This window comes from Streptomyces sp. CA-251387 (assembly GCF_050936625.1).
GTDB lineage: Bacteria > Actinomycetota > Actinomycetes > Streptomycetales > Streptomycetaceae > Streptomyces.
In genome coordinates this window covers 7,208,187-7,323,529 of the sequence record NZ_JBNJMJ010000001.1, presented here as the reverse complement: position 1 = coordinate 7,323,529, position 115,343 = coordinate 7,208,187, and the positions used below count along the sequence as shown (strand labels likewise).

Sequence of the window (115,343 nt, the reverse complement as noted above, 5' to 3'; positions counted from 1 at the left end):
CTTCGCCTCGTTCGTCGACGAGCCCTCGTCGGAGCAGCCGGCCAGGAGGGCGCCGGTGAGCAGCGCGGATATCGCGAGCAGGGTGGAAGCGGTTCGCTTGTGAGTAGTGGGCATGGGGCCAAGTTCTACGCGGGCGGCGGTCACAGCGCGGACACAACAAACGTCTCGGATACAGGCTCCTGGCGCAGACGTGCACATCGACAGGGCCGACGCCGGGCGTCATCGCCGTCTGCGGGCGGTCGCGCCGGGGCCGGCGGGCCTGACGGGGCCGGCGCGGGCGTCCGGGGGTGCGGTGGTGCGGTGGTGCGGTGGCAGAACCTCGCCACGGTATGCACCAGGCGAGCAACCTTGCCGGCCAGGACTGCGTTTATTCGCCCCCGCCGCCCCTACCCGTCCCATCCGTGAAGGGGCTCCGCCCCTTCCACCCCGCCAGGGGGCTCCGCCCCCTGGACCACCGTCGGCCCCGAAAGGGCCTCGTCCTCAAACGCCGGACGGGCTGAAATACCCGGACCGGCGTCGACAAGGCTCGGCCTCCCCTGACCCCGGCCGGGTCGACGGCGCCGGACCTTCGACGCCGCTCCCGGTCATGGCCGTCCTCCGCGGTCAGCGGTCCGTGCCGTCGGCCCGTTCGTCGGACAGCTCCCCCACCCCGGCGATGCCCCGCTCCAGCAGGTCCACGAGGGTGTGCCTGCTCTTGCCGCGGGTCTCCGGGCCCGGGCCGCCCGGGCCGCCGCCGTCCGGTTCGGCGAGGTCGTACAGGGCGGCCAGCACCCCGGCGAGCTCTTCCTGGAGCCGGGTGAGGACGTCGGCGACCGCCGCGGCGTTGGACTCCACGATGTCGCCCCACAGCCGCGAGTCGCCGCGGGCGATCCGGGTGACGTCGCGCAGCCCCTGCCCCGCGAGGCGAGCCGCCGGCACCGGACCGTCCCGCAGCCGCGCCGCCATCAGGCTGGCCAGCAGGTGCGGGGCGTGGGAGGTCAGGGCGACGGCGTCGTCGTGCGCGCGGGCCCGCATCACACGGGGTACGCCGCCGCACAGCGCGATCAGCCCCAGGGCCCGGTCGAAGGCGGGTTTGGTGGTGAACCGCGTGGGGGTGAGCACCCAGGGACGGTCCCGGAACAGCTCCGCGCGGGCCGCGAGGGGGCCGGACCGCTCGCGGCCGGCCATGGGGTGGCCGCCGACGTAGGAGGACGGATCGGGGGCGGTGGAGAGGATCTCGCGTTCGGGGCGGGCCTTCACACTCGCCACGTCGGTGTAGCTCCGGGCGAGGCCCTGTGCCTGCACCTGCGCGAGAACCGGCGCGATCTGACTGGGTGGCACCGCGAGGACCGCCAGATCGACGGGGTGGGGAGGGGTTTCGGCCCGACCGGCGCCGCGGGCCGCCGCGGTGTGCAGGGCGGACTCGTCCCGGTCCGCGAGGTAGACGGTCACGCGGTGTCTGCTCGCCGCGAGCGCCACGGAGGTGCCGATGAGGCCGGTGCCGACGACTGCCAGCGTGCGGATGGTCACGGCGCACCACTCGGGAGGGTCTCCCCCGCGCCTTCGTGCTCGGCCGTCCCGGCGCCTTCGCGCTCGGCCGTCCCCACGCCTCCGTGCTCGGCCGTCCTCACACCTTCGCGCTCGGCCGTCCCCACGCCTCCGCGCTCGGCCAGCCCCACACCTTCGCGCTCGGCCAGCCCCACACCTTCGTGCTCAGCCGCCTCCACACCTCCGTGCTCAACCGCCCCCACACCTCCGCACTCGGCAAGCCGCTCCCCGATCAGCGCGGCGAGGCGGTCCAGCCCCTCCTCGATCCGGTCGGGGGTCAACGTGCTGATGGACAGGCGCAGTTGCCGGTGGCCGGCGGTGGAGCCGTAGAAGTGGTGCATGGGTGTGAAGAGAACGCCGTGCCGCCGGGCCGCGTGGGCGAGCAGGTCGTCGTCGACGGTGAACGGGACGGTGAGCACGACGAAGAAGCCGCCCGTCGGCGCGTTCCAGGAGATGTCGGTGTGCCCGCCGAAGCGCCGGTCGAGGCCGTCGAGGACCTGGCGCAGGTTGCGGTGGTAGACCTCCGCCTCCCGGCGGTTGGCCTGGGCCATGCTGCAGCCGTGGGCGAGCAGTTTGCCGCCGACGACCGCCTGGGCGATGGGCGCCGTGTTGACCGTGAGCATGCTCTTGATCTTCGACAGCTCGTCGGCGAGCAGCGAGTCGCCGGACGCTCCGCTCACCCGCTGCCCGGCCACGGCGTAGCCCACGCGGGCGCCCGGCATGCCGGTCTTGGCGAACGACCCCAGGTAGACGACGCGTTCGTGCCGGTCGAGCGCCTTCAGGGTGGGAAGTCGCTCGACGGCGCTGTTCAGCAGTCCGTAGGCGTTGTCCTCCAGGAGCAACAGGTCCTCGGCAGCGGCAAGTTCGAGGAGCCGGTGGCGGTCGGCGAGCGACATGCTCACTCCGACCGGGTTGGCGAAGTCGGGTGTGACATAGCAGGCGCGGACGCGGTGGCCCGCGGCGCGCGCCTCGCGCAGCCGGTCGGCGAGGTCGTCGAGGTCGATGCCGTCCGGGCCGGTCCGCACGGGCAGGACGGGCAGGTCGGCGAGGAGCGCGGCCCCGGTCAGGCCGACGTAGGTCGGGCTCGGCGCGAGCAGCAGGTCCCGGTCGCTCGCCCGCAGCGCGCGCAGGACCAGGAACATCGCCTCCTGGCAGCCGACGGTGACGACCACGGACGCCGGGTCGGCGTCGATGCCCTCGTCCGCGGCGAGGCTGCGCGCCACGAGGTCGGAGATGATCCCTTTGGTGTCGCCGTACTGAAAAAGCGTACGGGCGACCTCCGTTTCGCTCATTCCTCGTTCGGTGCTCAGATACCGGCAGAAGATCCGCAGGTATTCGTGGAGCAGGGACACGTCGTAGAAGCCCTCGTAGGGGCGGCCCGCCGCGAAGGAGATCGCGTTCGGATAGGTGCCCGCGACCTCGTTGAGCAGGGTCATGGACTCCATCGACGCATCGCCGAGCGAGGCGTGCAGGGTGGCCGCGGACAACTCGGCCCGGACGATCTCGGATTTCAGGACTTCCATCACCTGAGTCCTTCGTCGGGAATTTTTGACAGATGCGGTAATCGGCCGACCTCCGTACGATCGGGGCCGCATCAGCAGTATTCGACCTCGCCGTCCGGCGGTAAAGGCGCCCACGGAAATGGAACAGCCAAGTCCGCGTGGCGTATTCGGGCGGCGGTCCGAGGAATTTGAATCCGCACCCTCTCCGCGTACGAGGACTCTCATGACGGATTTACTGACCGATCTCGCCATCGATTACGTCGAGTTGTATGTCGACGACCTCGACCGGGCGGTGTCCGCCTGGGTCGACGGCTATGCCTTCACCGTCGTCGGCACCGGCTCCTTCGCCGGCCACCGCGGTATCGCCCTGCGCCAGGGACGCACGACCCTCGTGCTCACCACGGCGACCTCGGCACAGCACCCCGCGTCCGCGTACGTCGCCACGCACGGCGACGGAGTCGCCGACATCGCCCTGCGCACCGCCGACGTGTCCGCGGCCTTCGCCGCGGCGGTGGCGGGCGGAGCGCAGCCGGTGCGCCGGCCCACCCGGCACAAGGGCGACGGGCCGCGCGTCACGGCCGCCGTCTCGGGGTTCGGCGACGTGGTGCACACGCTCGTGCAACGCGCCCCCGGTGAAGGCCCGGGGCTGCCGGCCGGGTTCGTGCCGGTCCCGGGCGCACCGGACACGTCCGGGGGCGAAGTGGGGCTCCTGGACGTCGACCACCTCGCCGTGTGCCTCGACGCGGGCGACCTCGACACGACGGCCCGGTTCTACCAACGGACCCTCGGCTTCCGCGAGATCTACCAGGAGCGCATCGTCGTCGGCGCCCAGGCGATGGAGTCCAAGGTCGTGCAGAGCGCCGTGTCCGAGGCGGTCACCCTGACGCTCATCGAGCCCGACCCCGAGGCGCAGCCGGGGCAGATCGACGAGTTCCTGAAGAGCCATCACGGGCCAGGCGTCCAGCACCTGGCGTTCTCCAGCGACGATGCCGTCCGCTCGGTGCGGGCGCTCGCGGCGCGCGGCGTCACGTTCCTCAGCACTCCGGGGACGTACTACGACCTGCTGGCCGAGCGGATCGGTCTCAAGGCGCACACGCTCGAGGACCTGCGGACGACGAACCTCCTGGTCGACGAGGACCACGGCGGCCAGCTGTTCCAGGTCTTCACCGCGTCCACGCACCCGCGCCGCACCCTCTTCCACGAGGTCATCGAGCGTCAAGGAGCGCAGACCTTCGGCAGCTCCAACATCAAGGCCCTGTACGAGGCCGTGGAGCTGGAACGGGCGGGACGGCGTGCCGCCCACTGACCGGGGCGGAGCGGGCGAGGCACGGCGGCCGGGGACGTTCCGCGCCCTCGACGCGGCGCCCGGTCCGCGGGAGTGGCACGACCTGGACGACGTCGAGCGGGCCGCGGCGGCCGTACTTCCCCGCGAGGTGTGGGACTTCCTCGCCGGCGGCAGTGGCCGCGAGCTGACCCTCGCGGCCAACCGCGCGGCCTTCGACCGGGTCTTCGTCACGTCACGGGTGCTGCGGGACGTCTCCGGGTGCACGACGGACACGACGCTGCTCGGGCGGCCGGCGCGGATGCCGGTGGTGGTCGCGCCGGTCGCCTACCAGCGCCTGCTGCACCCCGACGGGGAGTCGGCGACCGGCCGGGCCGCCCGGGACGCGGGCGTGCCCTTCACGGTCGCGACGCTGAGCAGCGTGCCCGTGGAGGAGGTGACGGCGGCCGGGGGGCGGGTCTGGTTCCAGCTGTACTGGCTGCGCGAGCACGGCCGCTCCCTGGACCTGGCCCGGCGTGCCGAGGACGCGGGCTGCGAGGCGCTGGTGCTCACCGTGGACGTGCCATGGATGGGGCGCCGCCCGCGCGATGTGCGCAACCGGTTCGCCCTGCCCGGCCATGTGCGCGCCGCGCATCTGGCCTCCGGCGCGCCCTCGACGGCCCACCGGAGCGCCGGGGACGGTTCCGCGGTGGCCGCGCACACGGCGGAGGCGTTCTCCCCCGGGCTGACCTGGCGTTGCGTGGAGGAAGTGCGGTCGGCGACACGGCTTCCGATCATCCTGAAAGGGATCCTCGCGCCGGACGACGCGCTGCGGGCGGCCCGTCTCGGTGTCGACGCCGTGGTGGTGTCCAACCACGGCGGGCGCCAGCTCGACGGCGCGCTGCCCGGTGTCGAGGCGCTGCCCGCGGTGGCCGATGCGGTCGGGGGATCCTGCGAGGTGCTGGTGGACGGCGGGGTCCGCAGCGGCACGGACGTGCTCAAGGCGCTGGCCCTGGGCGCGTCGGGGGTGCTGGTGGGCCGGCCGCCGGTGTGGGGGCTCGCCGTGGACGGTGAGGCCGGGGTGCGGCGGGTGCTCGACCTGCTGGCCGAGGAGCTGCGCGACGCGCTGGGGCTCGCCGGCTGTGCGTCGGCGGCGGGTGCTCGGGAGCTGCGGGCGGTGCGGCTGCCGTGAGTCAGCACGTCATCCGTGGTCAGTGCGTCATCATCGGTGATCAGTACGTCATCATCCGTGGTCAGCACGTCATCCGCGGTCAGTACATCATCCGCGGGTCGGTGTAGTGCTTGAACTCCAGGAGGTTGCCGGTCGGGTCCACCAGGACCAGCGTGCGGTGTTCCTCCACGGTTCCCTGGAACCGGGACCGCACATCCTGGAAGACCGGCACCTTCCGCACCTCGACCAGGCGCAGCACCGCGTCGAAGTCGGCGGATTCCTTGAACGTCACGCCGAAATGCCGTGGATAGAGCTGCGGGCGGGCCGGGACCGGTTCGTCCGGTGAGTAATGGCAGACGAGTTGGTCACCGAAGAAGTCGAATGTCACGCGGTCGGCATAGCGGCGGGCGATCGGACAGCCGAGCAGCTGATTGTAGAACCGCGCGGCGGCGTCCAGATCGTGGGCCGGCACGGCGATGTGAAAGGCGTCTGCGGAATTCCTCACGGGTTCACCCCCAATTCCTCGGTGTCCAGCAGCGTGTCGGCGCGCAGGCCGAGCCGCAGGGTTTCCACGGCGATCACGTCGGACAGGGCGATGTTGCCGAGATTGACGTCGCTGCCGACCCGTTTCACGAAATAGGTCTGCAGCGTCTTCGTCGGCGCCTCGAAGATGAGCAGATCCGTGGGCACACCGGCGTCGAGTACGTCCTCGACGAGTCCGAACCGCAGCTCTCCGTCGGCCCGGCAGATGCCGCTGGTTCCGCTCTCGCGCGCCTCCAGGATCACCGAGCGTGCCCCGGCGTCCAGGTCGCGCCGTATCCCGGCGATCCACTGGCTCGGCGCGAACAACTCGGAGCGGTGCGGGTCCTTGAACCCCACTTCGGAGATCACCTCGAAGTCCGCTGCGAGCCGGGTGATGAACCGGGACTTGTCCTCGGGGGCGAGGTCGATGGTGCCGTCGGACACCTCCACGCGGTCGCAGCCGTGTTCCAGACACAGGCCGCGGTAGTCCTCGAACCGGCCCCGCAGCGCGTACTTCTCGAACAGGGTGCCGCCGAACATGTAGGAGATGCCGTGCTCGCGCAGCACCTCCGTCTTGTGTTTGATGCCCGCGGTGACGAGCGCCGTTCCCCAGCCGAACTTGACCAGGTCGATGAGGTCTCCGGCGCTCTCCACGACGTCCTCGAACCAGCGCAGCGGTGCCCCTGGGTCGATGACCATCGTCCGCCCGCGGGTGCGGGGCTTGGGCTCGCGCACCGGCAGCTCCAGCGGACGGTGGGCGGTCGTCGGGGTGAGGGCCTGCGCGGTGAACGGCTGCGGTGTGAAGGACTGCGGCATGACCTGCCAACTCCCTTGTCTGGTCAGTGACTTATCGGGATCGGAGTTCCGCCGCGAGCCGGCTCTTGTGGACCTTGCCCAGAGCGGTGCGCGGCAGGGCCTCGACCACGTGGATCTCCTGCGGCAGCTTGTACGGGGCGAGTCGGCCGACGAGGAAGGAGACGAGGTCGGCGCGGTCCGGGTCGTCCGCCACGATCCACGCGGCGACGCGCTGCCCGAGCCGGTCGTCGGGCACGCCGACCACCGCCGCCTCCACCACGGCCGGGTGGGCGAGGAGCGCGTCCTCGACCTCGCCCGCGCCGACCCGGTAGCCGCCGCTCTTGATCAGGTCGGTGTCCTTGCGGCCGAGCAGCCGCAGCGATCCGTCCGGCAGCCACTCGCCGAGGTCTCCGGTGCCGAACCAGCCGTCGTCGTCGACCGCGGGGCCGCGCCCCAGATAGCCGGAGAACAGCCCGCTGCCGCGCACCTGGACCTCGCCGCCGGCGCCCGCCCCGCCGACCTGGTCCGCGTCGTCCGCGTCGTCCAGCCGCACCTGCATCCCCGGGACCGGGTGTCCCACCGAGCCCACCGGCAGGTCCGTGCGCAGGTCCGCCGGGCGCGGGGAGGCGATGACGAGGGTCTCCGTCATGGCGTACCGGTTGAGGATCCGGTGCCCGGAGAGCCGCAGGACGCGCTCGGCGACCGCGCGGGGCAGCCGGTCCGCTCCCGACACCAGCAGCCGTGCCGGACGCAGGTCCGTCAGGTCGGCCGCGCCCATGGACCCCCACAGGGCCGGCACGCCGAAGTAGATCGTGGCGTGCGGTACGGGGGTGAGGTAGCGGCCGGTGTGCACGAGCGGGGAGCCGATGCGCAGGGGCCCGAGGCCGCCGAAGACAAGGCCGTGCACGTGGGACAGCGGGAGCGCATGGGCGAGTACGTCGTCCGGGGTCCACTGCCAGAGTGCGGCGAGGGCGTCGAGGCTCGCGGCGATCGCGCGGCGCGATACGACGACGCCCTTGGGCGGTCCGGTGGAACCGGAGGTGTACAGGATGAGCGCGGGTGTCTCGTCGGGGGGCGGTTCGGGTGGCAGCGCCGCGCGGCCGGTGAGGGCGGGCTCGTCCAGGACGAGGTCGACCCGGGCGTCACGCAGGATGTGCGCGCGTTCGTGGGCGCCGGCCGCCGGGTGCAGCGGGACCGCGGTGGCCCCGGCCGTCAGGACGCCGGCGACGGCGACGACGGTCGCGACACTCGGGTGTGCCACGACCGCCACTCTGTCGGCGCCGGCCACGGACCGGGCGAGCGCGCCGACGGCGCCCGTGAGTTCGTCTCCTTCGAGGTGCTGCCCGGCGACGTCGATACGGGCCCGGCCCTCGCGCAGCGCCGGCAGCAGTCCCGGGGTGCCCTCGCCCGCCATGTCTTGCGCCCGCACGGCCGGGGCCTACTCGGTGGGGCCGGTGACGAGCGCCGCGACGGCCGCGACGAACTCACCGAAGGTCGGGTTCTCCCAGATGTCGCGCACGCCGCCCAGTTCCACCTGGTACGTCTGCTCGATCGTGGTCATCACGTGCAGGGCCGCCAGCGAATGGCCGCCGAGGGCGAAGAAGTCGTCCTCGTCGGCCACTTCGGGCACCTGTAAGGCCTCGCACCACAGGGGCGCCACGACGTCCCGTACGGCCGTCAGGGTCGCCGCCTGCGTACCCGCGGCTCCTCGCTCCATCACTCCTCCTCCAGGTCGTGGCCCGGCCGACCGGGCTCGTGCAGGGTGATCGCGCCGGACGGGCAGCGGTCCGCGGCCGCCCGCACCGCCGGCACCAGGCCGGCCCGGGGTGCGGGGTCGACGAGCAGGACCCTGCCGTCCCGGTCCGACTGGTCGAAGACGGCGGGGACATGGGCCAGGCACATGCCGGAGCCGACACACCGGTTGCGGTCGACCTCGACGCGCGGCCCCGCCGTTCGGGTCCCCGTCTCGCTCATGTCCCTCATCTCCTCTCACCAGGTGACCGGCAGGCGGTCCACGCCGTGGGCGAGCGCGTGCACCCGGAACGGGACCGTGGCCGCGGGCTCGGCGAGCCGCAGCCCCGGGAAGCGCCCGAACAGAGCCGGGTAGCCGACGCCGAGCAGCATGCGGGCGAGGGGCGCGCCCAGGCAGTGGTGGATGCCGTGCCCGAAGGTGACGTGGGCGGTGGGCTCCCGGGCGATGTCGAAGCGGTCGGGCTCGGACAGCAGGGCGGGGTCCCGGTTGGCCATCGGCAGGGAGCACAGGACGTACTCGCCTTCCTTGATGAGCTGTCCGCCGACGGTGACGTCCTCGCGGGCGATCCGGGGAGTCGGCGCGTGCGGCACCGTGAGATGGCGGAGCAGTTCGTCGACCGCGCGGTCCACCGCGCCGGGGTCGTCGCGGACGGCCGCCAGCTGGCCGGGGTGTTCGAGCAGCAGCAGCGTCCCGAGGCCCAGCATGCCGGAGAGGTTGTCGAGGCTCGCGAGCACCAGCAGGACGCACACGCCCCGCAGTTCCTTGTCGGTGACGTCGTCGCCGTGCTCGCGCACCAGCATGCCGAGGAAGCCGTCGTCGGGGTCGCGGCGCTGCCGTGCCACCATCGCGGCGACGTACCGGGAGAGGAGTTCGCCCACCGCCGCCCGCCGGCCGCGTCCCTGGCCGGCGGCGAGGAAGCCGTGGGCACGGCGCAGGAACTCGTCGCGGTCGTCGCGCGGCACGCCGATGAGCTCGCACAGCACTGCGCCGGGCACGGGCAGAGCGAACGCCGGCACCAGGTCGGCGGGCGGGCCGGCCGCTGCGATGGCGTCGAGGCGTTCACCGACGATCGTGTCGATGCGGGGCCGGAGCCTGCGGATCCTGCGGAGGGTGAACTCCGGGGTGAGGATCTGCCGCAGCCGGGTGTGCTCGGGCGGGTCGTAGTCCATGAGTTGGCCCACCATCGGGTCGGGCCGGACACCGGCGTCCCGGCCGGAAGCGGTCCTCGACCCGAAGCGGCGGCGCGTGGAGAAGCGCACGTGGTCGCCGAGGACCTGCCGGACCTCGGCGTAGCCGGTGACCAGCCACACGGACTTCCCGTCGGTGCCCGGCCCGACCTCGACCCGTACGACGGGGCCGCGGGCGGCGAGGTCGCGCAGGGCGGCGGCCGGGGCGTACCGGTCCCGGCGCGCGTAGACGAGCTGGGGCTCGGCCGGTGTGTCCGCGCGGGGTGTGGCTGCCTGGGACATGGCTCCTCCTGCCAGGTGACGGGGCTACCAGGTGACGGGCAGTGTTTCCACGCCGTACGGGGCCTGTGGCCGGAACTGGATCTCCTCCGGGGGGACGGCCAGGTGCAGCGCGGGGAAGCGGCGCAGCACCGCCGGATAGGCGCTGCGCAGTTCCATCCGGACGAGGGACGCGCCGATGCAGTAGTGGATGCCGTGGCCCAGCGCCACGTGCGAGGCGGCGTCCCGGGTGATGTCGAGGCCGTCCGCGGTGCCCTCCGGGGTGCCGCGGTTGGCCGCGATCAGGGAACAGGCCACCCGGTCACCGGCCTTGATCACCTGGTCGCCGAGGGTGACGTCCTCGCGGGCGGTGCGGGGCGTGGCGGTCGGGATCACCGAGAGGTAGCGGATGAGCTCCTCCACCGCGCGGTCGGTCAACTCCGGCCGCGTGCGGAGCAGTTCGAGCTGCGCCGGGTGTTCCAGGAGGGCGAGGATGCCGAGTCCCAGCATCGCCGCCACGTTCTCGACCCCCGAGCCCATGACGAACGCGCCGAGCCCGACGAGTTCCTCGTCGCTGACCTCCGCGCCGTGCTCGCGCACCACCCTGCCGAGGAGGTCGTCGCCGGGATCGCGGCGTTTGCGCGCCACGAGCCGGGCCATGTACGCCAGGTAGGCGCCGCCCGCGGTCACCTGGGTGCGCCGGCCCCGGAAGGCGGGGCGGCCCACCTTGAGCAGCCGCGCCAGGTCGGCCCGGTCGTCGCGCGGCACGCCGAACAGCTCGCACATCACCAGGCCGGGCACGGACCAGGCGACGTGGCGCATGAAGTCGGCGGGCCGCCCGGCCTTCTCCAGGGAGTCCAGGCAGTCCTCCACGATCCGGTCCACGGCGGGTTCGAGGCCCCGCATCCGCCGGACGGTGAACTCGGGGGCGAGCAGTTGCCGCAGCCGGGTGTGCTCGGGCGGGTCGTACTGCACGAGGTTGCCCACCTGCGCGGGCCGCGCGCTGTCGCCGGGCAGCTGGGTGCTGAACCGTTCCGTGTCGCCCAGGACCGCGCGCACCTCGTCGTGCCCGGTGACGAGCCAGCCGGTGCCGGCCGACGGGTCGTCGGTGAGGCCGGTCCGGGTCAGCGGCGCCCGCGCGCTCAGCCGGGTGAGCTCGGGCAGGGGGTCGAGACGGTCGCGCCGGTTGTGCATCGAGAGGTCGGTCGGCCGCGCCATGCCCGCACCCCCTCACTCGCCCGCGCCGTCGGCGGTGCGCGCCGCCCGGCCCGTCTCCCGCCAGAACATGCCGTCCGCGGACGGCACCAGGCCCCCGCTGAACAGGGGCGCCTCCGGTTCGGCGTCGGCGCCGAGCAGGGCGCGCATCTGGACCTGGCCGCTCTCCTGCATCACCTCGCGCACGACCGACGACTTCATCAGCGGCACCATGCTGTCGTCGGCGTCGCCGGCGAGCGTGCCGACCGCGTCGGCGAACTCCGCGGAGCCCGCCGCAAGGCGCTTGGCGACGACGTCGGCGTCGGTGAGGACCTGGTCGCCCGAGGAGACCCCGCCGATGAGTTCGACGAAGGACTGCAGCTCGGGCCGGTTGGTCCGGGTGACCTTCTTGGCCTGCCAGAAGTAGGAGCTCTCGTCGTGGTGCATCTCGTAGAAGGACAGCAGGAACTCGTAGAAGACGCCGTACTCACGCCGGTAGCGGGCCTCGAACTCCCGCATGGCGCGGGGTTCGTCGACCAGTCCGGCGAGCACGCTGTTGATGGAGCGGGCCGCGAGCAGCGCGCTGTACGTCGCGAGGTGGACGCCGGAGGAGAACACCGGGTCGACGAAGCAGGCGGCGTCGCCGACCAGCACCATGCCGGGGCGGGAGAACGTCGTGTGGTGGTACGAGTAGTCCTTGCGGACCCGCAGTTCGCCGTACGGTCCGGTCGTCACCCGCCGGGCGTCCGAGAGGTACTCCGCGATGAGCGGGCACTCGTCGACCAGTGCCAGGAGCGCCTTGTGCCGGTCGCCCTGGATCTTCTCCGCCATCTCGCGGCGTACGACCGCGCCGACACTGGTCAGGGTGTCGCTGAGCGGGATGTACCAGAACCAGCCGCTCGGGAACGCGACGGAGAGGATGTTGCCGGAGTTGGGTTCGGGCAGCCGCTTGCCGCCCTCGAAGTAGCCGTACAGGGCGAGGCTGCGGAAGAACTCCGAGTACTCGCGCGTGCCGCCCACCCGCTGGTACACGCGGCTCTTGTTGCCCGAGGCGTCCACGACGAACGCGGCGAGTGCCCGGCGTTCGGCTCCGTCGGCGTCGGTGTAGCGCACGCCGCGCACCCGCTCGTCGTCGGCGACGACGTCGACGACGGCGCAGCCCTCGCGGACGTCGGCGCCCACGCGGCGGGCGTTGTTCAGCAGGATCTCGTCGAAGCGGGATCGCTCCACCTGGTACGCGTAGGACGTCGGCCCCGACATGCGCGGGGAGACGGAGAAGGAGAAGGTCCACGGCTCCGGGTTGGAGCCCCAGCGGAAGGTGCCGCCGCGCTTGCGCGGGAAGCCCGCCTTGGCCAGCTCTTCCGCGACCCCGGTCATCCGGCACACGCCGTGCACGGTGGACGGCAGCAGCGACTCGCCGATCTGGTGGCGGGGGAAGGACTCCTTCTCCAGGACCAGCACCCGGTGTCCCTGCATGGCCACCAGCGCGGCCAGGGTCGATCCGGCGGGCCCTCCGCCGACGACCACGACGTCGAATTCCTCGGATTCCGGCAAGGTCATCCCCCTTCAGGTTTGTTGGCGTTTTCCCGCACCGGGGATTGCCCCGTCCCGGCCGTGGAATTCCGACTGCTTGTGCGAGTCTCGTAATGACCGTGCTCGACCGTCAAGCGTGTCCATTTATGGCGAGACCGCTCGACGAGCGAAATCAGCGGCCCGGTGAGGAACGTGGTCACCAATGCCATCAGCACGAGGATGGTGAAGAGTTCCTCGCCGATGATCCCGGCGTTCAACGCGACGTTGAGGACGATCAGTTCCGTCAGGCCGCGGGTGTTCACCAGTGCGGCGACGAGCGCCGACGCGTGCCGGTCCATGCCGCTGACGCGTGCCGCGCCGTAGGCGGGCAGGACTTTGGCCAGGACGGCCACCGCGAGGACCAGGGCCAGCAGGGCGCCGCCGTCGCCGTCGACGGAGCCGATGTTGAAGGACAGGCCCGTCGTCACGAAGAACAGCGGCAGCAGCAGGCCGGCGCTCTCCTCCATGGGCCTGAGCACGTCGGCGTCGGGCACGCCGTCCCTGCGGGGCATCGCGATGCCGGCGAGCAGGCCGCCGAACACGGCGTGCAGGCCGAGTTCCGCGGTGGCCCAGCCACAGCCGAGGGCGAGTGCCAGGGCGAGCGTGCGCTGGTTGGCCTGCAGCGTGCCCGACCGTTCCAGCCACCGCGCCAGCAGCGGCCGTACGACGAGGAAGAGCGCCGCCACGAACACCGCGCTCAGCAGCAGCGTCATCGGCCAGGCGAGCCGGGTCGCGTGCCCGGTGCCGACCAGTGCGACGGCGAGCACCAGCCATGCCACCACGTCCATGAGTCCGGCGGCGGCGGTGGCCACGCTGCCCGCCGGGGTGCCCGCCAGGCCGCGCTCACGGACGATCGCGGCGAGCACGGGCAGCGCGGTGACGGACAGGGCGACCGCCATGAACAGCACGAACGACCGGCCGGCCGCGCCGTCCGGCCGGACCGCGGCGAAGAGCCCCGGGAAGCCTCCCGCCAGCCCGGCCCCGAGGCCCGCCGGGACCAGGAACGCGCACAGCGCCACCGTCGCCGAGGCTCTGCCGCCCCGGCGCAGCTGCCGTGGATCCATCTCGTAGCCCACCACGAACATGAAGAGCACGATGGCAACCTGGGACAGAACGGTGAGGTACGGCAGGACCTCCGGCGGGAAGAGACGGTCGGTCAGGTCGCCGGGCAGCCGCCCGAGGAGGGTGGGCCCGAGGGCGATCCCGGCGACGATCTGCCCGATGACCACGGGCTGCCCCAAACGGCGTGCCAGGCCGCCGAGGAGCCGCGAGGCGACGAGGATGAGAGCGACGTCGCCGATGGCGACGGCCGCTATGGACTCCGTGTCCATCCGCGCTCAGCGCATTTCCTCGACCAGGCTCTTGGGGCGCATGTCCGTCCAGTTCTCCTCGATGAACTCCAGGCATTCCTGGCGGGTGGACTCGCCGTGCGCGACGGTCCAGCCCTCGGGTATTTCCGCGAAATTCGGCCAGAGCGAGTACTGACCCTCGTCGTTCACCAGGACGACGAATGTGCCGTTCTCGTTGTCGAAGGGATTGGTCATTTTCCTCAGTCCTTCCTGAGTTTTTCCGTGACGATGCGCACGATCTGTGCCAAGGGCGTGGGCTGCAGCATGTCGTAGTGGTTGACGGCGATCTCGTGCGACTCGATCCGTCCGCCGACGAAGGGCCGCCAGGCGGCGGCCGCGTCCGTCACCGGCAGGTCCGCGGGCCGGTCCGCGGTGGCGACGAAGAGCAGCAGGTCGCCGCCGAAGGTCCGCGGGGTGTGGTCGGGCGTGAAGCCGGCCATGTTCCGCAGCACCTTCTCCAGGTTGGCGAGGGACTGCTCGCTCAGACCGGTCGAGCGGTAGAGGTCGGCGATGCCGCCCTCGTCCTGCCGCAGCACGGCGTACCCGTCCTCCGGTCCGCCTTCCTCGTCGCGCATCCGGGACCGGGCGGAGCTGCTGGGGTAGGCGTCGAGCAGGGCCAGCAGCGCCACCTCTTCGCCCAGCTCCTCCAGCCGGGCCGCCACGGCCTGGGCGAGGGTGCCGCCGATGGACCAGCCGAGCAACTGGTAGGGGCCGGTGGGCTGTACGGCCCGGATCTCGTCCGCGTAGTCGGCGGCCATCTCCTCGATGCTGCCGGGCAGCGACTCGGGGCGGGCGAGGCCGCGGGCCTGGACGCCGTACACCGGTACGTCGCCGGGGAGGTACGGCAGGAGGGCCGCGTACCCCCAGCTCAGCCCCATGCCGGGGTGAATGCAGAACAGGGGCGGGCGCGTGCCTTCAGGGCGTAGCGGCAGCAGGACGTTCAGGTCGCCGCGTCCCGTCCCGGAACCCCGGCCCGCGCGTCCGCGTCGCGTGGCGGCGTCGGTGCCGGCCCGCAGGGTGAGCCCGCCCGTGGCATCCCGGCGCGCCCGGTGCCCGGTGCGGAACATCCGCTCGCCCGGAGCGCCGAAGGGACTGGCGACGAATCGCTCACCGGTCGCGCCCGTGCGGCCGAGGTAACCGCGGGCGAGTGAGGCACCCGCCAGGTACAGGTCGCCGAGGGCGCCGGGGGGCACCGGGCGCAGGAAGTCGTCCAGCACGTAGGCACGGGTGTTGGCCACCTGGCGTCCCGTGGGGGTCTGATCGCCGGAATCCTCGCCTGTCGTGGCCGTTCCCGTTCCGCTCTCGTGCTCCAGCCACAGGCCACCCAACTCCGCGGCGGCCTGTCCGGCGCCGAGCGGTGTCGTCTGTGCCGTTCCCAGGGTCACCTGGCCTCCCGAGCACAGCGTCGCGAGCAGCGGTGTCAGGAGGTCGGAGGCCGGGGCGCTGCTGTCCAGCCGCAGCAGGTCCGCCTCCGATGCGGTCCGCGCTCGGTACGCCAGTTGGTTGACGAGGGCGCGATGGGAGACCACCGCTGCGGCACCGGGGTGCGTCGCGCTGTCGAGCACCACGGCGGGGTGGTCCGGGCGCAGGAGCCGTTCGGCGCCGCCGTAACTACCTTGGTGGGAAGGGAAGTCGAGTTCGTCCGAGGGCGGCCGGTCCTCGTCCGTCCCGCCCGTCACCGGGTCGTCCATCAGTACGACGGGGACGCCCGCGTCCTCCGGTACGGGTCCCGCGGCGTCGCACAGCAGGGCGGCGGGCCGGTTGCGGTCGTCGCCGTCCCACGGCCGGGTCGGGTCGGCGAAGCGGCAGGCGGCACCCGACTTCAGGACTCCGAGCAGAGCGATCACCAGCATGAGGGTGGGCGGTATCGCCACGACGACGATGCGCTCGGGTCCCGCGCCGGCCGCCACCAGACGCCGGGCCACCTCGTCGGAGAGGGCGTCCAGCGTCTCGTACGTCATGGACGCCTCGTACATGCCGGGGATCCGCTGGTCGAGGACGGCCACGGCGGCCGGGGTGCGCGCGGCCTGCGCGGCGAACAGCTCCACCGTGGTGGCCTCGGGCAGCGGCGCCGCCGTCGCGTTGCCGAGGTCCACCGCCCGTCGGCGCTCGTCCTCGTCCAGGAAGACGTCCAGCCCGCTCAGCCGCACCTGCGGGTCGGCGGCGGCCTGTGCCAGGACGCGGGTGAGCCGGTGCGCGAGCGCCGTGACGGTGGGTTCGTCGAACAGGTCGGTGGCGTAGCGGACCTGGCCGTCGATGCCGCCGAAGTCGCCGTCGGCGAGATAGCGTTCCGCGAGATCGAGGGAGAGGTCGGTCTCGGTGGGCCGTGGGCCCGTCTCCAGGCGGACGGTGCGCAGACCGGGCAGCTCCCAGGGGTCCCAGGCGTCGGCGATGTCGTCCCGGACGTCGAGCATGACCTGGAAGACCGGGTGGCGGGCCAGCGAGGGCGGCAGGCCGAGCACGTCCACCAGCCGCTCGAACGGCACGTCCCGGTGCGCGGCCGCCTCCTGGTACGTCTCCCGGGCCCGGGCGAGCAGATCCGTGAAGGTGGGGTCGCCCGAGGCGTCGGCGCGCAGGGCGAGGGGGCCGGCGAAGGGGCCGACGACCCCTTCGAGGGCCGGGTCGTCGCGGCGGGGGATCAGCGTGCCGACGGTGATGTCGTCGCCGGCGCCGAGCCGCGCGAGCAGGGCCATGAGCGCGGCGTGCAGCACGGTGAACGGCGTGGCGCCGGCGGATTCGGCCAGGTCGGCGAGGCGGGCGTGCAGGTCGGCGTCGAGGCGCAGCGGGACGGCACCCGTCCGATGGGAGGCGATCTGCGGGCGCGGGCGGTCGGCGGGCAGCGGGAGTTCGGCGTCGATGCCGGCGAGGGTGTTCTTCCAGTAGTCGAGCTGGTCGCCGGCCAGGCTCTCCCTTGCCTGCTCGCCCTGGAGCAGATCCCGCTCCCATCGGGCGTAGTCGGCGAACTGCGCGGGCAGGGGGGCCCGTTCGGGCACGCGGCCCTCACGGCGGGCGGTGTAGGCGGTGGCCAGGTCGCGCAGCAGGACGTCCACGGAGGCCTCGTCGGCCGCGATCCGGTGCACGACGAGGAGCAGCACATGGTCGGTTTCCGACAGGGCGAACAGGTGCCGGGTCCAGGGGAGGTGGCGGGAGAGGTCGAAGGGGCGGCGCGTGCGTTCGGCGAGGACCCCGGTCAACTCCTCCTCGTCGACCGGTTCCTCGGCCAGGTCCGTGGCGAAGCCGGCGCCGCCCGGTGTCAGGGCTTCCTCGACGGTCAGGGTGCGCTGGTGCAGGTCCGCGCTCCGGATGCCCGGGAAGATCGTGCGCAGGACGGCGTGGCGGGCCGCGAGGTCCGTCAGGGCCGAGCGCAGCGCCTGCTTGTCGAGTTCGCCTGTGAGCCGCAGGGCCACCGGGATGCGGTCCACGCCCGCCTCGTCGTCCAGCGCGGACGTCAGCCAGGTCTGCAGCTGGCCTGCGGTGACGGGCACGTCCGCCCCGTCCGCGTCTGGTCCGGCGGCGCCGAGGACGGGGCGGGCCCGGGTGGCGAGGAGGCGGGCGACCCCGGCGGGGGTGGGCGAGCCGAAGAACTGCCGGATGGGCAGTTCGGCGTCGAACTCCTCCCGGATCCGGCCCGCGAGACGCATGGCGAGGCCGGAGTCCCCGCCCAGCTCGAAGAAGTTGTCCTCAGAGCCCACGCGTTCCAGGTCGAGCACCTCGGCGAAGAGACGGCAGAGCCGCTCCTCGGCCGCCGTGCGCGGTCCGCGTCCGGTGGTGCGGGCGGCGAAGTCCGGGGCGGGCAGGGCCTTGCGGTCGACCTTGCCGTTGCGGGTCACCGGAAGGGCGCCCAGGGCGAGGACGGCGGCCGGAACCATGTAGTCGGGCAGGCGCCTGGCGACGTACTCACGTATCGCGTCGGGATCCACGGTCTCCGCGGCGGCCGGGACGACATAGCCGACGAGGCGCCGCCCGCCGGGACCGTCGTCGCGGGCGACGGCCACGGCCTGGGCGACGGCCGGATGTGCGGTCAGGGCGGCCTCGATCTCGCCGAGTTCCACGCGGAAGCCCCGGATCTTCACCTGCGCGTCCGCGCGGCCCCCGAACTCCAGCTCGCCGTCGTCCGTCCAGCGGGCCAAGTCGCCCGTGCGGTACATCCGTTCGCCGGGCCGGAACGGGCACGCCACGAACCGCTCCGCGGTCCGCCCGGGTGCGTCCCAGTAGCCGTGGGCCAGTGCCGCGCCCGCCAGGTACAGCTCGCCGGTCGCCCCGGGCGGCACCGGCTGCAGGAAGGCGTCGAGCACGTAGGCCCGGCGGCCGGGCAGCGGACGGCCCACCGGCAGCACGGCGAGGTCCTCGTCCCCGGGCCGCACAGCGTGCCAGGTGAAGCACAGGGTGGTCTCGGTGGGCCCGTACAGATGCCGTACCGCCACCTCCGGGCATGCGGCACGCACTCGCGCCACCGCGTCGACGGGCACCACGTCGCCGCCGGTCAGGACTTCCCGCAGCCCGGTGAAGCACCCGGGAGTCTCAGCGGCGAGCACCCGGAAGGTGCCGGCGGTGAGGTGCAGCGTCGTGACGCCGCCTGCCACGTACCGGCGCACCTCCTGGGCGTCGACCACACCGGGTCCGGCGACGACCACACGGGCACCCACGGTGAGCGGCACCCACGCCTCGAACAGGAAGGCGTCGAAGGCGTGCGGCGCGTGCAGCAGCACCGCGTCCTCCGGCCCGAGGCGCCAGCCGGGCTCGCCGACCAGCGCGGCCACGCTCCCGTGCGGGACCGCGACACCCTTGGGCTCACCGGTCGAGCCGGAGGTGTACATCACGTACGCCACCTCGTGCGCGGTGACGGGGAGGGCGGCCGGGGCGGCCCCCGGCTCGGGCACGCCGACCCGCACAGCCGGGTCGGCCCGGTGCGCGAGCACGCCATCCGGCACAGCCGGGTCGGCCCCGTCCACGAACACGCCATCCCGCACCACCGGGTCGTCGAGCGCCACGACGCCCGTCGCGCTCTCCGGGACCACGGCGCGTGTCGCGTCCGTGCACAGCACCGCCGTGGCTCCGCAGTCCGCGAGGACCGCTGCCACCCGCTCCGGCGGGTTCCCGGGATCCACCGGCACCTGAACGGCGCCGGCCCGCCACAGGGCCAGCAGCGCCACCACCACGTCCGCGGACCGTTCCAGCACCACCGCGACGCGGTCGCCCCGGGCCACGCCCACGTCCGCCAGATACGCCGCGAGCCGTCCCGCGAATGCCCACAACTCGCCGTAGGTCAGGGTCTGTTCCTCTGCCACGAGCGCCACGGCGTCCGGGGCGGCGGCGACGCGCTCGGCGATCAGCTCGGGCACCGTGCGGAACGGCGTCACGCCGGGCTCGGCACTTTCGCCGGGCGGTGCCGGTGCGGTGACCCGGATGCGGCCCACCGGCACGGCCGGGTCGGCCACCAGCTGCTCCAGGATCCCCACCAGGGAGGTGAGGAGGGACTCGGCGGCGGCCCGGTCGAAGAGGTCGGGCCGGTACTCGAGCCGGAACCGGGTGCGCTCGCCGGGCGCGACGACGAGGGTCAGCGGGTAGTGCGCCGCCTCGCGGGCGAAGCCCTCGGGCCGGATCACCGGGGTGTCGGGCGCGGCGGCGGCCCGGGCGGCGCGTCCGCCGGACTGCCGGGGAAAGTTCTCGTAGATCACGAGCGTGTCGAACGTCGCGCCCGGCCCGGCGAGTTGCTGCACCGCCGGCAGGCCGAGGTGCTGGTGGCTCATCAGCGCGGACTGCCGCTTCTGCAGGTCCCGCAGCAGGTCGGCGGCCGGCCGGTCGCCGTCGAGCTGTACCCGCACCGGCAGGGTGTTGATGAGCAGCCCCACCATCGTCTCCACGCCGGGCAGATCCGCGGGACGCCCGGCCGCCGTGGCGCCGAACACGACGTCCGTGCGCCCGGCCAGCCGGGCGAGGATCAGGGCCCACGCGCCCTGCACCACGGTGTTGACGGTCAGTTCACGGGTGCGGGCCAGCTCGGTCAGCGCGCCGGCGAGCGCGTCCGGCAGGTCGCGGTCGACGTGGTCGGGGAAGACGGGCCGACGGTCGGGGGCGACCGGCGCGACCAGGGTCGGCTCGTCGGCCCCGGCCAGTTCCTCCCGCCATGCGGTCCGGGCCGCTTCCTTGTCCTGCTTGCCCAGCCACAGCAGGTAGTCCCGGTACGACGTCGTACGGGGCAGCAGCGAGGCGTCGCCCCCGTTCGCGTACAGGGCGGCGAGTTCGCCGATGAGCACGGGTGCGGACCAGCCGTCCATGAGGATGTGGTGGCTGGTGATCACCAGGCGGTGGCGGTGCTCGGCGAGCCGGACGAGCAGGACCCGCAGCAGCGGCGCGGTCGCCAGGTCGAAACGCTCGGCGCGCTCGCGCTCGGCGAGGCGCTCCGCGGCGGCGCGGGCCTCCGGCTCGGGCAGGTGGGACACGTCCTCGGTGCGCCACGGCAAGGTCACGGTCCGCGCGATGACCTGCACCATCTGTGCTCCGCTGACCTGCCGGAAGCAGGCGCGCAACGCGGCGTGCCGGTCCAGCAGCGCCGCCCAGGACGCACGAAGGCGTGCTTCGTCCAGGGGCCCGTCGACGGCGAGAGCCGACTGCACGGTGTAGACGTCGGGCCCCTGGTCGTCGAAGGCGGCGTGGAAGAGCAGGCCTTCCTGCAGCGGCGACAGCGGCCACACGTCCTCGACTGCGGATCGGGTCATCGCTTCTCTCCTCGGCAGGGCGTGTCGGCAGGGCGTGGTACTGGTCCAGGGCCTTCGGCCGGCTAGGTCTGGTCGTCGGCGAAACCGGCTTCGAGTTCCTCGATCTGGCTCTGTGCCAGGTCCAGGAGGGGGAAGTCGGACGGGGTGTGCCCACCGGCGACGGGGCCGGCGGTGTGGGCGGCAAGACCGCGGAGCATGTCCAGCCAGGCCTGCCCGAGCCGTCGGGCGGCGGCGTCGTCGAGCACGCCGGAGGGCCAGCCGAGGGACAGGGTGAGCTCGGGTGCGTCAGCAGTGTCCACCACGACGGCACCGGCCTCCAGCGTGTGCGTGGACGGCATGTCCGGATCGGCACCGCCGCCGATCTCACCGGTCAACTGCCAGTCGGCGGGCGCTCCTTGGCGGTTTCCCGCGGTGAAGCGTCCGAGGTAGTTGAAGCCGATCTGGGGCGCCGGCAGGGCGGCCAGGGACGGTCCGGTGTCCGGGTTGAGATGCCGCAGCAGTCCGTGGCCGAGCCCGTCGCCGGGTACCGTCCGCGCCTGTTCCTTCACCGCCTTCAGCAGGGATCCGCTCGACGGGCCTCCGGTGCGGGCGTCGTTCAGGTCGATGCCGCTCAGGTCGAGGCGCACCGGGTGGGTACGGGTGAACCAGCCCACCGTGCGGGACAGGTCCACGCCGTCGACCGGTTCCCGGCCGTGGCCCTCGACATCGACCAGCAGGACACGGTCGCCGTCCGCCCGGCCGGACGCCACGGCCGCCGCGAGGGCGGCGAGCAGCACCTCGTGCACACCGCAGTGGAACAGGACGGGTGTGGTGGCGGTCAGGGTGGCCGCCTGCGGCGCGGGCACCGTCCACGAGGCGTGGTGCACGGTCGCCGCCGTGTCGACCGCCGGGTCCAGGGCGCGCTCCCCGATGAGGGGTTCGGCGACGTCGAGAAGCCGCGTCCACTGCGGCAGCTCCGCGGTCCGTTCGGGTGCGACGGCCTGCTCGGCCAGCAGGTTCGCCCAGCGCCGGAACGAGGTGACCGGCGGGTCGAGCACGGGTTCCCGTCCGGCCGCCGCCGCCCGGCACGCCTGGCCGAGGTCGGGGACGAGCACCCGCCAGGACACCCCGTCGACCGCCAGGTGATGGACGGCGAGCACGACACGTCCGCTCCGCTCGGGCCCGGCGTCCACCCACACCGCCTGGAGCATCACTCCGGCGGCGGGATCGAGCCGCCCCACGGCCTCGCGTGCGGCACGGGCCGCGAGCGCGTCGAGGTCGTCCGCGGCCGGATCGAAGTCGTCCGCGGCCGCGTCGAGGGTGTCCGCGAGCGCGCCCACGGCCAGATCGAGGTCGTCCACGGCCACGTCCCGTGCGTCGACACGGACGACGAGTGCCTCCGCGTCCACGGAACCGGCCTCGCCGACCACGATCCGGCCGCCCTCGACGACCCGGGCCCGCAGCATGGCGTGTGTGGTCAGCAGGGCGCCGGTGCCGGCCACGAGGACCTCGTGGGTGAGGTCCGGCGGGGCCCCGAGGACCACCCACTGCGCGAATCCGGGGCTGACGACGCGCTCGCCGAGCTCCCGCATCACCGGGGTCCACGGCACCTCGCCGACCGCGACGTCCTCGGCGTCGGGTCCGGCCGGGCCGGTCGCGTCGGCGACGACGGCGAGGCGTTCGGGGGTCTTCTCCTCGAAGACCTGCCGTGGCGTCACCACCAGTCCGGCCTGCCGGGCCCGGGACGACAGCTGCATCGACGAGATGGAGTCGCCCCCGAGCTCGAAGAAGCTGTCGTCGGCTCCGACCCGGTCCAGGCCCAGGACATCGGCGAACAGGTCGCACAGGAGGGTCTCGGCGGGCGTACGCGGCTCGCGTCCCCGCGCCCTTCCGGCGAAGTCCGGGGCGGGCAGCGCGGTGCGGTCGAGCTTCCCGTTCGCGGTGCGGGGCAGGTCGCCGAGCGGCACGAAGGCGGTCGGCAGCATGTACTCCGGCAGCCGCGCGGCGGCGAAGTCCCGTACGGCGGCGGCGAGTTCGTCGGACCACGGCACGTTCTGCCCGGAACCGCCCGGCCCGGAACCGAAGGCCCCGCCTTCCGCCCCGGGCGCCCGCGGGACGACGTAGGCGACGAGACGCTGTTCGCCCGGGCGGTCCTCGCGGGCCACCACCACGGCCTGCGCGACCGCGGGGTGCGCGGTCAGGGCGCTCTCCACCTCCGCGGGTTCGATGCGGTGCCCGCGCACCTTCACCTGGCCGTCCGCGCGGCCCACGAAGACCAGTTCACCGGTGTCGTTCCAGCGGACGAGGTCCCCGGTGCGGTACATGCGTGTGCCGGCCGCGAAGGGGCAGGCGACGAAGCGTTCGGCGGTCTGGCCGGGCCGCCCGCCGTAACCGCGGGCCAGCCCCGGGCCCGCGACGTACAGTTCACCGACCGCTCCCGGGGGCAGCGGCTGGAGGAAGGCGTCCAGGACGTAGACGCGTACGTTCGGCGGAGGGGTGCCGATGGGCACGGTGCCGGCGCCGGGGGCGAGCGGTCGGCTCATCGCCGCGCACACGGTCACCTCCGTGGGGCCGTACGCGTTCACCATCCGCCGGTCGGCGGCCCACCGGTCCACGAGCGCCGGCGGACAGGCCTCGCCGGCCACCACCAGCGTCCTGAGGGAGGCGGGCAGGCGCTCCTCGGTCGCGAGCACGCCGGGGGGCACGGTGACATGGGTGGCGCCCCACTCCCGCACGGCCTCGGCGAGCGTCACCCGCGGCGGCAGCCCGTCCTGGTCCGGCACCACGAGCGCGGCGCCGGACAGCAGGGCCATGCACAGTTCGGACACGGCGGCGTCGAAGCTCGGCGAGGCGAACTGCAGGACCCGTGCGTCCGGTCGCACCGCGAACCGCTCGATCTGCGCCCGGGCGAGGTGGGCGAGTCCCGTGTGGGTGACGACCACGCCCTTCGGGGTGCCGGTCGACCCGGAGGTGTAGATCACGTACGCGGCGTGCTCCGGGCGCAGGGCCGCGCGCCGCTCCCTGTCGTCGAGGGGGCCGCCCGCACGGCGGGCCACGCCCGCGGTGACGTCCGGGTCGTCGAGTACGACGATCCGTCCCCGGAACCCGTCGGGCACCGCGCCCCGGGTCCGCCGCGTGCACACCACGGCCGCCGGGTCGGCGTCCCGCAGCAGGAACGCCACCCGGTCCGCCGGGTGCCCGGCGTCCACCGGGACGAAGGCCCCGCCCGCCATGGACACGGCGAGCACGGACACGACCATCGCCGCCGAGCGGGGCACCAGCACGGCGACGCGGGCCTCCGGCCCCACTCCCGCGTCGACGAGGTGGCGGGCCAGGCGGCCGGCGTCCGTCTCCAGCTCCGTGTACGTCAGGGTCCGGTGGCCGGCGTCGAGGTCGCCCGGAGCGCCCGGGTCGGCCGTAGCGGATTCGGCGGCCGTCGCGTTGCCACGCGACACCAAGGCCACCGCGTCCGGCGAGCGCCGTACCTGACGCCGGAGCAGTTCCGGCAGCGGGGCGGCCTCGACCGGCTCATGCGTGCCGCTCCACGTGTCCACCACGAGCTCGCGCCGGGCCGGGCTCAGTACGCCGATGCGCGCGACCGGGGCCTGCGGATCCGCCGTCAGCTGTTCGAGGACGTGCCCGAGCGAGGCCGTCACCTGTTCCGCCCAGTCGTGCCCGAACACCTCGGGCCGGTAGATGAGTTCACCGTGCAGCCGGTCCCCCGGCACCGCGATCAGGGTGAGCGGATAGTGGCCGGTGTCCTCCGGCCTGCCCCCGGGGCGGATGACCAGAGTGTCGGGCGAGGGCTCGGCCAGGCGGGGGCGGGGGTAGTTCTCGTACACGAAGAGCGCGTCGAAGACCGCGCCCGGACCGGCGAGCTGCCTGATCTCGGGCATACCGATGTGCTGGTGCGCCATCAGCGCGACCTGCCGCCGCTGGAGGTCCTCGAGGAGGTCGACGACCGGCCGGTCACCGCCCAGCCGCACCCGCACCGGCAGCGTGTTGATGAAGAGCCCGACCATGGACTCCACGCGTGGCAGCTCGGCCGGCCGCCCCGCGACCGTCGCGCCGAACACCACGTCGGTCCGTCCGGCGAGCCGGGCCAGCAGCAGGGCCCAGGCACCCTGCACCACGGTGTTCACGGTGAGCCCGCGATCGCGCGCCAACTCGGCCACCGCTGCGGTGAGTTCCTCCGGAAACTCGAAGGCCACCCGGGCCGGGACCGTGGGCACCCTGCCCTGTTCCTCCGGTGCGACGAGCGTCGGCCCGTCCGCTCCCGCGAACTCGGTCCGCCAGGCATCCCGCGCCGCTTCCTTGTCCTGCGTGCCGAGCCAGGCCAGGTACTCCCGGTAGGAGGTCGCCGGGGGCAGCGCCCGGGCGTCGCCTCCGGCTGCGTAGATCGCGGACACCTCGCCGATGAGGACGGGCAGGGACCAGCCGTCGGTGACGATGTGGTGGCTGGTGACGATCTGGACGTGCCGGTGCTCGCCGAGCCGGACGAGGGTCAGGCGCAGCAGCGGGGCCTGCGTCACGTCGAGGCGGCGCGACCGCTCGTCCCGCACCAGCCGGTCGAGCCCGGCCTGCGCCTCGGCCTCGGACAGCCCCGTGAAGTCGGCCTCGTGCCAGGGGAGTTCCACATCCCGGGCGACGACCTGGACCGCCCCGCCGGAGTCCAGTTGGTGGAAGCTCGCCCGCAGGATCGGATGCCGGTGCAGCAGGGCCCGCCAGGACGCGCGCAGCCGCTCCACGTCCAGGGGCCCGTCCAGGGCCAGGATGCGCTGCCCTTCGTAGAGGTCGGGGCCCTGGTCGTCGTATGCCGCGTGGAACAGCAGCCCCTGCTGCAGCGGCGACAGCGGCCAGACGTCCACCAGGCCGGGCACCCGGGCTTCCAGTTCCTCCACACTCCGCTGGGTCAGATCGAGGAGGGGGAAGTCGGAGGGGGTGTGCCCGCCGACCGCCGTGTCGCCGAGCGGCGCGGTCGGCGAGACGTGGGTCGCGAGGCCGACGAGGGTCTCCCGCCAGATCCGGCCCAGGCCCTCCGCCGCCGTTTCGTCCAGGAGCGTCGCCGGCCAGCTGAGCGTGACGGTCAGGGCCGGGCCGTCCGGGGTGTCCTGGACGGTCGCGGCCGCTTCCAGGGCGTGCAGGGCGGGCATGTCCGGGCCGGCGGAGCCGCCGATCGCGGTCTGGCCGCTCAGCTGCCAGGGCGTCACCTGCTCGGTGGAGGCTCCCGTGGTGAAACGCCCCAGGTAGTTGAAGCCGATCTGCGGGGCCGGCAGCCGAGACAGGACCTCGCTGCTCTGCGGGTTGAGGTACCGCAGCAGCCCGTATCCCAGGCCGTCATCGCCGGGCACCGACCGCGCCTGCTCCTTGGCCGTCTTCAGCAGGGCACCGGCCGCCGCATCACCGTCCAGGACCTCGTCCAGGTCCACTCCGGTGACGTCCAGGCGCACCGGGTGACTGCTGGTGAACCAGCCGACCGTGCGCGACAGATCCGTACCGGCAAGAGGCTCACGGCCGTGCCCCTCGACGTCGACGAGCACGCCGCCCGCGGTCTCCGGCCGCCAACGGGCCACCGCACCCGCCAGTCCCGCCAGCAGCACCTCGTGCACCCCGCAGTGGAAGAGCGCCGGCGCCGCATTCACGAGCTGGGCGGCTGCCCGTGCCGGAAGGGTCCAGGACCGTTGCGTCATGGTGGCAGCGGTGTCGAGCGCCGGGTCCAACTCCCGCTTCCCGAAAGAAACTTCGGGCACGCGCATCAGCTCGGCCCAGGCGTCCGGTTGACCGGTCAGTGCCGGATCGGCCGCTCGTTCCGCCAGCAGCCCGGCCCAGCCCAGGAACGACGTTGTCACCGGGTCGAGTTCGGGTGTCCGGCCCGCGGCTACGGCCTCGCAGGCGGCCTCCAGGTCCGGCAGCAGGATCCGCCACGAGACGCCGTCCACGACCAGGTGATGTACGACCAGCACCAGGCGTCCCACCCGGTCCGGACCGGCGTCCACCCACACCGCCTGCACCATCACACCGGCCGACGGATCCAACCGCCGCACCGCCTCACGCGCAGCCCGCCCCGCAACCTCGTCCAGGTCATCCACCGCCGTATCCGCAGCGTCGACCCGCACGATTCGCGTCCGCGCATCCACCGAACCGGGGTCATCGACCACCAAGGTGGATTGCTCACCCACCCGCGCTCGCAACACCGCGTGCGTGTCCAATACGGCGCCCAGACCGGCCGCCAGCACCTCCACCCCCAGCCCGGGCGGCGCACCCACCACCGCCCACTGCGCGAACTCCGGGGAAGCCGCATGCTCCCCCAGCGCCCGCATCACCGGCGTCCACGGCACCACACCCACACCCGCGTCGGCCTCGACCGCGCCGGCGTCGTCGTTAGCCGTCGCCGCCAGTGCCGCAAGCCCTGCCGGGGTCGCCTGGGCGAAGACGTCCTGCACCTTCAGCACCAGACCCGCACGCCGGGCGCGTGCCACCAGCTGCATCGACATGATCGAGTCGCCGCCCAGCTCGAAGAAGCTGTCGTCGACCCCGACCCGCTCCAGCCCCAGCAACTCCGCGAACACCCGGCACAGAACCGCCTCCGCCTCCGTCCGCGGTTGGCGTCCGGTGGCCTTCTCAGCGGCTTCGGGGGCGGGCAGGGCCGCGCGGTCGAGCTTCCCGTTCCTTGTCACGGGGAAGGCGTCGAGTGCGAGGACGGCGGTGGGGACCATGTAGTCGGGCAGCCGTGTGGCGGCGTGCGCGCGCACCTGGTCGGGGTCCACGGCGTTCGGGCCGTCGGGGATGACGTATCCGGTCAGGCGGAGCTCTCCCGTGTGATCGGTCCGCGCCGTCACCACCGCCTGGGCCACGGAGGGATGCGCGGCGAGGGCCGCCTCCACCTCGCCCAGCTCCACCCGGAAACCACGGATCTTCACCTGCGCATCCGCACGGCCGACGAACTCCAGCGTGCCGTCCTCCGTCCACCGCACGAGGTCGCCCGTCCGGTACATCCGCTCACCCGGCACGAAGGGACACGCCACGAACCGCTCCGCCGTCAGACCCGGCTGTGCCCAATACCCGAGAGCCAGCCCCTCACCGCCTGCGTAGAGCTCACCGGTCACGCCCGTCGGCACCGGTTGGAGGAAGGGGTCCAGCACATAGGTACGGCGGCCCGGCATCGGCCCGCCGATGGGCAGCACGGAGCCCAGCGGCTCGTCGGGGCGCACCTGGTGCCAGGTCACGCACATGGTCACCTCGGTCGGCCCGTAGCAGTTGCGGACCGCCACGTCCGGGCAGGACTGCCGCACCCGGGCGACCGACGCGGCCGGCACCACGTCGCCGCCGCTCAGCACCTCGCGCAGGCCCGCGAAGCACTCCGGCGCCTCCTCGGCCAGGGCCCGGAACAGGCCCGCCGTGACGAAGGCGGCCGTCACGCCGTCGGCCACGTATGCCTGCATCTGCCGGCCGTCCAGGATGCCGGGCTCGGCGATCACCACCCGGCCGCCCGCGGCCAACGGCACCCACAACTCGTACATGGACGCGTCGAAGGCGTGCGGCGCGTACATGAGCACCGCGTCGTCGGGGCCCACATGCCACTCACGCTCACCGACCAGCGCGGCCGCGCTGCCGTGCGGCACCGCCACGCCTTTCGGGACCCCGGTCGACCCCGACGTGTACATCACGTACGCCACATCGGCCGGACCGACACGCACCGTCGGCGCGTCCCCGCAGGCGGCCAACTCGCCCACGACACCGGGCTCGTCCACGGACACGACCCGTGCCGCGATCCCCTCCGGCACCACCGCACGCGTCGCCTCCGAGCACACCACCACCGCCGGCGCGCAATCCGCCAACACCAGCGAGATCCGCTCCACCGGAGACCCGGCGTCCACGGGCACGTACGCCGCCCCCGCACGCCACACTCCCAGCAGCACGACCGCCACCTCGATGGACCGGTCCATCACCACCGCGACACGGTCACCGCGGCGCACCCCGAAACCCGCCAGATACGACGCCACCCGCCCCGAGGCCGCCCACAACTCCCCGTACGACAGCGCCCGGTTGCCCTCCTTCAGCGCCACCGCACCCGGCGACACCCGCGCCCGCTCGGCGATCATCTCCGGCACGGAAAGCACGGAAAGCACGGCAGACACGGGACCGTTCAAAGCGCCGCTCGCCGCCGCACTCGATCCGCCCAGCACGGCCGCACGCTCCGCCGCGCCCAGCACCCCCACCCGGCCCAGCGGCGCGAGCGGGTTCCGCAGCATCTCCTCCAGAACCCACACCACGCGCCGGGCGATCAGACCGGCCTGCTCCCGGTCGAACAGGTCCGGTCGGTAGGTCACCACCACGCGGAGCCGGTCGGTGGGGACGACGCCCACAGCCAGTGGGTAGTGGGTGCCCGCCACGGTGTGCAGCCGGGTGATCGTCACCTCGTCGGCCGACCGGTCGGAACCGGAGAGGGCGACGGAGCCGCGCGGATAGTTCTCGAACATGAGCATGGTGTCGAACGTCGCGCCGGGCCCGACGAGTTGCTGGATGCCGGGCAGACCGAGGTGCTGATGGGTGATCAGTGCCGCCTGCCGTTCCTGGAGGTCGGTGAGCATCCGCACCACGGGCTGGTCGGCGTCGAGTCGTACGCGCACGGGAAGGGTGTTGATGAACAGGCCGACCATCGACTCCACGCCCGGCAGCTCGGCAGGGCGGCCCGCCACCGTGCCGCCGAAGACGACATCCGTACGGCCGGCCAGCCGGGCCAGCACCAGCGCCCACGCACCCTGCACCACGGTGTTCACGGTCAGGCCCCGCGAGCGCGCCCACTCGGTGAGCTCCGCGGTTCGCTCCCGGGACCACTCCTCCCAGACCACGTCCGACGTCACCGGCGAGCTGCCCGCGGCGGCGGGGGCGACCAGCGTCGGCTCGTCCGCACCGGCCAGTTCCCGCTGCCATGCGGCGCGCGCGGCCTCCTTGTCCTGCCGGCCGAGCCACACCAGGTAGTCCCGGTAGGAAGCCGCCCGCTTCAGGGCCGGGGTGTCACGGCCGTCCGCGTAGACGGCGGACACCTCGTTGAGGACGACCGGCATCGACCAGCCGTCCAGGAGGATGTGGTGGCAGGTGATGGCGAGGCGATGCCGGTTGTCGCCCAGGCGGACCAGCAGCAGACGCAGAAGCGGTGGCTGCGTCAGGTCGAAGCGCCGCGTCAGGTCGCGCCGGGCCAGCCGCTCGGCCTCGGCCAGGGCGTCGGACTCCGGAAGTCCGGAGAGGTCGGCCTCGTGCCACGGGAGTGCCACGTTCCGCGCGACGACCTGGACCGCGCCGCCGGAGGCCGGCTCGTGGAAGCCGGCCCGCAAGGCCGGATGCCGGGCAAGGACCGCCTCCCACGACGCGCGCAGGCGTGCCGCGTCGAGTGGGCCGTCGAGGGCCAGCAGGCGCTGTGTCTGGTAGACGTCCGGTCCCTCGTCGTCGAACGCGGCGTGGAAGAGCATGCCTTCGTGCAGCGGTGACAGCGGCCAGATGTCGGCCAGGTCGGGCACCCGGGCTTCCAGTTCCGCCACGCTGTGCGGGGTGAGGCGGACGAGAGGGAAGTCGGAGGGGGTGTGGCCGCCCGCTGCAGGGCTGCTCGTGTGCGCGGCCAGCGCGCTCAGCACGCGTGTCCAGGCCTCGCCCAGCTCCTGCGCCGCCGCCTCGTCGAGCAGGCCGCCCGGCCAGCTGAGCGTGAGGGTCAACTCCGGTCCGTCGGCGCGGTCCTGAACGGTCGCGGCCGCTTCCAGGGTGTGCAGGGCGGGCGTCTGCGGTGCGACCGAGCCGCCTATCGCGGTCTGCCCGCTCAGCTGCCAGGCCTCCACGCCGGTGGCCGACTGGCGGCCTGCGGTGAAACGGCCCAGGTAGTTGAAGCCGATCTGGGCGGCGGGCAGTTCGGACAGGACCGTGCTCGTCTGCGGGTTGAGGTAGCGCAGCAGACCGTATCCCAGGCCGTCGCCGCCGGGTACTGACCGCACCTGCTCCTTGACCGCCTTCAGCAGCAGTCCGGCCGCCGCACCACCCTCCAGAACCTCGTCCAGTTCTACGCCGGTGACGTCCAGGCGTAATGGGTGGCTGCTGGTGAACCAGCCGACTGTGCGCGACAGATCCGTACCGGCGACAGGCTCACGGCCGTGCCCCTCGACGTCGACGAGCACCCCACCCGCGGTCTCCGGGCGCCGGCACGCCAGTGCTCCGGCCAGTCCCGCCAGCAGCACCTCGTGCACACCGCAGTGGAAGAGCGCCGGCGCCGCATTCACCAACTGGGCCGCGTCCTGCGCGGGGACGGTCCACGACCGGTGCGTCATGGTCCCGGCCGTGTCCAGCGCCGGGTCCAACTCCCGGTTGCCCAGCAGGACATCGGGGACCCGCGACAGTTCTGCCCAGGCGTCCGACTCTGCGACTCGGCTGTCCTGGGTGGCCTGGCCGGTGAGGAGGTTGGCCCACTGCTTGAACGATGTTGAAACGGGGTCGAGTTCGGGTGTCTGGCCCTCGGATACGGCTTCGCAGGCGGCTTGCAGGTCAGGCAGCAGGATCCGCCATGAGACGCCGTCCACGACCAGGTGATGCACGACCAGCACCAGTCGGCCCACCCGTTCCGGCCCGGCGTCCACCCACACCGCCTGCACCATCACACCGGCCGACGGATCCAACCGCCGCACCGCCGCACGCGCGACCCGGCCCGCAACCTCGTTCAGATCACCGGCCGCCGTCGTATCCCCTGCGTCCACCCGCACGATCCGCGTCCGCGCATCCACCGAACCGGGGTCATCGACCACCAAGGTGGATTGCTCACCCACCCGCGCTCGCAACACCGCGTGCGTGTCCAGTACGGCGCCCAGCCCGGCCGCCAGTACCTCCACCCCCAGCCCGGGCGGCGCACCCACCACCGCCCACTGCGCGAACTCCGGGGCAGCCGCATGCTCCCCCAACGCCCGCATCACCGGCGTCCACGGCACCACACCCACACCCGCGTCCACCTCGACACGACCGTCCCGCACCGCACCGACCACCGCCGCAAGACCCGCAGGCGTCTCGTACTCGAAGACGTCCTGCACCTTCAGCACCAGACCCGCACGCTGAGCCCGCGCCACCAACTGCATCGACATGATCGAGTCGCCACCCAGCTCGAAGAAGCTGTCGTCGACCCCGACCCGCTCCAACCCCAGCAACTCCGCGAACACCCGGCACAGGACCGCCTCCGCCTCCGTCTCCGGCTCGCGCCCGGAGACCCGGCCCGCGAAATCCGGCGCCGGCAACGCCGCACGATCCACCTTGCCGTGACGCGTCACCGGCAAGGCATCCAGCGCGAGGACGGCGGCAGGGACCATGTAGTCCGGCAGCCGCAGAGCGGCGTGGGCGCGCACGTCGTCGGTCTCCACGCGGTCCGGGTCCTCGGGCACGACGTAGCCGACGAGACGGCGTTCGCCCGGAGTGTCCTCCCGTACGGTCACCACGGCCTGGGCCACCGAGGGGTGCGCGGCGAGGGCCGCCTCCACCTCGCCCAGTTCCACCCGGAACCCACGGATCTTCACCTGCGCATCCGCACGGCCGACGAACTCCAGCGTGCCCTCATCCGTCCACCGGACCAGATCACCCGTCCGGTACATCCGCCCACCCGGCACGAACGGACACGCCACGAACCGCTCCGCCGACAGACCCGGCTGCGCCCAGTAGCCGAGCGCGAGGCCGGCCCCGGCGATGTACAACTCACCGGTCACCCCGGGCGGCACCGGCTGCAGGAAGGCATCGAGAACATAGGTCCGCCGCATGGGCAGCCGACGCCCGATCGGCAACGGTGAGCCGACGCGGTCCTCGGGCCGCATCAGGTGCCAGGTCGCGCACAGGGTGGTCTCGGTGGGGCCGTACAGGTGCCGTACCGCCACCTCCGGGCACGCCTCCCGCACCCGAGCCACCGACGTGGCGGGCACCACGTCCCCGCCCGTCAACACCTCACGCAACCCCGCGAAACACCCCGGCGCCTCCCCCGCCAGCACCCGGAACGACCCCGCCGTCACATGAACCGAGCTCACACCCTCGGCCACGTATGCCTCGATCTTCCCGGCATCCACCACACCAGGCTCGGCGATCACCACCCGCGCACCAGCGGCCAACGGCACCCACAACTCGAACAACGACACATCAAACGCATGCGGCGCATGCATCAACACCGCGTCATCCGGACCCACATGCCACTCACGCTCACCCACCAGCGCCGCCGCGCTGCCGTGCGGCACCGCCACACCCTTCGGCACCCCCGTCGACCCCGACGTGTACATCACGTACGCCACATCACCCGCAGCCACCGGCACCCGGCAGCCGTCGGGGCGCTCTGCCACCTCGGCCGCCGTCACGGGCTCGTCCACCACCACAACCCGTGCTGCGACACCCTCCGGCACCACCGCCCGCGTCGCCTCCGAGCACACCACCACCGCCGGCGCACAATCCGCCAACACCAGCGACACCCGCTCAGCCGGAGAGCCGGCGTCCACAGGCACGTAGGCCGCCCCCGCACGCCACACCCCCAGCAACGCCACGACCAGATCCGCGGACCGCTCCATCACCACCGCGACCCGATCCCCACGCCCCACCCCGACACCCGCCAGATACGACGCCACACGCCCCGACGCCGCCCACAACTCCCCATACGAAAGCGACCGATCACCCTCCACCAACGCCACCGCACCCGCCGAAACCCGCACCCGCTCGGCGATCATCTCCGGCACGGAACCGTCCCGTACCCCGCTCGCCGCCGCACTCGATCCGCCCAGCACAGCCGCGCGTTCCGCGGGACCCAGCAGACCCACCCGGCCCACCAGCACCGTCGGATCCCCCACCACCTGCTCAAGTACCGCGAAGAACCTGGTGAGCACCGACTCGGCGGTGTCCCTGTCGAACAGGTCCGGTCGGTAGTCGAGCTTGCAGCGCATGGGAGTGCCCGGGGACACGACGAGGGTGTAGGGGTAGTGGGCTGTCTCCTCACCGGCGATGACCCGCAGGCCGAAGCTGTCCTCGTCCGATGCCCGGGCTGGAGTGCGCGGGTAGTTCTCGTAGACGAGGAGCGTGTCGAAGGTGGCTCCGGGCCCGGTGAGTTGCTGGATCTCGGACAGGCCGAGGTGCTGATGGCCGATCAGGTTCTTCTGGTTGTCCTGGAGTTCGGCGAGCATCCGCACCACCGGCTGCGCACCGTCGAGGCGCACCCGCACGGGAACCGTGTTGATGAACAGGCCGACCATCGACTCCACGCCCGGCAGCTCCGCCGGGCGGCCCGCCACGGTCGCACCGAACACCACGTCCGTACGGCCGGCCAGCCGGGCCAGCACCAGCGCCCAGGCGCCCTGCACCACCGTGTTCACCGTCAGGCCGTGCCGACGGGCGTAGGCGGTCACGTCCTCGGCCAGGCGTGCGGATACCTCGCGGATGAGGATCTCCGGCGCCACCGGAGCCCTTCCCGGGGCAGCCGGAGCGACCAGGGTCGGTTCTTCCGCGCCCGCGAGTTCCTGCCGCCATACGTCGCGCGCGGCCTCCTTGTCCTGACGGCCGAGCCACACCAGGTAGTCCCGATACGAGACGGGCGCCGGCAGGACGCCGGAGTCGCCGTCGGCCGCGTACAGCGCCCTCATTTCCCTCAGCAGCACGGGCAGGGACCAGCCGTCCATGAGGACGTGATGGCTGGTGAGCACCAGGCGGTGCCGCCTGTCCCCCAGCTTGATCAGCAGTAGCCGCAGCAGCGGCGGAACCGCGAGCTGGAACCGCTCCGCCCGCTCGGCCTCGGCCAGTTTGTCCAGGGCGGCCGCCCTTTCGGCCTCGGGGAGCCCGGAGAGATCGGCTTCACGCCACGGCAGTACGACGTCCCGGGCGATGACCTGCATCGCCTCTCCCGACTTGCGTCGCCGGAAGCCCGCACGCAGCGCCGGGTGACGGGCCAGGAGCGCCTCCCACGCCGTCCGCAGCCGTCCCGCGTCCAGCGGTCCGGTCAGGTCGAGCAGCCGCTGCCCCTGGTAGACGTCGGGTCCCTCGTCGTCGAAGGAGGCATGGAACAACAGCCCCTCCTGGAGCGGAGACAGGGGCCACACGTCCTCGACTGCGGATCGGGTCATCGCTTCACTCCTCAAGGCGTGGTGTCCGGTCAGGAGAGGCCGCCGGTGAATCCGGCTTCGAGCTCGTCCACTTCGTCCTGCGCCAGGTCGACGAGCGGGAAGTCGGACGACGTGTGGCCGCCCGCCGCGGGGCTGGTCGCGTGCGCGGCGAGTCCGGCGAGCAGGGCCAGCCATGCCCGGGCCAGGTCCTCGACCGTCGGCTCGTCCAGGACGGTCACCGGCCGGCTCAACGTGAGCTTCAGCTCGCACCCGTGAGCCCCGTCGTGTACGACGGCCCCCGCCTCCAGGGTGTGCAGGGCGGGCATACGCGGTGCGGCCGAGCCGCCGATCGCGTTCGCCCCGCTCAGCTGCCAGGGGATCACCGTCTCGGTGGAGGCTCCCGTGGTGAAACGGCCCAGGTAGTTGAAGCCGATCTGGGCGGCGGGCAGTTCGGACAGGACCGTGCTCGTCTGCGGGTTGAGGTAGCGCAGCAGGCCGTATCCCAGGCCGTCGCCGCCGGGTACTGACCGCACCTGCTCCTTGACCGCCTTCAGCAGCAGTCCTGCCGCCGCACCACCCTCCAGAACCTCGTCCAGGTCTACGCCGGTGACGTCCAGGCGCACCGGGTGACTGCTGGTGAACCAGCCGACCGTACGCGACAGATCCGTACCCGCAACGGGTTCACGGCCGTGCCCCTCCACGTCGACGAGCACCCCACCCTCGGTCTTCGGCCGCCAACGCGACACGGCACCCGCCAGCGCGGCGAGCAGCACCTCGTGCACACCGCAGTGGAAGAGCGCCGGCGCCACCCCGACAAGCGTCTGCGCCTGAGCCGAGGGCACGGTCCACGTGCGGTGGACCAGAGTCGCCACTGTGTGGCGCTCCGGGTCGAACTCGCCTGTTCCCAACGGCGGTTCGGGCGCACCGAGCTGGTCGGTCCATTGCTCCAGCTCGGAGACCCGGCTGTCCTGGGTGGCCTGGTCGGTCAGGAGGCTGGCCCACTGCTTGAACGACGTCGAAACCGGGTCGAGTTCGGGTGCCCGGCCCGCGGCGACCGCCTCGCAGGCGGCCTGGAGGTCAGGCAGGAGGATCCGCCACGAGACGCCGTCCACGACCAGGTGATGCACGACCAGCACCAGTCGGCCCACCCGGTCCGGACCGGCATTCACCCACACCGCCTGCACCATCACACCGGCCGACGGATCCAACCGCCGCACCGCCGCACGCGCGACCCGGCCCGCAACCTCGTCCAGATCACCGGCCGCCACATCCCGTGCATCCACCAGGGCCACGAGAGCCCGCGCATCCACTGAGCCGGGCTCGCCGACCACCAGAGTCGATGCCTCGCCCACCCGCGCCCGCAGCACCGCGTGCGTGTCCAGTACGGCGCCCAGCCCGGCCGCCAGTACCTCCACCCCCAGCCCGGGCGGCGCACCCACCACCGCCCACTGCGCGAACTCCGGGGCAGCCGCATGCTCCCCCAACGCCCGCATCACCGGCGTCCACGGCACCACACCCACACCCGCGTCCACCTCGACACGACCGTCCCGCACCGCACCGACCACCGCCGCAAGACCCGCAGGCGTCTCGTACTCGAAGACGTCCTGCACCTTCAGCACCAGACCCGCACGCTGAGCCCGCGCCACCAACTGCATCGACATGATCGAGTCGCCACCCAGCTCGAAGAAGCTGTCGTCGACCCCGACCCGCTCCAACCCCAGCAACTCCGCGTACAGCGCACACAAGGTCTCCTCCACGCTGTTACGCGGCTCGCGCCCGGAGACCCGGCCCGCGAAATCCGGCGCCGGCAACGCCGCACGATCCACCTTGCCGTGACGCGTCACCGGCAAGGCGTCCAGCACCACCACCACGGCCGGCACCAAGTAGTCCGGCAACACCCGTGCCACGTACTCCCGCACCTGCCGGCCGTCCACCGCCGACCCGTCGGTCACCACGTATCCGATCAGCCGCCGTTCACCCGGCCGTTCCTGCGGAGCCGTCACAACGGCCTGGGCCACCGAGGGGTGCGCCGCAAGCGCCGCCTCCACCTCGCCCAGCTCCACCCGGAACCCACGGATCTTCACCTGCGCATCCGCACGGCCGACGAACTCCAGCGTGCCCTCATCCGTCCACCGGACCAGATCACCCGTCCGGTACATCCGCTCACCCGGCACGAACGGACACGCCACGAACCGCTCCGCCGACAGACCCGGCTGCGCCCAGTACCCCAGCGCCAGCCCCTCACCGGCCACATACAGCTTACCGGTCACGCCCGGCGGCACCGGCTGCAGGAAGGCGTCCAGCACGTACACCTGCCGACAGGGCAGCGGACGTCCGATGGGCAGGACCGAGCCCACGGCCTCGCCCGGACGCCAGATCCGCCAGGTCGCGCACAGGGTGGTCTCGGTGGGGCCGTACAGGTGCCGTACCGCCACCTCCGGGCACGCCTCCCGCACCCGAGCCACCGACGTGGCGGGCACCACATCCCCGCCCGTCAACACCTCACGCAACCCCGCGAAACACCCCGGCGCCTCCCCCGCCAGCACCCGGAACGACCCCGCCGTCACATGAACCGAGCTCACACCCTCGGCCACGTATGCCTCGATCTTCCCGGCATCCACCACACCAGGCTCGGCGATCACCACCCGCGCACCAGCGGCCAACGGCACCCACAACTCGAACAACGACACATCAAACGCATGCGGCGCATGCATCAACACCGCGTCATCCGGGCCCACATGCCACTCACGCTCACCGACCAGCGCCGCCGCACTCCCGTGCGGCACCGCCACACCCTTCGGCACCCCCGTCGACCCCGACGTGTACATCACGTACGCCACATCAGCCGGACCGACGCGCACCGCGGGCGCATCCCCACATGCGGCCAACTCGCCCACGACACCGGGCGCGTCCGCGACCACGACCCGCACATCAGCGCCGTCCGGCACCACCGCCCGCGTCGCCTCCGAGCACACCACCACCGCCGGCGCACAATCCGCCAACACCAGCGACACCCGCTCAGCCGGAGAGCCGGCGTCCACAGGCACGTAGGCCGCCCCCGCACGCCACACCCCCAGCAACGCCACGACCAGATCCGCGGACCGCTCCATCACCACCGCGACCCGATCCCCACGCCCCACCCCGACACCCGCCAGATACGACGCCACACGCCCCGACGCCGCCCACAACTCCCCATACGAAAGCGACCGATCACCCTCCACCAACGCCACCGCACCCGCCGACACCCGCACCCGCTCGGCGATCATCTCCGGCACCAATCCAGCCGGAACCCCACCCGCCGTAGCCCCCCAGCCCTCCAGCACCAGACCGCGCTCGGGACCGGTCAGCACACCCATCCGGCCCACCAGCGCCGACGGATCCTCGACCAGTTGCTCCAGAACCCGCGCGAGGACGCCGCCCAGTGCCTCGCCGAGCTGCTCGTCGACGAGGTCGGGGTGGTAGGTCACGTCGATGCGGAGGCGCTCGTCGGGGGCGATGCCGATCGACAGGGGGTAGTGCGTGGCCTGGCGGGCCTCCACGGAGGCGAAGGTGACGGTGTCGGGGGCGGGCGGCTGTTTGGCGGTGCGCGGGTAGTTCTCGTAGACGAGGAGCGTGTCGAAGGTCGCTCCGGGGCCGGCCGCGTTCTGGATGTCCGCGAGGCCGAGGTGCTGATGGGGCATCAGTGCGGTGTGGTGCTCTTGGAGTTCGGTGAGCATCCGCAGCACCGGCTGCGCACCGTCGAGGCGCACCCGCACGGGAACCGTGTTGATGAACAGGCCGATCGCGGACTCGGCCCCCGGGAGTTCCGGTGGGCGGCCGGCCACGGTCGCGCCGAACACGACGTCCGTGCGGCCGGTCAGCCGGGCCAGCACCAGCGCCCAGACGCCCTGGACGACGGTGTTCAGGGTGAGGCCGTGGGTGCGTGCCAGGTCGGTGAGTGCGGCGGTCGCCTCCGTGGAGAGGTGGACGGACCGCCGCGTCGGTGTCGCGGTGCCGGGGGTCGAGGTCGTCGCCGCGGCGACCAGCGTGGGCTCCTCGGTGCCGGCGAGTTCGGTGCACCAGGCGGCTTGGGCGGCGTCCTTGTCCTGGCGGGCCAGCCACGCCAGGTAGTCGCGGTAGGAGGTGACAGGGGCGAGGGACGACGTGTCGCCGTTCGCCTCGTAGATCGTGGCGAGTTCGTCCAGCAGGACGGGCAGGGACCAGCCGTCGAGCAGGATGTGATGGCTCGTCAGGACGAGGCGATGACGGCCCGTTCCGAGGCGTACGAGGAGCAGACGCAGCAGGGGCGCGACCGCCGGGTCGATCCGTCGGGCCCGCTCGCCGCGCACGAGGCGGTCCAGCTCGGCATGCGCGGCGGTCTCCGTGTGGTCCGACAGGTCGGCCTCGGTCCACGGCAGTGTCACCTGCCGCATGACGAGCTGTACGGCTTCGCCGGAGGCGCGCCGGTGGAAGCTCGCCCGGAGGGCGGGGTGGCGGGCGATGAGCGCCTGCCACGATGCCCGCAGCAGGGCCGCGTCCAGCGGGCCGTCGACGGACAGGACGGACTGCACGGTGTAGATGTCGGGGTGGTCCTGCCCGTCGAAGTCGGCGTGGAAGAGCAGGCCCTGCTGCAGCGGCGACAGCGGCCATACCTCCGCGAGGGCGGACCTCTGGGCAGCGGATCCTTGACCGGCCGTGGGAGCCTTCACAGCGACCGTCCTCCTTCGAGTCCTTCGAGTCCTTCGAATCCCTGGATTTCTTCAAGTCCTTCGAGCGGGCCGGGCGGGCCGCCGGGCCCGGCCAGCTGTGCCGCGATCGCCTCGAACTCCTCGACTTCGTCCTGGGCGAGGTCGACGAGGGAGAAGTCGGACGGGGTGTGTCCGCCCGCGGTGGGGTCCGCGGTGTGGCCGGCCAGGGCGGTGAGCAGGTCCAGCCAGGTCCGGCCGAGCCGGTCGGCCGTCGCCTCGTCGAGGACCGCGCCGGGCCAGCTGAGCGTGAGGCCGATCTCGGGTCCGTCGGGGGTGTCGCGGACGGCGGCCGAGGCTTCGACGGTGTGGGCCGCGGGCAGGTCGGGGGCGGCCGAGCCGCCGATGGGTGTCGCTCCGGCCAGCTGCCAGGGGTCCACGGCCCCGCCGCTGGGGGCGGTGGAGAAGCGGCCCAGGTAGTTGAAGCCGACCTGGGGGCTGGGCAGTGCGGCCAGGATGGGGGCGGTCTCGGGGCCGAGGTGGCGCAGCAGGCCGTAGCCGAGGCCGTCGCCGGGTATCGCCCGGGCCTGCTCCTTGACCGTTTTGAGGAGGTCGCCGACGGCCGGTCCGCCGGTCCGTGCCTGGTCGAGGTCGACGTGTGCGAGGTCGAGGCGTACGGGGTGCACGCTGGTGAACCAGCCCACGGTGCGCAGGAGGTCCGCGCCGCCGAGCGAGTGGCGTCCGTGGCCTTCCACGTCGACGAGGACGATGCCGGTCCCGTCGCCGGGGTGCCGTGCCGCGTCCGCGGTCGGGTCGGCGGTGGGGTGGGGGCGGACGAGGCGGACCGCGCCCGCCAGGGTGGACAGGAGTATCTCGTGGACGCCGCAGTGGAACAGGAGCGGGGTCTCGCCGACCAGGGTGCGGGCCTGCCGCGCGGGCACGGTCCACCTCGCGCGGCGCACGGTGGCCGCGGTGTCCCGGAGCGGGTCGAGGTTCCGCCTGCCCAAGGGGGGTTCCGCATGTGCCACCACGGCGCCCCAGCCCTCGAGTTCGGTGGTGCGTGCCGGCTCGCTGGCGTGTCCGGCGAGCAGGCTGGCCCAGCGCCGGAACGACGTCCCCACGGGGTCCAGGGTGGGCTCGCGGCCGGACGCGGCGGCCTCGCAGGCGGCCCGTAGATCGGGCACGAGGATCCGCCAGGAGACGCCGTCCACGGCCAAGTGGTGCACGGCCAGGACCAGTCGGCCGGTGCGTGCGGGCCCGGCGTCCAGCCACACCGCCCGGACCATGACGCCGGACGACGGGTCCAGGCGCCGTACCGCGTCGCGTGCGGCCCGGTCCGCGGCCTCGTCCAAGTCCGGCTCGGCCACCTGGGTCGCGTCGGTCCTGGTGACCAGTTCCGCCGCGGACACCGCGCCCTTCTCGCGGACGACGAGGCGCGTGTGCGGCCCCGTTCCGTCGGTGCGGGCGCGCAGCATGTCGTGGGTGTCGAGCAGGGCGCGCAGGCCTGCCGTCAGTGTCTCGGTGCCCAGTGCCGCCGGTGCGCCGAGGGTCACCCACTGGGCGAAGCCCGCGCCGGTGACGCGTTCGCCGAGGGCCCGCATCACCGGTGTCCACGGCACCTCGCCCACGCCGATGTCCCAGGCGGGCTCGTGGCCGGTGCCGAGCCGGGCGACGGGTGCCAGGTCCGCCGCCGTCGGGCGCTCGAAGACGTCCTGTGCGGTGAAGGACACGCCGGCCCCGCGCGCACGGCTGACCAGTTGCATGGAGGTGATGGAGTCGCCGCCGAGGCGGAAGAAGTTGTCGTCGGCGCCGACCCGTTCCAGGCCGAGCACCTCGGCGAACAGGGCGCACAGGGTCTCCTCCGCCGCGCCCTCGGGAGCACGCCCCACGGCGCGTTCGGCGAAGTCGGGGGCGGGCAGGGCCGTGAGGTCGGTCTTGCCGTTCGGCGTGACCGGCAGGGTGCCCAGCACCACGACCGCCGCGGGCACCATGGCGGCGGGCAGGATGCCGGCGACGGCCTCGCGGACCGACTCGCCGTCCAGGAGCCGTCGTTCGGACGGCGCGGGGGTGGCGGCGTCCGGGGCCGGGGTCACGTACCCGACCAGGCGCCCCTCGCCCCTGCCGTCCCTCCGCAGTGCCACCACGGCGCGGCCGACGCCGGGGTGTGCGGCGAGCACCGCCTCGATCTCGCCGGGCTCCACGCGGAACCCGCGCACCTTCACCTGTGCGTCGGCCCGCCCCTCGTGGACGAGGTCTCCGGCGCGGGTGCGGCGTACGAGGTCGCCGGTGCGGTACATGCGCTCGCCGGGTGCGAACGGGCAGGCCACGAACCGCTGGGCGGTCGGTCCGGGCCGGTTCAGGTAGCCGCGGGCCAGACCGGCCCCGGCGAGATACAGCTCGCCGACCGTGTCGGGGCCCACCGGCTGCAGGAAGCCGTCCAGCACGTACGCGGCGGTGCGGGCGATCGGGCGGCCCGTCGTGGGCGGGTCCTCGGCGTGCAGCGGGCGGCTCACCGTCGAGGTGACCGCCGCCTCGGTGACCCCGTACTCGCTGTGCACGTCACGGCCGGTGACCGTCCAGCGGCGCCGCAGGTCGTCGGGCGCGGCCTCGCCGCCGATGATCAGCACGCGCAGGGCGGGCAGATGCGTGGGCGGGAGCTGCGCGAGCATCGTCGGGGTCATCGCCACGTGGGTCACTCGGGCGGCGCGCATCAGGCGTACGAGCTCTTCCCCGGTCGCGTGCCGCCGTGCGGGCGGGGCGAGCACGAGGCGCCCGCCCGCGCACAGCACCGGCCAGATGTCCGCCATCGACACGTCGAAGCTGGGCGAGACGAGTTGCAGGACCCGGCTGGAGGCGTCCATCGCATAGCGCCGGGCGTGATCGGTGACGAGGTTGCGCAGGGCGCCGTGCGGGACGACCACGCCCTTGGGCGTGCCGGTCGAACCGGACGTGTAGATCGTGTAGGCGGCGTGCGCCGCCCGCAGCGGTGCCCCGCGGTCCCGGTCGGTCACGGGGCCGTCGGCGTGCCCGGCGATCGCCCGGGCCGTGCCGGGGTCGTCGAGGACCACGACGTGGCCCGGGTACTGAGGTGGTACGGCGTCCCGGGTCGCGCGGGTGCACACCACGACCGGCGGAGCGACGTCGTCGAGCATCAGGCGCAGCCGCGCCGGGGGATGGCCGGGGTCGAGCGGTACGTGGACGCCGCCCGCCAGCGACACGGCCAGCAGCGCCACGATCAGCTCGACGGAGCGGTCGGCCAGGACGGCGACCCGGCACTCCGGCCCGACGTCCGCGCCGATGAGATACCGGGCGAGGCGGGCCGATCCGGCGGCCAGCTCGGCATAGGTGAGGGTCCGTCCGTCCGCGTCCAGGGCCACGTCGGTGGCCGCTTCGACGGCCCGGCGCGTGAAGGCGTCGGGCACCAGGGTGTCGTCCTGGGTGCCGGACGGGCCGGTCTCCTCCTCCGCCCGGGCGCGCGCCAGGGCGAGTGCCCGCTCGCCGGTGCCCAGGACGGCGACGCGTCCCAGCGGCTGTGCCGGGTCGGCCGTCATCTGTTCCAGGACCCGCGTGAGTTGCCGGACCAGTTCGGCGACGCGTTCGGGTGCGATCACGTCCGGGCGGCCGACGAGGTGTCCGCGCAGCCGCTCGTCGGGCACCACGATCAGCGCCAGCGGGTAGTGGCCCCGGTCCTGGGGCTCACCGACGGGCCGCATGGTCAGCCCGGTCTCCGGGGCGCCGGACGCGGCCGGTGTCTCGGGCAGGTTCTCGAACACGACGAGGGTGTCGAAGACCGCGCCGTCGCCGGCGGTCCTGCGGATCTCCTGCAGGCCCATGTGCTGGTGCGGCATGAGGGAGACGTGGTGTTCCCGCAGGTCGGTCAGGAGCCCGGCGACCGGCCGGTCCGGCGCCAGGGCGGCGCGGACGGGCACGGTGTTGATGAACGGTCCGACGATCGACTCGATGCCCGGCAGGTCGGCGTGGCGGCCGGCCACCGTCGTGCCGAAGACGACGTCCGTGCGTCCCACGAGCCGGGCGAGGACCAGCGCCCACGCGGCCTGGAGCACGGTGTTGACCGTCACGCCCCGGTCGCGCGCCAACGTGCCGACGGCGTCCGTGAGTTCGGCGCTGAACTCGAACGACACGGGGCGGGGCACGACCGGTGCCCGGACGGCCTCCTCGGGCACCACCAGCGTGGGCTCCCCGGCTCCCGCGAGCGCCGACCGCCAGGCGCGGCGTGCCGACTCCCGGTCCTGCCGGGCCAGCCAGGCCAGGTAGGCGCGGTACGAGGTCGCGGCGGGCAGCGTTCGCCCGTCGCCGCCGGCGGCGTACACCTCGGCCAGCTCGTCGAAGACGACCGACATGGACCAGCCGTCGAGGAGGGTGTGATGGCTGGTGATGACCTGGTGGTGCCGGTGGTCGTCGAGCCGGATCAGGAGCAGCCGCAGCAGCGGGGCCGCGGCGAGGTCGAACCGTTCGGCCTTCTCCGCCTCGGCGAGCCGTGCGGCCTCGGCCTCCGCCGCGGGTCCGGGCAGCGCCGACACGTCGGCCGCACGCCAGGGCAGTGGCACGTCCCGTGCGATGGCCAGCACCTGTTCGCCGGAGGCGCGCTGGGCGAAGGAGGCGCGCAGCACAGGGTGGCGGTCGAGGAGGACCTGCCAGGATGCGCGCAGCCGCGCCACGTCCAGGGGCCCGTCGAGGGCGAGGACGCGCTGGCTCGCGTACACGTCGGGGCCGGCGTGGTCGAACGTCGCGTGGAAGAGCATGCCTTCCTGGAGCGGTGAGAGCGGCCAGACGTCCACGAGGCCGGGCCGCTCGGCACGCAGCCGGGCGAGTTCGTCGGGTGCCAGGTCCGTCAGGAGCAGTGCGGTGTCCGGGTCGCCGGTCTCCTCGTGGCCTGTTGGCGGCGCCGCTTCGGTGAACGTGGCCACAGTCGCCAGGGCCGCCGGTGTCTCGTTCTCGAACACCTCCTGCGCGGTGCAGAGTACGCCCGCGCGGCGTGCCTGCGCGGCCAGTTGCATCGCCATGATCGAGTCGCCGCCCAGGGCGAAGAAGCTGTCGTCGGCGCCGACCTCGTCAAGTTTCAGTACGGCGGCGAAGAGCTCGCACAGCGCGGCCTCGGCGGGTGTCCGGGGGGCGCGCCCTGTGACCTTGCCCGCGAAGTCCGGCGCGGGCAGGGCCGCGCGGTCGATCTTGCCGTTGCGGGTGACGGGCAGGGCGTCCAGGGCGCACACCGCGGCCGGCACCATCGGTTCGGGCAGCAGTCCGGCGACGTGGGCGCGTACGGCGTCGGCGTCCACGCCGTCCGGGCGCTCGGGCACGACGTAGCCGACGAGACGGCGTTCGCCCGGGGTGTCCTCGCGTACGGCGGCCACGGCCTGGGCCACCGACGGATGCGCGGCGAGAGCCGCCTCCACCTCGCCCAGCTCCACCCGGAACCCACGGATCTTCACCTGCGCGTCCGCACGCCCCACGAACACCAGCGCACCGTCGTCCGTCCACCGCACGAGGTCGCCCGTCCGGTACATCCGCCCACCCGGCACGAACGGACAGGCCACGAACCGCTCCGCCGACAGGCCGGGTTGTCCCCAGTAGCCGCGCGCAAGCCCTGCTCCTGCGACGTACAACTCCCCGACGAGGCCCGGCTCCACAGGTCGCAGGAAGGCGTCGAGCACGAAGGTGTGCCGCCCCGGAAGGGCGCGTCCTATGGGCAGCACCGGGCCTGTCGCCTCACCCGGCGGGACCAGGTGCCAGGTCGCGCACAGGGTGGTCTCGGTGGGCCCGTACAGATGGCGCATCGTCACGTCCGGGCAGGCCTCCCGCACCCGGGCGACCGAGGCGGCGGGCACGACGTCGCCGCCCGTCAGCACCTCGCGCAGCCCGGTAAGGCTCTCCGGATCCTGGTCGGCGACGACCCGGAACGTGCCCGCCGTCAGATGCAGCCGCGTGACGCCCGCGGACACGTACGCGCGCACACGGTGCGCATCGACGGGTCCCGGCTCGGCGACGACCACTCGGGCGCCCGCGGCCAGCGGAACCCACACCTCGTACAGGGAGGCGTCGAAGGCGTGCGGCGCGTGCATCAGCACCGCGTCGCCGGGGGCCATGCGCCAGCCGCGCTCGCCGACCAGCGCGGCCACGCCGGCATGCGGTACGGCCACGCCCTTCGGCGCGCCCGTCGACCCCGAGGTGTACATCACGTAGGCCATGTCGTGCGGGCCGGCCGGGGTGAGGGGAGCGCCGTCGTCGGCGGCCGGCTCCCCGGTGGTGGCAGGGCCGTCGAGCATCACCACCCGGGCGCCGCTCTCCGGCACCGTCGCCCGCGTCGTACGGGCGCACACCACCACGGATGCGGCGCAGTCGCTGAGGACCCTCGCCACGCGTTCGGCCGGGTGGCCGGCGTCCACGGGAACGTAGGCGGCCCCGGCCCGCCACACGCCGAGCAGCGCCACCACCAGGTCCGCGGACCGCTCCATCACCACGGCGACCCGATCACCACGCGCCACGCCCGCGCCCACCAGATGCCGGGCAACCTGCCCCGACCTGCGCCACATCTCGCCGTACGTCAGGGAGCCCACGCCGTCGGTGAGGGCCACAGCGTCGGAGCGGCGCAGCGCCTGACCGGCGATCAGCTCCGGTACCAGTGGCGCCCGCAGCGGCTGGGGCGCCGGGGAGGCGACGGGCTCTGCAGCCCTGGACGCGGCAGGGTCGGGCGCCGGAGACACGGCAGGCTCGGGCGTCCGGGACACTGCACGGTCGGACGGCCGGGACACGGCAGGTTCGGGCGCCGGTGAGACGATGGGCTCGGCACTGGCCGCGGCGACGAACCGTGGGCCGGCCGCGACGGCGGGGCGGGAGCCGGCCGCCGCGTCGATGCGGCCGATCGGCGTGGCCGGGTCCGCCACGAGGCGTTCCAGGAAGCCCACCAGGGATCGGTGGCTCCCCTGCACCCAGTCCTGGTCGTACTGCGCGGGGTTGGCCTCCAGGGAGACGGCCATGCCCTGGTCGTCGGACCAGCCGCCCACCACCACGCTCAGCTCCTCGACGCGGCGGTTCGACAGGTCCCGGACGATGCCCCGGCAGTCGCCGAAGCGTAGGTTCTCCCCGAGGGGCAGGATGTTGACGAAGGGGCCGAAGTGCCAGCGGCCGCCGTCCGGCCAGGCCAGTTCGCGGCGCAGTCGCTCGCCGCGGAACTGCTGGTGCTTGAGCAGGCCGGCGGTCTCGGGTCCGGCCGCGCGGGCCAGGTCGTCGAGGCTCATGGCCGGGGTGGCGGGCAGCCGGAAGGGCAGGACGTTCGCCATCGTGCAGGGGGTGCGCCGGCCCGTGGCCGTCAGGCGTGCGGCGACCGGCAGGCTCAGTACGGCCTCGTCGGCGCCCGTCATCCGGCAGGTGAACGCGCCCACCGCCGCGACGACCAGCCGGGGCCAGCTCACCTTGGCGCGGGCCGCGGCCTGGTGCAGGGCGCGCACGGCGGGCGGCGGCAGGTGACCGGAGGCAAGCACGGGACCGTCGGGGGCGGCGGGGCGGTGGCCCGGGATGGCCGCCAGTTCCGGCCGGTCGGCGAAGTGGTCGTGCCAGTAGCGGCGGTCCTGCGTGTACTCCTCGGACGCGCGGTACGCCGACTCCTGCGCCAGCAACTCCCGCAGCGGTGCGTGGGCCGCGGGCCGGGCCTGCTCTCCGCGCAGCTCCGCCGTGTACAGCTCGGCGACGCGGCGTGCCATGAGCGAGCAGCCGAAACCGTCCATCAGGAGGTGGTTGTAACGCTGGTACCAGACGTGCCGGCCGGGTGCGAGGGCGAGCAGCGCGTACGCGAACAGCCCGCTGTCGGCGGAGTGTGCCGTCCGGCGCAGCTCCGCGCGTATCCATGCCTCGGCGGCGGACCACGGGTCCTCGTGCGCGGTGAGGTCGACCGTCGTCAGGGTCCACTCCGGTACCGGGCCGACGAGCTGGGACACACCGCCGCCGGGTTCCTCCACGAACCGCACGCGCAGGATCTCGGTCTCCTCGACGGCCCTGCGCAGCGCGTCCTCGAAGGCTCCGGTGTGCAGCGGCCCGAGGATCTCGACGTGCTGGCCGATGGTGTAGAAGCCGCGCGAGCTCTCGATGCGCTGGGCCAGCCAGATCCCCTCCTGGCTCTCGGACAAGGACAGGGTGGAATCCGCTTCGTTGCTCATCGCTCTCCCTTCAGCGGCGCGGCGGTGCGTGTCTCGTGGGTGTGGGTCGGGGGGACGGTCTTCGGGCCCGGACGGAACGGTGTGCGGTTCGGCAACGCCCCCAAGGGGCGCGGGGAACTGCGCGACCAGCCACGACGGAGCCGCAGCCGCAAGACGGGCACATCGCGGCACTTCCAACGCCGCCTCGCGGCCCACGCAGCGGAGCGCTAGGTCTCGTCCGGCTCACCCCGGCGGCGCACCTTGTACTCGCCGCCTCCCGGTGGCATGCCGCCACCGAGCACGAGTCCGTCGGCCCCGGGCATCGGCCCCGTGCCGAGCATCGGACCGCCGCCCAGCACGGGCCCGTCCCCCAGGGTCATGACCTGCGGCCGCCCGCGAACCCCGTGGCGCCCTTCCGAGCCCTCGTTCGCCGCCACCGGCCCCGCCCCGTTGGCACCGGCACCCGGCCGGTCGAACTGGGTGCGGTAGAGGTCCGCGTACAGTTCCCCGGCCGCCAGGAGCTCGTCGTGCGTGCCGCGTTCGCGCACCCGGCCCCCGTCGATGACGAGGATCTGGTCGGCCTCACGGATGGTGGACAGGCGGTGCGCGATGACCAGGGAGGTTCGGTCGCGCAGCGCGGTGGTCAGCGCCCGCTGGACGGCCGCCTCCGACTCGGAGTCCAGATGGGCGGTGGCCTCGTCCAGGATGACGACGGAGGGTGCCTTGAGCATGAGCCTGGCCAGGGCGAGCCGTTGTTTCTCACCGCCCGAGAGACGGTAGCCGCGGTCGCCGACGACGGTGTCGAGGCCGCTGGGCAGCGAGCGGATCAACTCCCCTATCTGCGCCGCGTCACAGGCCTGCATGAGGTCCCGTTCGGTGGCGTCGGGCCGGGCGTACGACAGGTTCGCGCGGATGGTGTCGTGGTAGAAGTGCGCGTCCTGGGTGACCACTCCGACGGTGTCGCGCAGCGAGTCGAGGGTGACGTCCCGCAGGTCGTGGCCGTCCATGCGGACGGTGCCCGAAGTGGGGTCGTAGAGGCGGGACACCAGATGCGTGATCGTCGTCTTGCCGCCGCCCGACGGGCCGACGAGAGCGGTGAGCCGGCCGGACGGCAGCTCGAAGGACAGCTCGTGCAGCACCTGCGGACCCGCCTTCGAACGCTCCCCCGGGGACTGCGCGCCGGCCTCCAGCGACGCCAGGGACACCTCGCTCGCGGGCGGGTAGCGGAAGGACACCCGGTCGAACTCGATACGCGGGGCGGGGCCGGTCCCCGGCGGCGGCAGGGCGGTCGCGCCGGGCTTCTCCTCGATGAGCGGCTTGAGGTCGAGCAGTTCGAAGAGGCGGTCGAAGCTGACCAGCGCGGTCAGGGCGTTCGCCTGCATGCCCGACAGCTGGGTGATGGGGCCGTACAGCCGGCCGAGGAGTACGGCGAGGGCGACGAGGGTGCCGATCTGGAACACGTCGTCCAGGACGAGGGCGCCGCCGGCCCCGTACACCAGCGCCGTCGCGAGCGCGGCGAGCAGGCCCATGGAGATGAAGGACAGCCTGCTGAACACGGTCCACTTCACGCCGACGTCGCGCACCTTGCCGGCCCGTGCCGAGAAGGCGGCGGCCTCCGCCCGCGGGCGGCCGTACAGCTTGGCGAGCATCGCGCCGCTGACGTTGAACCGCTCCTGGACGACGCCGGCCAACTCGGCGTTGGACTGCATCTGTTCCCTGGAGTAGCGCTGCAGGCGCCGGCCGACGTAGATGCCCGGCACGGCGAACAGCGGCAGGAGTGCCACGGCGATCAGGGTGATGAGCCAGGACAGGTAGAACATCTCGGCGAGGACCAGGAGCACGGTCAGCACACCGGTCGCCGAGGTCAGCAGCAGGCCGAGGGCCTGCTGGGCCAGCATGACGTCCGCGTTGAGCCTGCTGGTGAGCAGGCCCGTCTGGGTGCGGGTGAAGAACGCCATGGGCTGACGCTGGACGTGGGTGAAGGTCTGGACGCGCAGATCGTGGCTGACTCCCTGGCCGATGCGGCCGGAGAAATAGCTCTGCCCGAGCTGCATCACCGCGTCGACCACGGCGAGTCCGGCGGCGGTGAGCGCCAGGGCCGTGACCAGCCCCAGGTCGTCCTTGAGGATTCCCTTGTCGACGATCTCCTTGAGCAGCAGCGGCGTGGCCACGATGACGAGCGAGTCGACCACGGTGGTGAGCAGCAGGAACAGCAAGGAGCGGCGGTGCGGGCGCAGATAGGTGAGTGCGCGGCGCACAGTGCCGGGCCGCAGGGACTCCCTCTTGTTCTTGATGTCGGACGAATTCGGGTCTCCGACGGTAATTCCACCAGGACCTTGGCTGATTAACACGCGACGGAAACCTCCTGGGATCACGTAATTCCATCGGCTTCACACGTACCGAGGACACTACCGTTCTGGTTTTACGCCGAACAGGCCCGCCCGTAGGCAATCAGAACCGCCACGGAGACAGAGAAAGAAGGCATGCCGGAATTCCCGGGGGCTCGGAAATCCCCGGGTTTAGTGATTCTCCGGAAAGGGGTCAGGGCCGGGCCGCGATGGATTCTCCCGCACGGCCCGGCTGTCCGACCGGGCGAATTGGCCGGTTGGACACCCTGTGGCGCGCTAAGCCGTCTCGGCGACCTTCCGCTGCACCCGTACCGCGAACTCCGCCCACATCTCGGCGGATTCCTTGGCGAGGTGGGCGACGACCACGCCGCAGTGCGGCGGGACCCGGTCGGCGATCCTCTCCCATTCCTCCGTGTCGAGGGTGTGGAGGTTCAGCAGCCGCAGCAGGGTGCGCCCGGTCTCGCTGAACCGCAGCGCCGGATCCGCTTTCAGCCGCTCCACGAGCGCGGCCCGGTCCTGGGCCGAGGCGCGGGTGGCCACGCCGACGGGGCCGAGGGGCCCACGGTTCGCGCCCTCCGTGTGCTGCGTCCGCCTTCGGCCCTGCGGCTGCGGGTCCTCTCCGCGCATCATGCGGTTGCGGACGTCACGGACCGTCTCGGGCGAGATACGGGCGGCCCGGGCCACCTGCCGCAGTGACAGGCTCGGGTTCTCGGCGATGATCTCGCTGGCCAGCCTGCGGCCCTCGGCGCCGCTGACCGGGCGAACCCGGCCGTCCTGGCCGATCCTGCTCGTCCGCCCCGCCTCACCGTTCTGCTGCTGCCGGCGTATCTCGGCCACGGTCCCCGGCGCGATGCCGGTGACCGAGGCGATCATGCGGTCCGACCACTGCGGATGCGTGCCGATGATCCGGCCGGCGGCGCGCTTGCGGTCCGCGGTCGTCAGCGGCAGCCCGTGGGCGATGTTGGACTCCACGGCCAGTACGAAGGCGTCAGCCGCGTCGCCGTCGAAGAACCTGGCGGCGATCTTGCTCTGGCCGCGCAGCTGCGCGGCACGTACCCGGTGCAGTCCGTCGATGATGCGCATCGTCGGGCGGTGCACGGTGATCGGGGGCAGCGGTGTCTGCACCGCTGCCAAGGCTTCCACGTGTTCCTGATCGGCTCCGGAGAGCCTCGGCGAGTCGGCCGTCGACAAAGAGCTGATCTCGACTTCGACGACCATGAGTCGATCGAGGCGCGGGTGCCCAGGTATCGCCAACTCAATTCCCCCTAGTGACTCGGTCCCGCCGCACGCGCGTGTGCGGACGCGCGTGGGCTCACACCGCTCCCGTAGTGGAACGTTTCGCCGAGTCCTTAAAACCTGCTGGTGCCCATTGCCACTTCCCCGGTCTTGTTATCCGGCCGAAAAGAGGTCTTGGCGCGTCTCCCGATGGCCGAACACGATGACCTTAACAACGACTTTCCGGGCTTGGACACCCCTAGGCACCCCTACGGGGTCATTCCTGCCGGGTAACCCCTATGGGGCGGTAGCCCCTATGTGGTCATTCCCGTCCGGTCGTCGTCACACCCGGGTGAGTGCGGGGACCGCGGCGTCCTTCCGCAGCGGGAAGGCGACTTCGACGACGAGTCCGCCGCCCGGCCGCGCGCGGGCGGTGAGCTGGGCGTCGTGGGCGGTGGCGATGGTGCGCACGATGGACAGGCCCAGCCCGTGATGGCGTTCGTCGGCGGTGCGGCCGAGCCGCTGGAAGGGCTCGAAGAGCCGCTCCACCTGGTCCGGCGGGATCTCGGGTCCCGTGTTGGAGACGGTCACGACCGCATGCCCGCCCCGCGTGGCCGTGGTGATCTCCACGCGTCCGCCGGGCACGTTGTAGTCCACGGCGTTGTCGACGAGGTTGGCCACCAGCCGCTCCACGAGCGCGGCGTCGCCCGCGACGGGGGCGGGCGCCGTCCTGATCTCCAGGTCGAGGTCGCGCCGGCCGGCCTCCGGGCGCGGGATGCCGACCGCCTGCTCGGCGGCGTCGGCGAGGTCGACCGCGTCACGGCGGTCCAGGCCGCGCTCACTGCTGGACAGGGTGAGAAGCGACTCGAGCAGACGCGCCTGCTGCTGACTGATCGCCAGCAGCCGCTCCATGTTGGAGCGGTACGACTCCACGGTGGCGTCGCGGTCCATGAGCGACTCCTCCACCAGCGCATGCTCCAGGGTGAGCGGCGTGCGCAGTTCGTGCGCGGCGTTGGCGACGAAGCGCCGGTGGGAGTCCAGAGCGACCTCCAGGCGCCCGAGGAGTCCGTCGACGGTGTCAGCGAGGTCCTTCAGCTCGTCGGCGGGCCCGGCGACGGCGAGGCGCTCGTGCACGTTGCGTGCGGAGATACGGCGGATGGTGCCGGTCATCGTGCGCAGCGGCCGCAGGACCCGCCCGGCGACCAGCCAGCCGAGCACGATCGAGATCACCGCCATGATGGCTAGGGCGATGCCGCCCTGCGCCAGCAGGTTCTCCAGGCCCTGCTGGTGCTGGCGGTAGGCGTGTTCCCGCAGGTCGCCCATGCCGAGGTCCGGGCCGATCGGGGTGCCGTCGGTCAGGCCGAGGGAGGGACCGGAGCCCGGGTCGCGGGTCAGGCGGGACACGTCGCCGCCCTCCCTGCCGAGGATGACGTTCGACGAGGCGCGCATGACGAGCAGGTAGGTGATCGCGAGCAGCACCGCCCCGGAGGCGACGAACAGCACCCCGTACAGCAGCGTCAGACGCATCCGGACCCTACGGGGCGTCAGACGGCGTACGGTGGCGGCGAGAAGGCGGGCGGTGCCGGCGAGCGGCGCCGCCGTGGGCTTCGGCAGTCGCATCGTGCCTCAAATCCGGTAGCCGCCCCGGGGGACGGTCTCGATCAACGGCGGGTCGCCGAGCTTGGGACGCAGCCGGTTGATGGTCGCCTTGACGGTGGTGGTGAAGGGGTCGGCCGCCTCGTCCCACACCCGTTCCAGCAGCTCCTCCGCCGACACCACCCGCCCCTGGGCGGCGAGCAGGTACTCCAGGACCGCGAGTTCCTTCGGGGTGAGCGCGAGCCGCCGCGAGGCACGCGTCGCGATCCGTCGCGCCGGGTCCAGGCGCAGGTCGCCGTGGACCAGCACCGGCGGCACGGCCGGCTGCGAGCGGCGGCCCAACGCGCGGATACGGGCGACCAGTTCGGCGTACGCGAAGGGCTTGGGCAGGTAGTCGTCCGCGCCGAGGCTGAGGCCCTCGACGCGGTCGGCGATGGTGCTGGACGCGGTCAGCATCAGCACCCTGGCGTGGACGGGCTCGTCGGCCAGCCGGCTGCACACCTCGTCGCCGTGCACGCCGGGCAGATCCCGGTCCAGGACGACGACGTCGTACTCGACGACCGCCGTGCGCTCGAGCGCGTCCGCGCCGTCGTACACCACGTCCACCGCCATGCCCTCACGGCGCAGCACCCGCGCGACCGATTGCGCGAGTTCGACGTGGTCCTCGACCACCAGCACCCTCATCGACCCCTCCTGGCGCCGGGCCGGGCGGCCCGCCTGATCACGCCGCACGACACTGCCCGATCCCCCGTCACGCACCGGTCACAGTCTGCTTCCCCGACTCTCCCCGGCTCCCGGATCGCAGGGTACCGACGCGAGCTCCCCCTCCACAGGCCCGGATCAGGGCACATCCGCCCCCGCCGGACTTCTGTGCGCCACCGACTCCTGTGACCCGCGCGCGCTTTCGGACCGCGCTGTGACCGCCCGCCCCGTAGAACAACCGGAGCGGAATGGACCGTAACGCCCGCCCGGCAGAGAGTTGTGACCTCGCAGATGACCGACGGACTCCTCTTCCCGGACCTGTCACGCCCGGTGCTCCCGAACCGGTCACGGCGGGTGTTCCGGGAGCTGTCACGCCGGGTGGCGAGCCGCACGGTGACGGCGTTTCGAGCGCTGACCGGAGCCCGCGGCCGCGGAGGTGATCTTGGCCATCAGGTCCGTACGGCGCTGGACGTCCAGTTTTCGGTACGCGCGCGTCAGATGCTGTTCGACCGTGCTCACCGTGATGAACAGCTTGTCGGCGATCTCCCGGTTGGTCAGTCCGCGGGCGGCGAGCGTCGCGACCCTCAGCTCCGCGTCGCTGAGCTCGACAGGGTGCCGCCGCGGCCTGGCCGCCCCCGTGCCGTCCCGGTCGGAGGGCGTGCCGGTGTCGGACGGCGGCGCCTCAGGGGCCGGCACTCCGCATTCGCCGGCCAGCTGGCGCGCCCTGCGGGCCAGGGCGCGGGCCTGCCCGGCGTCACCGAGCTCGCGGTGGGTGCGGGACAAGTCGTCGGTGGCCCGGACGAGTTCGAGCCGGTGCCCGGTCTCCCGCAGGATCTCCACGGCCTCCCCCAGCAGCGGCAGCCGGCGCGCGGGGGCGAGGGTCCGGGCGAGGACCCGCAGCGACACCCCGCGCGTCCATGCGGCTCCGGGCCCGACCAGCGCGAGCTGTTCCTCCGCCAGGGCGCGGGCGCGGCGCCGGTCGCCGAGCGCCAGGTGGGCGAGGGCGGCGTCGGTGCGCCAGGGAACCAGGGCGGGCCGGTCCAGGCCCCAGCCGGTCATGGTGTCGCCGCAGGCGCGGAAGTCGTCGAGCGCCGCGTAGGGGCGTCCGGCCGCGAGGTAGTAGCATCCGCGCGCCCACAGATAGAGCAGTCCGTCGGGGGTCTGGAACGCCGCCTCGGTCACGGGCACGCCGAGGTGGTCGGCCGCCTCGCCGAGCCGGCCCATGGCCGTCTTCACGTACACGGCGACGGCGACGAGCGACGCGAGGGCGACGCCCCAGCCTTCGGCGGGTACGAGGGCGTTCGCCGTGCGCACGGACTCCTCGGCGGCGGCAAGCCCGCCCAGCCGCACCTCTATACGGGCCTTCACGGCGGCGAACCGCGCCTGCCACATGGGGGCACCGCGCTCGGTGGCCTCTTTGACCAGCGTCTCGCACCAGTACGCCGCCACGTCGAGGTGGTCGGCGAGGACGAGGGAATCCAGGGTGGCGACGAGCATGGGGACCGTGTGGTCGTCGAGGCGGGTGCCCTGGAGGATCTGTTCGGCCCGCACCACGACGTCGTCCCTGCTGGGGTCGGACGCCGCCTGGGCCAGGGTCGCCACCCGGTCATGGATGCTGCGCGCGGCCGAGGGCGCCCGCAGCACGTCACCGGTCGCCTCGGGCCGGTCGGTGCGGGGCAGTCCCGGGTAGGTGCGGTCCATCCACAGCCGGATGTCGTCGAGCCGGTGGCGCAGGCCCGCACCCGCGGCGCCGCGCCCGGCGGTGTGCAGTACGGCGAGTGCCTGGTCGACCTGACCGAACCACAGCAGGTGTCCGGCCAGTTCGGCGGAGTGCCGCTGTCCGAGGCGGCCCGCGAGGGCGGCGGCCGTGAGGTCGGGCAGGTAGCGGGCGCCGATGGCCGGGTTGACGCGCCAGGCGGCCCGGGTCAGCGCGGCCCTGACGTCCAGGGACTGCCGCTCGTCCGTGCAGAGGTCGCGGGCGGCGCGCAGGCAGGACAGCGCCAGGGCGACGTCGTCGTCGGTCAGGGCCCGGTCGGCCGCCTCGATCAGGGTCGGCAGCGCCCATGCGTCGTCGATGCGCTGCGCGAGCATCAGATGCCGTGCGACCACGGTCGCGGCCCTGCCGTGCTCGTGCAGCACCGTGGCGACGCGGGCCTCCAGGCGGGCCCGGTGCGCGGGCTCCATGCTGTGCAGCACCGCGGCGCGTCCCGCCTCGTGCCGGAACCAGCCGGAGCCGAGCAGCCCCATCGCGCCGAGGGCGGTCAGGCCGCGGTGCACCGACTCGCGGCCGACGCCAAGGACTTCGGCCAGTTCCGCGGGAGAGGCCTGCGGTCCGTGGACGGCGAGCGCCCAGGCGATGTGCTGCAGCGCCGGGTCGACGCGGTACAGGCACGCGGTGACGGCCCGCTCGAAGGCCTCGCCCGGCACGCAGTCGTCGAGCCCGCTCTCGTCGCCGTCGGCGAGCGACGCGGCGGTGTCTTCCAGGAGCGCCTTCGTCAGCAGGGGGTTGCCGCCACCGGTCCGGTGCAGGTGCGTGACGAGCGGGCGCGTCCGCCACCGTTCCCCGCCGTAGGCGCCGGCCATGTCGGCGACGCCACCTCGGCTCAGCGGGCCCAGCCGGATATTCCGGCAGCCCGGAAGGCGTAGGAAATCCACCTGGAAGCGGGTGTTGTCGGATAACTCGGTGAAGCTTTCCGCGAGCACCATCAGAATGCGGTTTCTGTTCAGCCTCCGGGCCAGATAGAGAAGGCATTCAAGCGAATCCTGATCTACGTGATGCACATCGTCCACGATGACCATCACGGGCCTTTCCCTTGCCTTTTCCAGGACAATCCCGCACTGCTCGGTGACCACCGCGGCGGGAAGCGTCACCCGCGCCCGCCGCCCCGTTCCGGCCATCGCCGCTTCACCCGGCGACCGCGATGCACCGGCCATGTCCTCATCGGGCGACCCGACTCCGAGCAGCAGTTGCCCCATCACCCCAAGGGGCATGTCGCGCTCCGCGTCCGACGCCGTGGCCTGCAGCAACAGCGCTCCGGCGGCAGCCGCCCGCTCCCCGAAGGCACGCAGCAGCGCGCTCTTCCCGCTCGCGACCGCGCCGCTCACCAACAGCACGCCGCCCTGTCCGGCCATCGCTGCGTCGAACATGCCCTCCATGACCGACAGTTCCTCGTCCCGCTCCACCAAGTTCATGAGCCGACTTATCCCCCAGTCCCGACGGCTGATTCTCGCGCGGTGCAGGCGGCCGCTCAGATGCATCCTTTCGGACGAGACCGCCCTCCCCTGTGAAGATTCTCCCATAAGGAAAAATCAACTACCAGCCCGATTCGATGCAGAGACTTCGGGACGACACTGAATTCACGCCATTCAGCCCGCAAACGGACCACTCAATTCCGAATTGAATGGCACCTGTTGCATGGTTTTCAGATGGCCAAAATCAACTGACCATTCGGTCGGCGGGCGGCCGGAATCCATCTGACCTGGCACGCTCGCCGTCCCAGGCGCCCGCGGGCGGCCGATCCGCCGTCCCGGGCGCACCGCCGACGCTGGTGTAGACCTCCGCAAGGAACGCTTTCTGTCGGCTTTCGGTCAGCATCGCTTGAACATCCCGGGCGCCCCGCGCGTACGACGTGGCAGAGCCGTCGGCGAGGCGGTCGGCGATGCGGGGTGGGGGCGGCCCAACCTCAAATGTTGCTCTGAAGGTGCCCGCCCAGGGGTTCAGGCCGAGCCCCTGGGGCCATACCCCCGTCACGTCCGAACGTCCGACACGTCGAAGGAGACGAGGAGACGGGACAGCGGATGCGGAAGAGGCGAAGAGGCCGAGGAGGGGACGATGCAGCGACTGGGCACGGGGATCGGATGGCGTCCGGAGATCGCGGACGCCGTGGAGCGCATGCCGGGCATCGACTGGGTCGAGGCCGTCGCCGAGAACGTCTGTCCCGGGCACCTTCCCGAGTCGCTGCTACGGCTGTGCCGGCGCGGCGTGACCGTGATTCCGCACGGTGTCTCGCTCGGCCTGGGCGGCGCGGACCGGCCCGACGCCGACAGGCTGGCCGCGCTCGCCGAGCGGGTGGAGGCACTGGGGTCGCCGCTGGTCACCGAGCACATCGCGTTCGTACGGGCGGGCGGGCCGCTGACGGCGTCCCCGCGCCTGGAAGCGGGGCATCTCCTGCCGGTCCCCCGCACCCGGGACGCCCTCGACGTGCTGTGCGAGAACGTCCGTATCGCCCAGGACGCGCTGCCCGTGCCGCTCGCCGTGGAGAACATCGCCGCGCTCATCTCCTGGCCGGGCGAGGAGATGACCGAGGGCCAGTTCCTGTACGAACTCGCCGACCGTACCGGCGTACGCCTCCTCATCGACGTCGCCAACCTCCACACCAACCACGTCAACCGCGGCGAGGACCCGGCCAAGGCGCTCGCCGACCTCCCCCTTGAGGCCATCGCATACGTCCACGTCGCGGGCGGCTTCGAACGCGACGGCGTCTGGCACGACAGCCACGCCCACCCGGTCCCCCAGCCGGTCCTCGACATCCTCACCGACCTCGCATCCCGCGTGTCCCCGCCGGGGGTGCTGCTGGAGAGGGACGAGAACTTCCCGGAACCGGGGGAGCTGGAGCGGGAGTTGGGGGCGATTCGGGGGGCGTTGGAGAAGGGGGATGCGGAGCGGGGGGCTTCTTCGGCACAGGACACCACACGCCAGCAAGACACGGCAGGCGACCAGGAGCCGGCGTACAAGCAGGCCGCGGCGGCTGGTACCGCGCACGCTCGTCAGCGCCTCGGCCTCGCGCAGGCCGCCCTGCTGTCCGCGCTCGTCGCCGGGACGCCCGTGCCGGAGGGGTTCGACCGCGTGCGGCTCGGGGTGCAGGCGCGGGCGCTCGCCGGGAAGCGCGCGGATGTCGTGGCGAAGGTCGCGCCCGAGTTGCCGGTGATCCTCGGGGAGCGGTATCGGCGGGCCTTCCTCGCGTACACGCACGGGCACCCGATGACAGACGGCTATCGGCGCGACGCGCTGGACTTCGCCGGGTACCTGCTGGCCGAGGGGCGGCTCGAAGACGAGCGGGTGCGCGGGGAGTTGCGGGAGTGGTGGCTGGAGCGGTCGGGGCCGAGGCCACGGTCGCGGCGGCCGGGGGTGCGACTGGCCCGGGCCACGCGCCGGGTGCTGCTGCGGCGGTGAGCGGGCCGCAACCGATGAACAGGCTGCGGTGGCGAGCGAGCTGCGGCGGTGTGAGCAGGCTGGCTGCGACGCGGCGGGCGACCGCGCCCTCCCCGGCGACAACACCTGCACCGTCACCCCCGGCGGTACGGGTGGGCTCGTACGCCTTCCGCCTCCCCGCCCTCGTACGGCACACATGCCTGCTGACCGGGCGACGCGAACTCGCACGCGAATCGGTCAAGCAGGCCTTCCCTTCCAGCTCGCTTCCCGCGCGGCGGGCAACCGGGAGGAGACCGGGGGACGCGTGAGTGCTGCGGCGCAGGGCCGGGCGACGCATGGGTGCTGCGGCACAGGACCGGGCGACGCGTAACTGCTGCGGCATAGTGGAGTCGCCGCGATGACCGGACCGCTCACATCAGGTCCGCCCCCACCGCCCGACGGACACCGCATACGCCAACCCCCGCTCCCTTCCTAGGCGCCGCCACCCCCACCGAGTGTGCCGGGGTTAACACCCCACCCCATAACACGATCACCGCCCTCCACTTCGCCCCCCTTTGCCCCTCTACGCCCCCACCTCCCCTCCCCCATACGCCCGTAACGACCCCCGTTGCAACCATTCGCCCCCGTACGGCAGTTGGCGTAGACCCCGGCGTACCCCGAAGTAATATGCCAACCCAACCCTCGAAGCGCACTAACGTGCGGTGCCGCAACAGGAGGCACCATGCGACCGCGACCCCCATCAACGGCCGAGGCATCTTCAGCGGCACCGGGCTCATCATCACGGGCCTGACGGCGACGCTGCTGGCGATGATCTTCCCGATCTGGTCGTACGCCGACCGGTCCGGGACGGGTCTGGACGTGCTCAACGCCGAGACCGTCTCGACCGAGTACGGGCCGCTGTCCGGTCTCGACCGCGAGTTCGTCACGAAGGTCCGGCTGGCCGGGCTGTGGGAGCTGCCCGCCGGTCAGCAGGCGCAGCAGAAGGGCACCACGCCGGCCGTACGCACCGCGGGCCGGCACCTCATCGAGGGGCACACGTTCCTGGACGAGCGGGTGCGCGACGTCGCCGCGAGGCTCAACCTGGAGCTGCCCAACGAGCCCTCCGAGCAGCAGCAGGAGTGGCTGGCGACCCTGGACTCGACCCAAGGCGTCGAGTACGACCGGCAGTTCGCCAACATCCTGCGGCTGGCGCACGGCAAGGTGTTCTCCGTCGTCGCCCAGGTACGGGCCAGTACGCGCAACTCCCTCGTCCGCGAACTCGCCGACGACGCCAACACCACCGTGCTGGACCACATCAAGGTGCTGGAGGCCACCGGGTACGTCGACTGGGACGCCCTCGCCAGGGACATGGTCGCCGGCAGCACTCCCCCGATCACCCCCTCGCCCGCCCCACCCGGCCCCACCACCGACCCGGACCCCGCCATCCCCATGACGCCGTCCCCGACGCCGACCCCGACCTATACCCTGCCGCCGGCCGCCACCAGCCGCCCACTCGAGGATCCCGGCAAATCCTGAAATACCCCCCAAGACCGCAACCATTAATTGAGGAACCCCTACGGCGAGCAACCAAGTCCGCGAGAGCAGCGGCGGTTTAGCCGCAAAATGGGAGCCATGTTCTGGGTGCTACTTCTGCTGCTGGCCTGGGCCGCCGCCGGCACGGCGTGCACGCGGCTGTGTCTGGCCGCCGTGCACGCCGCGGCCGTCGACACGAAAGCGGCGATGACCGGCCGAGGACACGATCTGACGCTGTACGAGGCGGCGTTCCTGTCCGGCGGCCCCCGGCGGGTCGCCGACCTGACCCTTGTCTCCATGGCCCGGCAACGGCGGCTGCTGCTCGCGCACACCGGCTGGGCGACGGTCGTCGATCCACGGGGGCGCGACGAGATGGAGCGCTCGGTGATAGGGGCCATCGGGCCGGAGGGCCAGTCCCGGATCGAGCCGGTGCGGGACGCCGCGGCCGCCGCCGACGCGGTGGGCAGCCTCGCCGACCGGCTGGTCAGCGCCGGCCTCGCCGTGCCCGACGAGGCGCGTAGTGGCGTCGCGGCCGCGATCCGGCAGGTGCGGCTGGCCGCGGCGGTGGTCCTGGCGCTGGGGGCGGTCGCCCTGCTGGCGCCCGCACAGTCGGACATGCCGGCCCATCTGGTCGCCCTCTGGTTCGCGCTCCCCTTCGTGCTCACCCTGAGCTGTCTCGCCATCGCCCGGGTCGAGATCCACCCGTACGCACAGTGGGCCTCCCCCGCCGGGCAGCGGCTGCTCCGCGCCCTGGTGCGGCGCTCGACGGGCGGGGACGACCGTACGTACCTCACCTCCGTCGCCGTACGAGGCGTGCGCGCGATCGGCGAGCCGGAGCTGCGCCAGGCCTTCGCACACCGCGGGCCGCACCATGAGGCGTCCCCCTGGCGGGACTGACGGTTCCGCGGCCGGTGACGCATCGGGGGCATTGACGCCGACACCGGCGGGACGGTGCTTGCCTTTGTCAACAGACAAACGAAATATCCCTTTTGTTGCTGCCGTGCACTGAAGGGACACGCGATGAGAGTTCCCGCCCTCTACCCGGTCGCCGGAGCGCTGCTCCTGACCACCCTCTCCACCGCCCCGGCCGGCAGCACCGGGGCCCCGGCCCCGGGCGCGGCCGAGGGGTACGGCGTGATGATGGCCGCCGCGCGCGCCAAGGCGGCCGGCATCACCTTCGCCGGCTGCCCCAAGGAGCTGGACCTGCCGGGCCACGTGAAGTGCGGCACGGTGTCCGTCCCGCTCGACTACGCGCATCCCGACGGCCGGCAGATCAAACTCACCGTCAGCCGGGTCCAGGCCACGCACAAGGACCCGCACAACAGCAAGCGCCGGGTGCCCCGCCAGGGCGCCCTGGTCTACAACCCGGGCGGGCCGGGCGCCTCCGGCCTGCACTTCCCGATGATCGGCGTCCTGCCCGCCTGGAAGCGGCTGGCGGGGGCGTACGACCTGGTCGGCTACGCCCCGCGCGGAGTGCGGCCGTCCGCACCGGTGTCCTGCCAGGACCCCAAGCAGCTCGCCAAGGGGCCCTCGGACGCGCCGACGCACCCCTCGGAGGCGTACAAGCGGGAGCGCATCGCCCGGGCCAAGGCCTACGCGCGCGGCTGCGCCGAGCGCACCGGCAGCGCGCTGCGGCACTACAACTCCCTCAACAACGCCCGAGACCTGGACGTCCTGCGCGCCGCGCTGGGCGAGCGGAAGCTGACGTTCATGGGGGCGTCGTACGGCACCTACTTCGGCGCGCTGTACGCGACCCTCTTCCCCTCGCACGTGCGGCGGATGGTGTTCGACTCGGCGGTGAACCCGGACCCGGCGCAGATCTGGTACCGCAGCAACCTCCTCCAGTCGGCCGCGTTCGAGGGGCGGTGGGCGGACTTCCGGGAGTGGGTCGCCAAGCACCACGCCGTCTACGGCCTCGGGGACACCGCCGACGAGGTGCTGCGCCACTACGACAAGGTGCGGGCGCGGCTGGCCGTCAAGCCGGCGGGCGGGAAGGTCGGGCCCGAGCAGTTGCAGGAGGCGTTCCTGCAGGCCGGGTACTACGACGACTACTGGCCCGCACGGGCGCAGGCGCTGTCGGCCTATCTGAAGGGCAACCCGAAGCCGCTGGTCGAGCTGGCCGCGCCGGTGACGGAGGCGGCGGCCGAGGAGGAGAACTCCAACGCGGTCTACACGGCCGTGGAGTGCAACGACGCGCCCTGGCCGACGGACTGGGCGGTCTGGGACCGGGACAACACACGGCTCGCGCGGGTGGCCCCGTTCGAGACCTGGGACAACGTGTGGATGAACCTGCCGTGCGCCTACTGGCAGGCGCCCCGGCAGGAGCCCCTCGACGTGCGGACCGGGCCGGGTGAGGTGCCGCCGCTGCTGATCCTGGCCGCCGAGCGGGATGCCGCCACGCCGTACGACGGGGCGCTGGAGATGCACCGGCGGCTGTCGGGCTCGGTGCTGGTCACCGAGCGGGACGCCGGCACGCACGGCATCGCCTACGGCCCGAACGCCTGCGTCAACGGCCACATCGACGCGTACCTGCTGGAGGGCCGCCTCCCCGCGCGGCGGGCGGCGTGCGCGGGGCACCCCGAGCCCAAGCCGAGCGCTCCGCAGAAGCGCCGTCATGAAGCGGCGGCCCGTCCGTAGTGGGTCGTGCCCACGCGGCGCACATGCACACAGCCCGCGCCCCGGAAGGGGCGCGGGCTGTGTCACGAACTTCGACGACCAGACCTAGGCGAGCCCGGCGACCAGCTCGGCCACGGACTTGCGACGCCCGGTGAAGAACGGCACCTCTTCGCGGACGTGCATCCGGGCCTCGGAAGCCCGCAGGTGGCGCATGAGGTCGACGATGCGGTAGAGCTCGTCGGCCTCGAAGGCCAGCAGCCACTCGTAGTCGCCCAGCGAGAACGAGGCGACCGTGTTGGCGCGCACGTCGGGGTAGCCGCGGGCCATCTTGCCGTGGTCGGCGAGCATGCGGCGGCGGTCCTCGTCGGGCAGCAGGTACCAGTCGTAGGAGCGCACGAAGGGGTAGACGCTGACGTAGTTGCGCGGCGTCTCGTCGGCGAGGAACGCCGGGATGTGCGAGCGGTTGAACTCGGCGGGGCGGTGCAGCGCCATGTTCGACCAGACCGGCGTGAGCGCACGGCCCAGCTTGGTGCGGCGGAAGAGGTTGTACGCCTCCTGCAGCTGGTCGCTGGTCTCGGCGTGCCACCAGATCATGAGATCGGCGTCGGCGCGCAGGCCGGACACGTCGTACGTGCCGCGGACCGTCACGTCCTTGGCGGCGAGCTGGTCGAACAGCTCCTGGACCTCGTCGGCGTAGCCCGCGCGGTCCTCGGGGAGCACGTCCTTCAGCTTGAAGACGGACCAGAGGGTGTAGCGGATGACCTCGTTGAGGTCCTTGGCCAGCTTGCCCTTGTTCGGGATCCTGCCGGACTCGGTGGTGGAGGCGTCGTCACTCATGTCCCCTATTCTCCCGCTCCTCCGTGCAGACTCTGCACCGGGTTGGCGGTGAGCTCCTCCACACCGCTCAGGTCTCCGCCCAGCTGGTCCACGGCGGCGTACGCGCTCGCGATGCACGCCGGGATGCCCACACCGTCGTACTGCGCGCCGCACACCGCGAGGCCCGGCAGCTTGGCGATGTGCTCGCGGATGCGGGCCACACGTGCGTGGTGGCCGACCGGGTACTGGGGCAGGCCGTCGGTCCAGCGGGTGACGCGGGTCTCCAGGGGGGTGGCGTCGAGGCCGGTCGCCGCCTCGAGGTCGCGGCGGGAGACGTCGACGAGGTGGGCGTCGTCGCGCTGAAGGATCTCCGTCTCGCCGTACCGCCCGACGGATGTACGCAGGACGACCACGTCCGGGTTCTCGTCGGCGATCCAGCCCCACTTCTCGGAGGCGAACGTCGACGCCTTGATGGTGCGTCCGTCGACCGGCGGCACGAGGAAGCCGCTGCCGGCGGGCAGGCCGGTGTCGGCGCGGCGGAAGGCGAGGGTGATCAGAGCCATGGAGGCGTACTCGATGCCGTCCAGGTCGGCGGCGGCTTCGGGGGCCTCGGCGCGCAGGAGGGCGGCCGCGGCCGGGGCGGGCAGAGCGACGATCACCGCGTCCGCGTGGAGCACGCGATCGCCGGCGACGACGCGCCATGCCGTGTGCGGCTGCGCCGCGGAGCCGTCCGCTTCGCCCGCGCGCGCGGGACGGCCCTCGCCGGCGACCGACCCGCCACCGCCGAAGGCACGCGGCCCGTCGACGCCGCTCGGCTCCGGCACCCCCACCCTGCGCAGCTCGGTCACCGGCGCCCCGGTCACGATCTCGCCGCCCCGCGCGCGCACCGACTCCGCGACGGCGAGCGGGAGTCGGCCGATCCCGCCCTCGATGCCCATGAACACCGGCCCGGTCTGCTGGTTGGCCGCCGCCCTGGCCTGGATCTCGCGGACGGCCTCGGTGATCGAGGCATGGGTCTGCGCGGCCTGGAAGAGCTGCGGGACCGCCGACCGCATCGAGATGCGGTACGCGTCGCCCGCATAGACGCCACCGAGGAGGGGCTCGACGAGCCGGTCGACGACCTCCCGGCCGAGGCGTGCCGCCACGTACTCCCCGACCGCCACGTCGTCCCCCACCTCCGTGCGGGGCAGGTCGGCGTCGCGCTCGATGCGGGCCAGGCCCTCGTCGGACAGGACGCCGGAGAGCGCGGACGCGGTGCCGGGGACGCCCATGACATGCCCCTTGGGCATGGGGCGCAGGGCGCCACGGGTCCAGATCGAGGCCGTCGCGGTGGCGGGCGGCTGGAGCCGGTCGGCGAGGCCCACCTCGCGCGCGAGGGCGACGGCCTCGGGGCGGCGCGCCAGCATCGACTCGGCGCCGAGGTCCACGCGCACGCCCGCGATCTCGCCGGGCAGCAGCTTGCCGCCGACCCGGTCCGAGGCCTCCAGGACGGTCACCTGCCGGCCGGCGTCCAGCAGCCGGTGGGCCGCGGCGAGCCCGGCGATTCCGCCTCCGATGACGACGACCCGGCCCGTACCCGTACGAGTCTCCACTTCGCGCATGTCCACAGCCTCTCAGACCCCACTGACAGTCCCGCCCCGCCCCGGTGTCCTTCACGAGTCCCGACCGTGACCGCATCGGGACCGTTCCCCGCCAACGTCCCGCCCCCTTCAGGCGTCGAAGAAGCGTCAGTCGTCACGACGACCCTCGGGGGTACGCCCACATGCGCGCACGACGCTCCACACGATCCGTACGACCGGTTCAGGCCCTGGCCGGTCTCCTGCTGGCCACGGCCCTCGCGCTCACCGGCTGCAGCGCCTCGGACGACTCCGGGGCGGGCGACAGCAAGGCCGCCGCGGGAGAGGCCGCTCAGCCGGAGTCCCAGGCGGACGCGAAGGAGGGCGCCCCGGGCTCCGGCTACGGCTCCGGCGCCGACAAGGCCACCGCGCCGCCCAAGGTCACCGCGAGCCGCATCATCCGTACGGCCTCGCTGACCGTGCAGGTCAAGGACGTACCCAAGGCCTTGGCCGAGACCCGCACCACCACCGAGAACGCGGGTGGCTACGTCGGCAACGAGACCACGACCCGGGACGAGGAGGGCCGCGAGCACACCCGTGTCGTCCTGCGCGTGCCCGTCGACCGGTACGCCGACGTCCTCGCGGAACTGGAGGGCGCGGGCAAGCTGATCGAGCGCAGCGCCAAGGCGCAGGACGTCACCGACCAGGTCGTCGACGTGGAGAGCCGCATCAAGTCGCAGCGCGCCAGCGTGGCCCGGATCCGTGAGCTGATGGACCAGGCGACGAAGCTGAGCGACGTGGTGACGCTGGAGGGCGAGCTGAGCAGCCGGCAGGCGGACCTGGAGGCGCTGCTCGCCCAGCAGGCGTCCCTGAAGGACCGCACCAGCCTGGCGACCATCACCCTGTCCCTGTCCGAGACGCCGGTGAAGAAGGCCGCGAAGGACGCCGACCCCGGCTTCCTGGACGCGCTCGCGGGCGGCTGGAACGCGTTCGTGACGATGCTGCGCTGGCTCGCGGTGGCGTTCGGCGCCGTGCTGCCCTTCGCCGCCGTGGCGGCGCTGATCGTCCTGCTGTGGCTGAAGGTCCTGCGGCCCCGGCTGCCGCGCCGCCCGGCCACGGCGCCCACGACGACGGCCCTGGGCCCGCTGCCGACGGCCTACCCGGCACCGGGGCCCACGCGCGCGGGCGACGAGCGCGGCGGCGAACAGGGCGGCGAGCGGGACTGAAATGCCCGGCGCCCGTAGCGTGTTCGCATGAGCATGAGCGATGCGCGGGGTGTTGCGAGGGGTGTGCCGGGTGAGCGAGAGCGGCTGGTCGTGATCGGCGGCGACGCCGCGGGGATGTCCGCGGCGTCGCAGGCACGGCGGTTGAAGAGCGCCGGGGAACTGGAGATCGTGGCCTTCGAGCGCGGCCACTTCACGTCCTTCTCGGCCTGCGGCATCCCGTACTGGGTGGGCGGCGAGGTCCCCGACCGCGACCAGCTGATCGCGCGTACGCCTGAGGAGCACCGCGCGCGCGACATCGACCTGCGCGTGCGGACGGAGGTCACGGAGATCGACGTGGCCGGCGGCCGGGTACGCGCGCGTGACGTCGATTCCGGCGCCGAGTCCTGGACGTCGTACGACAAACTCGTGATCGCGACCGGTGCCCGCCCGATCCGCCCCGACATGCCGGGCGCCGACGCCCCCGGCGTCCACGGGGTGCAGACCCTCGACGACGGCCAGGCCCTCATCGACACGCTGACACGCACGCGTGGCCGCCGCGCGGTGGTGGTCGGCGCCGGCTACATCGGCGTCGAGATGGCCGAGGCCCTCATCAACCGCGGCTACGAGGTGACCGTCGTCAACCGCGGTAGCGAGCCCATGTCCACGCTCGACCCGGACATGGGCCGCCTGGTGCACCAGGCCATGGAGGGCCTCGGCATCACCATGGTCAACGACGCCGAGGTCACCAAGATCCTCACCGGCGAGGACGGCCGGGTCCGGGCGGTGGCCACGGAGGACGCCGAGTACCCCGCGGACGTGGTCGTCCTGGGCATCGGCGTCCGCCCGGAAACCAGGCTCGCCCGGGCGGCCGGCCTCCCCCTCGGCGATCACGGCGGCCTGCTGACCGACCTGGCCATGCGCGTGCGCGGCCACGAGAACATCTGGGCGGGCGGCGACTGCGTGGAGGTCCTCGACCTGGTATCCGGCCAGGAACGCCACATCGCCCTCGGCACCCACGCCAACAAACACGGCCAGGTCATCGGCACGAACGCCGCCGGCGGCTACGCCACGTTCCCCGGCGTGGTCGGCACGGCCGTCAGCAAGGTCTGCGACCTGGAGATCGCCCGCACGGGCCTGCGCGAGAAGGACGCACGCAGGGCGGGCCTGCAGTACGTCACGGCGATGATCGAGTCCACAAGCCGCGCGGGTTACTACCCGAACTCCTCCCTCATGACGGTCAAGATGCTCGCCGAGCGCCGCACCGGGCGGCTCCTGGGCGTCCAGATCGTGGGCAGGGAGGGCGCGGGGAAGCGGGTGGACATCGCGGCGGTGGCACTGACCGCAGGGATGACGGTGGAGCAGATGGTGTCCCTGGACCTGGGATACGCGCCTCCGTTCTCACCGGTATGGGATCCGGTCCTGGTAGCGGCCCGTAAGGCATCGAAGGCGGTACAACAGCCCACCTAGGGGCGCGGGGCTGTGTCGATATGCGGCTCCGCCGCTTGGGCGCGACCAGCCACAACGAGCCCGCAGCCGCCGAACCACCCGCACCCCTACGGCGATCGGGGCTAAGCGGTCCCGGCCGTCCCGTTGATCCGCTCAATGGCCTGCCGAGCCTGCTCAGCCGGCGGCCGGGAAGGCAACGACGACACGGACGCGCTCACACTCGGCGGCATCGCGGCCGCAGCAGGCTGCTCCCCCGCCGGCTTCGCATGCGCAGCAGACGGCCGAACGGACCGCAACCGGTGGCTGACGGCCTCGTCCAACGTCACCGGCCGCTGCATCTGCGAAGCAAGCCGCCCGGCCTCCTGGCCGAGCCGGGCGACGTCTTCCCATGGAAGCCGCACCACCAGGGAGATCTCCGCCTCACCGTCGGGCAGAGCATGGATCGGAGGAGTAACTCGGTCGTTCATCGCCTGTCCCTCACGTCGGTTTCCGAGACATACGCACGCGGCGACGGCCACGTTCACCGATTCGCCGGACGGATCCCGGGCAGATACCTCTCGTGGTCATCCCTGTCCATGACGTGAACCCGGTCCGCCGCACCCCCTGGGTGACCTACGCGCTGATCGCCGCGAACGTCTTCGTCTTCCTGTCCACGCCCGGCATAGCCGGCTCCGTGGCCGGTGAGAGCAGCCTGGCCCAGCTGTGCCATCTGCACGCGTTCCTGGACCACTACGCGGCCGTGCCACGGGAGTTGATCCACGATCAGTTGCCGAGGGTGGTCCCCACGGGCGACGTCGCGCTCGGCCCGCAGGGCCCCGGCTGTGCGATCGGCCCGCCGGACTACGACAAGTCCCCGGTGCTGTCCGTCTTCACCGCGATGTTCCTGCACGGCAGCTGGCTGCACCTGCTCGGCAACATGCTGTTCCTGCTGATCTTCGGCAACAACATCGAGGACCGCATGGGCCATGTGCGGTACGTGCTCTTCTACGTCGTCTGCGGCTACGCGGCGTCGTACGGCTTCGCGCTCCTCAACGACGACTCGGCCGACCCGCTGATCGGCGCGTCCGGGGCGATCGCGGGCGTCCTCGGCGCTTATCTCGTGCTGTATCCGAGGGCCCGCGTCTGGGTCCTCGTCCCGTTCCTGATCTTCCTGCCGCTGCGGCTGCCGGCCTGGCTGGTCCTCGGCTTCTGGTTCGGGCTGCAGGCGGTGTACTCGTCCGGCGAGGGCGTCTCCGCCGCGGGCACCGTGGCGTACGCGGCGCACATCGTCGGCTTCCTGGCCGGCATGGCGCTCGCCTGGCCGCTCAAGCCGGGCACACCTCCACCGCCGGAGCCACGCGGCCTGCTGTTCGGCAGGCGCGCCCGGCCCCGGCACACATGGTGAGCGCCGCCTAGCGGGCGGTCCGCGTGTGGACGTACTCCACGAGCCGGGTCAGCGCGTCCGGGTCGGTGGACGGCATGACGCCGTGGCCGAGGTTGAAGACGTGGCCCTCCAGGCCCGCCGCGGCGTCGAGGACCTCGCGGGTCTTGGCCTCGATCGCCTCCGGCGTGGAGAACAGGACGGTCGGGTCGAGATTGCCCTGGAGTGCCTTGCCGGGGCCGACCCGGCGGGCGGCCTCGTCGAGCGGGACGCGCCAGTCGACGCCGACGACGTCCGCGCCGGCCTCGCCCATGAGCTTCAGCAGCTCACCGGTACCGACGCCGAAGTGGATGCGCGGGACGCCGTACCCGGCGACGGCGTCGAAGACCTTCGCGGAGGCGGGCATCACCGAGCGCCGGTAGTCGGCGGGCGCGAGGGAGCCGACCCAGGAGTCGAAGAGCTGGATCGCGGAGGCGCCGGCCTCGATCTGCACCTTGAGGAAGGCGGCCGTGATGTCCGCGAGGCGGTCGAGCAGGTCGGCCCACAGCTCGGGGTCGCCGTACATCATCGCCTTGGCGTTCTCGTACGTGCGGGACGGGCCGCCCTCGACGAGGTAGCTCGCGAGGGTGAAAGGCGCGCCGGCGAAACCGATGAGCGGGGTCGAGCCGAGCTCGCGGGTGAGCAGGCCGATGGCCTCGGTGACGTAGGAGACGTCATCGGGGGTCAGGTGGCGCAGCCGGTCCAGGTCGGCGCGGGTGCGGATGGGCTGCTCGACGACCGGGCCGACGCCCGGCTTGATGTCGAGGTCGATGCCGATGGCCTTGAGCGGGACGACGATGTCGCTGAAGAAGATCGCCGCGTCCACGTCGTGCCGGCGCACGGGCTGCAGGGTGATCTCGGTGACCAGCTCGGGCCGCATGCAGGACTCGAGCATCGGGATGCCCTCGCGCACCTTGCGGTACTCCGGCAGGGAGCGCCCGGCCTGCCGCATGAACCACACCGGCGTGTGCGGCACGGGTTCGCGCCTGCACGCCTTGAGGAAGGCGGAGTCGTAGGCGGCGGTCGGCGGCGCGGGCTGCTGGGTCGCAGGGCTCTCGTTGGCACTCACGGGGCAAGTCTCGCACGACGCCGGTCGGCGAAAATCAGTGACGGCCACCCCGACACCGGGCACGGGGTGTCTAGCCCAGCACGAAGCCCCGGTTCCCCTTAACCTTCCGGCATGGCTGCGGCTCAGGGAAGACTGTCGGACGGTACTGGCGGCATGGATGAAGCGAAGGACACCGGGGAGGCGGACCGGCATTCGCGCAGTACGGCTCCCCCGGCCTTCCGCGCCGCGGTCGAGGCCCTGCGCAACAGCCGCCTGCGGCCGCAGATCGAGGTCGAGCAGACCAAGGCGCCCCAGCGCCTCGCCCCGTACGCGTACGCGCTGGAGGCCGCTGTCGTCGAAGGCGACCAGGACCTGGCCGACGGCCGCCTCGTGCTGCTGCACGACCCGGAGGGGCACGACGCCTGGCGGGGTACCTTCCGGCTGGTGACGCTGGTGCGCGCGGAGCTGGAGCCGGAGATGGCCGCCGATCCGCTGCTGCCCGACGTGTGCTGGTCCTGGCTGACCGGTGCGCTCCAGGCGCGCGGACTGTCGTACGGCGAACCGAGCGGCACCGTCACGCGCGCGAGCTCGCACTACTTCGGCGGCCTGGCCGAGCGCCCGGCGGCCTCGCAGATCGAGATCCGCGCCTCGTGGACGCCCCGTGAGGGCCTGGGCGGCGTTCCGGACACCGCGGCCCACCTGGCGTCCTGGTGCGACCTGCTGGCCCAGGTCGCGGGCCTGCCCCCGGCGGGCCCGGGCGACGCGTCGGTGGTGACGCTGCCGCAGCGCCGTGATCCGCAGTCCCGCTGACCGGCCGGCTGGTTGACTGGCTTGCCGGCCGATCGCCATCGACTTGACCGTCACTTTGTCGATACGGCCACTTTCGGTCAGGAACAGCCGTCGATCGAACCGATTTGCTCACTGAACGATCGACCGTGTGTCCGAATTGCCCCGATTGTTACTCACTAAATCGTGATCTTTCCCTAAAGGGCCACGGGTTTGGTGCCGAAGACGACTGTGACCTTGAAAGCCGTCCCCGCCACCCAGGAGGCCTGGTGTCCGTTCTCCTCGAGCAGCCCGCAAGCCTGGTCGCCTACCGCCCGAACAAGCCGACCGCCATGGTGGTCGTGGCCGATCCCCGCGTCCGCTCCACCGTCACCCGCCACCTATGGGCGCTCGGTGTGCGCGATGTCATCGAGGCCTCGTCCATCGCGGAGGCCCGCCCCCGCATCGGCAATCCCCGCGACATCTGTGTCGCCGACGTCCACCTGCCCGACGGCTCCGGCCTCACCCTCCTGTCGGAGACCCGCGCCGCGGGCTGGCCCAACGGCCTCGCCCTCTCCGCCGCCGACGACATCGGCGCCGTACGCAACGCCCTCGCCGGCGGTGTGAAGGGCTACGTCGTCACCGGCACCCGCACCAACGTCGGGCTCCCCACCCGGCCTGGTGCCGCTCCCATCGGCGCTGCCGCCGCCCGTATGCACCGTCGCCACCCGGGTGCTCCGAGCCACCCGGGCGGCTACCGCGAGCTCTCCGGTCGTGAGGTCGAGGTGCTGCGGCTGGTGGCGGAGGGCCAGTCGAACAAGGCGATCGGCGTCTCGATGGGCCTGTCCGCGCTGACCGTCAAGAGCCACCTCGCCCGCATCGCCCGCAAGCTGGGCACCGGCGACCGCGCCGGCATGGTCGCCGTAGCCCTGCGGACCGGCATCATCCACTGACACCCCTTCGAAGCCCCCTGAGCCGCTCATTGAACCCTTGATCATTCACTGACGTGAACGGGATCGGCCGCTGATCCCCGCCCGTCCCTCACCTGTCGTGGACCGGATCCCCCCTTGGCCGACTGGTTTACGACCCCAGGCGCCCGTCGACGGAACGTTCCGTCGGCGGGCGCTGTCCATACACGTGAAGATCACTCGCGGGCAGGAGCGGGAGGACGTGAAGATCAGTCAGGCGGGCCGTCCGGGCTGATAGACATGCGCACCGACGAGTGTCACCTTTCGGCCCTCGTGATCCTCTCGCCCCGAACGGAGCCCGTCATGCCCAAGTCCTCCGCAGCCTTGGCCTCCTGGAGCGTCGCCGCCGCGGCCGCCGCCGCGCTGCTGGTGGGCTGCTCCTCGGAGGCCAAGCTGTCCAAGGACGAGGTGGCGAACTCGGTGGCCGAGAAGCTCGCCGCGCAGACGGGTCAGCCGAAGCCGGACGTCACCTGCCCCGAGGACCTCGCAGGCAAGGTCGGCACCTCGCTGCGTTGCAGGCTCACCGCGACCGACGGCACCGGCTTCGGTGTGACCGTCAAGGTCAACTCCGTCGAAGGCAGCACGATCCGCTACGACATCAAGGTCGACGAGACCCCCTCCTGAGCCGGACCCGGCCGCGCCCGTTGGACCGGCGGTCCTGTTCCTGCTGGCGTGTGGTGGCGTCGTGGCTCTCGTCGTGTGGGACCACCGGGGCAAAGCCCGCAAGAAGCGTAGGTCCGAAGAGGCGTACGCGCGGCTGCGGTCGTTCGCCGAGAGCCGCGGGTGGACCTACGAGGAGGGGGTGGCGAGCCTCGTCGACGCGTACCAGGGGGCCGAGCCGCTCCCGGTCAAGGCCAGCGGCGTCACCGGGGACAACGTCGTCAGCGGCACCTACCGCGGATTCGGCTTCCGCGCGTTCGAGTACCGCTATTACAACAGCGACATCGACACGGAGACGACGCAGGTCATCGTCCACTCCGTCTGGGCCCTGAACCTGGGCGTGGAGGTTCCGGATCTGCGGGTCTACCGCGACGGCTGGTTCGACACTCTCATGCGGGGACGGGCCATGACGGTGGGAATCCGGGGCATCATGTCGCCCGCCCGACCTCCGCAGGCGCCGTAGCACAGCCGCTTCCACCCGCCGCCCTCCTGAGGCGCACGAATCGGTCGCACTATGAAGCTTCCCGGCAGGGATCATGGTGATGTCCAGGGCCGATGTCGTTGCGTCCGCGCCTTGAGAGATCCTTTCGAGGTTTCCCAACATCACGGTCACCGGCCGCGTCCTCGAGGGCTCGTCGAGCCTGCACAGCCTCGCCGAGGAGTCGGTGCGGCGGCTGCGCGAGAACGTCGGCGCCGTCGACATCGTCAAGCGCACCGAGGTGGGCACCTCGCCGGCGCCGGGCCTCATCGACGCCCCTGGGATCGTGCAGAACCTGCGCATCCGGGCCACCGTCAACGGGCAGCCGATGGAGCTCGCGCAGAGCCAGTTCGTCCTGGTGCTGGAGAACGAGCAGCGGCGCGGTGAACGCGCCGAGATCGAGATCGCGCTGACGGCGAGGACGAGCCAGCTCCAGGACGTCCTCGAGGACTACCAGTCCTTCATCTCCAGCCTGCGCCCGGCCACCCCCACCCGGGAGGGCTAGCGAAGCACGGCTGAGGACACCCGTCTCGCTCCCGGCGGTCCCGGCCGGTGCGAAAAGCAAGGTCATCGGCGGGCCTCACGCGTTGCAGGGGCACATCGAGGGCGCCCGTGGCCGAGATGCACCGGTAAGCCATGAGAAACGACGAGACGTGTTTCCGCAGGTCAGCGCCAATGTGTCCGGAAGGCGCAGGTCAGGCGTTCGCTCGTACAGATACCCTTGACATGTGACCGACGCCCAAGAGACCGCAGCAGACACTTCACTGCGAACCACCGGAGGCGCCCCTCCGGACGACGGCGGATCTTCTGTTACGGAGGCGCCGATCCCTTTGCTGGAGCCCCGCGAGGGCATTCCACCCGTGATCGCCGACGAGGCCACCCTCGCCGAGGTGATCACCGCCTTCACCGCGGGCTCGGGCCCCGTCGCCGTCGATGCCGAACGCGCGTCCGGATACCGTTACGGCCAGCGTGCCTATCTGGTGCAGCTGCGCCGCGCGGGTGCGGGCTCCGCCCTGATCGACCCCGTGGCCTGCCCCGACCTGTCAGCACTCGGCGAGGCGCTGTCCGGCGTGGAGTGGGTGCTGCACGCGGCCACCCAGGATCTGCCCTGCCTCCGCGAGATAGGTATGGTGCCGACCCGGCTGTTCGACACGGAGCTGGCCGGGCGGCTCGCCGGGTTCCCCAGAGTCGGCCTCGGCGCGATGGTCGAGAGCGTGCTCGGGTTCGTCCTGGAGAAGGGGCACTCCGCCGTCGACTGGTCGACCCGTCCGCTGCCCGAGCCGTGGCTGCGGTATGCGGCGCTGGACGTCGAGCTCCTCGTCGATCTGCGCGATGCGCTGGAGAAGGAGCTGGACCGGCAGGGGAAGCTGGAGTGGGCGCAGCAGGAGTTCGCCGCGATTGCGGCTGCGCCGCCGGCTGAACCGCGTAAGGATCCCTGGCGGCGGACGTCGGGGATGCACAAGGTGCGGCGGCGTCGGCAGCTCGCCGTGGTGCGGGAGCTGTGGCAGACGCGCGATCGTATTGCTCAGAAGCGGGATGTGTCGCCGGGGAAGGTGCTGAGTGACGCGGCCATTGTGGAGGCCGCGCTCGCCCTGCCCGGGAACGTGCACGCCCTCGCCGCGCTGAATGGTTTCGGGCATCGGATGGGGCGACGGCAGCTGGAGCAGTGGCAGGCCGCGGTGGATCGTGCGAAGGCTTTGACCGAGTCGCAGTTGCCGGCGCCCGGGCAGCCGGTGACGGGGCCTCCGCCGCCGCGGGCGTGGGCCGACAAGGACCCGGCTGCGGCGGCTCGGCTCTCTGCGGCCCGGGCCGCGGTTTCTGCGCTGGCCGAGCAGCTCAACCTGCCTCAGGAGAACCTGATCACTCCGGATACGGTGCGGCGGGTTTGCTGGGAGCCGCCGAAGGTGGTGAGCGCCGAGTCGGTTGCGGAGACGCTGGCTGGCTACGGTGCTCGGGCTTGGCAGGTCGAGCAGGTCACGCCGGTTTTGGTTGCTGCGTTGTCCGCCTAGCCGCCGTAGGAGGTTCTCTCGTACGGCGGCCAAAGGCCGTATGTGGTTGCTCGCGCAGTTCCCCGCGCCCCTTTGGGGCGCGCTTACCTGGTCGCCCCCTTCATGAAACCGTTGTAGATGAACCGCTGCAGCAGCAGGAAGACGATCAAGGTCGGCAGGATCACCAGCACCGCTCCTGCCGAGATCGTTTCCCAGTGGGCGCCGAAGGGGCCCTTGAAGCGGAACAACGACGTCGAGATCACGCCAAGGTCTTCCGAAGGCAGGTAGAGGAACGGGATGTAGAAGTCGTTGTAGGTCGTGATGCCCTTGACGATCACCACTGTTGCGATCGCCGGTCTCAGCAGGGGAAAGATGATCTTGCGGTAGATCGTGAAGGCGTTGGCGCCGTCCAGACGGGCCGCCTCGTCCAGTGAGGTCGGGATGGAGCGGACGAACTGCAGGAAGATGTAGATCGAGACGATGTCCGTGCCCATGTAGAGGGCGATCGGTGCCCAGAGGCTGTCGAACATGCCGAAGCTGTTGACGATCTGGAAGGTCGCCACCTGGGTCGTGACGCCGGGGACCCAGGGCCGCGACCAGGAAGAGCGCCACGACCAGCTTCCTGAAGCGGAAGGTGAAGCGGTCGATGGCGTACGCGGTCATCGAGCCGATGAGGACCGTGCCAACGATGGCGAAGAGCAAGATGATCGCATTGTTGGCGAAGGCCGAGAGCATCCGGCCGTCCTGGAACGCCGTCGCGTAGTTGCCGAAGTTCAGCAGGTCGTCGGGGAGGGACAGCGCCCCGCTGTCGCTCGCCATCTCCTTCTCGGACTTCAGGGACGTCAGGACGACCGCTGCCAGCGGGAGCAGGACCACCACGGTCGCGGCGGTCAGCGACAGGTACACCAGGGTGCGGGCCACTGCGCGGCGGGTCATGCGAGGTCCACCTTGTCGTCGGGGACGAGGCGCCGCTGTACCCAGGTCACAGCCAGGACGATGAGCAGCAGGACGACCGCGGCCGCCGAGGCGAGCCCCGTCTTGTTGAACTGGAAGGCCAGCTTCACGGTCTGGATCACGAAGGTCTCGGTGCCGGTCGCCCCGCCCGATGGACCCTGCGGCACGAGGGAGCGGCGCTGCCGGCCACCGTGCCCGGCTGTGTGCACACCGATCTGCTGGCGGCGGGGGTGATCCCGGATCCCTTTCTCGGGCGGAACGAGGCCGAGGTGGCGTGGGTGGGGCGGCGAGACTGGACGTACGAGACCGACCTGGACGCCGGATCCGCCCATGAGCAGACCGACCTGGTCTTCGACGGGCTCGATACCGTCGCCGAGATCCTGCTCGACGGTCAACTCCTGGGCCGAGTACGGAACATGCACCGCTCGTACCGCTTCGATGCGACCGGCCTCAGCGGGCGGCTCTCGGTGCGTTTCGCCTCCGCGTATGCCGAGGCCGAAGCCGTGCGCGGCAAGCTGGGCGAGCGGCCGGCCGCCTATGCCGAGCCCTACCAGTACGTCCGCAAGATGGCCTGCTCCTTCGGCTGGGACTGGGGGCCGACCCTGGTGACGGCCGGGATCTGGCGGCCGGTGCGGCTCGAGCACTGGTCGACGGCCCGGATCGCGCGCGTGCGGCCGCTGGTGACCGTCGAACAGGGCACCGGACACGTCGAGTTGGTGGTCGACATCGAGCGGACGCGGGTCGAGGCACCGCTCACCGTCGAGGCGACGGTGAGCGGGGTGCGGGCGCGGGCGGAGATCGACGGGACGGGTGGGGTCGTACGGCTGGAGGTGCCGGACGCGCGGCTGTGGTGGCCGCGCGGGTCCGGCGAACAACCCCTGTACGAGGTCGAGTTGACGCTGCTGCACGGCGAGGACGCGCTGGACGTGTGGCGTCGGCGGATCGGCTTCCGGACCGTCGAGCTGGACCGCCGGGCCGACGCGCAGGGCACCGGGTTCACCTTCGTCGTCAACGGCGAGCGGCTCTTCGCGCGGGGCGTCAACTGGATCCCGGACGACGCGTTCCCGTCCCGGGTGACCCGTGAGCGGTACCGGGAGCGGCTGCGGCAGGCGGCCGACGCGGGCGTGGATCTCGTACGGATCTGGGGTGGCGGGATCTACGAGAGCGAGGACTTCTACGACGCCTGCGACGAGCTGGGGCTGCTGGTCTGGCAGGACTTCCCGTTCGCGTGCGCGGCCTACCCCGAGGAGCAGCCGCTGCGCGGGGAGGTGGAGGCCGAGGCGCGGGAGAACGTCGTACGGCTGATGCCGCATCCCTCTCTCGTGCTGTGGAACGGCAACAATGAGAACCTGTGGGGGGTCAGGGACTGGGGCTGGGAGCCGCGGCTGGCCGTGGACTCCTGGGGCGAGGGGTACTACCTGGGAGTACTGCCGCGGGTCGTGGCCGAACTGGATCCGACGCGGCCGTACACGGCGGGGAGCCCCTGGTCCGGGTCGTGGGAGCGGCATCCGAACGATCCGGCGCACGGCACGCACCACTCCTGGGAGGTGTGGAACCGCGAGGACTACGCCGAGTACCGCGCCGATGTCCCGCGGTTCGTGGCCGAGTTCGGCTGGCAGGCGCCGCCCGCGTACGCCACGCTGCGGCGTGCGCTGCCGGGTGAGGAGCTCGCGGCGGACTCCCCCGGCATCCTGCACCACCAGAAGGCGGACGACGGGAACGGGAAGCTGAGGCGCGGGCTGGAGCGGCATTTCGCCTTCCCCGAGGGGGACTTCGACCGCTGGCACTATCTGACGCAGGTCAATCAGGCGCGGGCCGTCGCGGCCGGGATCGAGCACTGGCGGTCGAACTGGCCGGTGTGCGCGGGCACGGTCGTGTGGCAGCTCAGCGACTGCTGGCCGGTGACGTCGTGGGCGGCGATCGACGGGGACGGGTGGGAGAAGCCGCTCTACCACGAGCTGCGGCGGTTGTATGCGGACCGGTTGCCGACCCTCCGAGTACGGGAGCGAGGGCTGGAGTTGGCCGCCGTCAATCAGGCGGCGGAGGCCTGGTCGGCGGTGGTGCGGCTGCGGCTGATGTCGGTCGAGGGGGTGGTGGTGGGCGAGGCGCGGGTGGGGTTCGGTGCCGATCGGCGGGCCGTGGCCGTGATCGCCGTACCCAAGGAGCTGGAGCCTGCCGGGCCGAAGGAGTTCCTCGTGGCGGACGCGGACGGTCTGCGGGCCCTGCACTTCCCCGCACCGGATCGGGAAGTCCCGTATCCGCGGCCGGAGTTCGATGTCGCGCTCGTGCCGGGGGGCGTCCAGGTGACGGCCCGCACCCTCGTACGGGATCTGCTGTTCCAGGCCGACCGGGGGCTCGTCACGCTGCTGCCCGGCGAAGAGGTGACCATCGGTGTGCGCGGCTGGGAGACTCCTGACGCAGCCACCGCCAGGTCCGCCCCTGTACTGCATGGAGCCCTCCCGATGACGACCTCTCGCGTCACCATCAAGGACGTCGCCGCCCGCGCGGGCGTGTCCAAGGGTGCCGTGTCGCTCGCCTTCAACCACAAGCCGGGCCTGTCCGAGGCGACCCGGGACCGGATCTTCCGGGCCGCGCGGGAGCTGGGCTGGGCGCCGAACCTCACGGCGCGGACGCTGGCCGGGTCGCGGGTGGACGTGGTGGGGCTGGCGATCTGCCGGCCGGCCCGGCTGCTGGGCCTGGAGCCCTTCTACATGGAGTTCGTCTCGGGCGTGGAGAGCGTCCTGGCCGAGCACTCCTGCTCACTGCTGCTGCGGCTGGTGCGGAGCGTGGAGGAGGAGGTCGGGTTGCAGGAGTCGTGGTGGCGGGGGCGGCAGATCGGCGGGTCGATCCTGGTCGACTTCCGCGCGGACGACCCTCGGGTGCCGGCGGTCGACCGGCTGGGGATGCCGGTGGTCGCGGTCGGGCACCCCTCGCTGACCGGCGGGCTGACGTCGGTGTGGACCGATGACGCCACCGCCGTGACAGAGGCCGTGCGGTATCTGGCCGCGCTGGGGCACCGGCGGATCGCCCGGGTGGGCGGTGCGGCGGGCTTCGGCCATACAGCCATTCGTACGGCTGCCTTCGACGAGGCGGCGGGGGCCCTGGCGCTGGCCGGGGCGTGGCAGGTCGCGACCGACTTCTCGGGAGAGGCGGGGGCCAGGGCGACACGGCGATCGTCTACGACAACGACATCATGGCGGTGGCGGGGTTGTCGGTGGCGGCCGAGACGGGGCTGCGGGTGCCGACGGACGTGTCGTTGCTGGCCTGGGACGACTCGCAGTTGTGCCGGCTGACGCATCCGACACTGTCGGCGATGAGCCATGACGTGCACGGGTTCGGGGCCGAGGTGGCTCGGACGCTGTTCGGGGTGATCACGGGAGATGGAGCCGGGTCGCATCCGGTGCCCACTCCGGTACTGACCCCTCGGGGGTCCACAGCGCCCCCTCGGTGAGGTTCTTCGTGTGTGACCTTCGCCGCTCCCCCCTCCAGGACTGGGCAGCTACGTTACTCATAAGTAGCATGGGCCTGAGCGCGCGCTCAGCGCATCGCAGCAGTGCCATCCCGCACCCTGGAGGAGAGCCATCGTGCCTCGTACCGTCAGGGACGTCGTCTTCGTCGACGGCGTCCGCACCCCGTTCGGCAAGGCGGGCCCGAAGGGCATCTACCACGAGACCCGTGCCGACGACCTCGTCGTGAAGGCGATCCGGGAGCTGCTGCGCCGCAACCCCGGTCTCGACCCGAAGAAGATCGACGAGGTCGCCATCGCCGCGACCACGCAGATCGGTGACCAGGGCCTGACCCTCGGCCGTACGGCCGGCATCCTCGCCGGTCTGCCGCAGTCGGTGCCCGGCTACTCCATCGACCGTATGTGCGCCGGCGCCCTGACCGCCGTGACGTCCGTCGCCGGTTCGATCGCCTTCGGCGCCTACGACGCCGTCATCGCCGGTGGTGTCGAGCACATGGGCCGCCACCCGATGGGCGAGGGCGTGGACCCGAACCCGCGGTTCGTCAGCGAGAAGCTGGTCGACGAGTCCGCCCTGTTCATGGGCATGACCGCGGAGAACCTGCACGACCGCTACCCGCACATCACCAAGCTGCGCGCCGACGAGTACGCCGTGCGCTCGCAGGAGAAGGCCGCCAAGGCGTACGCCAACGGCAAGATCCAGCAGGACCTGGTGCCGATCTCCGTGCGCCGCACGAACCCCGAGGCCGGTGAGACGGGCTGGGGCCTGGTCACCGCCGACGAGCCGATGCGCCCGGGCACGACCCTGGAGAACCTCCAGGGCCTGAAGACGCCGTTCCGTGTCCACGGCCGGGTCACCGCCGGTAACGCGGCCGGTCTGAATGACGGCGCCACCGCCTCGATCATCGCGTCCGAGGACTTCGCCCGCGAGAACAACCTCCCGGTGAAGATGCGCCTGGTCTCCTACGCCTTCGCGGGCGTCGAGCCGGAGGTCATGGGCTACGGCCCGATCCCGGCCACGGAGAAGGCCCTCGCCAAGGCGGGCCTGTCCATCGAGGACATCAACCTCTTCGAGATCAACGAGGCCTTCGCCGTCCAGGTCCTGGCCTTCCTCGACCACTACGGCATCGCGGACGACGACGAGCGCGTCAACCAGTACGGCGGCGCGATCGCCTTCGGCCACCCGCTGGCCTCCTCCGGCGTCCGTCTGATGACGCAGCTGGCCCGCCAGTTCGAGGAGCAGCCGAACGTCCGCTACGGCCTGACCACCATGTGCGTGGGCTTCGGCATGGGCGCGACGGTCATCTGGGAGAACCCGCACTTCGACGGAGGCAACAAGTGAGCACCACCGCTGAGCTCCTGAAGGGCGCGGCCGAGCTGTTCCCGGACGAGGTCGTGACCCAGGCGCACGTACGCCACCTCGACCTGCCGTTCGGCGCCGGGCGCTTCGCCCTGATCACGCTGGACAACGGCTTCGACCACACCAAGCCGACCACCTTCGGCCCGCAGTCGCTGGCGAACCTCGACACCGCCATCGACCAGGTCGAGGCGGAGGCCGCGGCCGGCGACATCGTCGGCGTCGGCATCACCGGCAAGCCGTTCATCTTCGCGGTCGGCGCCGACCTCAAGGGCGTCGAGCTCCTCAAGGAGCACAAGGACGCGCTGGCCATCGGCAAGGGCGGCCACGAGGTCTTCAAGCGCCTGTCGGCCCTCGCGGTCCCGACCTTCGCGTACTACAACGGCGCCGCGATGGGCGGTGGCGTCGAGGTCGGTCTGCACTGCAAGTACCGGACCGTGTCGAAGGCGCTGCCCGCCTTCTCGCTCCCCGAGGTGTTCCTGGGCCTGGTCCCGGGCTGGGGCGGCTGCACGATCCTGCCGAACCTGATCGGTGCGGACAAGGCAGTCCAGGTCATCATCGAGAACAGCCTCAACCAGAACAAGCAGCTCAAGGGCCAGCAGGTCTTCGACCTGGGCATCGCCGACGCCATCTTCGAGGGCGCGGACTTCCTGGAGCAGTCCCTCATCTGGACGGCGCAGGTCCTCAAGGGCGACATCGAGGTCGAGCGTCCGGTGATCGACCGCGGTGAGGCCTGGGACCAGGCCGTCGCCAAGGGCCGCTTCATCGCGGACGGCAAGGTGCACGGGGCCGCTCCGGCCGCCTACCGCGCCCTCGACATCATCGCCGCCGCCAAGAACGGCGACCTCCAGCAGGGTTACGACGCCGAGGACAAGGCGCTCGCCGACCTGATCATGGGTGGCGAACTGCGTGCCGGCATCTACGCCTTCAACCTGGTGCAGAAGCGCGGCAAGCGTCCGGCGGGCGCCCCGGACAAGAACCTGGCCCGCCCGGTCACCAAGGTGGGCGTCGTCGGCGCCGGCCTGATGGCCTCGCAGCTGGCTCTGCTCTTCCTGCGCCGCCTGGAGGTGCCGGTCGTGCTGACCGACATCGACCAGGAGCGCGTCGACAAGGGTGTGGGCTACGTCCACGCCGAGATCGACAAGCTGCTCGGCAAGGGCCGTATCAACCAGGACAAGGCCAACCGCCTGAAGGCGCTGGTCACCGGTGTCCTGGACAAGGCCGAGGGCTTCTCCGACGCGGACTTCGTCATCGAGGCCGTGTTCGAGGAGATCGGCGTCAAGCAGCAGGTGTTCGCGGAGGTCGAGGCGGTCGCCCCGGCGCACGCGATCTTCGCGACGAACACCTCCTCCCTCTCCGTCACGGAGATGGCGTCGAAGCTGAAGAACCCCGAGCGGGTCGTCGGCTTCCACTTCTTCAACCCGGTCGCGGTGCTGCCGCTGCTGGAGATCGTCCGCGGCGAGAAGACGGACGACGCCTCGCTGGCCACGGCCTTCGCCGTCGCCAAGAAGCTGAAGAAGACGGCGGTTCTGGTGAAGGACGCCCCGGCGTTCGTCGTGAACCGCATCCTCACCCGCTTCATGGGCGAGATCCAGAACGTCATCGACGAGGGCACGCCGGTCGAGGTCGCGGAGAAGGCGGTGGAGCCCCTGGGCCTGCCGATGTCCCCGCTGGTCCTGCTGGAGCTGGTCGGCCCGGCGATCGGCCTGCACGTCTCCGAGACGCTGAACCGGGCCTTCCCGGACCGCTTCAAGGTCTCCCCGAACCTCGCGGCCGTCGTCAAGGCGGGCAAGCGCGGCTTCTACGTCTACGACTCCGGCAAGCCGGAGCTGGACCCCGAGGTCGCCGCGCTCCTCAAGCAGGGCGATGTCGTCCTGACCGAGGAGCAGGTCCGCGCCCGCGTCCTGGACGCGGTGGCCCAGGAGATCGGCCTGATGCTGGAGGAGGGCGTCGTCGCCGAGGCCCAGGACATCGACCTCTGCCTGATCACGGGCGCCGGCTGGCCCTTCCACCTGGGCGGCATCACGCCGTACCTGGACCGCGAGGGTGTCTCCGAGCGCGTGAACGGCAAGAAGTTCCTGGCCCCGGGCGTGGCGAGCGTCCCGGCGTAAGCGCTCCGCTGTGAACGCCGGTGCCCCGCACGCCGACTGGTGTGCGGGGCACCGGCGTTTCATCCGGCGGTCGGGCGTACGTCCTCCACGTGGACGACGCGTAGTTCCGTGCCGTCCTGATGGCGCTTGGTGCGGCCGTGGATGCCGACAGCCAGGTGCGACGGGTCGGCGGGCTCGTCGTCGGCGACGTAGGTGACGACGTCCGGGTGATGGCCGGTGACCAGCCATCCGGTGCCGTCCTTGAGCCCGAGCACGTTGAAGTCGCCGGCCGGTCCGCCCGCGCGTACCGGGCCGAACTCCTGCAGAATCTCCACCGCCTGTCCGGCGAGTTCGGGCTCGGGCTCCTTCAGCATGACGCACGTGCCGTTCTCGAACAGCACCCATGAGATCCCGGAGGGCGCCAGGATCCGCCGCCAGACTTCGACCAGCTCTTCGGTGTCCACGACGGTCATCCTGGCGCACCGACCCCCGAACGGTCTTGCGAATTAGCCGCTCAGACCTCCCGCCAAGCCTCCAGCGCCAGCCCCGGCTCGTTCTTGCGCCGGGTGATCAGCAGCTGCCCCGTCGACGGGGACAACGTGGCCGCCACCACCCGCTCGTCCGCGTCCACCGCCAGCGCCACCACCGCGTCCGCCGGAAGCTGCGGCCCCGACTCGGTCCACCATGCGCCCGCCGACTCCTGCTCCGTCGGATACGCGGCGAAGGCGACGCGGCCGCTCGCCGAGCGCTGGGCGAGCAACGTGCAGTCGTGGCCGTCGAGTTCACAGCGGATCGCGGACACCGGGCCCGGACCGGCGGACGCCAACAGGGTCACCGGCTTGGTGCCGGGGCGCCAGGCGCACAGGTCGCCGGAGTCGTCCGCGTAGAAGAGGGTGGTGTGGTCCGCGGAGGTGGCCAGGGCGTGCAGGGTGCCCGGGCGGACCGGGGTCTCCATCGCCTCCTCCAGCACCGGGACGCTGCCCGGCTTCTCCTGCTGCCAGTGCAGGATGGCACCGGGGACCGCCGCGTACAACTCGACGAGCCCGGACTCCCCCGTCACGGCGGCCGGCCGGTCGTCGACCTCCCGCCCCTTGAGGTCGCGCCACGGGCCCCAGCCGCCCACCTCCTTCTGGCCGCGCATGCTCACTCCGCCGCCCTTGTTGCGCACGAAGACATGGGCCCGCCCCTGGGCGTCGACCGCGACGGCGGGCGTGCCGGTGCGGTCGCCGGTCTTGTTCGGGTGGCCGATGGAGATCCAGTCCAGCGCGGCCAGGCGCGGCCGGAAGTGCGTGGAGTGCACCAGGCCGGCCTCGCCCGGCGCGGTGGGGCGCCAGGCGGCCAGATGGGCATAGGCGTCGGCACCTTGGCCGACCGCGGGGCCGGGGCGCAGCTTCTGGTCGCCGCCGACCCGGCGCGGGGGGTCCCAGGGGCCGCCGGGTCCGAGTTCCGCCCGGCACAGGACGGCGTCGTCGGTCGGCAGATAGACGCTGAGGCGGCCGTCGCGGCCGCGGATGAGCCAGTCGCCGTTCACCGGATCACCATATGCGGGGCAGGCCTCCGGTCACCTCCCGGCCCCCTGTCGGTCAGACGGTGCCCGGCGGGAACCCGTGGTGGGCTCCCCCACAGCTTGCTCGCACGAGCGTCGAAGATCATGCGGAACACGTCGCTCGCCTGGCCCCAAGGGTGTTTGAGTCAGGAGCCGCAGTGCGGCTTCCGGGGTGTTCGAAGGCGACCCCGAACCGCATGTCCGGGTGCTCGGCCACGAGCTCCCGCCACACGACGGGTGCTTCCTCGCGCTTCAGACGCTGATGGTCAGCACACCGACTTCTCCTACGAATGATCGCCGGACGGTACCCCGTTGAGGGCGTGATGAGCGAGGGGCGAGATTTCAGGCATACAGGAAGAGGAGCGATCACCCACACGACTCGGCGGTCAGGTGCGTGCCGCCCGGCGCCGAGAGGGCAGGCTGGACGTCGGCAGCAACATCCGCAGGAGAAGGGGAGGTCGACGTCATGACCGACAAGCTCACCGTGAGCGTCCTGGGCACCGGCATCATGGGCGCCGCGATGGCCCGCAACCTGGTCAGGGCCGGACACACCGTCCGCGCCTGGAACCGCACCCGCGCCAAGGCAGACCCCCTGGCCGCCGACGGCGCGTTCGTCGCCGACTCCCCCGCCGAGGCCGTCGAGGGCGCCGATGTCGTCCTGACCATGCTGTACGACGGTCCGGCGGCGCTGGACGTCATGGGCGAGGCGGCGCCCGCGCTGCGCTCCGGTGCGGTGTGGGTGCAGTCGACGACCGCCGGCATCGATGCGATCGCCGACCTGGCCGCCTTCGCCCGCGAGCACGGCCTCGTCTTCTACGACGCCCCGGTCCTCGGCACCCGCGAGCCCGCCGAGGCCGGTCAGCTCACCGTGCTGGCCGCGGGGCCGGTCGAGGGACGGGCGACGGTGACGCCCGTGTTCGACGCCGTCGGCGCCCGTACGGTGTGGACCGGCGAGGACGGCGCGGCGGGCACCGCTACCCGCCTGAAGCTGGTCGCCAACAGCTGGGTGCTCGCCGTGACGAACGCGGCCGGTGAGGTGCTGGCGCTGTCCAAGGCGCTGGAGGTGGATCCGCAGCGGTTCTTCGAGGTGATCGACGGCGGGCCGCTCGACATGGGGTATCTGCGGGCCAAGTCCGGGCTGGTGCTGAACGACCAGTTGTCCCCGGCCCAGTTCGCGGTGGCCACCGCGGCCAAGGACGCACGGCTCATCGTGGAGGCGGGCGAGCGGTACGGCGTACGCCTGGATGTGGCCGAGGCGAGTGCGCAGCGCTTCGAGCGGGCGGCCGCTCAGGGGCACGGGGCCGAGGACATGGCGGCGGCGTACTTCGCGAGCTTCGACGAGAAGGGGACGGCCGAGGAGTGAGCCGTGCGGCCCGCCTCCTGCATGCCGTGGGCTCGGGCGCCCCGTGAACGCCGTGCACCCCTGCCCCATGAACGCCGTGCGACCCTAGCCGCATGAATGAGGACGCCCCCCTGCTCGTGATCGTCGACGCCGCGAATGTGGTCGGGTCGGTGCCCGACGGGTGGTGGCGGGATCGGCGGGGGGCCGCGGAGCGGTTGCGGGATCGGCTGGCGGTGGACGGGGTGCCGGGGCGGGCGGGGCCCGTGGAGATCGTGCTGGTGGTGGAGGGGGCGGCTCGGGGGGTGGAGCCGGTGCCCGGGGTGCGGGTGGAGTCGGCGCCCGGGAGCGGGGACGACCACATGGTCGAGCTCGTCGCGCGGGCGGGTGGGCGGCCCTGTCTGGTGGTGACGGCGGATCGGGAACTGCGCCGGAGGGTGACGGAGTTGGGGGCGGAGGTGGCGGGGCCGCGTACGGTGCGGCCGTAGCGAGCTCCCATACGCCGCTAGGCACGGCTCCGTACGTACAGCACCGCCCCCTCCACCACCCCCGCCTCCTCGTACCCCGCCATCAGCAACCGCCGAAGACCCGGCACCCTCTCCGCTCCGTACGGCTTCCCCCGCGAGTCGTCGACGATCAGCGCCGGCGGTCGTTCGGTCATCTCCTCGCGGAAGACCGCCCAGGCCCCCTCGACCGCGTACCGCTCGCCGACCTGCGGTCCGTCCCGCCCTCCGCTGTAGTTGGTGAGGAGCCCCGCCGTGAGGTACCGGCTTGCGGGGCTGCGGTCGGCCAGCCAGTACGTCTCCGGGTGTATGCCCCAGACCAGGACCCGCTCCCGTGGATCGGTCCGGGCCGCCACCTCGTCGGCCAGTCTCCTCGCATGGTCGAGTTCGGGGCGGGGCGCGAGCAGCCCCCAGGTCAGGAACAGGGCGCAGCAGCACGCCGAGGTCAGGACCGTGTGCGTCAGGCGGTCGCGCGGCAGGAGCTGCAGCGCGGCCGTCGCCAGTAGGGCGAGGGGCGGGAGGAGTTGCAGGTAGTAGTGGCCGAAGAAATGGAAGCCGAGCAGAACGGCCCCGGCCGACGCGGCCAGCCACAGCCACAGGTCCACGGCCCCGGTGCGGGCCGGCCGCAAGGCCCGTACCAGCGGCGGGATCAGACCGGCACACCCCACCGCGAGAATCGCCGTGTTCGTCACACCCCGTACGAGGACGTGGAGTTCGGACCCGGCGAAGGAGAGGTACGCCCCCGACCCTGTCACCGTCCAGAACAGGAACCCCGCCGGGTCGGTCACCGCGGCCGCGCCCATCACCGGCACCACCACGCCGGCGCCCAACCGCGCCAGTCCCCCGCCTCGCACCGCCCCAGGGGATGCTTTCTGGATCACGCCGTCGTCGCGGCCCCTGCCACGCGCATCTGCCGCGTTGTCGTCACTCTCCCCCACGCTCGAACAGGGTTCGCGCGGGGACGCCCCCACCGCTCCGCGTCGCCCGCCGCGGTGGCGGTTGGTGTCCCGGCCTCCGCCGCCTTGCAGTGGCACGCTCCCGCCCGCTCGAACCAGCTTCGCCCGGCTCGCGCGGGCCCACCCCCATCGACCCAGGCTCGTCTTCCCTGCGAGGGTCTGCGTCCTGCAGCCGGCCTGATCCGGAAGGCACCCCCTGGCCGCCACACACAGCCACAGCACCGGCACCAGCACCGCCCCGCCGGTCTGCTTGGCGAGGAACGCGCCCGCGACCGCCAGGCCCGCCGCGCCCCATCGGCGCCGGTCGGCGCACCACATCGCCGCCGCCGTGCACGGCAGCATGAACACCTCGAAGGTGGCGGCCTGGGCGTCCTCGGGGTTGAGCCCGACCGACACCAGCAGATAGAGGACTCCGGCCGTCCCGCCCGCCGTGTCACCCCAGCGGCGGCGCGCCAGCGAGGCCAGCAGCACGGAGGTCAGCAGCTGGGCCGCGACCGCGAGAACCCGCACCGGCGCGAGCGATCCGGATCCGGCCACCGCGAACGCGGCCTCGTACAGCCACGGCACCAGCGGGGGCTTGCGGTCGACGACCGTGTCGTACAGCTCTCCGCCGTGCGCCAGTATCCGTGCCTGTACGGCGAGGTAGCCCTCGTCGGGGTTCCACAGCGGACGGGTGAAGGAGGGGAGGCGGGTGATGCAGGCCAGCAGCGCCAGGGTGGGCAGCAGCCGTCTCCAGAAGCCACGATCCGCCCGGGGGCCGGACACGGAGCGTGGCGGTGCTAGGAGCTCGGCGAGCATGAGTGAACGCTATCCGGCCCCGCAGCCCCTACCGAAGCGGGACATACGGGGCCGGAAGGGTAGGGGCTGACTGCCCGTCAACCCTCGATTCGGCTACTCGGCGTCTCCCCGCGGCGGCTTCATGACCTCGCCGACGGCCGTCTCCTCCTGCTGTCCGAGACGGCTGTGGGAGCGGCCGTAGAGGAAGTACACGAAGAACCCGGCAGCCATCCAGATGCCGAACCGCACCCAGGTCTCGGCGGGCAGGTTGATCATCAGCCACAGCGAGGCGAGCACCGACAGGATCGGGACGACCGGGACCCACGGGGTGCGGAAGGATCGGTGCAGGTCGGGGCGGGTCCTGCGGAGGATGATCACGCCGATGGCGACGACCACGAAGGCGAACAGGGTGCCGATGTTCACCAGGGCGGCGAGTTCGGTGAGGGGTGTGAAGCCGGCGAGGATCGCGATGATCACGCCGAGGAGGATGGTCGGCCGGTGCGGGGTCTTGAACCGCGGGTGGACGTGGGAGAAGAAGCGGGGCAGCAGCCCGTCGCGGCTCATCGCGAAGAAGACGCGGGTCTGGCCGAGGAGCAGGATCATGCAGACCGTCGTCAGGCCGACCGCGGCGCCGAAGCTGATGAAGCCCGCGTACCAGGGGTGTCCGGTGGCCTTGAAGGCGTCGGCGAGGGGGGCGTCCACGGACAGCCGGCTGTAGTGCTGCATACCGGTGACGACGATCGACACGGCGACGTACAGCGTGGTGCAGATGAGCAGGGAGCCGAGGATGCCGCGCGGCATGTCACGCTGCGGGTTCCTGGTCTCCTCGGCGGCCGTGGCCACTACGTCGAAGCCGATGAAGGCGAAGAACACGACCGAGGCGGCGGTGAAGATGCCCATGACGCCGAAGTTGGAAGGCGCCCAGCCGAACATCAGCTGGATCAGCGGGGCCTGGAGACTCGATCCGGCATCCACTTCCTGCGCCTTCGGGATGAACGGGTCGTAGTTTTCGCCGTCGATGAAGAAGGCGCCCGCGATGATCACGGTCAGGACGACGGTCACCTTGATGGCGACGACCAGGGACGTGATCCGCGCGGACAGCTTCATGCCGAGCACGAGGATGCCGGTGAGGACGAGGACGAGCGCGGCGGCGAGGATGTCGAAGCCGAAGACGTCGGCGCCCTCACGACTGCCCAGGGACGCCGGCATCTCCCAGCCCGCGTTGTCCATGAGCGACTGGATGTAGCCGGACCAGCCGACGGCCACCACCGCCGTACCGAGCGCGAACTCCAGGACCAGGTCCCAGCCGATGATCCAGGCGGGCAGTTCGCCGAGGGAGGCGTACGAGAACGTGTACGCGGACCCGGCGACGGGGACCGTGGACGCGAACTCGGCATAACAGAGCGCTGCCAGGGCACACGCGACGCCGGCCGTGACGAACGCCAGGGCCACCGCGGGCCCGGCGTTGTTCTTCGCGACCGTGCCGGTGAGAACGAAGATGCCGGTGCCGATGATGACGCCGACACCGAAGACGGTCAGATCCAGCGCGGACAAGGACTTCTTGAGCGCGTGCTCTGGCTCCTCGGTGTCGAGGATGGACTGCTCGACTCTCTTCGTCCGGAAGAGGGTGCTGCTCACGGGCGTACCTCCCACGCTTGTCGTCCTCGACATGATCGAGAGGGGGCGTGGTACGCATGCCCCGGCCCGGGCGGATTCACACAGATGGGCCGGTTTCGCCACCAGCATGAGTGGCGAACCGGCCCATCCGGCCGTACCGGTGTTGTGGGTTCCCGGTGGGGTCAGTCCCGGGCGGGCTCCACCGAGTCGACCTCGGCGGCCGTGCGGTCGAACCGGCCGTCCAGCCTGGAGACCAGCCCGGTGACCTGGCGGGCGATGTCGGGGGCGGTGAGGCCGATCTCGGCCATGACCTCGGCGCGGGAGGCGTGGTCGAGGAAGCGCGGCGGGATGCCGAAGTCCCGCAGCGGGACGTCGACGCCCGCGTCGCGCAGGGCCTGCGCGATCGCCGAGCCGACACCGCCGACACGGCTGTTGTCCTCGACGGTGACGACCACGCGGTGCCGCTCGGCGAGCGGGGCCATGGCCTCGTCGACGGGCTTGACCCAGCGCGGGTCGACGACGGTGGTGGAGATGCCCTGATTGTCGAGGAGCTTCGCGATCTCCAGGCACATCGGCGCGAGGGCGCCGACCGAGACCAGCAGCACGTCCGGGGTGTCCGTCCCCGGCTCGCGCAGCACGTCCATGCCGCCCACCCGCCCCACGGCGGGTACGGCGGGGCCGACGGCGCCCTTGGAGAAGCGCACGACGGTAGGCGCGTCCTTGACCTCGACGGCCTCGCGCAGCTGCGCCCGCACCTGGTCGGCGTCGCGCGGGGCGGCCAGCCGCAGCCCGGGTACGACCTGCAGGATCGACATGTCCCACATGCCGTTGTGGGAGGCGCCGTCGGTGCCGGTGACACCGGCGCGGTCGAGCACGAAGGTGACGCCGCACTTGTGCAGGGCCACGTCCATCAGGACCTGGTCGAAGGCACGGTTGAGGAAGGTGGCGTAGACGGCGAAGACGGGGTGCACACCGCCCGTCGCCAGGCCCGCCGCGGACACGGCGCCGTGCTGCTCGGCGATGCCGACGTCGTAGACCCGCTCGGGGAACCGCTTGGCGAACCTGTCCAGGCCCACCGGCTGGAGCATGGCCGCCGTGATGGCGACGATGTCCTCGCGCTCCTCCCCCAGCTTGACCATCTCGTCGCCGAAGACGGAGGTCCAGTCGGCGCCGCTCGTGGCGATCGGCAGTCCGGTGTCGGGGTGGATCTTGCCGACGGCGTGGAAGCGGTCGGCCTCGTCCTGGAGGGCGGGCTGGTAGCCGCGGCCCTTCTCGGTGAGGCAGTGCACGATGACCGGCCCGCCGAACCGCTTGGCCCGCGCGAGCGCCGACTCCAGCGCCTCGATGTCGTGCCCGTCGATCGGTCCGACGTACTTCAGCCCGAGGTCCTCGAACATGCCCTGCGGCGCGATGAAGTCCTTGAGCCCCTTCTTGGCCCCGTGCAGGGTCTCGTAGAGCGGCTTGCCGACCACGGGCGTGCGGTCGAGGATCTCCTTGGTGCGGGCGAGGAAGCGCTCGTAGCCGTCGGTCGTCCGTAGGGTCGCCAGGTGATTGGCGAGACCGCCGATGGTGGGCGCGTACGACCGCTCGTTGTCGTTGACGACGATGACGAGCGGGCGGTCCTTGGCCTCGGCGATGTTGTTCAGCGCCTCCCAGGCCATACCGCCGGTCAGCGCGCCGTCGCCGATGACGGCGACGACATGGCTGTCGCGTTTGAGCAGCTGGTTGGCTTTGGCGAGCCCGTCGGCCCAACCGAGAACGGTCGAGGCATGGCTGTTCTCGATGACGTCGTGCTCGGACTCGGCCTGCGAGGGGTAACCGGACAGACCGCCCTTCATCTTCAGCCGCGAGAAGTCCTGACGCCCGGTGAGCAGCTTGTGCACATAGGACTGGTGACCCGTGTCCCACAGCACCTTGTCCCTGGGCGAGTCGAAAACCCGGTGCAGGGCGATGGTCAGCTCGACCACACCGAGGTTGGGGCCGAGGTGGCCGCCGGTCTTGGAAACCGCGTCGACGAGGAAGGTCCGGATCTCCTCTGCCAGCTGTTCCAGCTCCTCAGGGCTGAGCCGGTCCAGATCGCGCGGTCCCGTGATGCGGGTCAGCAGCGGCACCCGTGCCTCCTTGCAGTAGAGCTGTTCGAGCTGTTGCCGGGCTTGTCGAGTCTAATGTTCCGCTCAGGCGGAAGGTTCCCGGCCCGGGAGTCGTAGGTCACGCATTCGGCTCTACCCGGTGACGCCCTGTACTACAACGCCGAGAAGGGGCGCGGGGAACTGCGCGACCAGCCACAACGGACCGGCACCCGCCAGCTCACCCACGCCCCGACGGCGCTACGGCGATCCGCGCTACGCGCGCCCCGCGGTCTTCTGCGTCTTACGCGTGATCGAGTCGATCACAACCGTAGTGAGCAGAACACCGGCGGTGATCATGTACTTCACCGGCTCGGCGATGGACTCCAGCTGCAGCCCGTACTGGATCGACACGATCACCAGCACACCGAGCAGCGCGTTCCACGTCCGCCCCCGCCCACCGAACAGCGACGTACCACCGATCACCGCGGCGGCAATGGCGTTCATGAGCAGGTCACCCGTACCGGCGCTCTGGTTGGCGGACGCGATCTTCGAGGCCAGGAACAGACCACCGATCGCCGCGAACCCACCGGAGATCGCGAACACGGAGATCCGCACCGCGGTGACGTTGATACCCGCACGGCGGGACGCCTCAACGCTGCCACCGAGCGCGAAGACCTTACGGCCGTACGAGGTGCGCCGCAGCACGAAGTCCGTGGCGACCAGGAACACCAGGAAGATCACCGTGGCCAGCGGCAGGCCCTTGTACTGGTTGTACATGATCGCCGCGGCGAAGGCGACGACGCCCAGCAGCACGGTCCGCAGGATCGTGTCGCTCAGCGGCCGGGACGGGATGCCCGCGGCCTCACGGCGGCGGTTGCTCAAGAACGACGTGAGGAAGAACACCGCCGTCACCACGGCCGCCAGGCCGTACGCCGCCGCGACATCCGTGAAGAAGTACGTCGTCAGCTTGCCGATCAGCCCGTCGCTGTCGAGGTTGATCGTGCCGTTCTCACCCAGCGTCTGGAGCATGAAGCCGAGCCAGAACAGCAGACCGGCCAGCGTGACGGCGAACGCCGGGGCGCCCAGCACCGCGAAGAAGAAGCCGTGCGCCGCGCCGATGACGACACCCGCCGCGATGGCGAACAGTACGGCCGCCCACTCGGGCCAGCCCTGGTTCACCGCGAGGACGGCCGCGATGGCGCTGGACGCGCCGCTGACCGAGCCGACGGACAGGTCGATCTCGCCGAGCAGCAGCACGAAGACGATGCCGACGGAGATCATGCCCGTGCCGACCATCGTGACGGTGATGTCGCTGATGTTCTGCGCGGACAGGAACGCGGAGTTCAGGCTCTGGAAGATGACGCAGATGACGACGAGGCCGAGGATGACCGGCAGGGAGCCCAGCTCACCGGCCTTCATCTTGCGCCGGAACTCGGTGATGTAGCCGGCCAGGCCCTGCTCCTGCACCAGCAGGCGGGGGTCGACCGCGGTCACCGCGGCGGCGGCGGCCTCGGTGTTCAGGACCTCGTGCTCGTCCTGCGGTGTCGTGGAGGTCTTGTCGATGCTCACTTGGAAACCTCCCCGGTCGTGCGCGCCGCACGGCGGGTCACGGCGTTGTCGGTGGCGCCGGTGATGGCGGAGATGATCTCCTCCTGCGAGGTCGTCTTGACCTCGAAGACACCGTTGTTCTGTCCGAGGCGCAGGACGGCGACCTTGTCGGCGACGGCCTTGACGTCGGCCATGTTGTGGCTGATGAGGATGACGGCGTGCCCGCGCTCGCGCAGCCGCTCGACCAGGTCGAGGACCTGGGCGGTCTGCTCGACACCGAGGGCGGCGGTGGGCTCGTCGAGAATGACCAGCTTGGGCTCGCCGAGCATGGAGCGGGCGATAGCCACGGTCTGGCGCTGACCGCCGGAGAGCGAGGCGATCGGGATGCGGACGCTGGGGATGCGGATCGACAGCGTCTGGAGCAGCTCGCGGGAGCGGCGCTCCATCTCGACCTCGTCGAGGACACCGCGCTTCTTCAGCTCGCGGCCCAGGAAGAGGTTGCCGACGACGTCGATGTTGTCGCACAGCGCGAGGTCCTGGTAGACCGTCGCGATGCCCAGGTTCTGGGCGTCGTGCGGCCGGTTGATCGACACGGCCTTGCCTTCCCATTCGATGACGCCCTCATCGATGGGGTGCACGCCGGCGATCGTCTTGACCAGCGTGGACTTTCCGGCGCCGTTGTCGCCCACCAGGGCGACCACTTCACCGGCGTGGACCTCAAGCTCTACGTCGGTGAGCGCCTGAACGGCACCGAAACGCTTGGAGACCCCGCGCAACGCCAGCACGGGCGTAGCGGACACGTGAACCATCTCCTTCGCCGCCTGACCCGGCGGAAGGTAGTGCAGAAGAGTTTGGGGGGGTTCCGTCCGGCGCCCCGCGCCGAGCTTGCGGGGCTTCATGAATGCGCGGGGCGCCGGAGGAGTCTGGAGCAGTCATGTCCCGTGCGGGAATTCAAGGACGAATTCCCGCACCTGGATAGGGACCGGAGGCTGCTTACTTGAGGCCGATCTTTTCGCAGGCGCTCTTGTACTTCGCCGTGCAGATCTCGTCGACCGTGTAGAAGCCTTCCTTGATGACCGTGTCGTTGATGTTGTCCGTGGTCAGCGACACGACCGGGATCAGGGCGGCGGGGATGTCCTTCGCGCTGCCGCTGGAGACCTTGTCCTTGGCGATGGAGTCCAGCTTCTCGCCCTTGGCCAGTGCGACGGCCATCTCGGCGACGACGCCGGCTTCCTGCGGGTAGGACTTGAACACGCTCATGTACTGGTCACCGGCGACGATGCGCTGTACGGCGGCGAGTTCGGCGTCCTGGCCGGTGACCGGGACCTTGAGGCCGGCGGCCTGGAGGGCGGTGATGATACCGCCGGCCATGCCGTCGTTGGCGGAGTAGACGCCGGCGATGTTGTTCTTGCCGAGCGCCGAGATCGCCGCCTCCATCTCGGAGTTGGCGTTCTCCGGCTTCCACTCCTTGGTGTCGTACGACTTGGCGATGTCGACCTTGCCCTCGAGGACGGAGAGAGCGCCCTTCTTGAACTGGGCGGCGTTCGGGTCGGTGACCGAGCCGTTGATCATGACGATCTTGGTGGACTTGGTGGCCTTGTCGCCCAGAGCCTTCAGCAGGGCCTCGCCCTGGGTCTTGCCGACCTCCTCGTTGTCGAACGAGGTGTAGCCGCTGATCGGGCCCTCGGCCAGGCGGTCGTAGGCGACGACCTTGATGCCGGCGTCGACGGCCTTCTGGACGGAGTTCTTGATGGCCTTGGCGTCCACGGCGTCCAGGATCAGCACGTCCACCTTGTTGGTGATCATGGTGTCGACCTGCTGGGCCTGGAGGTTGGCGTCCTGCTTGGCGTTGTTGTAGTCGATCGTCGCCTTGCCGTTCGTCAGCTCCTTGATCTTCTTCTCGATCAAGGGGCGGTCGAACTTCTCGTAGCGCGCCGTCTGGTTCTCCGGGAGCAGGAGACCGACCTTGATGTTGTCGCCCTTGGCCGCAGTGGCGGTGGAGTCGTTGTCCCCGCCCGCTTCCTCGGCGCTGCCACAGGCAGCCAGCGAGACGGCCATCGCACCAGCGGCAATGGCAACGGCGGCACGACGCATACGCGTGTTCACTTCAGAAACCTCCCTGACGAGGCCGCGACACTGCGGCCGAGGTGGCTGGAAGTCAACTCGGCCACACGTGCGACGTCAAGAAGTAAATCCTTAACGGGTTGGCAACGGTGCCATCCGTTCTCTAAGTGAAGGCAGGAGTAGCGGCCTGCAGTGTGCTGGCGACACTTCCGTCCAAAAGCGCCGAATCCCCCATCTCGCTGAGCGCGAGCGCGAGTGCTCCGAGCACCTCCGCACGACCACCAAGTGCCCCGGGGAGAACGGACAGTTGGCGCGCCGCACTGGGGATGGCGTAGCGGCCGACGGACTCCCGGATGGGCCCGAGGACCAGCTCCCCGGCCTCGGCGAGATCACCGCCCAGGACCACGCGGCTCGGGTTCAGAAGGTTGCAGAGATTGGCGACTCCACTGCCGATGTGGCGGCCGACGTCGGCGATCACCCGACGGCAGCCCGGGTCTCCGTCCCTGGCCAGCCGTACGACGCCCTCCATGGTCAGATCGGTGCCGTGACTGGGCTGGAGGAGCGGAAGCACATAGCGGGCGGCCGCGAAGGTCTCCAGGCAGCCCCGGTTTCCGCAGCGGCAGACAGGGCCGGACTCATCAAGAGTAATATGCCCGATTTCTCCCGCCGTGCCACCCGGGCCCCGGTAGATCTTGCCGTCGATGACCAGACCGGCACCGACACCGCTGGCCACCTTGATGTACGCCAGGTCCCTGACGCCCCGCCCGCTGCCCCAGACCAGCTCGCCCAGGGCCCCCAGGTTGGCGTCGTTGTCCACGTGCACGGGCACGCCCAGCCGGCCGCGCAGCTCCTCGGCGGGCTTGGTACCGGTCCAGCCCGGCAGGATGGCGGTCGAGCCCAGGCTCCCGGACTCGACGTCGATCGGGCCGGGCACGCCGAGACCCACTCCGGCGATCTTGGACCGGTCGACGCCCGTTGCTGCGATCAGGCGATTGACCAGCTCCTCCGCCCGGTCGAAGCCCTGCGTCGAGGAGGCGTCCACATCGAGCGGCTCGGACTCCTCGGCGAGCACCTGATGGGCGAGATTCCCGACCGCGACGCGCAAATGCGTGTGCCCGAAGTCGACCCCTATGACGATCCCAGCGTCACCGCTCAGGGAGACGCTGCGGGCCCGGCGGCCGCCCGCCGATGTGGGCGTGACCTCGACCGTTCCGCCGTCCTTGAGCTCGCGCACGATGTTGGAGACCGTCGCGGCGGACAGACCCGTGGTCCGGGCGATCTCCGCCTGGGTGAGGGATCCGGCCAGCCGGACGGCCCGTACGACCCGCTCCAGGTTGGCTCGGTGCAGCGACGACTGCGACCCCGGAGTCTCCACGACGACCTCCTGCGCGCGGGACCGCTTCGATGGGGCCCCGTTCGTGTCCAACTAGTGAACTCTAAGCTGAGCCGTTCGGGTTGGCTCCCGTCAAGAGGTTGAACCGGATCCGGGGATGTGTACGCGCACACGTAAGCCACGCCTGTGTGGGATGGCTCACGGATGACGCGGGGTGACGCGGCGCTTACGTCCGGGTCAACAGAGAGCGTTTACTTCAGCGCACCGGCCGTCAGGCCCGCCTGCACCTGCCGCTGGAAGATGAAGTAGACGATGAGCACCGGCAGCATCGCGATCATCATGCCGGCCATCAGGGCGCCCCAGTCGTTCTCGTACCCCTGCTGCAGGGCGATCATCGCCAGGCCCTGGGTGAGGACGTACTTGTCCTCGTTCTGGTTGAGGACCATCGGCAGCAGGTACTGGTTCCACTGGCCCAGGAAGTTGAAGATCCCGATGCTGATCAGGCCCGGCTTGGCCATCGGCAGCATGACCTGGAAGAACGTTCGCGTGTGCGATGCCCCGTCGATGAGCGCCGCCTCCGCGACCGACGTCGGCAGGGTGCGGAAGAACGCGGTCATGAAGAAGACGGTGAACGGCAGCGAATAGGCGATGTAGACGAGGATCAGCCCGTGGTACGTCGCGAGCAGCGAGCTGCCCGGGAAGTCCCGCAGCACGAAGAACAGCGGGATGACCAGCATGAAGACCGGGAAGGACATGCCGGCCACGAACATGAAGTAGAGGAACCGGTTGCCCGGGAAGGTGAACCGGGCCAGCACGTACGCCGCCATCGAGCCCAGCACCATCGTGCCGATGACGGACCCCCCGACCACGATGGCGGTGTTGAGGAAGTACCGGCCCATGTTCGCCTTGTTCCAGGCGTTGGCCCAGTTCTCGAAGTGGAAGCTGGTCGGCAGCCCCCAGGGGTCGGACAGGATGCCGTTGCTGGTCTTGAAGGAGCTCCACAGCACCCACAGCAGCGGCACGCCGACCATCAGCGCCCACAGGACGAGCATGCCGTGCGAGAAGACGTGCAGGACGCCGCCCTCGGAGCTGCGTCCGTCGGTCGGACCGAGCGTCTTGGTGACCCCCGGACGGTCCGCCTCGTCCGTCTTGGTGACCGTGCCGGTGTTCGTGTCGGTCGTCATGTCGCCCCGTACCCCTAGAACTCGATCCGCTCACGCCGCGCGAAGCGCAGGGTGAGCACTGCGAACGTCATGGTGACGATGAGCATCGCGACGCCCATCGCGGACGCGTAGCCGAACTGGCTGTCGCGGAAGGCCGTCAGGTACAGGCGCAGCGGCATGACGTCCGTGGCGCCGTCGGGGCCGCCCATGTTGACCGACATGATCTGCACCAGGGCGAAGCCGTCCAGGGCGATGATGCCCATGTACACCCAGCCGGTCTGCACGGTGTCCCACAGCAGCGGCAGGGTGATCCTGAAGAAGGTGTGGAAGCGGCCCGCGCCGTCCAGCAGCGCCGCCTCGTAGATGTCCCGCGGGATGGACGCCATCGCCGCCGAGAACAGCACGACGTAGAAGCCCACGTGGGACCAGATCATCACCGCCATGATGCACATCAGGGCGAGGCTCTTCTCCCCCAGCCAGGCGTTCTGCCAGCCGTCCAGACCGACCGCGCCCAGCAGGGAGTTGAGCATGCCGTCGTCGGGGTCCGGGTTGTAGATGTTGAACCAGATGACGGCGATGATGGTGATCGAGATGACCTGCGGGAAGAAGAAGACGAACCGGTAGAACTTGGAACCGGTGACTCCGGTGATGACTTCGTTCTTACGGCGTTTTCCGCCCACGTTGAGCATGAAAGCGAAGAACAGGCCCAGCGCCAGGGTGATGAAGGGCACCGCGATCAGCATGTAGACGTTGTGCCGCAGCGCGTTCCAGAAGTCCTCGTTGTTCCAGAGCTTTTCGAAGTTCTCGAGTCCGACGAACTTCGCCGTTCCCACCAGACCCGACCAGTCGGTCAGCGAGATCTGGAAGGCCTGCACGAACGGCGAGATCACGAAGACCGCGTAGACGATGACGGGCAGGGCCAGGAAGCCCACGATGAATCGGTATTTGCCGTGTTGCATGCCGCTTCCCGGCCCTTCCCCTCGGTGACGTCCCCGGTCTACTTCTCGCGCTTGAACTTCTTGACGGAGTCGTCCTTCGCCACTTCGTCGGCGTACTGCTGCGTCTTCTTGATCCAGTCGGCCGCCTTGAGCTCGCCCGTGAGCAGCTGACCGGTGAGGCCGCCGATCTTCTCGTCCGTCAGCGCCGGGTACCACTCCTGCAACTGGAGGCTGATGATGTTGTCACCGGCGTCCTTGAACGCCTTGCTCGCCGAGGCGAGGCCCGGCGAGAGAGTCATGCCCTCGGTGGCGTCCACGACACAGGTCAGCGACTTCACGAGCTTGGCGAAGTTCTGCGCGTGCTTCTTGGAGAGCATGATGCGCAGCATCTCCATGCCGCCGGCCGGGTTCTTGCCCTTGCTCGCCACGATGTACGGCTCGCTGGGTTCGGCGCGCAAGGTGCCGTGCGGCATCTTGTCGCCGCTGGAGCCGTCGAAGAGGGCACCGACGGACATCTGGAAGTCCTTGGGCGTGGTCGGCGCGGCCTCGTTCTCCACCCAGGAGCCGTTGGGGATGAAGATGGCCTTGCCCTTGTTCCATGCGGTCTGCGACTGGATGTGCGTCAGACCCTGGCTGCCGGCCAGGAAGTACTTCTTGGCGGCCAGTTCCTCGTAGTGCTCCGCGACCACCTTCACCGCGTCGTTGCTCGTCCAGGCGTTGGGCTCCAGGTTGTCGATGGCGATCCAGCCGTCCATGCCGCCGATCTTCGCGATCTGGGCGAACAGGTTGAAGTGCACGTAGTACGGATACTTTCCGGCATACGTCCAGGGCGCGATGCCCTTCTTCTTGATCTCGCCGCAGAGCTTGACCATGTCGTCGAGGGTCTTGGGGTATTCCCAGCCGTTGTCGTCGAGGGCCTTCTGCGAGTACCAGGTGCCGTAGATGGTGAAGGCGTAGTAGAGCACGTCGAAGGTGTCGCCGTGCTTGCCCTTCTCGATGGTGCTCGGGTGGATGACGTCCGAGATCTTCTTGCTCGAGTCGTCCAGCGAGGGCGCGTCGAGCAGCGCCTGGAGGTCCTGGAGCTGGCCCTGGGTGGACAGCTTGTTCATGTCGAGGTGGTCGGCGCCGGAGTTGTCGATGACGTCCGGCGGGTTGCCGCCCGCGAAGCGCGGGGTGAGCTTGGGGCCGACCTGCTGGGTGCCGGTGTGCTTGACGTCGGCCTTGTACTTCGCCTTGTAGTCGGCCTCGGCGTCCTTGGCGTACTGGTCGCCCAGGCCGCCCTTGAAGATGAACGCCTCCAGCGCGAGGCCCTCCTTGACCCCGAGGGGGTTGGTGGCGGACTTCGCGCCACCCGGCGCCTTGCTCTCCTCCTCGTTGCCGCCGCCTCCGCCGGTGGCACACGCGGACAGGAAGCTCATCGTGGGGACGGAGATCAGACCGAGCGCGACGGACCGCTTGATCAGGTCACGGCGTCCGACAGTTGCGGAGCCGTTGTTCTCCGGGTTCTCGGCGGAAGTGGATCCCATGCTCAAGTCCTCGCCTTCTCCAGGACTCAGGCGGTGAACCGGATCCTCCCGGCACCGCGGTCGGGTCGAGCAGGTCGTGCAGGCTGGGTCGTGCAGGAAGTGCGAATCGTGTGAATCGCCGACAGGTATAGTCCACTTCCCGCCAACGGAGCAAGATCGAATGCAAGGTTGGCCGGTGGTCTTTTCCGAGTTGAGACCTCGCGGAAATATGAGCGACCTGTGTGTTCCTTGGCGGAAAAATCCCTGTCACTGAGCCCGGATGCCACATCCAACACCCTTGACACGGCTGACCACTTGAGACACAACTGATCCTTGCGCAGCGAAGTTGACAACGTTGTCCCGTGCGCAGGGAGGGTACCCGTTGAAGCAGCAAAGAGCTCGGCACAGATGGGGTACGGCGGTCGTGTCGGCGGCCGCTTTTGTCATGACGGTGGGCTCGCAGGGGGCGGCGGTGGCGCTCCCCGACGCTCCCGACGCGGCCGACCAGGAGTTCGCCTCCTCGTTCGAGGCGGGCGATCCGGCACCCGACTGGCTCAACACCGTCGACACCGCACCGGACGGCGGCAAGCGGGCCTCGGGCGTCGACGGCGGCTACAGCAGTGGCATTCCGGGCAATGTGACCGACCATGTCACGGACGTGCGGGCGAACGGCGAGAACACGGGCGGCGGGGAGGTGAAGGAGAACCTCGTCGACGGGGAGCCGAGCACCAAATGGCTGGTCTTCGAAACCACCGGATGGGTGGAGTTCGACCTGGACAAACCGGTCAAACTAGCGAAATACGCGCTCACTTCTGCCAATGACTATGCCGAGCGCGACCCGCGGGACTGGACCCTGAAGGCCTCCACGGACGGCAAGGACTGGAAGACCCTCGACACCCGCTCAGGTGAGACGTTCGCCGAACGGTTCCAGACAAAGACGTACGACATCGCGGAACCGGCCGAATACCAGCACTTGCGGCTGGAGGTCACCAAGAACAACGGCGCCTCGGGCATCCTGCAGCTCGCCGACGTCCAGTTCTCCACGGGCGGCAGCGAGGGCCCGGTCCCGCAGGACATGCTCTCCCTCGTCGACCGCGGCCCGAGCGGCTCGCCGACCGCCAAGGCGGGCGCGGGCTTCACCGGCAAGCGGGCCCTGAAGTACGCCGGCCGGCACACGGCGGACGGGCGGGCGTATTCGTACAACAAGGTCTACGACGTGAACGTGGCCGTCGGCCGTGACACCCGGCTGTCGTACCGCGTCTTCCCGTCGATGGCGGACGGCGACCTCGACTACGACGCCACGAACGTCTCGGTCGACCTGGTCTTCACCGACGGCACCTCTCTGAGCGACCTCGGCGCCACTGACCAGCACGGCTTCCCGCTGACGCCGCGCGGGCAGGGCGCGGCCAAGGTGCTCTACGTCAACCAGTGGAACAACGTCGTCTCGCGGATCGGGTCGGTCGCGGCCGGGAAGACCGTCGACCGGATCCTGGTGGCGTACGACTCCCCCAAGGGCCCGGCGAAGTTCCGGGGCTGGCTGGACGACATCACGCTGAAGCCCGTGGCACCCGAGCGGCCCAAGGCGCACCCGTCCGACTACGCGCTCACCACCCGGGGCACCCTCTCCAGCGGCGGATTCTCGCGCGGCAACAACTTCCCGGCGACCGCCGTGCCGCACGGCTTCAACTTCTGGACGCCGGTGACGAACGCGGGCTCGCTGAGCTGGCTGTACGACTACGCGCGTGCGAACAACGACCACAACCTGCCGACGATCCAGGCGTTCAGCGCGAGCCACGAGCCCAGCCCCTGGATGGGCGACCGGCAGACCTTCCAGGTGATGCCGTCGGCCGCCTCCGGCACCCCGGACACCGGCCGTGAGGCACGCGAGCTCGCCTTCCGGCACGAGAACGAGACCGCGCGGCCGTACTACTACGGGGTGCGGTTCGAGAACGGGCTCAAGACGGAGATGGCGCCCACCGACCACGCGGCGGTGCTGCGCTTCACCTATCCGGGCGACGACGCGAGCGTCCTCTTCGACAACGTGACGGACCAGGCCGGGCTCACGCTCGACAAGGAGAACGGGATCGTCACCGGCTACTCGGACGTGAAGTCCGGGCTGTCGACGGGTGCGACCCGGTTGTTCGTGTACGGCGTGTTCGACAAGCCCGTGACCGAGGGTTCCGCCAGCGGGGTGAAGGGGCACTTGCGCTTCGACGCCGGTGACGACCGGACCGTCACCCTCCGCCTCGCCACCTCGCTCATCGGCATCGACCAGGCGAAGGACAACCTGCGCCAGGAGATCCCCGACGGCACCTCCTTCGACACGGTCAAGTCGCGCGCCCAGCGCCAGTGGGACCGGCTGCTCGGCAAGGTCGAGGTCGAGGGCGCGACGCCGGACCAGCTGACCACGCTGTACTCCAGCCTGTACCGGCTGTACCTGTACCCCAACTCCGGCTTCGAGAAGGTCGGTTCGAAGTACCAGTACGCGTCCCCGTTCTCCCCGATGCCGGGTCCGGACACACCGACCCACACCGGCGCGAAGATCGTGGACGGCAAGGTCTACGTCAACAACGGCTTCTGGGACACCTACCGGACGACCTGGCCCGCGTACTCGCTCCTGACGCCCAGTCAAGCGGGCGAGATGGTCGACGGCTTCGTGCAACAGTACAAGGACGGCGGCTGGACCTCCCGCTGGTCCTCCCCCGGCTACGCGGACCTCATGACCGGCACCTCCTCGGACGTCGCCTTCGCGGACGCGTACGTCAAGGGCGTCGACTTCGACGCGAAGTCGGCCTACGACGCGGCCGTGAAGAACGCGACCGTCGTACCCCCGTCGTCCGGCGTGGGCCGCAAGGGCATGTCGACCTCGCCCTTCCTCGGCTACACCAGCACCGCGACGCACGAGGGCCTGTCGTGGGCGCTGGAGGGCTACCTCAACGACTACGGCATCGCGCGGATGGGCCAGGCGCTGTACCGGGAGACGGGCGAGAAGCGCTACAAGGAGGAGTCGGAGTACTTCCTCAACCGAGCCCGGGACTACGTCAACCTCTTCGACTCCAAGGCCGGTTTCTTCCAGGGCCGCGACGAGAAGGGCGACTGGCGCGTCGAGTCCTCGAAGTACGACCCGCGCGTGTGGGGCTACGACTACACGGAGACGAACGGCTGGGGATACGCCTTCACGGCGCCCCAGGACAGCCGCGGCCTGGCCAACCTCTACGGTGGCCGCGGCGGCCTCGCGGACAAGCTCGACGAGTACTTCGCCACCCCGGAGACGGCCTCGCCCGACTTCGTCGGCTCCTACGGCGGTGTCATCCACGAGATGACGGAGGCGCGGGACGTCCGGATGGGCATGTACGGCCACTCCAACCAGGTCGCGCACCACGCCATCTACATGTACGACGCGGCCGGTCAGCCCTGGAAGGCGCAGAAGAACGTCCGCGAGGTGCTGTCGCGGCTGTACGTCGGCAGCGAGATCGGGCAGGGCTACCACGGCGACGAGGACAACGGCGAGCAGTCGGCCTGGTTCCTGTTCTCCGCGCTGGGCTTCTATCCGCTGGTGATGGGCAGTGGCGAGTACGCCATCGGGTCGCCTTTGTTCACCAAGGCGACCGTTCATCTGGAGAACGGCCGGGAGCTGGTCGTCAAGGCGCCGAAGAACAGTGCGCGCAATGTGTACGTGCAGGGCCTGAAGGTCAACGGCGTTCCGTGGAAGTCGACTTCGCTGCCTCACTCGCTGATCGCGAAGGGCGGTGTCCTGGAGTTCGACATGGGGCCGCGGCCGTCGTCCTGGGGCACCGGCAAGAACGCGGCGCCCGTGTCGATCACCAAGGACGACGAGGTGCCGGTGCCGCGGGCGGACGTGCTGAAGGGTGAGGGTGCCCTGTTCGACGACACGTCGGCGACTCAGGCGAGCGTCACCTCGCTGGAGCTGCCGGTGTCCGGGCGTACCAAGGCCGTGCAGTACACCCTGACGTCGTCTTCGGACCGGAACCGGGCGCCGACCGGCTGGACCCTCCAGGGTTCGGACGACGGGACCACGTGGCAGACCCTCGACAAGCGCTCGGGGCAGTCCTTCACCTGGGACCGGCAGACCCGGGCGTTCACCGTGGGGTCCCCGGGTACGTACGGGAAGTACCGCCTGGTGTTCGACGGTGAGGCGGTGGTGTCGGAAGTCGAACTGCTCGCCTGAGCAGGTGCATTGGGGGTCTCATGCAGGGTGTCGATCCGGCCTGGCTGCCGGACGAGGCGTTCCGGCCGATCGGCACCCGGCGAACGCTGATCCGCGGTTCGGGTCCACTGGTGGACCCGGTCCACGGGGAAGTGGCGGAGGCCTGCGCACGGTTCGGGGGCCGCGTCGAGCGCGACGCGGCCCCCGGGCTGTACGACCTGGTGCTGGAGCTGACCGGCGCCGAGGGCGGTGACGGCGACGGCGGCGAGGCGTTCACCTTCGAGCGCGGTGCCGGCCGTACGACTGTCCTGGAACTTCTTCTCGTCGGGGCTGAACATGGAGGAGACGAGCTCCCAGCTGCCGCCGTAGGCGAAGACGCCGTTGTAAAAGCCGTAGTCCTTCTGCATGTCCTTCGGGGCGTCCGGGTCGGAGCCCATGAGGCTGATGCCGGGCTTGATCTTGTACTGGCTTCCGGAGCGGGTGTAGGTCACCCCCTCGACGCCCCACCGGGCGAACCGCTGGCCCTCGTCCGAGTACCACAGCCAGTCCACGAGCTGCATCATCGCGACGAACCTGTCGCTCTTCAGCGCCTTACTGGAGATCATGAGGCCGTTCTCCAGCCGGGCGCCGCCCAGCACCACGGGCCCGGCGGGACCGAGCGGCACCGGGATCATCTCGATCTTCGCGCCCTTGACCTGCTTCTGCAGGTTGTACCGGTATTCCTGCACCAGGACCTGCGGGTTGGCGCTGATCGCGAAGGACTTCTCGCCCAGCAGCTTCTGCGCGGCCTCGTCGTCGGTCTGCGTGAAGCTCTCCGGGTCCACCAGCTTCTCGGCGACCAGCTTGCGCACGTACTCGATCATCTGCCGGAAGGCGTCCGTCGCTCCGGTGAAGACGAACTTCTGCGCGTCGGCGTCCCAGCTGATGTTGTCGTACGTCCACCCGGCCCGGACGCCGTAGGCCTGGCCGAGGTAGCTGAAGAGGGCGGCGGCCGGGTAGGGCGTGTTCTTGCTCCAGCGGTCGGAGAACGGGTAGCGGTCCGGGTACTCCTCCTTGATCGCCTTGAAGACCTCGTACACTTCGTCCCAGGTGCCGGGCCGGTTCAGACCGAGCCGGTCGAGGACGTCCGTGCGCAGCGCCAGCGAGTAGCCGGATCTGACCTTCTCGTGCAGGCCGGGCAGCAGATAGAACTTGCCGTCGGACTGCCGGATGGAGTCGATCTCCGGCTCCAGCTTCCAGCACCTGACCTTCTCCTGGAAGTTGGGCATCAGGTGCACGTAGTCGCTGACCGGGAGGATCGCGCCCGACGACACGAACGCGACCTCCGAAGGGTGGTAGGTCTTGGGGATCAGGAACGGGGCGTCGCCCGAGCCGATGAGGACGCTGCGCTTCTTCTCGTAGTCGACCAGGGGGACGGCGACGGGTTCGAAGGTGACGCCGGTGCGCTTGGTGAGTTCCTTCCAGAACAGCCAGCCGTTCTTCATCGGGTAGACCGGGTTGTTGTTGTGCAGCACCGAGACGGACAGCGGCTTGGTCGCCTTGAACTGCTGACCGACGCGGTACTCCTTCATCGCGCCGTCCCTCTTCTTCGACAGGTCCATGGAGTCCCCCGCCGTCGTCGCCGCTGCCGCAGCCGGTGAGGGTGGCGAGGCCGATGAATCCGGCGGCGGCGAGTATCTGACGCCGCGACAGCTGTCCTGCGTTGTTCACGGATGACACGGGCACTCCTTCGTTAGCCCTTGACCGCGCCGAGCATCACGCCCGAGACGAAGTAGCGCTGGACGAACGGGTACACGCAGAGGATCGGCAGCGAGGTCAGCACGATCGTGACGGCCTGGATGTTGGCCCCGACCTGGCTGAGCTGTGCGTCGGCGGCACCGGCGTTGCCGCCCGTGGTGGCGCCGGAGATGAGGTTGCGCAGATAGACGGTGACCGGCATCAGCTCGGACGTGTCCAGGTGGGTATGCGCATCTGCTGATGGACAACAGGGGCCAGGGCGACCAGTACGGCAACGGCGGCGCCACCCCCGACCCGCACGCCACGGCACCGGGCGGTCCGGGCCCTGCCGTACGCGGCCTGCTGTCCCCGCGGGACCACCACTACCGCCGCCTGATCACCGACGCGGTCCGGGCCGTCACGGCGGTGCGCGCACTGCCGGGCGTGGACGGCACCCGGGTCGCCGCCGTCGGCAACAGCCAGGGCGGCGAGATCGCCGCGTACCTGTCCGTGCACCGGGGCGCCGAGCGGGCCGCGTACGACACGCTCGCCTACCTGGAGGGGATCTCCTTCGCCCGACGCGCCCACGCCCCGGCCCACTTCGGGGCCGGCCTGCGCGACACGGTGGGCCCGCCGAGTGGGGCGTACGGCGCCTTGAACCGCTATGCGGAGCTGTCGGGGGCCGACCCGCGCAGGGAGATCCACGCCTACCCGTTCAACGGCCACGAAGGCGGCGACGCGGTGCATGTGCGCCGCCAACTGGACTGGCTGGCGGCCGTGTTGCTCCCCTCGTGAGCCGGACGGACGTCACGCCGGGCCGGCCGTCACCTCCACGGAGAGGTCGTTGTCGACCGTGTAGTAGGGACGCACGACGACATCGCCGACCGAGGCCGCCGGATAGACGAAGATCTCCTTGCGGTCCGCCACGTCGTCGAAGAGGCGGCCGATCCGGATCGGAGGGGCTTCCGCAGCGGGCCGGGGCTGGACGGAGAGGTCCCAGACGCGGGTTCCGGTGCCGTGGTCCGCGGCCAACTCCCCGTAGTCCACGCTGAAGGAGAACGACCGGCCGTCACTCGCGTCCTGCGGCTTCAGGGTCCGTACGACGTCCTTCCCACCCCGAAGACGCAGTCGTACGGCGGCTCCGTCGGCGAGCGTGGCGCCGTGCAGCCGGGCCCTGACCGTCATCGACCCGCCCGTGATCTCGATGCCCTCGACCTCCGCGTGGGCGGTGCGCAGCCAGGCCCGCACCGCGAGGTAGCCGTCCTTGGTGGCGTACGGGACCCGCACGGCCACCGGCGCCGGCCAGTCACGGGACTGTCCGTCGACGAGGGCCCGCAGGTCACGCAGGCCGGGGCGGATGCGCTGCCGTCGCGCTGCCGGTTCTCCCGCTTCTCCGGGCTCGGCGGGTTCTGCGGCTGCTGCGGGCTCGGCGGGTTCTACGGGTTCGGGCACGAGGTACACGTCCCAGCGGCCCTCGGCGAGGGCGGGCTGCGGCTCCAGGACGGCACGCAACTGGTCACCGTCCACGGGTTCCAGGTCGAGGACGTGCCGGACCTTCTCGGGTTGGCCCTTCTTGGGGCGCAGCCGCAGCAGCAACCGGGACGAACGGAAGTCGACGGCGGCCGGTGGCCGAAGGGCGAAGACGATCCGGCCGTCCGTGTCGATCGTGCAGTCGGCGCGCAGGTGCGTGTCCCGCGTCGCGCCGGGTTCTGTCGTCATCCCCGTCCCCTCCGTACGGTGTGCAGCGCACGGGAGGCCACGGTGTGCGCGGTGTCGCGTGCCGCGAAGCCCTGGCTGACCAGGACGTTGCGTATTCGGCCGCGTTCAGGGGCGCGCCGTCGCCCGGTTCTGCGGACCGTCATCGCCTCGTCGATCAGGCGCTCGGCCTGCTCCACGATCGGGACCGGGGCGAACCGTCGCGCGTTCTCCAGCGCCGTCCGGCCCATCCGCCGGCGTCGCTCGTCGTCGCGGACGAGATCCAGCAGGGCGGCGCCCAGCGCATCGCGGTCCCCGACCGGCACCAGGCGGCCGTCGACGCCGTCTTCGATGATCTCGCCGGGTCCGTGCGGGCAGTCGGTGCTGACGACCGGCAGGCCGCAGCGCATCGCCTCGACGATGGTCATGCCGAACGCCTCGAAGTCGGACGCGGCCACGCCGATGGAGCCCTTGACCCACTCCGCCTCCATGGGGGCGGCCGCGCCCATCAGGAAGACGTTCTCGCACAGGCCGAGGCGGTCGATGAGCTCCCGGAGCCGGGCGTGTTCCTCTCCCTTGCCGTAGATGCGCAAGCGCCAGTCGGGGCGTTCGGCGGCCACCAGGGCGAACGCCTCGATGAGCAGGTCGTACCGCTTCACCGGGCCCAGCCGGCCCGCCGCGACCACCACCTTCGCGGTGCCGTCCGCCGCGGGCAGCACCGGATCGGGGACGCTGTTCGGGAGTGCTTCCACCAGGACCCCGGGCAGCCGCATCCTGCGCCGGTACGCGGCGGCGTCCCCCTCCGTGACGGTGGTGAGCACGTCGAGTCGGCGGTAGGCCCTGCGCAGCGCGCTGCGCAGCCGGGGCGGGTGGTTGTCGAGGGAGAGGTGCTCCTGCCCGACGCGGACGACGTGCTCCGGCGCCTGGAGCGCGAGGTGCACATTGAGTCCCGGCCGGGTGCCGATGACGACGTCGGCGTCGGTCGCGGCCAGGTACTCACCGATCCGCTGGTCGGTCAGCTCGCTGTACTGGCGGTGGCGGTACTCGGCGGCGGGGAAGACTCTCGCCGGTCTTCGATGCAGAGGATGTTCCTTCTCGTGCCGCAGGTCGACCAGTGGCCTCAGGGCGACTTTCGGGTCCAGGGTGAGGTTGGGGCGTTCCCGGTGCCGCAGCACGGAGACGATCTCCACCTCGTGCCGCTCGGCGAGCGCTTGGGCCAGGTTGAACGTGGTGGTGATCGTGCCTCCGATCCCGTAGGCGTTGTGCAGCAGGAAAGAGATCTTCATAGCGGGCTAGACCGGGCTGATTACGCTTCGGTTGCCTGCTGTTACCAGTTTGTTTTCCTGTCAAACACTCCTTCGGGCACGGAATTACGACATGACGACATGACGGCGGACCCGGTGGGCGACGGCTCGACGCCCACCGGGCTTGCGCGGGTCGGCAGTTCAGCCCACCCGGCAGGGCAGGGTCGTCGTACTGTCGCCGCCGGAGCCGGAGACGACGTAGCCGAAGGTCGCGCTCTGGCCGGGACTCAACGAGCCGTTCCAGTCGGCGTTGTGGACCATCACGGCCTGGCCGTTGTAGGTGGCGTTGCCGCTCCACAGGCTCTCGACCTTCTGGTCGGCGGGGAGCGTCCAGTCGACCATCCAGCCGAGCATCGGGACGTCGCCGGTGTTGGTGACGGTCACCTCGGACTGGTAGCCGCCGGACCAACTGCCGGTCGTACGACGGGTGGCGGAGCACTCGCCGGGTACCGGGTCGGTCGGGTTGCCGGGCTCCTTGACGCCGGTCACCTCGCCGTTGCCGCCGTCGAAGACGACGTCGGAGCAGGAGTAGAAGGTTTCCTGACTGTCCGAGCGCTGCCAGACCATGTAGAGGATGTGGCGTCCCGACTTGCCGTCAGGAAGCTTTCCTGTCCAGGAGTAGTTGGCCTCGACCGTGCCCGGGGAGCCGTTGAGCGGCGGGTGGTCGACGCTGAGGAAGGGCCGCTCCTCCATGTCGTCCCAGGTGAGGGTCCGGGTGGGGTCGAAACCGTCCTTGGTGATGTAGACGTAGAACCAACCGGGGTGCCCGGCCCACGCGTTGTACGAGAAGTCGACCGTCGCGCCCGAGGTGAGGTGGGTGAGCGGCCAGTCCTTGCTCGGGGTGTTGAAGCCGATGAAGTTGGTGTTGCCGCCGCTGCACAGCTCGCCGTCCGGCACGAAGCCGCGGGTGCGGCCGGCGCCGTCGGATCGCAGCACCGAGAACCAGTTGTAGAACGGCGTTGTGCCGCTGACCTGTTGGGCCGCCCTGCAGGCCGGGTTGACCGGCTTGATCTCTCCGGTGTCGGTCAGCCCGTCCTGCCAGCACAGGAAGGTGCGGCTGCCCGGCTTCATGGGGGTGCCGTGGGCCTCCGCCCGGCCGCCGGTACCCATGACGAGGGCGACGGCCGGGATGGTCGCGAGCAGGGAGACCAGGACGAGGAAGAGGGCTCTGGCGGGGGTGGGGAGTGTTAATCGGCGGGATGGTGACGTCAATGGGTTTGTCAGGATCATGACAGACGAATCCGTTCCTTGAGGTACGGGTCGTACGGATGCGTATGTGCGGATGAGCGGGGCGGGGCGCCACCTGGGGCAGGTTCCGGTCCACCCGTGTGGGAGCGCTCCCACCCCGCCTGTTGCGGAAGCTAGCGCTGTGAGGCGTGGTTGTAAACGCCTCTCGGGCCGTCAATAGCGCGCCGCGGCGTTGCCACTCCGGGTGGCGGTACCTTCATACGTACGATCACGCCACGCAACGGCGTCCACAATCGCGTCCATGGGAGTAGTGATGACCACACCCCAGCAGGGACGGGCCACCGAGGACACCTGGATGTTCCCGTCGGCCGATGGCTGGACGTTCGGCCAGGTCAAGCACTTGGAGCTGCCCTTCGACTGGGAACTCGTGGATGGACGGATCGCGGTTCGGGGACAGACCAAGTTCTGGCACAACCGTGTGCGTAACAGGCTGTTGATCGCTCTTGAGGCCGCACGAGCCGAGCCGTACGAGGTCGTCACCGAGCAGTGCGTCATGGTCGATGACCAGAACATCAACAAGCCGGACGTGATCGTCTTCGACCCCCGGAAGCTGAACTTCCTGGAACTTGAATGCGTCCCGGTGGAGAAGCTCGCCCTAGTCGTGGAGGTCGTCTCCCCCGGTTCCCGCCAGGACGACCGCGTACGCAAACCCGCCCTCTTCGCCGCGAACAAGGTCCCGTACCACTGGCGCGGGGAACTGGACCGCGATCAGAAGCTCGCCGTGCACGAGTACTGGCTCAACGCGGACACCCGCTCGTACTTCCCCGCGCCCTCGCATCCGGTACACCACGACAAGCTCGTCACCGAGTTGCCCTTCCCCATCGAAATCGACCGCGACGCACTCGTCGGATTCTGACCCCGCCACCCGATCCGAAGGCGCACGCGACAGGCCCCGTCGGCAGTTGCTCATCAACGTCCGGGAGCATCGCACGGGCACGGCGAAGGGCGGCACCCCCGTCACCGGGGATGCGGCCCTGAACCGCCCTGCCGTACCGCTTACTTGCGGATCAGGCTGCGCAGCACGTACTGCATGATGCCGCCGTTGCGGTAGTAGTCGGCCTCACCGGGGGTGTCGATGCGGACGACCGCGTCGAACTCGACGCCCGTGTCGGTGGTGACCTTCACCGTGCGCGGCGTGGTGCCGTTGTTGAGCTCCTCGACGCCGGTGATGGAGAAGGTCTCCTCGCCGGTCAGACCGAGGGACTGGGCCGAGGCGCCCTCCGGGAACTGCAGCGGCAGCACACCCATGCCAATGAGGTTCGAGCGGTGGATGCGCTCGTACGACTCGGCGATGACGGCCTTGACGCCGAGCAGCGCGGTGCCCTTGGCCGCCCAGTCGCGGGACGAGCCGGAGCCGTACTCCTTGCCGGCCAGGACGACCAGCGGGATGCCCTGCTCGATGTAGTTGCGCGAGGCGTCGTAGATGAAGGCGACCGGGCCGCCCTCCTGCGTGAAGTCACGCGTGTAGCCGCCCTCGGTGCCCGGCGCGATCTGGTTGCGCAGGCGGATGTTGGCGAACGTACCGCGGATCATGACCTCGTGGTTACCACGGCGGGAGCCGTAGCTGTTGAAGTCGCGGCGCTCGACGCCGTGCTCCGTGAGGTACTTGCCGGCCGGGGTGTCGGCCTTGATGGCACCGGCCGGGGAGATGTGGTCGGTGGTGACCGAGTCGCCCAGCTTGGCGAGGACGCGGGCGCCCGTGATGTCGGAGACCGGGGTGGTCTCCATCGTCATGCCCTCGAAGTACGGGGGCTTGCGGACGTAGGTCGACTGCGGGTCCCACTCGAAGGTGTTGCCGGTCGGGATCGGCAGCGCCTGCCACTGGGCGTCGCCCGCGAAGACGTCGGAGTAGGACTTGGAGAACATGTCCTCGCCGATGGCGTTGGCGACGACGTCGTTGACCTCGGCCTCGGAGGGCCAGATGTCCTTCAGGTAGACCGGGTTGCCGTCCTGGTCGGTGCCCAGGGCGTCCTTGGTGATGTCCACCTTCATGGAGCCCGCGATGGCGTACGCGACGACCAGCGGCGGGGACGCCAGGTAGTTCATCTTGACGTCGGGGTTGATACGGCCCTCGAAGTTCCGGTTGCCGGAGAGGACCGAGGTGACCGCGAGGTCGTGGTCGTTGACGGCCTTGGAGACCTCCTCCGGCAGCGGGCCGGAGTTGCCGATGCAGGTGGTGCAGCCGTAACCGACGAGGTTGAAGCCGACCTTGTCGAGGTACGGGGTCAGGCCCGCCTTGTCGAAGTAGTCGGTGACGACCTTGGAACCCGGGGCGAGGGTGGTCTTGACCCACGGCTTGCGGGTCAGGCCCTTCTCCACCGCCTTCTTGGCCACCAGCGCGGCGGCGACCATGACGTACGGGTTGGAGGTGTTGGTGCAGGAGGTGATGGCCGCGACCGTCACCGCACCGTGGTCGATCTCGTACGTCGAGCCGTCGGGGGCGGTGACGGTGACCGGGTTGGACGGGGCGCCGTTGGGGTGGACGGCCGGAGCGTCGGAGGCCGGGAAGGACTCCTTGCCCGCCTCGTCGACGTCGTCGACGTAGTTGCGCACGTCCTGCTTGAACTGCTCGGCGGCGTTGGCGAGGACGATGCGGTCCTGCGGGCGCTTCGGGCCGGCGATGGACGGGACGACCGTGGACAGGTCCAGCTCGAGCTTCTCGGAGAAGTCCGGCTCGGCCTTCGGGTCCAGCCAGAGACCCTGCTCCTTGGCGTACGCCTCGACGAGCGCGAGCTGCTGCTCGGAGCGGCCGGTCAGCTTGAGGTACTTGATGGTCTCGTCGTCGATCGGGAAGATCGCGGCGGTGGAGCCGAACTCCGGCGACATGTTGCCGATGGTGGCGCGGTTGGCGAGGCTCGTGGCCGCCACGCCCTCGCCGTAGAACTCGACGAACTTGCCGACGACGCCGTGCTTGCGGAGCATCTCGGTGATGGTCAGCACGAGGTCGGTGGCGGTGGTGCCAGTGGGCAGCTCACCGGTCAGCTTGAAGCCGACGACGCGCGGGATGAGCATGGAGACCGGCTGGCCGAGCATCGCGGCCTCGGCCTCGATGCCGCCGACGCCCCAGCCCAGCACACCGAGGCCGTTGACCATGGTGGTGTGCGAGTCGGTGCCGACGAGGGTGTCGGGGTAGGCCTGGCCGTTGCGGACCATGACCGTGCGGGCCAGGTGCTCGATGTTCACCTGGTGGACGATGCCGGTGCCCGGCGGGACGACCTTGAAGTCGTCGAAGGCGGTCTGGCCCCAGCGCAGGAACTGGTAGCGCTCCTTGTTGCGGCCGTACTCCAGCTCGACGTTCTGCGCGAAGGCCTCGTTCGTGCCGAACTTGTCCGCGATGACGGAGTGGTCGATGACCAGCTCGGCCGGGGAGAGCGGGTTGACCTTCGCCGGGTCGCCGCCGAGCTCCTTGACGGCCTCACGCATGGTGGCGAGGTCGACCACACAGGGCACGCCGGTGAAGTCCTGCATGATCACGCGGGCCGGCGTGAACTGGATCTCCTGCGACGGCTGGGCCTGGGAGTCCCAGTTGCCGAGGGCGCGGATGTGGTCGGCGGTGATGTTCGCGCCGTCCTCGGTACGGAGCAGGTTCTCGAGGAGAACCTTGAGGCTGTACGGAAGGCGGGCCGAGCCCTCCACCTTGTCCAGCCGGAAGATCTCGTAAGACTCGTCGCCCACCTGCAGCGTGCTGCGGGCGTCGAAGCTGTTCGCCGACACGACAGTCTCCTTCATTTTGGTGCGCTTACCACCGCATCCTGCCGCCACGCCGGCTTGGCCGATCCGCTAAGGTGAGGCTAAGTTAGGTATGCCTTACTGCCAGACCCAGCGGAAGCGTGCGACTGCGGTGCGCCTCGGCAGATATCTCGATGTCGAGATAACTCTAGTACATGGGGCCGGGATGGTCATGCCCGGCCTCCTTCTCGCATCCCATTCGGTCCATGCCGCCGCGCGAAGCCATGAGCCCTTTGCATGATCATGCGTCATCATGCATACTCTTCCTATGTCCAAGGTCCTCACCTCCCTGCCCACCGGCGAGCGCGTCGGCATCGCCTTCTCCGGCGGTCTCGACACCTCGGTCGCGGTCGCCTGGATGCGCGACAAGGGCGCCGTCCCGTGCACCTACACCGCTGACATCGGCCAGTACGACGAACCCGACATCGCCTCGGTGCCCGGCCGCGCCAAGACCTACGGCGCCGAGGTCGCGCGCCTGGTCGACTGCCGGGCGGCGCTGGTCGAGGAGGGGCTGGCCGCGCTGACGTGCGGCGCGTTCCACATCCGTTCGGGCGGGCGTGCCTACTTCAACACCACGCCGCTCGGCCGCGCCGTCACCGGCACGCTCCTGGTGCGGGCGATGCTCGAGGACGACGTGCAGATCTGGGGCGACGGCTCGACCTTCAAGGGCAACGACATCGAGCGGTTCTACCGCTACGGCCTGCTCGCCAACCCGAACCTGCGGATCTACAAGCCGTGGCTGGACGCGAAGTTCGTGACCGAGCTCGGCGGCCGCAAGGAAATGTCGGAGTGGCTGGTCGCCCACGACCTGCCGTACCGGGACTCCACGGAGAAGGCGTACTCCACCGACGCCAACATCTGGGGCGCCACCCACGAGGCCAAGACCCTGGAGCACCTGGACACCGGCATCGAGACCGTCGAGCCGATCATGGGCGTCCGGTTCTGGGACCCGTCCGTCGAGATCGCCACCGAGGACGTGACGATCGGCTTCGAGCAGGGCCGCCCGGTGACGATCAACGGCAAGGAGTTCGCCTCCGCCGTCGACCTGGTGATGGAGGCGAACGCCATCGGCGGCCGCCACGGCCTGGGCATGTCCGACCAGAT

At 71.3% G+C, this 115,343-nt stretch carries 64 protein-coding genes and 7 pseudogenes (2 of these 71 cut by a window edge); 25 read left to right on the top strand and 46 right to left on the bottom strand.

Translation table 11 applies throughout. The features are described from left to right. The 3 genes from ACQEV2_RS32615 to ACQEV2_RS32605 form a co-directional block, all read right to left on the bottom strand. Window positions 1–114 carry the 5' end (the start) of a hypothetical protein gene (locus tag ACQEV2_RS32615; protein ID WP_433049525.1) on the bottom strand. The gene continues 453 nt to the left of window position 1, outside the view, so only the first 114 of its 567 coding nucleotides appear in the window; its start codon is at window positions 112–114; the stop codon falls past the left edge of the window. A 489-nt stretch (window positions 115–603) separates the two neighbouring features. After that, complete coding sequence (locus ACQEV2_RS32610; protein ID WP_433049522.1) at window positions 604–1,509, bottom strand: prephenate dehydrogenase; 906 nt, start codon at window positions 1,507–1,509, stop codon at window positions 604–606. After that, window positions 1,506–3,050, bottom strand: a complete 1,545-nt coding sequence (locus ACQEV2_RS32605; protein ID WP_433049519.1) for a PLP-dependent aminotransferase family protein — start codon at window positions 3,048–3,050, stop codon at window positions 1,506–1,508. Before ACQEV2_RS32605 ends, ACQEV2_RS32610 begins: the two co-directional genes overlap by 4 nt. Before the next feature lie 202 nt (window positions 3,051–3,252). On the opposite strand from ACQEV2_RS32605, the gene hppD reads away from it, so the two are divergent. Both hppD and ACQEV2_RS32595 read left to right on the top strand, forming a co-directional pair. Next, window positions 3,253–4,335, top strand: a complete 1,083-nt coding sequence (gene hppD / locus ACQEV2_RS32600; RefSeq protein WP_433049516.1) for a 4-hydroxyphenylpyruvate dioxygenase — start codon at window positions 3,253–3,255, stop codon at window positions 4,333–4,335. Window positions 4,336–4,417: 82 nt separating this feature from the next. After that, window positions 4,418–5,482, top strand: coding sequence for an alpha-hydroxy acid oxidase (locus tag ACQEV2_RS32595; RefSeq protein ID WP_433054934.1), 1,065 nt, complete (start codon window positions 4,418–4,420; stop codon window positions 5,480–5,482). Window positions 5,483–5,561: 79 nt separating this feature from the next. On the opposite strand, the gene ACQEV2_RS32590 is transcribed toward ACQEV2_RS32595, so the two are convergent. The 19 genes from ACQEV2_RS32590 to ACQEV2_RS32500 form a co-directional block, all read right to left on the bottom strand. Next, window positions 5,562–5,966: a VOC family protein gene (locus ACQEV2_RS32590; RefSeq protein WP_433049513.1), complete on the bottom strand. Its 405-nt coding sequence runs from the start codon at window positions 5,964–5,966 to the stop codon at window positions 5,562–5,564. Beyond that, window positions 5,963–6,799, bottom strand: coding sequence for a phosphosulfolactate synthase (locus ACQEV2_RS32585; protein WP_433049510.1), 837 nt, complete (start codon window positions 6,797–6,799; stop codon window positions 5,963–5,965). Before ACQEV2_RS32585 ends, ACQEV2_RS32590 begins: the two co-directional genes overlap by 4 nt. A gap of 31 nt (window positions 6,800–6,830) precedes the next feature. Further along, on the bottom strand, window positions 6,831–8,207 hold the full coding sequence (locus tag ACQEV2_RS32580) for an AMP-binding protein (protein ID WP_433049507.1): 1,377 nt from the start codon (window positions 8,205–8,207) through the stop codon (window positions 6,831–6,833). Window positions 8,208–8,216: 9 nt separating this feature from the next. Further along, the gene (locus ACQEV2_RS32575; RefSeq protein ID WP_433049504.1) at window positions 8,217–8,495 is read right to left on the bottom strand and encodes a phosphopantetheine-binding protein; all 279 of its coding nucleotides are present in this window, start codon (window positions 8,493–8,495) and stop codon (window positions 8,217–8,219) included. Continuing rightward, entirely contained in the window at window positions 8,495–8,752 is a 258-nt protein-coding gene (locus ACQEV2_RS32570; RefSeq protein ID WP_433049501.1) for a ferredoxin, read from the bottom strand. Before ACQEV2_RS32570 ends, ACQEV2_RS32575 begins: the two co-directional genes overlap by 1 nt. 15 nt (window positions 8,753–8,767) lie before the next feature. Further along, window positions 8,768–10,000: a cytochrome P450 gene (locus ACQEV2_RS32565; protein WP_433049498.1), complete on the bottom strand. Its 1,233-nt coding sequence runs from the start codon at window positions 9,998–10,000 to the stop codon at window positions 8,768–8,770. A gap of 24 nt (window positions 10,001–10,024) precedes the next feature. After that, window positions 10,025–11,194 (bottom strand): cytochrome P450, encoded by a 1,170-nt coding sequence (locus ACQEV2_RS32560; protein WP_433049495.1) that lies wholly within the window; start codon window positions 11,192–11,194, stop codon window positions 10,025–10,027. Window positions 11,195–11,206: 12 nt separating this feature from the next. Continuing rightward, the gene (locus tag ACQEV2_RS32555) at window positions 11,207–12,730 is read right to left on the bottom strand and encodes a tryptophan 7-halogenase (RefSeq protein WP_433049492.1); all 1,524 of its coding nucleotides are present in this window, start codon (window positions 12,728–12,730) and stop codon (window positions 11,207–11,209) included. Continuing rightward, the gene (locus ACQEV2_RS32550) at window positions 12,727–14,073 is read right to left on the bottom strand and encodes a cation:proton antiporter (protein ID WP_433049489.1); all 1,347 of its coding nucleotides are present in this window, start codon (window positions 14,071–14,073) and stop codon (window positions 12,727–12,729) included. Before ACQEV2_RS32550 ends, ACQEV2_RS32555 begins: the two co-directional genes overlap by 4 nt. A 6-nt stretch (window positions 14,074–14,079) precedes the next feature. Then, entirely contained in the window at window positions 14,080–14,286 is a 207-nt protein-coding gene (locus ACQEV2_RS32545; RefSeq protein WP_433049486.1) for an MbtH family protein, read from the bottom strand. 5 nt (window positions 14,287–14,291) lie between these two features. After that, a complete protein-coding gene (locus ACQEV2_RS32540; protein ID WP_433049483.1) occupies window positions 14,292–20,810 on the bottom strand; it encodes an amino acid adenylation domain-containing protein in 6,519 nt (2,172 codons plus the stop codon). 62 nt (window positions 20,811–20,872) lie between these two features. Then, window positions 20,873–34,894, bottom strand: a complete 14,022-nt coding sequence (locus ACQEV2_RS32535; protein ID WP_433049480.1) for an amino acid adenylation domain-containing protein — start codon at window positions 34,892–34,894, stop codon at window positions 20,873–20,875. Between the two features lie 29 nt (window positions 34,895–34,923). Further along, window positions 34,924–39,561, bottom strand: coding sequence for an amino acid adenylation domain-containing protein (locus ACQEV2_RS32530; RefSeq protein WP_433049477.1), 4,638 nt, complete (start codon window positions 39,559–39,561; stop codon window positions 34,924–34,926). Continuing rightward, window positions 39,558–47,708 (bottom strand): amino acid adenylation domain-containing protein, encoded by an 8,151-nt coding sequence (locus ACQEV2_RS32525; protein WP_433049474.1) that lies wholly within the window; start codon window positions 47,706–47,708, stop codon window positions 39,558–39,560. Before ACQEV2_RS32525 ends, ACQEV2_RS32530 begins: the two co-directional genes overlap by 4 nt. Before the next feature lie 206 nt (window positions 47,709–47,914). After that, the gene (locus tag ACQEV2_RS32520) at window positions 47,915–50,011 is read right to left on the bottom strand and encodes an ABC transporter ATP-binding protein (RefSeq protein ID WP_433054931.1); all 2,097 of its coding nucleotides are present in this window, start codon (window positions 50,009–50,011) and stop codon (window positions 47,915–47,917) included. A gap of 300 nt (window positions 50,012–50,311) precedes the next feature. Beyond that, window positions 50,312–51,253, bottom strand: coding sequence for a ParB N-terminal domain-containing protein (locus ACQEV2_RS32515; protein WP_433049471.1), 942 nt, complete (start codon window positions 51,251–51,253; stop codon window positions 50,312–50,314). 339 nt (window positions 51,254–51,592) lie between these two features. Beyond that, complete coding sequence (locus ACQEV2_RS32510) at window positions 51,593–52,870, bottom strand: sensor histidine kinase (protein WP_433049468.1); 1,278 nt, start codon at window positions 52,868–52,870, stop codon at window positions 51,593–51,595. Window positions 52,871–52,876: 6 nt separating this feature from the next. Next, a complete protein-coding gene (locus tag ACQEV2_RS32505; RefSeq protein WP_031480381.1) occupies window positions 52,877–53,530 on the bottom strand; it encodes a response regulator transcription factor in 654 nt (217 codons plus the stop codon). A 387-nt stretch (window positions 53,531–53,917) separates the two neighbouring features. After that, window positions 53,918–56,740, bottom strand: coding sequence for a helix-turn-helix transcriptional regulator (locus ACQEV2_RS32500; RefSeq protein WP_433049464.1), 2,823 nt, complete (start codon window positions 56,738–56,740; stop codon window positions 53,918–53,920). 640 nt (window positions 56,741–57,380) lie between these two features. On the opposite strand from ACQEV2_RS32500, the gene ACQEV2_RS32495 reads away from it, so the two are divergent. The 4 genes from ACQEV2_RS32495 to ACQEV2_RS32480 all read left to right on the top strand — a co-directional run bounded on the left by ACQEV2_RS32495 (window position 57,381) and on the right by ACQEV2_RS32480 (window position 62,849). Beyond that, complete coding sequence (locus ACQEV2_RS32495; protein WP_433049461.1) at window positions 57,381–58,721, top strand: DUF692 domain-containing protein; 1,341 nt, start codon at window positions 57,381–57,383, stop codon at window positions 58,719–58,721. Between the two features lie 645 nt (window positions 58,722–59,366). Next, window positions 59,367–60,215 carry a DUF4142 domain-containing protein gene (locus ACQEV2_RS32490; protein ID WP_433049458.1) on the top strand — a complete coding sequence of 283 codons (849 nt, stop codon included), beginning with the start codon at window positions 59,367–59,369 and terminating at the stop codon, window positions 60,213–60,215. A 96-nt stretch (window positions 60,216–60,311) separates the two neighbouring features. Beyond that, window positions 60,312–61,109, top strand: coding sequence for a TIGR04222 domain-containing membrane protein (locus tag ACQEV2_RS32485; protein WP_433049455.1), 798 nt, complete (start codon window positions 60,312–60,314; stop codon window positions 61,107–61,109). Between the two features lie 123 nt (window positions 61,110–61,232). Beyond that, the gene (locus tag ACQEV2_RS32480) at window positions 61,233–62,849 is read left to right on the top strand and encodes an alpha/beta hydrolase (protein WP_433049452.1); all 1,617 of its coding nucleotides are present in this window, start codon (window positions 61,233–61,235) and stop codon (window positions 62,847–62,849) included. Between the two features lie 84 nt (window positions 62,850–62,933). Here the strand turns inward: ACQEV2_RS32480 and hemQ are convergent, their stop codons facing one another. After that, window positions 62,934–63,665, bottom strand: coding sequence for a hydrogen peroxide-dependent heme synthase (gene hemQ / locus ACQEV2_RS32475; RefSeq protein WP_433049449.1), 732 nt, complete (start codon window positions 63,663–63,665; stop codon window positions 62,934–62,936). Between the two features lie 5 nt (window positions 63,666–63,670). Next, window positions 63,671–65,245 (bottom strand): protoporphyrinogen oxidase, encoded by a 1,575-nt coding sequence (gene hemG / locus ACQEV2_RS32470; RefSeq protein ID WP_433049446.1) that lies wholly within the window; start codon window positions 65,243–65,245, stop codon window positions 63,671–63,673. A 161-nt stretch (window positions 65,246–65,406) separates the two neighbouring features. On the opposite strand from hemG, the gene ACQEV2_RS32465 reads away from it, so the two are divergent. Further along, a complete protein-coding gene (locus tag ACQEV2_RS32465; protein ID WP_433049443.1) occupies window positions 65,407–66,426 on the top strand; it encodes a DUF4349 domain-containing protein in 1,020 nt (339 codons plus the stop codon). Between the two features lie 27 nt (window positions 66,427–66,453). Further along, window positions 66,454–67,872, top strand: a complete 1,419-nt coding sequence (locus ACQEV2_RS32460; RefSeq protein ID WP_433049440.1) for an FAD-dependent oxidoreductase — start codon at window positions 66,454–66,456, stop codon at window positions 67,870–67,872. A gap of 101 nt (window positions 67,873–67,973) precedes the next feature. On the opposite strand, the gene ACQEV2_RS32455 is transcribed toward ACQEV2_RS32460, so the two are convergent. Next, entirely contained in the window at window positions 67,974–68,318 is a 345-nt protein-coding gene (locus ACQEV2_RS32455; RefSeq protein WP_433049437.1) for a hypothetical protein, read from the bottom strand. A 92-nt stretch (window positions 68,319–68,410) separates the two neighbouring features. Between ACQEV2_RS32455 and ACQEV2_RS32450 the strand changes: the two genes are divergently transcribed. Continuing rightward, on the top strand, window positions 68,411–69,235 hold the full coding sequence (locus tag ACQEV2_RS32450; protein WP_433049434.1) for a rhomboid family intramembrane serine protease: 825 nt from the start codon (window positions 68,411–68,413) through the stop codon (window positions 69,233–69,235). A gap of 7 nt (window positions 69,236–69,242) precedes the next feature. Here ACQEV2_RS32450 and hemE read toward each other — a convergent pair whose 3' ends face one another. Continuing rightward, on the bottom strand, window positions 69,243–70,319 hold the full coding sequence (gene hemE / locus ACQEV2_RS32445; protein ID WP_433049431.1) for a uroporphyrinogen decarboxylase: 1,077 nt from the start codon (window positions 70,317–70,319) through the stop codon (window positions 69,243–69,245). Between the two features lie 111 nt (window positions 70,320–70,430). Between hemE and ACQEV2_RS32440 the strand changes: the two genes are divergently transcribed. The 6 genes from ACQEV2_RS32440 (at window position 70,431) to ACQEV2_RS32415 (ending at window position 75,178) form a co-directional block, all read left to right on the top strand. Next, window positions 70,431–71,108, top strand: coding sequence for a DUF3000 domain-containing protein (locus tag ACQEV2_RS32440; RefSeq protein WP_433049428.1), 678 nt, complete (start codon window positions 70,431–70,433; stop codon window positions 71,106–71,108). A 245-nt stretch (window positions 71,109–71,353) separates the two neighbouring features. Further along, on the top strand, window positions 71,354–72,016 hold the full coding sequence (locus ACQEV2_RS32435) for a response regulator transcription factor (protein WP_003997051.1): 663 nt from the start codon (window positions 71,354–71,356) through the stop codon (window positions 72,014–72,016). Window positions 72,017–72,334: 318 nt separating this feature from the next. Further along, window positions 72,335–72,655, top strand: a complete 321-nt coding sequence (locus ACQEV2_RS32430; protein WP_433049424.1) for a DUF4333 domain-containing protein — start codon at window positions 72,335–72,337, stop codon at window positions 72,653–72,655. Between the two features lie 61 nt (window positions 72,656–72,716). Further along, window positions 72,717–73,154: a hypothetical protein gene (locus tag ACQEV2_RS32425; protein ID WP_433049422.1), complete on the top strand. Its 438-nt coding sequence runs from the start codon at window positions 72,717–72,719 to the stop codon at window positions 73,152–73,154. A gap of 202 nt (window positions 73,155–73,356) precedes the next feature. Next, complete coding sequence (locus ACQEV2_RS32420; RefSeq protein ID WP_433049419.1) at window positions 73,357–73,674, top strand: hypothetical protein; 318 nt, start codon at window positions 73,357–73,359, stop codon at window positions 73,672–73,674. Between the two features lie 223 nt (window positions 73,675–73,897). Then, window positions 73,898–75,178: an HRDC domain-containing protein gene (locus tag ACQEV2_RS32415; protein WP_433049416.1), complete on the top strand. Its 1,281-nt coding sequence runs from the start codon at window positions 73,898–73,900 to the stop codon at window positions 75,176–75,178. A gap of 83 nt (window positions 75,179–75,261) precedes the next feature. On the opposite strand, the pseudogene ACQEV2_RS32410 reads toward ACQEV2_RS32415, so the two are convergent. Both ACQEV2_RS32410 and ACQEV2_RS32405 read right to left on the bottom strand, forming a co-directional pair. Continuing rightward, a pseudogene (locus tag ACQEV2_RS32410) lies at window positions 75,262–76,093 on the bottom strand (carbohydrate ABC transporter permease). Next, window positions 76,090–76,266, bottom strand: a pseudogene (locus ACQEV2_RS32405) (sugar ABC transporter permease); the annotation flags it as partial. The pseudogenes ACQEV2_RS32410 and ACQEV2_RS32405, both read right to left, overlap by 4 nt. On the opposite strand from ACQEV2_RS32405, the pseudogene ACQEV2_RS32400 reads away from it, so the two are divergent. From ACQEV2_RS32400 to ACQEV2_RS32385, 4 genes and pseudogenes are all read left to right on the top strand, one after another. Beyond that, window positions 76,225–78,577, top strand: a pseudogene (locus ACQEV2_RS32400) (glycoside hydrolase family 2 protein). The pseudogenes ACQEV2_RS32405 and ACQEV2_RS32400 overlap by 42 nt on opposite strands. Then, a pseudogene (locus ACQEV2_RS32395) lies at window positions 78,574–79,562 on the top strand (LacI family DNA-binding transcriptional regulator). The pseudogenes ACQEV2_RS32400 and ACQEV2_RS32395 overlap by 4 nt, the downstream one beginning before the upstream one ends. A gap of 133 nt (window positions 79,563–79,695) precedes the next feature. Beyond that, on the top strand, window positions 79,696–80,916 hold the full coding sequence (locus ACQEV2_RS32390) for a thiolase family protein (RefSeq protein ID WP_433049413.1): 1,221 nt from the start codon (window positions 79,696–79,698) through the stop codon (window positions 80,914–80,916). Further along, on the top strand, window positions 80,913–83,042 hold the full coding sequence (locus ACQEV2_RS32385) for a 3-hydroxyacyl-CoA dehydrogenase NAD-binding domain-containing protein (protein WP_433049410.1): 2,130 nt from the start codon (window positions 80,913–80,915) through the stop codon (window positions 83,040–83,042). The genes ACQEV2_RS32390 and ACQEV2_RS32385 overlap by 4 nt, the downstream gene beginning before the upstream one ends. 59 nt (window positions 83,043–83,101) lie before the next feature. Here the strand turns inward: ACQEV2_RS32385 and ACQEV2_RS32380 are convergent, their stop codons facing one another. Both ACQEV2_RS32380 and ACQEV2_RS32375 read right to left on the bottom strand, forming a co-directional pair. Next, window positions 83,102–83,494 (bottom strand): hypothetical protein, encoded by a 393-nt coding sequence (locus ACQEV2_RS32380; protein WP_433049407.1) that lies wholly within the window; start codon window positions 83,492–83,494, stop codon window positions 83,102–83,104. A gap of 41 nt (window positions 83,495–83,535) precedes the next feature. Beyond that, entirely contained in the window at window positions 83,536–84,552 is a 1,017-nt protein-coding gene (locus tag ACQEV2_RS32375; RefSeq protein WP_433049404.1) for a hypothetical protein, read from the bottom strand. A 481-nt stretch (window positions 84,553–85,033) separates the two neighbouring features. Here ACQEV2_RS32375 and ACQEV2_RS32370 point away from each other — a divergent pair, with 481 nt between their 5' ends. Together ACQEV2_RS32370 and ACQEV2_RS32365 are read left to right on the top strand one after the other, a co-directional pair. Beyond that, entirely contained in the window at window positions 85,034–85,930 is an 897-nt protein-coding gene (locus ACQEV2_RS32370; RefSeq protein WP_433049401.1) for an NAD(P)-dependent oxidoreductase, read from the top strand. Between the two features lie 92 nt (window positions 85,931–86,022). Then, window positions 86,023–86,394 (top strand): NTP pyrophosphohydrolase, encoded by a 372-nt coding sequence (locus ACQEV2_RS32365; RefSeq protein WP_433049398.1) that lies wholly within the window; start codon window positions 86,023–86,025, stop codon window positions 86,392–86,394. A 17-nt stretch (window positions 86,395–86,411) separates the two neighbouring features. On the opposite strand, the gene ACQEV2_RS32360 is transcribed toward ACQEV2_RS32365, so the two are convergent. The 10 genes from ACQEV2_RS32360 to ngcE form a co-directional block, all read right to left on the bottom strand. Next, window positions 86,412–88,163: an ArnT family glycosyltransferase gene (locus ACQEV2_RS32360; RefSeq protein ID WP_433049395.1), complete on the bottom strand. Its 1,752-nt coding sequence runs from the start codon at window positions 88,161–88,163 to the stop codon at window positions 86,412–86,414. Window positions 88,164–88,256: 93 nt separating this feature from the next. Continuing rightward, window positions 88,257–89,780: an amino acid permease gene (locus tag ACQEV2_RS32355; RefSeq protein WP_433049392.1), complete on the bottom strand. Its 1,524-nt coding sequence runs from the start codon at window positions 89,778–89,780 to the stop codon at window positions 88,257–88,259. Window positions 89,781–89,941: 161 nt separating this feature from the next. After that, window positions 89,942–91,870 carry a 1-deoxy-D-xylulose-5-phosphate synthase gene (gene dxs / locus ACQEV2_RS32350; protein WP_433049389.1) on the bottom strand — a complete coding sequence of 643 codons (1,929 nt, stop codon included), beginning with the start codon at window positions 91,868–91,870 and terminating at the stop codon, window positions 89,942–89,944. A 231-nt stretch (window positions 91,871–92,101) separates the two neighbouring features. Next, window positions 92,102–93,397: a sugar ABC transporter permease gene (locus tag ACQEV2_RS32345; protein WP_433049386.1), complete on the bottom strand. Its 1,296-nt coding sequence runs from the start codon at window positions 93,395–93,397 to the stop codon at window positions 92,102–92,104. Then, on the bottom strand, window positions 93,394–94,185 hold the full coding sequence (locus ACQEV2_RS32340; RefSeq protein WP_433049383.1) for an ATP-binding cassette domain-containing protein: 792 nt from the start codon (window positions 94,183–94,185) through the stop codon (window positions 93,394–93,396). The genes ACQEV2_RS32345 and ACQEV2_RS32340 overlap by 4 nt, the downstream gene beginning before the upstream one ends. Window positions 94,186–94,369: 184 nt before the next feature. Continuing rightward, entirely contained in the window at window positions 94,370–95,482 is a 1,113-nt protein-coding gene (locus ACQEV2_RS32335; RefSeq protein ID WP_433049380.1) for a sugar ABC transporter substrate-binding protein, read from the bottom strand. Between the two features lie 121 nt (window positions 95,483–95,603). After that, on the bottom strand, window positions 95,604–96,815 hold the full coding sequence (locus ACQEV2_RS32330; RefSeq protein ID WP_433049377.1) for an ROK family transcriptional regulator: 1,212 nt from the start codon (window positions 96,813–96,815) through the stop codon (window positions 95,604–95,606). Window positions 96,816–97,024: 209 nt separating this feature from the next. Beyond that, entirely contained in the window at window positions 97,025–97,957 is a 933-nt protein-coding gene (locus tag ACQEV2_RS32325) for a carbohydrate ABC transporter permease (RefSeq protein WP_433049374.1), read from the bottom strand. 14 nt (window positions 97,958–97,971) lie between these two features. Beyond that, complete coding sequence (locus ACQEV2_RS32320; protein ID WP_433049371.1) at window positions 97,972–98,895, bottom strand: carbohydrate ABC transporter permease; 924 nt, start codon at window positions 98,893–98,895, stop codon at window positions 97,972–97,974. A gap of 38 nt (window positions 98,896–98,933) precedes the next feature. Then, complete coding sequence (gene ngcE, locus ACQEV2_RS32315) at window positions 98,934–100,400, bottom strand: N-acetylglucosamine/diacetylchitobiose ABC transporter substrate-binding protein (RefSeq protein ID WP_433049368.1); 1,467 nt, start codon at window positions 100,398–100,400, stop codon at window positions 98,934–98,936. 424 nt (window positions 100,401–100,824) lie between these two features. Between ngcE and ACQEV2_RS32310 the strand changes: the two genes are divergently transcribed. Next, window positions 100,825–104,568 (top strand): GH92 family glycosyl hydrolase, encoded by a 3,744-nt coding sequence (locus ACQEV2_RS32310; RefSeq protein WP_433049365.1) that lies wholly within the window; start codon window positions 100,825–100,827, stop codon window positions 104,566–104,568. 281 nt (window positions 104,569–104,849) lie between these two features. On the opposite strand, the pseudogene ACQEV2_RS32305 reads toward ACQEV2_RS32310, so the two are convergent. Together ACQEV2_RS32305 and ACQEV2_RS32300 are read right to left on the bottom strand one after the other, a co-directional pair. Then, a pseudogene (locus tag ACQEV2_RS32305) lies at window positions 104,850–106,257 on the bottom strand (extracellular solute-binding protein); the annotation flags it as partial. 22 nt (window positions 106,258–106,279) lie between these two features. Continuing rightward, window positions 106,280–106,501, bottom strand: a pseudogene (locus ACQEV2_RS32300) (carbohydrate ABC transporter permease); the annotation flags it as partial. Window positions 106,502–106,506: 5 nt separating this feature from the next. Here ACQEV2_RS32300 and ACQEV2_RS32295 point away from each other — a divergent pair. Further along, window positions 106,507–107,058 (top strand): annotated as a pseudogene (locus ACQEV2_RS32295) (acetylxylan esterase); the annotation flags it as partial. 12 nt (window positions 107,059–107,070) lie between these two features. Here the strand turns inward: ACQEV2_RS32295 and ACQEV2_RS32290 are convergent. From ACQEV2_RS32290 to ACQEV2_RS32280, 3 genes are all read right to left on the bottom strand, one after another. Beyond that, complete coding sequence (locus ACQEV2_RS32290; protein WP_433049362.1) at window positions 107,071–107,982, bottom strand: transferase; 912 nt, start codon at window positions 107,980–107,982, stop codon at window positions 107,071–107,073. Then, complete coding sequence (locus ACQEV2_RS32285; protein WP_433049359.1) at window positions 107,979–109,244, bottom strand: glycosyltransferase family 4 protein; 1,266 nt, start codon at window positions 109,242–109,244, stop codon at window positions 107,979–107,981. The genes ACQEV2_RS32290 and ACQEV2_RS32285 overlap by 4 nt, the downstream gene beginning before the upstream one ends. A 159-nt stretch (window positions 109,245–109,403) precedes the next feature. Continuing rightward, window positions 109,404–110,492: a lytic polysaccharide monooxygenase auxiliary activity family 9 protein gene (locus tag ACQEV2_RS32280; RefSeq protein ID WP_433049356.1), complete on the bottom strand. Its 1,089-nt coding sequence runs from the start codon at window positions 110,490–110,492 to the stop codon at window positions 109,404–109,406. Window positions 110,493–110,751: 259 nt separating this feature from the next. Between ACQEV2_RS32280 and ACQEV2_RS32275 the strand changes: the two genes are divergently transcribed. Then, the gene (locus ACQEV2_RS32275; RefSeq protein ID WP_433049353.1) at window positions 110,752–111,366 is read left to right on the top strand and encodes a Uma2 family endonuclease; all 615 of its coding nucleotides are present in this window, start codon (window positions 110,752–110,754) and stop codon (window positions 111,364–111,366) included. Window positions 111,367–111,506: 140 nt separating this feature from the next. Here ACQEV2_RS32275 and acnA read toward each other — a convergent pair whose 3' ends face one another. Beyond that, window positions 111,507–114,224 carry an aconitate hydratase AcnA gene (gene acnA / locus ACQEV2_RS32270; RefSeq protein WP_433049350.1) on the bottom strand — a complete coding sequence of 906 codons (2,718 nt, stop codon included), beginning with the start codon at window positions 114,222–114,224 and terminating at the stop codon, window positions 111,507–111,509. A 283-nt stretch (window positions 114,225–114,507) separates the two neighbouring features. Here acnA and argG point away from each other — a divergent pair, with 283 nt between their 5' ends. Next, window positions 114,508–115,343, top strand: partial view of an argininosuccinate synthase gene (argG, locus tag ACQEV2_RS32265; RefSeq protein ID WP_433049347.1) — the 5' portion only. Its footprint extends 619 nt past the window's final position; 836 of the gene's 1,455 nt are visible here — the first part of the coding sequence; it begins with the start codon at window positions 114,508–114,510; its stop codon lies beyond the right edge, outside the window.

Bases quoted from the DNA above. Each gene is read 5' to 3' on its own strand.
- ACQEV2_RS32605 (WP_433049519.1), bottom strand. From the start codon at position 3,050: ATGGAAGTCCTGAAATCCGAGATCGTCCGGGCCGAGTTGTCCGCGGCC.
- hppD (WP_433049516.1), top strand. From the start codon at position 3,253: ATGACGGATTTACTGACCGATCTCGCCATCGATTACGTCGAGTTGTAT.
- ACQEV2_RS32585 (WP_433049510.1), bottom strand. From the start codon at position 6,799: ATGCCGCAGTCCTTCACACCGCAGCCGTTCACCGCGCAGGCCCTCACC.
- ACQEV2_RS32575 (WP_433049504.1), bottom strand. From the start codon at position 8,495: ATGGAGCGAGGAGCCGCGGGTACGCAGGCGGCGACCCTGACGGCCGTA.
- ACQEV2_RS32570 (WP_433049501.1), bottom strand. From the start codon at position 8,752: ATGAGCGAGACGGGGACCCGAACGGCGGGGCCGCGCGTCGAGGTCGAC.
- ACQEV2_RS32565 (WP_433049498.1), bottom strand. From the start codon at position 10,000: ATGTCCCAGGCAGCCACACCCCGCGCGGACACACCGGCCGAGCCCCAG.
- ACQEV2_RS32560 (WP_433049495.1), bottom strand. From the start codon at position 11,194: ATGGCGCGGCCGACCGACCTCTCGATGCACAACCGGCGCGACCGTCTC.
- ACQEV2_RS32555 (WP_433049492.1), bottom strand. From the start codon at position 12,730: ATGACCTTGCCGGAATCCGAGGAATTCGACGTCGTGGTCGTCGGCGGA.
- ACQEV2_RS32550 (WP_433049489.1), bottom strand. From the start codon at position 14,073: ATGGACACGGAGTCCATAGCGGCCGTCGCCATCGGCGACGTCGCTCTC.
- ACQEV2_RS32545 (WP_433049486.1), bottom strand. From the start codon at position 14,286: ATGACCAATCCCTTCGACAACGAGAACGGCACATTCGTCGTCCTGGTG.
- ACQEV2_RS32540 (WP_433049483.1), bottom strand. From the start codon at position 20,810: ATGACCCGATCCGCAGTCGAGGACGTGTGGCCGCTGTCGCCGCTGCAG.
- ACQEV2_RS32535 (WP_433049480.1), bottom strand. From the start codon at position 34,894: ATGACCCGATCCGCAGTCGAGGACGTGTGGCCCCTGTCTCCGCTCCAG.
- ACQEV2_RS32525 (WP_433049474.1), bottom strand. From the start codon at position 47,708: ATGAGCAACGAAGCGGATTCCACCCTGTCCTTGTCCGAGAGCCAGGAG.
- ACQEV2_RS32515 (WP_433049471.1), bottom strand. From the start codon at position 51,253: ATGGTCGTCGAAGTCGAGATCAGCTCTTTGTCGACGGCCGACTCGCCG.
- ACQEV2_RS32510 (WP_433049468.1), bottom strand. From the start codon at position 52,870: ATGCGACTGCCGAAGCCCACGGCGGCGCCGCTCGCCGGCACCGCCCGC.
- ACQEV2_RS32505 (WP_031480381.1), bottom strand. From the start codon at position 53,530: ATGAGGGTGCTGGTGGTCGAGGACCACGTCGAACTCGCGCAATCGGTC.
- ACQEV2_RS32500 (WP_433049464.1), bottom strand. From the start codon at position 56,740: ATGAACTTGGTGGAGCGGGACGAGGAACTGTCGGTCATGGAGGGCATG.
- ACQEV2_RS32495 (WP_433049461.1), top strand. From the start codon at position 57,381: ATGCAGCGACTGGGCACGGGGATCGGATGGCGTCCGGAGATCGCGGAC.
- ACQEV2_RS32490 (WP_433049458.1), top strand. From the start codon at position 59,367: ATGCCAACCCAACCCTCGAAGCGCACTAACGTGCGGTGCCGCAACAGG.
- ACQEV2_RS32485 (WP_433049455.1), top strand. From the start codon at position 60,312: ATGTTCTGGGTGCTACTTCTGCTGCTGGCCTGGGCCGCCGCCGGCACG.
- ACQEV2_RS32480 (WP_433049452.1), top strand. From the start codon at position 61,233: ATGAGAGTTCCCGCCCTCTACCCGGTCGCCGGAGCGCTGCTCCTGACC.
- hemQ (WP_433049449.1), bottom strand. From the start codon at position 63,665: ATGAGTGACGACGCCTCCACCACCGAGTCCGGCAGGATCCCGAACAAG.
- hemG (WP_433049446.1), bottom strand. From the start codon at position 65,245: ATGCGCGAAGTGGAGACTCGTACGGGTACGGGCCGGGTCGTCGTCATC.
- ACQEV2_RS32465 (WP_433049443.1), top strand. From the start codon at position 65,407: ATGCGCGCACGACGCTCCACACGATCCGTACGACCGGTTCAGGCCCTG.
- ACQEV2_RS32460 (WP_433049440.1), top strand. From the start codon at position 66,454: ATGAGCATGAGCGATGCGCGGGGTGTTGCGAGGGGTGTGCCGGGTGAG.
- ACQEV2_RS32455 (WP_433049437.1), bottom strand. From the start codon at position 68,318: ATGAACGACCGAGTTACTCCTCCGATCCATGCTCTGCCCGACGGTGAG.
- ACQEV2_RS32440 (WP_433049428.1), top strand. From the start codon at position 70,431: ATGGCTGCGGCTCAGGGAAGACTGTCGGACGGTACTGGCGGCATGGAT.
- ACQEV2_RS32430 (WP_433049424.1), top strand. From the start codon at position 72,335: ATGCCCAAGTCCTCCGCAGCCTTGGCCTCCTGGAGCGTCGCCGCCGCG.
- ACQEV2_RS32380 (WP_433049407.1), bottom strand. From the start codon at position 83,494: ATGACCGTCGTGGACACCGAAGAGCTGGTCGAAGTCTGGCGGCGGATC.
- ACQEV2_RS32370 (WP_433049401.1), top strand. From the start codon at position 85,034: ATGACCGACAAGCTCACCGTGAGCGTCCTGGGCACCGGCATCATGGGC.
- ACQEV2_RS32365 (WP_433049398.1), top strand. From the start codon at position 86,023: ATGAATGAGGACGCCCCCCTGCTCGTGATCGTCGACGCCGCGAATGTG.
- ACQEV2_RS32360 (WP_433049395.1), bottom strand. From the start codon at position 88,163: ATGCTCGCCGAGCTCCTAGCACCGCCACGCTCCGTGTCCGGCCCCCGG.
- ACQEV2_RS32340 (WP_433049383.1), bottom strand. From the start codon at position 94,185: ATGGTTCACGTGTCCGCTACGCCCGTGCTGGCGTTGCGCGGGGTCTCC.
- ACQEV2_RS32325 (WP_433049374.1), bottom strand. From the start codon at position 97,957: ATGACGACCGACACGAACACCGGCACGGTCACCAAGACGGACGAGGCG.
- ACQEV2_RS32320 (WP_433049371.1), bottom strand. From the start codon at position 98,895: ATGCAACACGGCAAATACCGATTCATCGTGGGCTTCCTGGCCCTGCCC.
- ngcE (WP_433049368.1), bottom strand. From the start codon at position 100,400: ATGGGATCCACTTCCGCCGAGAACCCGGAGAACAACGGCTCCGCAACT.
- ACQEV2_RS32310 (WP_433049365.1), top strand. From the start codon at position 100,825: ATGACGGTGGGCTCGCAGGGGGCGGCGGTGGCGCTCCCCGACGCTCCC.
- ACQEV2_RS32290 (WP_433049362.1), bottom strand. From the start codon at position 107,982: ATGACGACAGAACCCGGCGCGACGCGGGACACGCACCTGCGCGCCGAC.
- ACQEV2_RS32285 (WP_433049359.1), bottom strand. From the start codon at position 109,244: ATGAAGATCTCTTTCCTGCTGCACAACGCCTACGGGATCGGAGGCACG.
- ACQEV2_RS32280 (WP_433049356.1), bottom strand. From the start codon at position 110,492: ATGATCCTGACAAACCCATTGACGTCACCATCCCGCCGATTAACACTC.
- ACQEV2_RS32275 (WP_433049353.1), top strand. From the start codon at position 110,752: ATGGGAGTAGTGATGACCACACCCCAGCAGGGACGGGCCACCGAGGAC.